We start from the raw sequence: 115343 nt of genomic DNA on the forward strand, positions 1-115343 counted from the left end.
CCGGCCTCGGCGGACCTGGTGAGCGCGTGCAGCGCCCGCTGGCAGGCGTCCTCGTCCCGTTCCGCACGGAGTCGCCGGAGCTTGTCCAGCTGCTGAGCCCGCACGGCCGAGTTGTCGACCTTGAGCACCTCGATCTGCTCCTCGCCGGCGGCCCGGTACTTGTTGACCCCGATCACCGGCTGCCGGCCGGAGTCGATACGGGCCTGGGTCCGCGCGGCCGCCTCCTCCACCCGGAGTTTGGGGATCCCCGCGTCGATGGCCCGGGCCATGCCGCCGGCCGCCTCGACCTCCTCGATGTGCTGCCAGGCGCGTGCGGCGAGGTCGTGGGTGAGCCGTTCGACGTAAGCGCTGCCGCCCCAGGGGTCGATCACCCGGGTGGTGCCGGACTCCTGCTGGAGCAGCAGCTGGGTGTTGCGGGCGATCCGCGCGGAGAAGTCGGTGGGCAGGGCCAGCGCCTCGTCCAGGGCGTTGGTGTGCAGCGACTGTGTGTGCCCCTGGGTGGCGGCCATGGCCTCCACACAGGTCCGGGCGACATTGTTGTAGACGTCCTGGGCGGTCAGCGACCAGCCGGAGGTCTGGCAGTGGGTGCGCAGCGACAGCGACTTGGGGTTGCTCGGCTCGAAGCGGCCGACGAGCTTCGCCCAGAGCAGCCGGGCCGCGCGCAGCTTGGCGATCTCCATGAAGAAGTTCATGCCGATGGCCCAGAAGAAGGAGAGCCGGGGGGCGAAGGCGTCGACCTCGAGGCCGGCCTCCTGCCCGGCCCGCAGGTACTCCACGCCGTCGGCGAGGGTGTAGGCCAGTTCGAGGTCGGCCGTCGCCCCCGCCTCCTGGATGTGGTACCCGGAGATGGAGATGGAGTTGTAGCGCGGCATCCGCTGCGAGGTGTAGGCGAAGATGTCGGAGATGATCCGCATCGACGGCTGCGGCGGGTAGATGTAGGTGTTGCGGACCATGAACTCCTTGAGGATGTCGTTCTGGATGGTCCCGGCCAGCTTCTCGGGCGGTACGCCCTGCTCCTCCGCGGCGACGATGTACAGCGCGAGTACCGGCAGCACCGCGCCGTTCATGGTCATGGACACGCTCATCCGGTCCAGTGGGATGCCGTCGAAGAGCTGGCGCATGTCGTAGATCGAGTCGATCGCCACCCCCGCCATGCCGACGTCCCCGGTGACCCGGGGGTGGTCGCTGTCGTACCCCCGGTGGGTGGGGAGGTCGAAGGCGACCGAGAGCCCCTTCTGCCCCGCGGCGAGGTTCCGCCGGTAGAAGGCGTTGGACTCCTCCGCGGTGGAGAAGCCGGCGTACTGCCGGATGGTCCAGGGCTGGTTGACGTACATCGTCGGGTAAGGCCCGCGTAGGTAGGGCGCGATGCCCGGGTAGGTCGACAGGAAGTCGAGCCCGCGCAGGTCCTCGTCGGTGTAGAGGGGGCGCACCCCGATGCCCTCCGGGGTCTGCCAGACCAGGTCCTCGGCGCTCTTGCCGGTGCTCTGCTCCAGCGCCGCCCGCCACTGCCCGGCGGTCACCGGCTCACCGCCGGCATCGTCGAGGGCGATGTTCGAGAAGTCCGGGATGGGCCCCGGCCGACCGGCTCCGTCACGCATCAGGCCACCCCCATGTCGTCAAGGGCCGAGGAGAGGATCGCGACCGCGTCGCAGCCGGCGAAGAGGAAGGTGTCGACCCCGGCCCCGCGGTAGGTCTCCTCCCGTTCTCCCGGTCGGCCGGCCAGGAAGAGCCGGCGGACGCCGGCGGCCTTGAGCGAGACCGCCACGGCCTCCGCCTGTTCGGCGTAGAGCTGGTCGCTGGAGCAGAGGCAGGCCATGGCCGCACCGCTGCCGTGGAGGGCTTCGGCCGCGGCGGCGGGGTCGGTCACCGGGGCGTGCACCGGCTCGATCCCGCCCGCCTGGAAGAGGTTGGCCGCGAAGGTCGCCCGGGCGGTGTGGGCCGCAGCCGGCCCGAGGGCCGCCAGCAGCACCCGGGGCCGACTGCCGTTGGCTGCCAGATACGCGTCGGAGCGGGCGCGCAGGGCTTCGAACGCCTCGTCCCGGCTGACCCTCGGCAGTCCTCCGCCGGGGGCCGCGGGCCGCTCCGGCCTGCTGACCGCCTCCTCGGCGAGGTGCGGGAACTCGCTCACCCCGGTGATCGGTTCCCGACGGTGCGCGATGTCCGCGGCGCGCCGCTCCCAGCCCGCCGCTAGCCGGTCGGCCACCAGCCCGGTCTCCAACGCGGAACGCTGGCCGCCGGCCCGTTCGATCTCCTGGAACCACGACCAGGCCGCCCGGGAGAGCTGGTCGGTGAGTTGTTCGACGTACCAGGAACCGCCGGCCGGGTCGATGACCCGGGCCAGGTGGGACTCCTCGATCAGCACCGACTGGGTGTTCCGGGCCACCCGCCGGGCGAAGTCGTCGGGCATGCCGAGGGCGTTGTCGAAGGGCAGCACGGTCACCGAGTCGGCCCCGCCGAGCCCGGCGGCCAGCGTCGCCACGGTGGTCCGGAGCATGTTCACCCAGGGGTCGCGGCGGGTCATCATCACCGGCGAGGTCACGGCGTGCTGGAGCTGCGCCCGGGCGGCCGGGGCGGCCCCGCAGGCCTGGGTCACCCTGGACCACAGCCGGCGGGCGGCGCGCAGTGTGGCGATGGTCAGGAACTGGTCGGCGGTCGCGGCGTAGCGGAACTCCAGCTGGCCGCAGGCCGCGTCGAGGGGCATCCCGGCCGCCGTGAGCACCCGGAGGTAGGCGACTCCGGTGGCCAGCGAACACCCCAGCTCCTGGGCCGGGGAGGCGCCGGCACCGTGGTACGGCAGGGCGTCCACGGTGATCGCGCGGAGCCCAGGGTGGTCGCGGTGGCACCGGGCGGCGAGTTCGGCGGCGGTGGCCAACTGCCCGGTCAGGGCGTCCGGTCGACCGGTTCGCGCGGCCAGCCCCAGCGGGTCGGCGCCGAGGTTGCCCAACGCCGAGGAGGGCGGCATTCCGCGGTCCTCGTACAGGCCGAGCAGCGCGTCCGCCGCTTCGGCGAACTCGGCTCCGGCGTCCAGGACCACCGGTGCCAGGTCCAGGTACACCTCGCGCAGCACCTCGGGGAGCGCCTCCACGGGCAACCCGGCACCGCCGAGCGGGAGCCAGAGCGAGGTCACCCCGTTCTCCAGGTCCGTGAGGACGGCCTCGGCGGCCTGCCGGGCGCCGGTGTGCTCGTGGAACTGCCGGACGTCCCAGCCCGACACGGCCGCCCCCTCGGGCCGCCCGCCGCGGACGAACGGCGGGAAGCCGGGGTACCCGGCATCGGGCGCCGGGTCGTCGGCGGTGTAGAGCGGGCGGGTGCGCACCCCGTCCTGGAGTTCGGTGGCGAGTTCCTCCTCCGCGGAGGTCCCCGGGGCGGGTGTGACCCCCGTCTTGCGCAGCACACCTTCTACGAGGTGCTGCCACTGCTCACGGGATGCCTCCGGGAACTCGGCGGCCAGGGAGAGACCCTCGGGCTGGACCGTCATGAAGGAGAGGTTAAGGGAGGCGTCCTCCGGCGAGCGGTCCGCGCGGCTGTGACCTTGACCTCGTTTGGCGGCAACGAGGCTCCCGCCCAACCGGCTTGACAGTGAACATATCGAATATCGATACTATCGATATTCGATACGGGAAGGGGGCGTCATGCGCCTGAACACGCCATGGAGCCGACTGGACGAGCACCTGCTCGAGTTCACCCTGGGGCTGGCGCTCCTACTGGTCGGGCTCTTCGGAGTGCTCTTCCCCGTTCTGGGGGTGACGGGACCGTTCGCCCCGCTGGACAGCCGGCCGGTCGAGATATCAGGGGTGACCAGGGTGCCGGAGGCGGTCTCCGCCGGCGGTGCGGTACTCGGCGGCACCGACCAGGCCCGGCTCACCTTCGCCGATCCCGACTTCCAGCAGCGCCTCCTCCTGGCGCTCCCCGGGATCGTCGGCGGTCTGCTGCTCGTCCTCGTCCTGGAACAGCTGATGCGGATGGCGCGCTCGCTGCGGAACGGCGACGTCTTCGCCCGCCGCAACGTGACCCGGCTGCACGTCATCGCGGTGGGGGTGCTCCTGATCGGCCTGCTCGAGCCGTTGGCGGAGGCGATCAGCACCGAACTGCTGGTCCACGGCACCCCACTGGAGGACGAGGTCGCGTTCTCGTTCTCCTTCTCCGGCGGATACCTCCTGCTGGCCCTCCTCGTCGCGGCGCTGGGTGAGGCGTTCCGCCGGGGGGCGAAACTCCGGGACGACACCGAAGGGCTCGTCTGAGATGCCCCCGGAGGAGGAGCAGCGGATCGAGGTCCACCTGGACCGGCTGCTGGCCGAGCGCGGACTGACCCTCTCCGAGCTGGCGGCGCGGGTCGACATCACGGTCGCCAACCTCTCCGTCCTCAAGAACGGCCGCGCCAAGGCGATCAGGTTCAGCACCCTCAGCGCCATCTGCCGCGAGCTCGACTGCCAGCCCGGCGACCTGCTGACCCATCGCGGGCCCTGAACCGGGGCCGGGGGCGCGGGAGCCGCGCCGCGCTCAGTCGAGCGGATCCTCGGTGGTGGCGACCCGGTGCACCCCCTCCAGCTCGGAAAGGGCCGCGGCGAGTGGGGCGACCGGCTGCCGACCACGGACGGCCAGGCTCACGCTCACCACCGCCCCGCGGTCCGCGCTGCCCCGGTCCTCGCCGTACTGGTCGGTCGACAGCTCCAGGATGGCGAACCCCATGCCGGTGCAGGTGGCAAGCACCGTCCCCAGCACCCCGCGGCCGCTCAGGTAGTCGACCCGCAGCCGAGCCGGTGCCCGAGTGGAACCCGGGATGCGGTTGGCCAACGGCACGAAGCCCAGGACCACCAGGAAGTGAGCGGCCGTCACCACGACGGCCAGCACCGGCAGCCCCGCGCCCGCGGCCATGCCCACGGCCGCCGTCACCCACACCACGGCGGCGGTCGTCAGACCGCGCACGGCGTCCCGCCGTACGAAGATCAGACCGCCGCCGATGAAGCCGATCCCGGAGACGATCTGGGCTGCCACCCGGGAGGGGTCCAGGGTCACGTGGGGGCCGAGCACGTCGCCGAAGCCGTACTTGGACACCAGCATGATCAACGCCGAACCGACCCCGACCAGGGTGTGGGTACGGAGCCCCGCGCTCTTCTGCCGGACCTCGCGCTCCAGGCCGATGGCGGCCGACAGCAGCAGCGCCACGCCCAGCTCACCGATCTGCGTCCAGCCCTGTCCCGCAGTCTCGCCCCATGCCCATTCCATCCAGGCGAGGCTACCCAAACAGTGCGAATTCCCCGCGGCGTCCACACCGGTCGCCGCCCGGGCCGTCCCGGACCGCCCCGCCAGCTCCGGTTCCCGTACCCGCTGACCGCCGGCTCGTACTGTGGCCGACGTGATCGCGCGCAATGGTGACGGACGGCACCTCGGATACCTGGCGGCATCCGCCGTCTTCGCGGTGGGCATGACCGGTACGACCCTGCCCACTCCGCTGTACGGGCTCTACCGGGAGCAACTCGGTTTCTCCGAGTTCATGGTGACGGTGATCTTCGCCGTGTACGCCGTCGGGGTGATCGCGGTGCTGCTCCTGGCCGGGAACGTCTCGGACGAGACCGGCCGCCGCCCGGTGCTGCTCGTCGGCATCGGGCTGTCGGTGGCGAGCGCCGTCTGCTTCCTGGCCGAGGGCGGACTGCCGCTGCTCTTCGCGGGCCGACTGCTGTCCGGCTTCGCGGCGGGGCTGTTCAGCGGCACCGCCACGGCCACCGTGATGGAGCTGGCCCGGCCGGGGCACGCCGCCCGGGCCGGTTTCGCCGCCACCGCGGCCAACATGGGCGGGCTGGGTTGCGGTCCGCTGATGGCCGGGCTGCTCGCCGAGTACACCGCCTGGCCGCTGCGCCTGCCCTTCCTGGTCAACCTGGCCCTGCTGGCCCTGGCCGCGCTGCTGACCTGGTTCCTTCCGGAGACGGTCGAACGCAGGCGGCCCCGGGCGGCGTCGGCGGTGCGGGGGACGCGCGTCCCAGCAGAGGTGAGAGGCGTCTTCACGCCCGCGGCGCTCGCCGGGTTCGCCGGGTTCGCGCTCCTGGGGTCGTTCACCGCGGTGGCCCCGAGTTTCGTGGCCCAGACGCTTCGCGTGCAGAACCTGGCCGTGTCCGGCGCGATCGTCTTCTCGGTGTTCCTCGCCTCCACGCTGGGGCAGTCGCTGACCGAGCGGCTGGGCAGCAACCGCGCCCTCCCCGGCGGCTGCCTGGTGCTGGTGGCGGGTCTGCTGCTGGTGGCCCTCTCCCTGACGCTCGAGTCACTCCCCCTGCTGGTGCTTGGCGCCGTCTGCGGCGGGCTCGGCCAGGGGCTGTCCTTCCGGGCCGCGGTCACGGCGGTCGGGCGTGCGGCCCCTCCCGAGCACCGCGGCGGTACGATCTCCGCCTTCTTCGTCGTCGCCTACGTCGGCATCTGCCTGCCGGTCGTGGGCATCGGTGCCCTCACCGAGTGGCTGGGGCTGCGGCAGGCGGGCATCGTCTTCGCGGTCTGTGTGATTCTGCTCGCCGCCGGCGTCGGGCTGTACGTGCTGCGCCATCCACCGGTGGAGAGCGAACGGCGCGGCTCAGCCCGGTGAGTGCGGCGGACGCCGGCCCGGACAGCGCCCCGCCCCGGACAGCGCGACCCACTCGGGAGGCGGCTCGGTCGGCTCCCGGACGGGGCCGGCCATCCGGAATCCCCGCCGATCGGTCAGGGCCGTCCGCGGCCCGGATCCCCCGGGCCGCCGGGGCGACCGGGCGGCGGCCCGGGGGATCCGGGCATCCGCCCGGCGGGGTTCGCCCGCGGCGTGCCGCGCAGCAGCGGCTCTCCGCGCCGCACGGAGCCGGGCGCCCGGCCCACCGGCCGACGCCGTCTGCCGACCGAGGAACTGAGCTGCCAGGGCACGGTGATCACCATGACGCCCGGGGTGAGGAGCAGCCTGCTCTTCAGCCACAGCTCGGACTGGTTGTGCAGCAGGTTCTCCCAACTCCGGCCCACCACGTACTCGGAGACGAAGACACTGACGAGGTCCTGGGGCCGGGTCCGGTTGAGCGAGCGCACGTAGTGCACGAACGGACGGGTGACCTCCCGGTACGGCGACTCCAGGGTCTTCAGCGGAACCTGTAGGTCCAGCGCGGACCACTGGTCCCGCAGCGCTTTGGCCTCGTCCTGGTCGACTGCCACGTTGACCGCCTCCAGGCTGTCCGGGCGGCAGGCGCGGGCGTAGGCCAGCGCCCGCATCACCGGCTTGTTGATCTCCGGGACCAGCACGACGGCGTGGTGGCGGGGCGGCACCGCGGTGTCGGAGGCCGGGTCGGTCACCGCGAGTTCCGCGCCGGTGCGGTCGTAGTGCCGGCGGATGGCCCGCATCATCACCCACAGCAGCAGGCCCGCCAGCACCGCCAGGTACGCGCCCTGGAGGAACTTGGTCATCAGCACGATGACCAGGACGACGCCGGTCACCAGCACGCCCAGCCCGTTGATGGTTCGGGCGGAGCGGTGGCGACGGCGCGCCACCGGATCGCTCTCGGTGCGCAGGGTGCGGTTCCAGTGCCTGACCATTCCGGCCTGACAGAGCGTGAAGGAGGTGAAGACGCCGAGGATGTAGAGGTGGATGAGGTTGGTGACCGAGGCGTGGAAGACCCACAGCAGCAGCCCGGCGACCACCGCGAGCGACAGGATGCCGTTGGAGAAGGCGAGCCGGTCGCCGCGGGTGTGGAGTTGGTGCGGCAGGTAGCGGCGCTGGGCCAGGATGGAAGCGAGCAGGGGGAAGCCGTTGAACGCGGTGTTCGCGGCGAGCACCAGCACGAGCGCCGTGGCCGCCTGGATGTAGTAGAAGCCGAGGTTGTGGTGTCCGCCGAAGACCGCCGCGGCCACCTGGGCGATCACGGTGCGTTGCGCGGTGGTGGTGCAGTCGCCGGAGAAACCGGTCAGCCGGCAGGCGTCGTCGGTGATGTGCACCTTCGAGATCAGGGCGAGTGCGGTGATGCCGGAGAACATCAGCACCGCGATGGTGCCCATCGCGGTCATGGTGATGGCCGCGTTCCGCGGCTTGGGCCTGCGGAACGCGGGGACACCGTTGGAGATCGCCTCGACACCGGTCAGCGCGGTGCAGCCGCTGGAGAACGCGCGCAACGCCAGCAGGAGCAGCGCCAGTCCCGTCAGGCTGCCCTGCCCCGCCTCGGGCCGGATCCCGTAGTGGGCGGACTCCGCCACCGGGGCGGTCCCGAGGAGCCACCGGAGCAGTCCGGTGACGCACATGATGCCGACTCCGGCGGTGAACAGGTAGGTGGGTGCGGCGAAGACACGTCCGGACTCGCGGGTGCCTCGGATGTTCACCCCGGCCAGCAGGGCGACGAACAGGACGGCCATCAGCGTCCGGTACTCGTTGAGCGCCGGGATGGCGGAGATGATGTTGTCGACGCCGGAGGCGACCGAGACCGCCACCGTCATCACGTAGTCGACCATCAGGGACGCCGCCACCACCAGTCCGGCGGACGGGCCGAGGTTGGTGGAGACGACCGCGTACGAGCCGCCGCCGGACGGGTAGGTCTGCACGACCTGCCGGTAGGAGAGGACGACCACCGCCATCAGCCCGACGACCGCCAGCGCGATCCATGGCGTCAGGTAGAGGAAGGCGAGTCCGCCGACGGTGAGTACGAGGAGGATCTCCTGGGTCGCGTAGGCGACCGAGGACAGCGGGTCCGAAGCGAAGATCGGCAGCGCCAGCCGCTTGGGCAGCAAGGTCTCGTGGAGCCCCTCGCTACGCAGTGCCCGGCCGACGAGCACGCGTTTGACAACGTCCATGATTCTCGCCACGCAGGTGAGCGTAGAGGCGGGGGCAGGGGCAGTCGCGATGGCGCGACCGAGCGGGCCGTCCGGACTCCGGTCGGCTCCCCCGCCCCCGACCGGTCTGTCGTACGCGGGGCCGGTCGGCGCCGGGCCGCCGGGGGCCCGCTCCGTCATCCAGGTGGGAGCAGCCCTCAGACGAGTCCGTCGCGCACCGCGTGGGCGACAGCGTGGGCGCGGTTGCGCAGTCGGAACCGCTGGGTGGTGTGGTGGACCCGGTCGTCACGGTGCGCCGCGAGTAGGAGAGGCAGCGGGCCATCTCACTCCTCTCGTGGCCCTCGGCCACCATCCGGAGCACGGAGCGCTCCCGGTCCGACAGTCCCCCGCGGCCCGTTTCGCTGGCCACCAGGACCACGGCAGGCCGGCCGGGGGGTCGCGGGCGGCCCGCAGCGTGTCGAGTTCGGCGTGGGTGAACCGGTCGACGATCAGCACCACGCCCCGCGGTTCCTCCCCGGTGCCGCCTCCGAGACGTCCGGGCAGACGGACAGGGCGCTCCGGGTGCCGGCCTCCAGCACCGGATCGAGGGCGACGACGCTGACGGGTGCGGGGGCTCTCACCGTTTCCTCCGAAGGTCAGCCGCCGTCCGAAAACGGGACAGCGGGCACGAGCACTGACACACAGGTTTCGTCCTGGCCCCGGTCGCCGCATCGGCAGGCGTTCCCCACCTTTCGCCCGCCGTGCCGGAGCGGACCGCACGGGGACGGCTCCCGAGCGGGCTGCCGGGGGCGCCGCCCTCGGCACCCGCCGGGTGGCAGCGGGCCAGCGGGGTGCCGTCGGGACCGGTGTGCACAGGTGGCGGCAGGGTACGGCGGGGGCGGACCCGCACCGGTGCGCGGAGCCTCCGGCGGGTCGTGTTCCGGGCGGAGCCGCCCACCCCGCCGGTCGACCGGTGGGGACTATGGGTACCGGCGGCGGGAATATGGGGGCTCCGCCCCCAAGTGGGGCCCCGGGGGTTCTGGGACCTTGGGTCCTGTGACTGTTGCCGCCGCTCACCCAGATTCCCGGACCTCGACCCTGCCGCACTGGTGGTGGGCGTGGGGGCTGACCCTGCGCGAGCGACTCGCGGCGCCGGGTCTGACGACGACGGCCGAGCCGACGGACGGCGATCGCCCGCGGCCGTGGTCCGTCGGGGACCCCGCCGGGTTCGCCGCCCGCCTCGCGGGGCTCGGGCTGGACGACGCGCTCACCACCGCGCTGGGCAACGAGCTCCCCGAGCGGTTGGGGGCGCGTGCGGAGAAGCCGGACTGGGCCGAGTACGTCGAGAGAGCGGTGGCGGCGGCCCCGAGGCATCCGGTGCGCTCCGCCGGTGGCGGCGAGGGCGCGGCGGCCTTCCTGCCGGTACTGCGGCCGCTGCTGGCCTTCGCCTGGTCGGAGGTGGCGGACGGGCTCACCCTGCCCGTGACCGAACAGGCGGTGGTCCGGGCGGCGTTCGAGGATCGGCTCGGGGAGCGGCTCACCCGCCAGGCCGGCCGGACGCTGGTGCGCGAGCTGGGGCGGGCACGCACGGCGGGACGGCTGGCCGGGGCGACTCCGCGGGACCGGTTCGCCGCTTTCGCCGCGGAGTTGGGCACCGCGCCGGGTCTGGCCCGGCTGTTCGCCGAATACCCGGTGCTGGCCAGGATGCTCGGCCGGAGCTGTGCCGACGCCGCCGCGGCCATGGGTGAGCTGCTGCGGAGGATGGAGGCCGACCGCGCGGTCTTGGTCGAGCAACTGCTGCGGGGGGACGACCCGGGCCCCCTGGTCCGGGTGGAGCTCGGCCGCGGTGACGCGCACCAGGGGAACCGCTCGGTGGCTCTGCTGCACTTCGCCTCCGGCGCCGCCGTGGTCTACAAGCCCCGGCCGCTCGACCAGCACGCGCTGCTGGACGAGGTGGTCGGCTGGCTCAACACCAAGGTGCCGGGACTCGGCCTGCGCACTCCCCGGTCGGTGCGCGGCGAGGGGTACGGCTGGTTGGAGTTCGTCGAGCACCGGTGGTGCGCCTCGGTCACCGAGGCCGACCGGTTCTACCGGCGGCAGGGGGCGCTGCTGGCCCTGCTGTACGCCGTGGACGGCGCCGACATGCACTACGAGAACGTGATCGCCAGCGGCGACCAGCCGGTGCTGGTGGACGCCGAGACCCTGCTCCACTCCGGGCTGCCGGCGGCGAGGACGGCGGGGCCCGATCCGGCCGCCGACGCGCTGGAGTCCTCGGTGCACCGCACCTGCCTGTTGCCGCACCTGCTGATCGGGGAGCACGGGGCACTGGACATCTCCGCACTCGGCCGGGCCGAGGGCGGTGCGTACCCGAGCGAGGGAATCCGCTGGGAGGGTGCCGGGACGGACGAGATGCGGGTGGTACGCGGCCCGGTCGCCAGCCAGGCCGGCCAGAACCAGCCGCTGCCACTCGGCCGGGCCGCCGGCCGCGCCGACCACCGGCCGGCGCTGCTGGAGGGTTTCCGGGCCGGGTACGACGCGATCGCCCAGCACGGCGCGGAACTCGTGGGGGAGGCGGGCCTCCTGACCCGCTGGGCGCGGAGCCCGGCCCGGCTGATCGTACGGTCGACGCGGCTGTACACGGCCCTGCTCGACGAGTCCACCCACCCCGATCTGCTGCACGACGCGCTCGCCCGCGACTCGGTCTTCGCCCTCCTGTGGACCGAGTCGGCCTGCGATCCGGCCCGGCAGCGGTTGATCGAGCATGAGATCGACGATCTGTGGCGCGGTGACGTGCCGTTGTTCTTCCACCGCCCGGCCCGGACCGAGGTCTGGACCTCGAGCGGCACCCGCCTGGAGCGGATGCTGCCGGCCCCGGCGCTGAACACGGTGCGGGGGAAGATCACGGGTATGAGCGAGGTGGACCGCCACGACCAGGAGTGGGTCATCTCCGCGGCGCTCGCCGTCAGCGGTTCCGACTCCCCGGTGCGGAGGCCGTGTTCGCGGCCCGCACCGCGCCCGGCGCCGGCCGTGGTGCCGGAGCCCTCCCGGTTGCTGACCGCGGCGTGCGGGATCGCCGACGAGATAGCGGCCCGGGCGGTGCGCGGTGACGGGCGGGTGAACTGGCTGGGGTTGGAGCGGGTGGCCGGAGCCCACTGGGCCGTACTGCCGATGGGGGGCGGACTCGCCCAGGGCTACTGCGGGGTGGCGCTCTTCCTGGCCCAGATCGGGGAGCTCGCCGGGGCCGAGCGGTACACGGCACTGGCCCGCGAGACCCTGCGTCCGCTGCCCGCGCTGCTGTCGGGACTGGCCGCCGACCCCGAGCTGAGCGCCGCCGTCGGGCCGGGCGCCCTGAACGGTCTGGGCGGTATCGCCTACACCCTGGCCCGGCTGTCGCCGCTGCTCGACGCCGGTACGCGCAGCCTGCCGGGCGCGCTGGCCGCCCTGGGGCAGGCCGTGGAGTCGTGGCCCGAAGGCGCCAGTCACACAGGGCTCGCCGACGGGATCGCCGGAGCACTGCGCGCCGCGGTCTCGGCGCACCAGGCCACCGGGGCGCCCGAGGCCGCGCGTTTGGCCGGGCAGTTGGCCGACCGGCTGCTTCCCCTGGCGGGCCGGGACCGGCGCCCCGCCCTCGTCGGGGTCGCCCAGGGCGACGCCGGCGTCGGCTGGGCACTGCTGCGGTACGCCGCCACCCTTCCGGGAAGCGGTGAGGCACCGTCCGCTCTGCCGTACCGAGAGGCCGGGACGGCGCTGCTGGGCTCGGCGCTCGGCACCGCGGTGCGCCGGTCCGAGGACCTCTCCTGGTATTCGGGCCTCTCCGGTGTGGCGCTGGCGGCCGCGGACGTGCTGCCGCCTTCCGAGCGGTGCGCGGCCGGCGGGTCAGACCTCGGTGACGCGTTCGACCGCTGCACCCGACTGCTGTCCGCCCCGCTCCGAACCGACGACCTGAGCCTGCGCGACGGCGCCCTCGGCGCCCTGGAGGCGCTGTTGACGCTCGCGGAACGCGGCCACGCCGGCGCCCGGGCCGCGCTGACCCGGCGTACCGGGGAGGTGCTGGGCCTCGTCCAACAGCAGGGCCACCGCTGTGGAACCCCCGACCAGGTGCCCTCGCCCGGACTGCTCACCGGCCTGTCCGGTATCGGGTACAGCCTGCTCAGGCTGGGTTTTCCGGAACGGGTGCCGTCCGTCCTGCTGTTCGACCACACCTCGCGGGCCGGGAGGCGCCGCCGGCCAGCACCCTGACCGCCCTCCCCCCTCGAACCGCGCTCCGTACCGACTGAGAAGCCACCAGGAGAGGAAGTCACCACCATGAACAAGCACACCGACATCCAGCCCGCGCTCACCGACGACGACGTCCGCACCGCCGTGCGCGAGGAGGAGCAGGACCCGGCCGGAGATATCGCCCTGTCGGGCCGGAACAGAGCCTGCGCCCGTGCGCGGGCTCTCGCCGGCATGGTGCTGACCAGCGGCATCGTCGTCACGCTCAGCGGGATCGACACCTCCGTCTCGGCGCCGCACTGACGCGTCGGTGCTCGGGCTCGCGGTGCCGGGGTGCGGGTCCGCAGGCGGTCCGCACCCTGCGTCCCAGGCCGCTCTCCGTGGCTGAGCCGGTGGTCGCCGTCCTTGAGGGAAGGATCAGGACCCTCACTCTGTAGGAACATATGAACTACGATCTGCCCTCATGCGTTCCCATGCGCCCCACCTCATCGGACGTGACCCCCAACTGGATGCTCTCCAGCGGGCGTTGGCCGATGCCCGGGGTCAGCGCGGTGGGGTCGTCTTCCTGGTCGGTGAGGCGGGCATCGGCAAGTCCCGTCTCGCGGCGGAGACCGCGGGCACGGCCTTCGAGTCGGGGATGCGCGTGCTGCGGGGACGGAGCAGCACCACCGGGCCGACGGTTCCGTTCCGGCCGCTGACCGAGGCGCTGATGTCCCTCTTCCGCGGCGGCGACCCGGTGGACGACGCGGGGCTCGGCCCCTACCGGCCGGTGCTCGGGCGGCTCGTCCCGGACTGGGACACCGGCGAGCAGGACGGCAGTTCCATGGTCATCCTCGGTGAGGCGGTCCTGCGGCTGCTCATCGCCGCGGGGAGGGACCGCGGCCTGCTCCTGCTCCTGGAGGACCTGCACGACGCCGACCCCGAGACGCTGGCGGTGGTCGAATACCTGGTGGACAACCTGGAGTACACCCCGGTGATGCTCCTGGCCACGATTCGCAGCGAGTTCTGCGAAGCCCTCGATCTGGCCTCCTCGGCGCGTCGACGCGGTGTCGGCACCGTGCTCGAACTGCCGCCGCTCACCCGGCAGCAGGTGCGCGGGATGATCGCCGCCCACCTGGGCACCGACCCAGGACTGGTGCCGCCCGAGGCACACGAAAGACTGTGGGACGACAGCGCCGGGAGCCCGTTCCTCGTCGAGGAGTTGCTGCAGTCCATGATCAGCGGTGGTGCGCTGGTCCGCTCGGACGACGGCTGGCTGGTCGTCGGGGATCTGCGCAGCGACGTGTCGACCTCCCTGGCCAGAGGCATCCTGCGGCGCATCGACCGGCTGGGCCCCCAGGGGCTCACCCTGCTGTCGGCCGCCGCCGTGCTCGGCCGGTGCTTCCCGTTGACCGTGCTCCAGCGGATGACCGGCGTCGACGACCGCGGGCTCCTCAGCCATCTGCACGCCGGGGTCGCCGCCCAGCTCGTCGTGCCGGACGAGCCCGCCCCGGACTGGTACGCCTTCCGCCATCCGCTCACCGTGGCGGCGCTGTTCACCCAACTCACTCCGGGGAGGCGTGCGGAGTTGGCCCAGCGGGCCGCGGACGCCGTCCAGGAGCTCCACCCCGAACTGCCCGACGAGTGGTGCCCGCTCGCCGCGGAGCTGCGCCACCAGGCGGGGGACGCCGCCGAGGCCGGACGCCTGTTCGCGGAGGCCGGACGGCGGGCGCTCGCGGGCGGCGCGATCGGCTCCGCCGTCTCCCTGCTCGACCGGGCCGAGCGCCTGCTCTCCGACAGCCCCGACACCCTGCGCCGGGCCGAGGTCCTGGAATCGCTGTTGCCCGCTCTGGCCGAGGCCGGCGACTTCGGCCGCGCCTTCGACCTCACCGAGCAGTTGCACGCCCTCGGCGGGGCCGGCCTGAACGCGCCCCGGCTCGCCGCGCTGCACACCCGGCTGGCCAAGGTGGCGCACACCGCGGGCCGGTGGATGGACGGCAACCGGCAGATCGAACGGGCCAGAGACGTGCTGGGCGCGGTTCCCGACGACGCGGCCGTCGCGCCCGTCGACGTGGCGGCGGCCTATCTGGCCCTGGACAGCCCGGGGACGGACCGCACCCAGCAGGCCGAGAAGCTGGCGCGTTCCGCCGTGGAGGCGGCGCAGCGGTACGACCTGCCCACGGTCGCCTGCCAGGCCTGGGAACTGCTGGCCACCGTGGTGCGCGAGCGGGACCCGGCCGAGGCCCGCACCCTGTTGGAGTCCGCGCTGGCCACGGCCGAGCGGCACGGGCTTCCACTCCAACGAATGTACGCGCTGACCCGGATCGGCGGCAACGCCTGGCTCGCCGAGGGGGACACCGCCGGCCTGCTGGCGGCTCGGGGTGAGGCGCTGCGGCTGGGTTCCGCCACCATCCTCCACACCATCGACGGGATCCTCATCCTGGACTCCGTGCTGCGCGGGGAGTTCACCGCCGCGCGGTCCGCCGCCGCGGAGTGCCTCGCCGTCATCCGGCGTCTGCGGCTCGCCCCGGCCGTCCGCTACGTGCTGATGGCGCAGGCCGCCCTCGCCGGGCACCGGGGCGATCGGGCGGCGATGGACGAGGCGCTCTCCGCGTTCGCCGAGTGGGACGGCGCCGGCTCGCAGGAGGAGTCGCTCACCGTCGGCCTGGCCCGGTCCTTCTGCGCTCTCATGGAGGAGGACCGGGAGTTGGCGGTGCGCGAACTGCGCCTCGTCGCGGAGCTGGAGCGCAGCAACCCCAGTACGTACTACCTCAGCGGGTGCGACGGGATCGGGTTGCTGCTCGACGTACTGGCCGGCGGGGTGGGCCGCGTCGGCCAGGAGGAGGCCGCCGGCACAGCCCCCGGGCGGATGAGGTGGAACCGGCAGTTCGTCCTCTGGGCCGACGCGGTGCTGCTGGGCCGGGAGGGCCGGCCGGCCGAGGCGTCCGCGGTGGCCGCCGAGGCGCTGCACACCGCCGAGCCCTATCCGACCGCCCTCCACATCGGGCTGCGGCTCGTCGCCGAGACCGCCCACGCCGACGGGTGGGGCGAGCCGGTGGCCTGGCTGCGCCGGGTCGAGCACCACTTCCACCAGCACGGCGTGCCCGCGGTCACCAACGCCTCCCGTGCCGCCCTCCGGCGGCTGGGCGCCCCGGTGCGGCAGCACCGCACCGGGAGCAGCCGCATCCCCGAGGAGTTGCGGGTCCAGGGTGTGACCGTCCGCGAGTACGAGGTGTTCGAGCTGCTGGCGGAGCGACTGGGCAACAAGGACATCGCCGACCGCCTCTACATCTCGCCGCGTACCGTGGAGAAGCACATCGCCAGCCTCATCGCCAAGACCGGCCAGCCCAACCGGGCGGCGCTGTGCGCCCACTCCGCCGCGCTCTGAGGTCCGCGCCCGCCCCCCACCGGTCAACGCATGGCGCGTACCGCGCGGGGGCTGAGCACGCCCCTCCCGGGGGCGGCCGGCGACCGTCACCGCTCTTGCGTGCGGCGCACGAGGTGGCGGCCGTAGGCGTCCGTGGTGAAGAAGGCCGGCAGTTCCTTGCCGAGCGCGGTCCGTTCGAACAGCGCGCGGGCCTCGTCGGCCGCGGCCAGCGGGGACCGCGTGGCCAGTGCGGCGGTCTCCTCTCGGAGCAGTTCCAGGACGACGCCGCGGTCGATGACGCGGTGGCGTAGCCACTGCCAGATCTGCGCACGGGCGATCTCGGCCGTCGCCGCGTCTTCCATCAGACCGTCCAGGGCGACGGCTCCCTGCCCGCGCAGCCAGGTGTCGAAGTAGCGCAGCGCGACCGCGATGTTGGTGCGGACCCCGTCCGGTGTCGGTGGGGCGCTGATGCGGCGGACGGAGAGCAGGTCCGCTGCGGTCACCTCGACGTCGCTCCGTGCACGTTCCATCTGGTGCGGGCGGTCCCCCAGCACCCCGTCGAAGACTTCCTGGCAGCCGGGGACCAGGCCGGGGTGGGCCACCCAGGAGCCATCGAAGCCGTCCTCGGCCTCCCGCTCCTTGTCGAGCCGCACCCGGGCCAGGGCGGCTGCGTTGGCGGCCGGGTCCCGGCTGGGCACCTGGGCGGCCATGCCGCCGATGGCGTGGGCTCCGCGCTTGTGGCACGTACGCACCAGCAGTTCGGTGTAGGCACGCATGAAGGGCGCGGTCATGGTGACCTTCGCCCGGTCCGGCAGCAGGAAGTCGGGGCGGTGCCCGAAGGTCTTGATGAGGCTGAAGAGGTAGTCCCAGCGGCCCGCGTTGAGCCCGGCGCTGTGTTCCCGCAGCTCGTAGAGGATCTCCTCCATCTCCACGGCGGCGGTGACGGTCTCGATGAGGACGGTGGCGCGGATGGTGCCGCGCGGGATGCCCAGGAGTTCCTGCGCGAGCAGGAAGACGTCGTTCCACAGACGGGCCTCGTAACGGTTCTCGACTTTGGGGAGGTAGAAGTACGGTCCGTACCCCGCGTCGATCTGCCGCCGGCCGCAGTGGAAGAGGTACAGCCCGAAGTCGACGAGCGAGGCGGGCAGCGGGCGGCCGTCGATCTCCAGGTGGTCCTCGGTCAGGTGCCAGCCGCGCGGGCGGACGACGATGGTGGCGAGGCGGTCACCGAGCCGGTACTCCCTGCCCTCGGGGGTGGCGAAGTCGATCCGGCGTTCGACGGCGTCCAGCAGGGTGAGTTGCCCGCCCACGATGTTGTTCCAGGTGGGGGCGGTGGCGTCCTCGAAGTCGGCCATCCAGACCCTGGCCCCCGAATTGAGGGCGTTGACCGCCATCCTCGGCTCCGGCGGCCCGGTGATCTCCACCCGGCGGTCGACCAGGCCGGGAGCCGGGGGCGCGACCCGCCAGGAGTCGTCCGCGCGGACGCCCGCGGTGGCGATGGGGAAGTCGAGTGGTGAGCCGGCGGCCAGCCGGTCCGCCAGGCGCCTGCGCTCCTTGAGCAGTCGCAGGCGCTGCTCGCCGAAGGCGTCGACGAGGCGGCCGAGGAAGTCGAGGGCCTCGGCGGTCAGGATCTCTCCGTGGCGGTCCCCCGAGGCGGCGAGGACCTGGACGCGGCCGGTCAGAACGGTGGAGGACATACAGGTCTCCTCAGGGGAGCGGTCAGGAGCCGGACGGAAGCGGCTGTCCGGCTCCTGACACCCGGGCAGCGGGTTGCTGGTGGTGACGGGTGGGGCGGTTGTCGCGCCAGGCCTGTTCAGCGGCCTACTGGAACTGCTCCTCCTCGGTGGAACCGGTCAGCGCGGTGGTCGAGGAGGCCGGGTTGATGGCCGTCGAGACCAGGTCGAAGTAGCCGGTACCGACCTCGCGCTGGTGCCTCACCGCGGTGAATCCCTGCTTCTGGGCGGCGAACTCGCGTTCCTGGAGACTGACGTAGGCGGTCATGCCGGACTCGGCGTAGCCGCTGGCCAGGTCGAACATCGCATGGTTGAGCGAGTGGAATCCGGCCAGGGTGATGAACTGGAAGCGGTAGCCTATGGCGGCGAGTTCGCGCTGGAATCCGGCGATCTGCACGTCGTCCAGCGCGGCCCGCCAGTTGAAGGACGGCGAGCAGTTGTAGGCCAGCATCTTGTCCGGGTACCGGGCGTGGATCGCCTCGGCGAACTCCCGGGCCTGCGCCAGGTCCGGGGTGCCGGTCTCGACCCAGATGAGGTCCGCGTAGGGGGCGTAGGCCAGGCCGCGGGCGATGACCGGCGCCATGCCGTTCTGCACCCGGTAGAACCCCTCGGCGGTGCGCTCTCCCGTGGTGAACCGGGCGTCCCGCTCGTCGACGTCGCTGGTCAGCAGGTTGGCGGCGAGCGCGTCGGTCCGCGCCACGATCACCGTCGGGACGTCCGCGATGTCGGCGGCGAGCCGGGCGGCGTTGAGGGTGCGGATGTGCTGGGCGGTGGGCACGAGCACCTTGCCGCCGAGGTGTCCGCACTTCTTCTCGGAGGCGAGCTGGTCCTCGTAGTGGACGCCGGCGGCACCGGCGTCGATCATCGCCTTGGTCAGCTCGAAGGCGTTGAGCGGGCCGCCGAACCCGGCTTCGGCGTCGGCGACGATGGGGACCAGCCAGTCGGTGGTGTCGGTGCCGCCCTCGGCGACGGCGATCTGGTCGGCGCGCAGGAGGGCGTTGTTGATCCGACGCACGACCTGGGGCACCGAGTTCACCGGGTAGAGGCTCTGGTCGGGATAGGTGTGGCCGGCCTGGTTGGCGTCCGCGGCGACCTGCCAGCCCGAGAGGTAGACGGCCTGCAGCCCGGCTTTGACCTGCTGCACGGCCTGGCCGCCGGTCATCGCGCCGAGGGCGTGGATGTAGTCCTCTTCGTGCAGTTGCCGCCAGAGGCGCTCCGCGCCGCGCCGGGCGAGGGTGTGCTCCTCGCGGACGCTGCCGGAGAGCCTGACCACGTCCTCGGCGGTGTGGGTGCGCTCGACTCCCTTCCAGCGCGGGTCGGTCGCCCACCGCTGTGCGAGCTCTTCAGCCGTTGTCATACCTGTGTGCGCCATCGCCGTCTCCCGAGGGGTTCACGTGAGGTGTCTGGGCTTCCTGTGAAGGGTGGGCTAGATTGTCACTGAGTGACAGACCACTGTCGCGGCCCGCCGGCCCGGACACGTGGACCGGTGAGCGAGCCACCTTGGCGCCGAGGTCGAGAACTCCGAGAACCACGACGTCAGGGGCTGTGGAACGCGCCCGAAGGTCGAATCGACCGTCAGGGCCGGCGAACCGCACTGCAACTATGACTGGTGGCACTGAGTGCCATCAAGTATGTCGATTTGCCAACTTCTGTAAATCTTCCGCGCACTCGTCCGCCAACTCTGCGAAAGATCCCGCCCAGCCGTGCTTTCGTGCCCACTGCCGCATCAGGCAAGGTTCGTCCCGTCGCGGTCCGGCATCGGGATCGGCGACGGGTCCGAGTGCCGCCCTGGGACGGGAGTCATCGGTGAGCAAGACCTACGCGGGAGCCCGACTGCGACGGTTGCGCGAGGAGCGGCGCATGAGCCAGGCCGAGTTGGCCCGGGCTCTCGCCATCTCGCCGAGCTACCTCAACCAGATGGAGCACGACTCCCGCCCACTGACCGTGCCCGTGCTGCTCCGGCTGACCGAGGCCTTCGGCGTCGACCCCGGCTTCTTCTCCGAACGCGGCACCGACAGGCTGGTGGCCGATCTGCGCGACGCCCTTTCGAACGAGGTCGCCGCGGGCCGGGTCTCCGCCTCCGACCTCGCCGAACTCGCCTCCCGTGTGCCCAACGCGGCGCAACTGCTCGTGGAGCTCGGTCAGCGGAATCAGCAGCTCGCCGAAGAGCTCCTCGAAATCGCCGATCGACGGGGTCAGGAAGTGTCGGCGCTGCCCCGCTCCCCGCACGAGGAGATCCGCGAGTTCTTCTACCGGCGCCAGAACTACCTGCACGACACCGACCTCGCCGCCGAGCAGCTCGCCGCGGAGGTCGGCATCCGGCCCGGCGAGGTCGTGCGCTCCCTCTCCGCACGGTTGGCCGATCGTCACGGGGTGCGCCTGGTCAAGGGCTCCGACCGGTTGCACCACTACGATCCGGTGACCCGGGAGCTGCGCCTCTCCGGACGGCTCCGCCCCGGTCAGCAGGCCTTCCGGATGGCCACCCAGCTGGCGTTGCTCGAGTACGCCGCCGAGTTGTCCGCGCTCGCCTCGGAGGACTTCGCCCCGGACAGCGACGCCTGGTCGCTGGCCCGGATCGGCATCGCGAACTACTTCGCCGCCGCGCTCGTCCTGCCCTACCGCCCCTTCCACGCCGCCGCTGAGGAGTTCCGCTACGACATCGAGCGGCTGACCGACCACTTCGGCCTGGGGTACGAGACGATCTGCCACCGGCTGAGCACGCTGCAACGGCCCCGCCTGCGCGGGGTCCCGTTCTCGTTCGTCCGCGTCGACCGGGCCGGGAACATGTCCAAACGCCAGTCGGCGACGACGTTCCACTTCTCCCGTGCCGGCGGTACCTGCCCACTGTGGAACGTCTACGAGGCCTTCGCCTCCCCCGGCCGCATCCACGTCCAGATGGCCGCCATGCCGGACGGACGGCGCTACTTGTGGACCGCCCGGGCGATAACCCGCCACCGCGGCAGCTGGGGCGAGCCCGGCAAGACCTTCGCCATCGGTCTCGGCTGCGAGATCCGTCACGCGTCGCGGCTCGTCTACTCCGACGGCCTCGATCTCGACAACGCCGCGGCGGCCGTCCCCATCGGGATGGGCTGCCGCCTCTGCGAGCGCACCGACTGCCCGCAACGTGCCGTGCCGCCCCTCGACCGCCGGCTGGTGATCGACGAGAACAGCAGCACCTTCACCCCCTACCCGGTGGCCGAGGAGGGTCCCGGCACCGGGGGCTGACCGGCCACCGCCGACCTCCGCAACGGCCTTCTTCGGACAGACGGAGCCTCTGGCGGTCCGGGGCGGCGCTCTCGTGGACGGGCCAGGAGTGCGTCGTGGCGCCGGCCCCTCCGGGACCGGCTGTCAGGGGCGGCTGGTGAGGTAGCCGCCCATCGAGGTGAAGTAGTCGGCCGCGGACCTCTCCTCGCCGTCCGCGGTGCGCACCCGCCTGACGGCCAGTCCGTGGTTGCGGCCGGTGCGGGCGTCGGCCCCGGCGACGATCACCACTCCCTCACCCTCGCGGTAGAAGATGCGGCCCGGCGTCCCTCCGTAGCGGGCCTCGGACACCACCGCCGCCACGATCTCGAGGCGCTCTCCCTTGTGGTAGGTGTAGGCGCTCGGGTAGGGGGCGGACTGGGCGCGCACCAGACGTTCGAGATCCTCTGCGGGCCAGTTCCAGTCGATGCGGATGTCCTCGTCGGAGCGCTTGTGGAAGAAGGTCGCCTGTGACCGGTCCTGCTTGGTGAACTCCGTCTCGCCCGCCGCGATACGGTCCAGCGCTCCCACCGTGACCGGGGCGATGAGGTCGACCGTCTTGTGGAAGAGGTCCGTGGCGGTGTCCGTCGGCTCGACCGTCACCGCGCGCTGGAGCACGATGTCGCCGGCGTCGAGCCGCTCGTCCATCATGTGCGCGGTGACGCCGACTTCGCTCTCACCGTTGATCAGAGCCCAGATCACCGGCGAGAAGCCCGCGTACTTGGGCAGCAGCGAATCGTGCACGTTGAGCGTGCCGTGGCGCGGCAGCTCGAAGACGCGCGGGGGGATCCACGTCCGCCAGTTGTTGGCGACGATGATGTCCGGGTCCGCCTCCTTGAGGGCGGTGAACAGCTCCTCGTCGTCGGGGCGGTTCCGGATCAGTACGGGGACCCCGTGGTCCTCCGCCAGTCGGGCGACGGAGTCACTCCAGATCTTCTCGTAGGCGTGCTCGCTCTTGGGGTGCGTGACCACCATGACCACGTCGTGCTCGGAGTCCAGGAGGGCTTGCAGGGTGCGGTGCCCCCAGGTCTGGTAACCGAACATGACGACCCGCATGGGGGTTCCTCCTCAGGGCAGCGCTGGACCGGCGCACAAGTAAAGCAAGCCTTACCTAATGCTCGCAACTACCCAATTTCCAGGGCCGGTTCACTCTGGGCGACTTCAGCCGATATCCGCTTTGTCTCGTCGACAGGCCCGTCAGATGAGGTTAGCTTTACCTAAATTCTGCTGGCCGGCGCCTGTCGGCGGCCGGCTCCTCGTCCCCGACGCCTGACAAGCGGCTCCCGCCCCACGATGGGAATGACATGTCACAGGCTCCACCCGCCGACGCACCACCGATCCACGACCTCATAGGCATCGGCTTCGGCCCGTCCAACGTGGCCATGGCGATAGCGCTCAGCGAGCACAACGCGCGTGTCGGCGGGCGAGAGACGGTCACGGCGCACTTCTTCGAGCGGCAGCCGCGCTTCGGCTGGCACCGCGGCATGCTCATCGACGACGCCACCATGCAGGTGTCCTTCCTCAAGGACCTGGTGACGATGCGGAACCCGGCGAGCGACTACAGCTTCCTGTGCTACCTGCAGAGCCAGGGACGGCTGGTCGACTTCGTCAACGGCAAGAGCCTCTTCCCACTGCGGGTGGAGTTCCACGACTACTTCGAGTGGGCCGCAGCCCGGGTCGACGACCTGGTCTCCTACGGCCACGAGGTCGTCGCCGTACGGCCGGTCGTACACGACGGCGTCGTCGAGTACGTGGATGTCACCGCCCGTTCGGGCTCGGAGACGGTGGTCCACCGGGCCCGCAACCTCGTCATCGGCACCGGCCTGCGGCCCCGGATGCCGGAGGGCGTGCAGCAGACGGACCGGATCTGGCACAACTCCGACCTGCTGACGAGGGTGGACGCCCTCGGCGACGCCCAGCCCTCCCGCTTCGTGGTGGTCGGGGCCGGGCAGAGCGCCGCCGAGAACGTGTCCTACCTCCACCGGCGCTTTCCGGAGGCCGAGGTCTGCGCCGTCTTCTCCCGCTACGGCTACAGCCCCGCCGACGACAGCAGCTTCGCCAACCGGATCTTCGACCCGGACGCGGTGGGCGACTACTTCACGGCGCCCGAGGAGACCAAGCGCAAGTTGCTGGACTACCACGGGAACACCAACTACTCGGTGGTGGACATCGACCTGATCGACGACCTGTACCGCCAGTCGTACCGCGAGCAGGTCCTGGGCACCCGGCGGCTGCGCTTCCTCAACGTGTCCCGGCTGGCCGAGGTCGTCGAGACCCCGGACAAGGTCCGCACCACCGTCGAGTCACTGGTCACCGGCGAGAAGACGGCACTGGACGCCGATGTGCTCGTGTACGCCACCGGCTACCGGACCGCCGACACCCTGGGGCTGCTCGGCGAGGTCGAGAAGCACTGCCGGCGGGACGACGCGGGACGGGTCCGCGTCGAGCGCGACTACCGCGTCACCACCGATCCGGAACTGAGGTGCGGCATCTACCTCCAGGGCGGCACCGAGCACACGCACGGCATCACGTCCTCCCTGCTGTCGAACACCGCCGTCAGAGTCGGTGAGATCCTCACCTCGATCCTGGACCACCGCCGGGAGCCCGACAGCGACCGGCGGCGGAACACCTCCGACGAGTTCAGCACGCCCCTCTGAGGCACGTCGGTCGGCACCCGGGCGAGGAGCACCGCTCCGAGGCCGAGGAATCCGCACGACACCCCTGCTGCAGCCCTCCCCCTGTCGCTCCCGCCCGGTCGCGGTCTCCCGGCCGGCGGGCGGCCCGCACAGTGAAGCCCGGCGAAAGGAAAGCCGTTGTCCACCAGAACACGCCCCGGACTGGCCCGGATGGCCAGACACCTCCCCCGGGTGGCCGTCGCCGCAGTCGCCGCGCTGCTGCTCGCCGCCTGTGGCGGGGAGGGCGACAAGGCCGGGTCCGATGCGCCCGGGAAGGGAGGCGCCGCCTCCACCGCCTTCCCGGTGACGGTCGAGCACAAGTACGGCTCCACGACGATCGAGGCGGAGCCGAATCGGGTCGTCACCCTCGGTCTGTCCGACCAGGACGCGGCGCTCGCGCTCGGTGTCAAGCCGATCGGCGCCGTCGACTGGTTCAAGGAGGAGCCGTACGGCAAATGGCCGTGGACCAAGGAGCTGTGGGGTTCCGCGAAGCCGCAGATCGTCGGTGAGCGCGACGAGTACAACGTGGAGAAGATCGCGGCCCTGGAACCAGACCTGATCATCGCTCAGTACTCGGGCATGAAGAAGGAGCAGTACGAGACGCTCTCCAAGATCGCGAAGGTCGTCGCCCAGCCCAAGGGCCACCCGGACTACGGGGCCCCGTGGCAGGTCATGACGGAGCAGATCGGCAAGGCTCTCGGCAAGGAGGGTGCGGCCAAGAAGAAGATCGCCGACATCGACGAGCGCTTCAAGGCCGTCCGCGGGAAGCACCCGGAGTTCGCCGACCTCACCCTGGTGGTGGCCGACAGCTTCGAGGCCGGCAAGTACTCGGCGTTCACCAGGAGCGACCCGAAGTCGATCTTCTTCGAAGAACTCGGTTTCCAGCTGAAACCCGAGATCGACAAGCTGGCCCAGCCGGGCTGGAACGTCGCCGAGCTGAGCGCCGAGAAGCTGGACGTCCTCGACGTCGACCGGCTCGTCTGGGTCACCTCCAGCAGCGAGTCCGACGAGCGGATCAAGGCGGAGCCCTTCTACAAGAAGCTGAAGGTCTCCCAGGACAAGCGCGACCTCTTCGTGCCCTACCAGGACCCGGACGTCGGCGCGGCCTTCTCCTTCAACACGGTCCTGTCGATCCCCTACGCGCTCGACGAGATCGAGCCACTCCTGACGGCCATCAAGTAACCGCTGCGCCGCCGACCCCGCGGCGCGTGACCAGGAAAGGCGATCCGACCATGTTCGATGCCGAGTCCGACCGGACACCCGCGAACGGAATGCCCGTGACCGGTGCTCAAACCGGCATCTGGCTGGCCCAGCAGATCGAGCCCGACAGCTCGGCCTACAACATCGCGTTCTTCCTGGAACTGCGGGGCGACACCGACCTCGACCGCCTCGCCGCCGCGGTGCGGCAGGCGGTCGAGGAGGCCGAGTGCCTGCATGTGCGCGTCGCCCCCGAGGGCGGAGGAGCGCGCCAGACGCCCGCCCCGTCGTCCGTCGAGGTCCCGGTGGTCGATCTGCGCCAGGCCCCGGATCCGGACGCGGCGGCCGCGGAGTGGATGGAGGCCGACCGCGGCCGGAGCGTTGAGCTGGCCGGCGGCCCGCTGTTCGCCCAGGCCCTGCTCCGCCTCGGTGACCGGCGGGTTCTGTGGTACCAGCGTTACCACCACATCGTTCTGGACGCCATGGGCGTCGTACTCCTCTCCCGCCGGGCCGGCCACCTCTACACGGCCGGCGAAACGGCCGGCGAAACCCCGCAGGCACCCGACTGGGCGCTGCGCCGCCTGGTCGACGCCGACCTCGCCTACCGCGCGTCCGAGAACTTCCGGAGCGACCGCGAATTCTGGCTGGACAGGCTTTCCGACCGCCCGGAACCGGTCCGCCTGGTGGAGCGCTCCCCGGCGCCCATGACCCGGCGGGTGCGGCGAACGGCGGAACTGTCGCCGGAGCGGACCGGCCGACTCCGCGAGGCGGCGCGCGGCGCCGGCGTCCGACTCTCCCGGCTGATGGTCGCGGCCGTCGCCGGCTATCTCCACCGGGTCACCGGTGAGCAGGACCTCGTGCTCGGCCTGCCGGTCACCGGGCGCTCCGACGCCGCGTCGAAGGAGGTTCCCGGCATGGCCTCCAACGTGCTTCCGCTGCGCGTCAGCGTCCGGGGGGACATGACGCCGGCCGATCTCGTAGAGGCGGTGCACCGGGAGATCGAGCGGGTCGTCGCCCATGGGCGCTACCGCGCCGAGGATTTGGCCCGGGACCTGGGCCTGGTCGAGGGGGTGCGGGAGCTGGTGGGCCCCACGGTCAACATCCTGCCCCGGGACCCGGGCCTGCGTTTCGGCGACGAGGAAGCCGCGATCCACCCGGTGTGGCTCGGGCCGGTCAGCGATCTGGCCGTCGGCCTCAGCGAGTCCGCCACCGGCGACCGCCTCCGGATCGACTTCGCCGCGGACGCCGAGGTCTGCGATCCGCGGGCCCTGGCCGACCACGAGCACCGTCTCCTCCTGCTCCTGGACGCGATGGCGGCGGACATGGACCGCCCCCTCGCCCACCTGGGGTTGGTGACCGGTGCGGAGCGTGCCCGGCTGCTGGAGGAGTTCGGCTCCTCGCCCCGGGAAGCGCCCGAACTCTCCTGGCCCGCCGCGTTCGAGCGGCAGGTGCGCCGCTCGCCGGACGCCGTGGCGCTCGTCTGCGAGGACCGGGAGCTGTCGTACGCGGAGTTGAACGCCGCCGCCAACCGGCTGGCGAACCTCCTGATCGCCCGGGGCGTGCGCCCGGAGGACGTGGTCGCCGTCGCCGTGCCGCGCTCGGTCGAGCTGGTGTTGTCGCTGCTCGCGGTGGTGAAGGCCGGGGCGGCCTATCTGCCACTGGACGCGGACCACCCGGGCGAACGCATCGCCTACATGCTCTCCGACGCCGGGGCGCGGACCGTCGTCACGACGCGCGAACTCGCCGGCGAGCTACCGCCAGCGGAGGCGGTCACGCGACTCCTGCTCGACGAGGCGTCGACGATCGCCGAACTCGAAGCGGCCGAGGCCTCGGACCCGGGAACCCCCGTCGTCCTGGACCAGGCTGCCTACGTCATCTACACCTCCGGTTCCACGGGCCGGCCCAAGGGCGTGGTCGTCACCCACGACGGCGTGGGCAGTCTGATCGCCACGGCCACCGACCGGATCGGCATCGACGCCGACAGCCGGGTCGTGCAGTTCGCCTCGGTCGGCTTCGACGTGGCGGTCTGGGATCTTGTCATGTCGCTCTGCGTCGGCGGCCGGGTCATCGTGGTCCCCGCCGAGCGCCGGGTGGCCGGACCCGCGTTGACGGAGTACATCGGGAAGCACCTGGCCACCCATATGATCCTTCCGCCCTCCCTGGTGGCGGCGCTGCCGCAGGAGTGCGAGCTGCCCGACGGCGCGGTGCTGGTGGTGGGCACCGAGGCCGTGCCGAACGAACTGATCGCCCGTTGGGCCGGGCGGCTGCGGGTCGTGGTCGCCTACGGTCTGACCGAGGCGACGGTCAACTCGACGCTGTGGCCCGCGGACGCGGCCTGGCGGGGGCCGGTGCCCATCGGCCGTCCCGACCCCAACACCCGCTGCTACGTGCTCGACGCGGCGCTGAGTCCGGTGGGCGTCGGCGTCGAGGGCGAACTGTACGTCGCCGGGCGCGGCCTGGCCCGCGGCTACCTCGGCCGGCCGGGGCTGACGGCGGAGCGGTTCGTGGCCGACCCGTTCGACGCGCCGGGCTCACGGATGTACCGCACCGGGGACCGGGTCCGCTGGCGCGCCGACGGCAACCTGGAGTTCCTCGGTCGCGCGGACGGGCAGCTCAAGATCCGCGGCCACCGGATCGAACCGGGTGAGGTCGAGAGCGCGTTCATGGCCTGCCCGGGCGTCGCCCAAGCCGCCGTACTGGTGCGGGAGGACCACCGCGGAGTCAGGCGTCTCGTCGCCTACCTGGTCAGCGACGACGTCACCGACCCCGACGTCGCCGTGGCGGCGGCCCGCGCCCGGGTGGCCGGGGCGTTGCCCGACTACATGGCGCCCTCGGCCGTCGTCCTCCTGGACGGCCCCCTTCCGCTGACGCCGAACGGCAAACTCGACGCACGGGCGCTGCCGGAGCCCGAGTGGACGGCGACGGCCGCTGACGCCCCACCCTCGACCCCGGAGGAGTCCGCCCTCGCCGAGCTGTTCGGCGAGGTCCTCGGCCTGCCGGCGGTGGGCGTCCACGACAGCTTCTTCGAACTCGGCGGCGACAGCATCGTCGCCATCCAGTTGGTGAACCGGGCCCGCGCGGTCGGCCTCGCGCTCACCCCCCGCGATGTCTTCCGGCACCGCACGGTCGCCGCGCTCGCCGCGGCGGCGGGCGCGGTGACCACCGGAGGGAGCCCGGCGGCCCCGGGCGGGACGCCTTCCCACCTTGGAGCCTTGGACACCAGCGCTCCAGACCCCGGCGCTTTCGGCCCCGGCGACTTGGACGGCAGCGCGCTACCGGTGTCGCCGCTGCAGGAGGGCTTCTTCTTCCACGCGCAGTTCGACGGGCGGACCGCCGACCTCTACGTGGTCCAGGAGGTCCTCGAACTCGCCGGTCCGGTCGACGCCGACCGGCTGCGGGGAGCCCTCCAGACGCTCCTCGACCGGCATCCGCTGCTGCGCGCGTCGTTCCGCCAGCTCCCCGGTGGAGAGGTCGTCCAGCGGTTGCACGATGACCTCGCGCTGCCGTGGCGGGAGGCCGACGTCTCCGGGACCGGACTGGCCGAGCTGCTCCGGGCCGACCGGGCCGAGCCCTTCGACCTCGCACGGCCACCGCTGATCCGGGCCACCCTGATCCGGGACGGGGAGCGCCGCCGCCTGCTGCTGACGCTGCACCACATCATCGCCGACGGCTGGTCCGTGGCGGTCCTGCTACGCGAACTGCGGAGCGCCTACCGAGGCGCGGAGCTGCCGCCCGCGGCAGATCCCCGCGGATACCTCGCCTGGCTGGCCGCCCGCGACCGCGCGGCGGCACGCGAGGCATGGCGCACGGCGCTGTCCGGCCTCACCGGACCCACCCGGCTGCTGGCACCGGACACCGCGGGCGAGGGCACGTCACCGGCCCGCCCGGAGGACCACGACCTCCGCCTCCCCCAGGGGCTCACCGCGGACCTGGCGGCCTACGCCCGTAGCCGGGGCCTCACCCTCAGCACCGTCCTGCACGGCCTCTGGGGTCTGCTGCTGGGCGGGCTGACGGACAGCCCGGACGCGGTGTTCGGCACCACGGTGTCCGGACGCACCACCGAGGTCGACGGCCTGGACTCGGCGGTGGGCCTGTTCATCAACACCGTTCCCGCTCGGGTGTCCCCGCGGCCTGACGACTCGCTCACCGAGCTGCTGCTCCGGGTGCAGGACGAGCACGCCGCTCTCCTCGGGCACCAGCACCTCGGGCTCGCCGAGATCCAGCGCGTCGCGGGCGGCGGGGATCTCTTCGACACCCTGCTGGTGTTCGAGAACTACCCGGCGGGCGGCGGATCGGCCACCGAGCCGGAGCCGGACGCCCCGCGGATCACCGGCGTCGAGGTCTTCGACGCCGTGCACTATCCACTGGCTCTGATCGTCCGTCCGGGCGAGCGGCTCGCGCTGCGGTTCAAGCACGACGCCGCCCGGCTCGACCGGCCGACGGTGAAGGCACTCGCCAGCCGGTTCGAGTCCCTGCTGCGGAAGCTGGTGGCCAACCCCGACCGTCCCGTCGCCCGGGTCGACCTGCTGACCGCGCCGGAACACGAGCGGCTGGGCGAGTACAACGCGACCGCCCGCGCCGTACCGGAGACCACCCTGGTCTCCCTCTTCGCCGAGCAGGTGGCTCGGACGCCGCGGGCCACCGCGGTGGTTTTCGAGGACGGCACGCTCTCCTACGCGGAGCTCGACCGGCGCGCCGAACTCCTCGCCCGACGGCTGCGGGCCCGCGGCGCGGGCCCGGAGCGGTTCGTCGCGGTCGCCGTGCCGCGCTCGGCCGAGCTGGTGGTCGCACTGCTGGCCGTCCTCAAGTCGGGCGCCGCCTACCTCCCCGTCGATCCGGACTACCCGGCCGACCGGACGGCGTTCATGCTCGCCGACTCCGGAGCGCGCACCGTCATCACCACCGCGGCGGTCGCCGGACGGCTGCCCGAGGTCGGCGGGCTGGAGCGGCTCCTCGTCGGATCCGAGGGCGTCGGCGAAGGCGTGGCGGAGGCGGACGTGGCGGACGTCCCGGCCACCCCGGACCATCCCGCGTACCTGATCTACACCTCCGGTTCCACCGGCCGCCCCAAGGGGGTCGCGGTCACACACCGGGCGATCGTCAACCGGCTCGCCTGGATGCAGGGCGAGTACGGCCTGGAAGCCGACGACCGGGTGCTGCAGAAGACCCCGTCGAGCTTCGACGTCTCGGTGTGGGAGTTCTTCTGGCCGCTCGTCGAGGGCGCCACGGTCGTCCTCGCCCGACCGGACGGCCACCGGGACCCCGCCTATCTGGCCGAACTGATCCGGTCCGCTGGCGTCACGACGCTGCACTTCGTGCCGTCGATGCTGAACGCGTTCGTCCAGGCCATGGCGGCGGGCGGGGAGCTGGAGTGGGCGGCGGGCCTGCGGCGGGTCTTCGCCAGTGGGGAGGCTCTGAGCGGCGATACCGCGCGGCGCTGGTGGGAGCTGACGTCCCGCTCCGAGCGCGGCCCCGTGCCGCTGCACAACCTCTACGGTCCCACCGAGGCGGCGGTGGATGTGACCTGCTTCCCCTACGAGGGCGGCGCCGAACTCTCGGTGCCGATCGGTCGACCGGTGTGGAACACCCGGCTCCATGTGCTGGACGCCTTCCTGCGCCCGGTCCCCGACGGAGTCCCCGGGGAGCTGTACCTCGCCGGTGTCCAACTGGCCCGGGGCTACCACGACCGGCCCGCCCTGAGCGCCGAACGGTTCGTGGCAGATCCGTACGGAGCGCCGGGCGAGCGGATGTACCGCACCGGGGACCTGGTGCGGCGCCGCGCGGACGGCGCACTGGAGTACCTCGGGCGCACCGACCGCCAGGTCAAGCTGCGGGGCAACCGCGTCGAACTCGGTGAGATCGAAGCCGTGTTGTCGGCCCAGCCGGGCGTCGGGGGCGCGGCCGTGATCGTCCGTGACGACGTCCTCGCCGGCTACGTCGTGCCCGCACCGGGTGGCTCCGCCCCCGGTGCGGCGGCCCTGGACGCCGACGCCCTGCGCTCGGCCCTCGCCGAGGCGCTTCCCGCGACGATGGTGCCCGGCGTCCTCCTGGTCCTCGACGAGCTGCCGCTGACTCCCAACGGCAAGCTCGACCAGGCCGCGCTGCCCGCGCCGGTCGCCGCCGGCCCGGCCGGCGGACGCGAGCCGCGCGATGAGCGGGAGCGCGCCTTCTGCGAGATCTTCGCCGCCGTCCTCGGGGTGTCCGGGGTCGGTGCGGACGACGACTTCTTCGTACTGGGCGGTGACAGCCTCACCTCCATCACCGTCGCCACCCGGGCCCGGGAGAGAGGACTGACGATCAGCACCCGCGAGGTCTTCGAAGGCCGCACCCCGGCTGCTCTCGCCGCCGCAGCCGGGAGCGCCCCGCCCCCCGTGCCCGCCTCCGAGGCGGAGAGCGGCCCAGAGGCACCCGCCGACCGACCTGTGGTCACGGTGGCCGCCGCGGAGGCCGGTCAGGCCGCCGCCGCGCTCCAGGCGATGCTGGCCCGGCAGTCGGACGTTCCGGTCGACCCCGCGCTGCGGACGCTGCTCGACCGGTTGGCCGCCGCCTCCGGCGCGCCCGAGGATCCGCCCGAACCGGAACCCGAACCGCTGGGCGGGCTGGTGCTCTCGCCCGAGGAGACCGCCCGCGTCGGGGCCGTGGCCGGACTGCCGGTCGCCGACATCTGGCCGCTCTCCCCGCTGCAGGAGGGCATGTACTTCCACGCCAGCTACGACGTGGGGGCGCTGGACGTCTACCTCTCCCAGGAGACCCTGGACTTCGACCACCGCGTCGACGCCGGCCGTCTGCGGGCGGCCGCCCGCACCCTGCTGGACCGGAACACGGGTCTGCGGGCCGGGTTCACCAGCGACGCACTGCCGGGCCCGGTGCAGTTCATCGTGGAGGGCGCCGAGATCCCGCTCGTGGAGGTCGATCTCTCCACGGTGCCCGCCGAGGACCGGCAGGTCCGGGTCGACGAGCTGCTGGCGGCCGACCGCCGGCAGCGCTTCGATCTCTCCGCGCCGCCGCTCTGCCGGCTGCTGCTCATCCGGCTCCCGGGCGGCAGGGACCGGCTCGTCGTCACCCACCACCTCATCCTGTGGGACGGCTGGTCCGCCTGGCTCTTCCTGGAGGAGCTGTTCACGCTCTACGAGCAGGCCGGTGACGACACCGGGCTCCCGCCCGCCGGCTCCTACCGCGACTACCTGGTCTGGCTGGACGAGCAGGACACAGGAGCGGCGCTCAGCGCCTGGGGCACGGCGCTCTCCGGCTTCGACGAACCGACCCTGGTCGCACCCGCCGGCCGGGACGGCGACCCGGTGGTGCCGGTGGACTTCCGGGCGGTGCTGTCGCAGGAGGCCAGCGACCGGTTGCGCACGCTCACCCGCCGCCACGGGCTCACCCTCAACACCGTGCTCAACGCCGCCTGGGGCATGGTGCTCTCAGCGATGGTGGGCCGCGGCGACGTCGCCTTCGGCGCGGCGGTGGCCGGACGGCCCTCGGAGATCCCGGGCGTCGCCGGAATCATCGGCATGTTCCTCAACACCGTGCCCGTCCGGATCGCCTTCGAGCCGGGCGAGTCCCTGCTCGACCTGCTGCGCCGGATGCAGTCCGAGCGCGCGGCCGTCCTTCCGTACGAACACGTGGGCCTGGGGGCGCTGCACCAGGAGACCGGCCACCGCAGGCTGTTCGACACCCTGTTCGTCCTCCGCTCGGCCGACGGCGAGGACCGGGCAGCCGCGCTCCGACGGCGGCACGGCATCGTCGAGGTGTCGAACGTGGACGGCACCCACTTCCCCCTCACCCTGATCGTCACCCCCGAGACACGGCTGCGGGTGACTCTGGCGGCCCGCCCCGACCTGTTCGACGCCGAGGACGCGACCACGATCCTCACCCGCTTCACGACCGTGCTCGCACGGCTCGCGGACGCGCTCTCCGTCCCGGTGGAGAGCGCCTGCGGGGCCGAGACCGCCGCCCCGACCGGCGGTGTCGACCTGCTGCTGCCCGCGGAACGTGCCGCGCTGACCGCCGAGTGGGCTGACACCCGCCGCCCGGAGGGCGAGGAGACCGTCGCCGACCTGCTGGCCCGGCAGACGGCCCGTACCCCGGACGCGGCCGCGCTGGTCTTCGGGGAACGCACCCTGACCTACGCGCAGCTGGACTCGGAGATCAACCGGCTGGCCCGGCTGCTGCTGGCACGCGGTGCGGGGCCGGAGAAGGTCGTGGCCCTGGCGCTGCCGCGGTCGATCGAGACGGTCGTGGCGCTCTTCGCGGTGCTGCGCACCGGCGCCGCCTATCTGCCGCTGGACCTCGACCACCCGGCCGACCGGCTGCGTCTGATGATCGAGGACACCGGGCCACTGTGCCTGCTGTCGACGGCGGCCGTCGCCCCGACGCTGCACGGCGGGGCCGGCGCCCCGGCGCCCGAGGTACTGCTGGACGATCCGGCCGTCGCCGCCGAACTCGCCGGTCTCCCCGCGGGGGAGGTCACCGACGCCGAGCGCCCCGCCTTCGCGCACGGTTCGGCGAACCGGCTGGAGCACCCGGCCTACGTCATCTACACCTCCGGCTCCACCGGCAGGCCGAAGGGCGTCGTCACCCCGTACCGCGGGCTGACGAACATGCAGCTCAACCACCAGAGGGAGATCTTCGACCCGGCGATCGCGTCAGCCGGTGGCCGCAGGCTCCGCATCGCGCACACCGTCTCCTTCGCTTTCGACATGTCCTGGGAGGAGTTGCTCTGGCTCGTCGAGGGGCACGAGGTCCACGTCTGCGACGAGGAGCTGCGCCGTGACGCCGGGGCCCTGGTGGCCTACTGCGACCGGCATCGCGTCGACGTGGTCAACGTGACGCCGACGTACGCCCAGTTGCTGATCGAGGAGGGCCTGCTCGACCAGGGCGGGGCAGCGGACGGGCACCGACCCGCCCTCGTCCTGCTCGGCGGGGAGGCCGTGTCCGACGCGGTGTGGTCGCGGCTGCGGCACACCGAGGGCACCTACGGCTACAACCTGTACGGACCGACCGAGTACACGATCAACACGCTCGGCGGGTCCACCGCGGACAGCCCGACCCCCACGGTCGGCCTGCCGATCCGCAACACCCGGGCGTACGTCCTGGACGCGATGCTGCGCTCGGTCCCCCCGGGCTGCCCGGGTGAGCTGTACATCGCCGGGACCGGGCTGGCCCGCGGCTACCACGAGCGGCCCGGTCTGACGGCGGAGCGGTTCGTCGCCGACCCGTTCGCCGCTCCCGGCGAGCGGATGTACCGCACCGGCGACCTCGTCCGCCGGCGCCCGGACGGCCTGATCGACTTCCTCGGCCGTACCGACGACCAGGTCAAGATCCGCGGGTACCGCGTCGAACTGGGCGAGATATCCACGGCGCTGGCCGCCCACCCAGAGGTCGCGCACGCCGCGGTCGTCGTCGTTGAGGGCCCGGAGACGAAGCGCCTGGTCGGCTATGTCGTACCGGACGAGGGGGCGGAGCCCGGCGAGGCACTGCTCCAGCGGCTGCGCACGCACCTGAAGGCGGACCTGCCCGACTACATGGTGCCGGCCGCCCTGGTGCCGGTGGAGACGCTGCCGCTGACGGTCAACGGCAAACTGGACGTCAAGGCCCTCCCGGCCCCGCACTTCACGGGGACCGGCAGCCTCCGCGCGCCCCGGACACCGCAGGAGGAAGCCCTCCGCGGCCTCTTCGCCGAGGTGCTGGGCCTGGCCGAGGGCGAGATCGGTGTCGACAGCGACTTCTTCGACCTCGGAGGGCACTCGCTGCTGGCCACCCGGCTGGTCAGCCGGGCACGCACCGCGCTCCAGGCGGAGCTGGCGATCCGCGACCTGTTCGAAGCGCCGACCGTCGCGGAACTGCTGGACCGCGCGGCCCGGTCCGGCGGCGCCGCCCGCCCCGCGCTGACGGCCGCCGAGCGCCCCGCCGAGCTGCCGCTGTCCCACGCCCAGCAGCGGCTGTGGGTCATCCAGCAGATGGAACGCACTTCCGCCGCGTACAACTTCCCGCTGGTGATGCGGGTGCACGGAGCGTTCGACGGGGAGGCGTGGCGTGCCGCGCTCACCGATGTGACAGCGCGCCACGAGGCGCTGCGCACCGTCTTCCCCGAGCGGGACGGCCGGGTCGTCCAGCGGGTCCTCCCTGCCGAGCTGGCCCGCCCGGTGGTCGAGTTCCTCCGGGCCGACGAGGGCGCGGTGGCCGGCATCATCGATTCGGCCGTCAACCGGACGTTCGACCTCGCCACCGAGTTGCCGCTCCGCGCGACCGTCGTCGAACTCACCCCGGACGAACACCTCGTGGTGATCCTGTTGCACCACATCACCACCGACGAGTGGTCGGACCGGCCGTTCCTGCGCGACCTGGCCTCCGCCTACACCGCCCGCCGTTCCGGTGGGGCACCGGAGTGGGCACCGCTGCCGGTCCAGTACGCCGACTACGCGCTGTGGCAGCAGCGGCTCCTCGGTGACCCGGCCGACCCGCGGAGTCTCGCCGCCCGCCAACTGGACTTCTGGCAGCGGACGCTGAGCGGCGCGCCGGAGGAGCTGGACCTGCCGACCGACCGGCCCCGCCCGGCCCGGCCGGCCTTCACCGGCGCGGAACTCGACATCGACTTCGACCCGGTGGCCTATCGGGGACTGAAGCGGCTGGCCAAGGAGAGCGGCGCCAGCATGTTCATGGTGGTGCACGCCGCCGTGGCCGCTCTGCTCCACCGCATGGGTGCCGGTACGGACATTCCGCTCGGCTCGCCCATCGCCGGTCGTGGCGACGAAGCCCTCGACGACCTGGTCGGGTTCTTCGTCAACACGCTCGTGCTGCGGACCGACGTCAGCGGTGATCCGACCTTCAGGGAACTGCTGGCCCGCGTCCGCGACACCGACCTGGCCGCGTTCTCGCACGCCGACGTGCCGTTCGAGTCGGTCGTGGAGCGGCTGAACCCGGCCCGCTCGCTCGCCCGCAACCCGCTGTTCCAGGTGATGGTCGGCTACCACCACCGGACGGAGAGCGGACCGGACCTGGCCGGCCTGGGGCTGGAGTGGGTGCCGTCCCCGATCAGCTCGGCCAAGTTCGACCTCGTCTTCAGCTTCACCGAGCGGACGTCGGCCGACAGCGAGGCCGGCTCCCTGGGATGCCGTCTGGAGTTCGCCACCGAGCTGTTCGACCAGCAGACCGCCGCGCGGCTCGGCGAGCGGCTGGCGGCCCTCGTCCGGAGCGTCGCCACCACACCCGAGCAGCCGGTCTCCGCCGTGGAGCTGCTCGCCCCCGACGAGCGGCGCCTGGTACTGGAGACGTTCAACGCCACCGCCCGCGAGGTCGAGGAAGGCACGCTGCCCGAGCTGTTCGGCCGCCTCGTAGCCGCCCAGCCCGACGCGGTCGCCATCGTGGCGGGGGAACTCTCGGTCACCTACGGACAGTTGGACACCCGGTCCAACCGGATCGCCAGGCTGCTGGCCGCGCGGGGGGTCGGTACCGAGAGCGTGGTCGGGGTGGCCGTGCCCCGCTCCATCGACATGGTCGCCACGGTGCTGGCCGCGCTGAAGCTAGGGGCCGCCTTCCTCCCGCTCGACCTGGTCCACCCCGCCGACCGGCTCAGCTACATGATCGAGGACTCCCGGGCGGTGGTGGTGGTCGGAACCGAGCCGGTGGCCGGGAAGATCCCCGACGCGGCCGGTGTGCCGGTGGTCCTCCTCGACGCCCCGGAGACCGTCTCCGAACTGGCCGCGCTGCCCGACTCGGCGCCCTGCGACCCACCGGCCGCCCTGGACCAGGCCGCCTACGTCATCTACACCTCGGGCTCCACCGGCCGGCCGAAGGGCGTCGTCGTCCCGCACGAGGGCATCTCCAGCCTGGTCGCCACGGCGGTCGACCGGATGGGACTGCGGAGCGACAGCCGGGTGCTGCAGTTCGCTTCGATCGGCTTCGACGTCTTCACCTTCGAACTCTCCATGGCGCTGTGCCACGGCGGTCGGCTCGTCCTCGTCTCCGACGAGGCGCGTGTCGCCGGACCGGCGCTCACCGACTTCCTGGCCCACCACGGGATCAGCCATATGGTCCTGCCCCCGTCGCTGGTCTCGGCCCTGCCCCCGGGGTGCGAACTGCCCGACCGGTCGACCGTCCTGGTCGGTACCGAGACCGTGCCTCCGGACCTCTTCGAGCGGTTCGGCGCGACCGCCCACCTGATCTGCGCCTACGGACTGACCGAGGCCACCGTCAACTCCACGCTGTGGTCGTCCCGGGGGACGGCCGGCCGACCGGTCGGCCCGGTGCCGATCGGCGTCCCGGACCCGAACACGGTCTGCTACGTGCTGGACGACCGCCTCGCCCCGGTCCCGCCGGGTGTGGTCGGCGAACTGTACGTCTCCGGCCGGGGACTGGCCCGCGGCTACCTCGGCCGGTCCGGCCTCACCTCCGAACGGTTCGTCGCCGACCCGTACGGCCCGCCCGGCAGCCGGATGTACCGCACCGGAGACCGCGCCCGCTGGCGCCGGGACGGCAACCTGGACTTCCTCGGCCGGGTCGACAACCAGGTCAAGGTCCGGGGTTTCCGCATCGAACTCGGGGAGATCGAGGCCGCGCTCACCGCCCATCCCGCCGTCGGCCAGGCCACCGTCGTGCCCGACCGCGACGGCGACATCGTCCGACTGGTCGGCTACGTCGTCCCCGCGCGCGGTGAGGCCGACCCCCGGGAGATCCGGTCGCACCTGTCCGAGCTGCTGCCCGAGTACATGGTGCCCGCCCTGGTGGTGCCGCTCGACGGGCGGCTGCCACTGACCCCCAACGGCAAGTTGGACCTGAAGGCGCTGCCCGCGCCCGACTGGTCCGCGATGGCCGGTGACGCCCATCCGGCCACCGAGACGCAGGCCCGTCTGGCCGGGTTGTTCGGGGAGGTCCTCAAGCTGGACAAGGTCGGTGTGCACGACAGCTTCTTCGCACTCGGCGGCCACTCCATGGCTTCGATGCGACTGCTCGGCCGGATCCGCTCCGAGTTCGGCGTCGAGCTGCGCATCCGCGACGTCTTCGACGCGCTGACCGTCGCCGGCCTCGCCGCCAAGCTCGACGGCGCGTCCGCCGCCAGGCCGCCGCTGCGGCCGGCCGGGCGCACGGAGGACGCTCCGCTGCCCCTCGCCCCCGTGCAGCGGTGGCAGTGGTCGGCCTACCGACGGCACGCCGCCTTCGACCACGCGCTCGCGCTGCGCGCGCCCGGCGGTCTGGACCCCGACGCGCTCGCTGCCGCCCTCGGTGACGTGGTGGTACGGCACGAGCCGCTGCGGACCGCCTTCACCGAGCAGAACGGAGCCGTGTACCAGCGGGCCGCGGAGCCTGTGGTCCTGGAGCGGGAGGAGTGCCCCGACCTGGACGTCCGGCTCACCGAACTCGCCGCCGAGGCCCCCGACCCGGCCGTGGAGGCGCCGCTGCGAGCACGGCTGCTCACCAGCCCGGGCGGCACCCAGGCGGCGCTGCTCACCATGCACTACCTGGCCGTCGACGAATGGTCGGTGGTGCCCCTCTTCCGCGACCTCACCAGGGCCTACGAGGAGCGCAGGCACGGCCGCGCGCCGGTCTGGGAGCCCCTGCCGGTGACGTACCCGGACTACACCCGGTGGGCGCTCGAGGCGCTCGGCGACCTCTCGGACGCCGAAACCCCCGGCGGGCGGCAGCTCGCATACTGGCGACGCACCCTCAAGGACCTGCCGGGCGCACTGGCGCTACCGGCGGACCGCTCGCGGACCGCCGCCCCCGGTCGGACCGGATACGGCGGCGACCAGGTCGGGTTCGTCCTCGACGAGCAGCTCCACGCCGAGGTGGACCGGCTCGCGAGGGCGACCGGCACGAGCATGTTCATGGTGCTGCACTCGGCGCTGTCGGCCCTGCTCACCGGGTACGGCGCGGGCACCGACCTGCCGATCGGCACCATCGTCGCCGGCCGTACGGACGACCAGCTGGCCGATCTGGTCGGCTGCTTCTTCAACACCCTCGTGCTGCGCACCGACACCGCGGGCGACCCGACCTTCGCGGAGCTGCTGACCCGGGTGCGGGAGACGACCCTCAGCGCCCTCGACCGACAGGACGTGCCGTTCGACGAGGTGGTCCGGGCGGCCGGCCTGTCGCCCGCGGGACCGCAGGTCATGGTGGTCCACCATGAGCAGGCGGAACTCGCGGAACTCGAAGGCGGAGCGGGCTCGCTGGAGGCGGTACCGACCGGCTCGACCAGGGCGGAGCTGACGCTCAGCTTCCATGAGCCACGCGGCGACGGGCCGGTGCACTGCGCGTTGGTCTACGCCACCGAGTTGTTCGGGCGAGCGCGGGCGGAGCGACTCGCCGACGACCTCCGGACGCTGCTGCGGCGCGCGGCGGCCGACTCGGACCGGCCGCTCTCGGAACTGTTCACCGCACCGTCCGCAGGGGCTGGGGAGGCATAAGGAGCGACTCGTTCAAGGGTTCTCGGGGTCACTGCCGCACGCTGGTCGGCGAGGAGACGAGCAGTCCGTGTCCGAGCCGACCGGACGGGCCCTGGGAGCGGCCGCGGGCGCGCATGACCGGGCACGGACACTCCCCGCGGAAGGGCCCGGCCGCCCGGCGCGGCCCGACGTCCCGCAGGGTTCCCCGCGCACCCGCGGCTCGGGCGTCGCGCCGGCTCTCGGGAAGGAGCGCCCGGGAGCAAGCCACGGCGCCTGGGTCCCCGTCAGCCGGTGGCGACCTTCTGCGGCGCCCCATGCGGCTCGGCCCGTCCCGTCTCGGATCCCCCAGGCTGGCGGCGGCTGTCCGACCACGCGGCCCACAGGGCCGCATAGCGTCCGCCCGCGGCCACCAGATCGGTGTGGGTTCCCGTCTCGACGATCCGGCCCTCGTCGAGGACGACGATCCGGTCGGCGGTCGCGGCCTGCGGCAGCCGGTGCGCCACCATCAGGCCGGTGCGCCCTTCGAGTGCCCGGAGGGCGGCCGTCTCCAGGACCCGGGCGCCCGCACTGCCGGCGTCCGCGGTGGCTTCGTCCAGGATCGCGATCGGCGCGTCGGCGAGCACGAGTCGGGCCAGAGCCAGGTGCTGGGCCTGCGTCACCGTGAGCCGGTGGCCGCCCTCGCCGACCACCGTGTCGATGCCCTGGGGCAGCGCCTCGACCCAGCTGAGGGCGTCCACCCGGTCGAGTGCGACGCGCAGTTCCTCGTCGCTGGCCTCCGGCCGGGCCAGGCGCAGGTCGTCGGCGAGCGGCCCGGCGAACACGTGGACCTCCTGGCTGATCAGTGTCACCGTCCGCCGGACGCCGGCGGGGCCCAGTTCCCCGGTGTCGACGCCACCGAGGGCGATCGAGCCGTCGGACGGGCGGTGGATGCCGGCGATCAGCTTCGCCAGAGTGGTCTTCCCGGCTCCGCTCGCACCCACCAGTGCGACGCGTTCACCGCTCCGCACCGTCAGGTCGACCTTGCGCAGTACCGGATGCCCGGTGACGTACTCGTGGCTGAGCCCGGTCACCTCGACGGAACCGTCCACCGGCGCGGCCGACCGCTCGCCTTCCCGCTCGGGCGGCAGGTTCGACACCCCGACGAGACGGGCCAGGCTAGCGCCGGCGGACTGCGCGTCGTCGATGAGGAACAGCGCGGCGTTGATGGGGTTGAAGAGGCTGTGGAAGTAGAGCGCGGCCGCGGTCGCCGTGCCGATGGTCACGGAGCCGTTGTCGACCAGCAGGAACCCGGTGGCCAGGACGGAGGCCAGCCCGACGAACTCGGCGAGGTTGAGCCGGGAGAAGAAGCCCGTCACCAGGTGGATGGCGCGCAGCGCGATGTCCACGGACTGCTGGGAGCGGTTTTCCAGCAGTTCGGCGTGGCGGCCGTTCAGCCGGAAGGCGCGTACGGTGCGGACCCCGCCGATGCTGTCGAGGAGTTGGTGCTGCAGCGAGCCGGTCGCCACCCGGTGCTCCGCGTAGACGGGGGTGGCGCGGGGGATGAACCACCGCACGGTGAAGACGTGGATCGGCACGGCGAGCAGGACGGCGAGGAGGAAGCGCCAGTCCAGCACGGCGAGCCCGACCAGCGTCAGCACGATGGTGAGCAGGGCGCGGCTGAACTCCGGCAGCGCCTCACGGACCCCCTTGGTGATCACGGTCACATCGCCGGTGACCCGGGAGGTCAGATCGCCGGAGCCGGCCTCCTCCACACGTTCCAGCGGCAGCCGCAGGGCGCGCTCGATGAACCGCTCGCGGACGCTCGCCAGGATGCCCTCACCGAGCCGAGCGACGAGCGAGGTCCCGACCGCGATGGCGATACCGCGTGCCACGGCCACCGCGAGCAGGAGGACGATCGGCAGCGTCAGCGCCGCGGGGCCGCGCTGTTGGACGACCAGGTCGACGATGTGGCCGAGCAGCGGGGCGGTCAGCAGGCCGATGCCCGTTCCGACGACGAGTACGGTCACCGCGGACACCGTCAGCATCCGGTGGCGGCGGAGGAGGGTGCGCAGGACGGCGAGCGACTGGGCAGCGGTGGCGATCGGCAGGAGGGCGCGCTCCGGGGGGCGGGTTCCGCTCATCGTCCGTTCTCCGTCGTCGGCGTCGGCTGGGTCCGTAGCGGTCATGTCAGCACCACCGAGCGGTAGGCCTCGTCGCTGGCGACGAGGTCGGGATGGCTGCCTTCGGCGGTCACCGCGCCCCCGTCCAGCACCACGACCCGGTCCGTCACGGCGAGCAGCGCGGGGCTGGTGGTCACCACGATCGTGGTGCGGCCGCGGCGGAGGTCCCTGAGGCGGCCGGCGATACGGGACTCGGTGACCGTGTCGACGGCCGTGGTCGGGTCGTGGACGACCAGCACCGGCCGGTCGGCGGCGAGCGCCCGGGCGAGCGCGACCCGCTGACGCTGCCCGCCGGAGAGCGACCGGCCGCGCTCGGTGAGCATGGTGTCCACTCCCTCGGGGAGGTTGCGGGCGACCTCGTCGGCCGCGGAGGCCGCCAGGGCCGGTTCGACGTCCGCCGCCGCGCCGTCCGTTCCGGCCGGCACCCGGGCCCGTACGTTGGTCAGCAGGCTGTCCTCGAACAGGTCCGCGTCGTGGTGCGCGACGAGGATCGCGCGGCGGACCTCGCTGGGATCGAGACGGGCCAGCGGTACGCCGTCGAGTTCGATCACCCCCTCGGTGGGGTCGACCTCCCGTCCCAGGCAGCGCAGCAGGTCAGTGGCGGCGGACGGATCCCTGGTCACGATGCCGACCACGCTGCCGGGTTCGATGTCGAGGTCCGCGCCGCGCAACGCGCCGTGGGTGACCCCCCGGAACCGGAGACCGCCGGCGACCGGTTCGGCCAGTGCCGCCGCTCCGGCCGACACGGCGGGGGGTGAGGCGAGCACCTCGGCGATCCGCGCGGCCGAGGCGCGGCCCTGGGCGAACTCGCCGCTGAAGAAGGTGAGGAGTTGGAAAGGTCCGAGCAGGAACTGCGCGATTCCGACGGCCGCCACGAGTTCACCGACGCTGATCGTGCCGCGCATCGCCAGGTGGGCGCCGACCAAGCCGATGAGGACGATGAAGATACCGGTCAGCGCCTGGATCGCGCCGTCGTGCCAGGCCCGGCTCCGGGCGGCCCGCAGTGCGGCGGCCAGCGAGTCCTGGCTGGTCTGCCGGTACCGGGACACGGCGGCCGGTTCGGCTCCGATGCCCTTCAGCACGCGGAGCCCGGCGACCAGGTCGGCGGCGACCCCGGAGGCGTGTGCGGCGCGCTCCTGTTCGACCTCGCTCCGCCGTTCCAGCGGGCGGCTGATCCGGTGGCCCAGCCAGAGCAGGGGCGGGATGCCGAGGAGGACGAGGAGGCCCAGCGGTACCGAGATCCGCAGGAGAACCACGGCGCTGACGACCAGTCCGGCCACCGCTGCCATGCCGAAGGGCAGCACGGCCGGTACCTGTCCCACCCGTTTGGCGTCCCCGGTGGCGATGGTGGTGAGCACCCCGGGGAGGCGGCCCGCGTCGGCTCCACCGCGCGGGTCGAGCACCCTGGAGCCGAGGTCCAGCCGGATCCGGTGCGCGGCCTGCTCGCCGGCCCGCTCACTGATCCTGGCCGCGGTGCGGTAGCAGGTGGACAGGACAAAGAAGAGAGCGGCGAGTACCAGGGTCCAGCGCAGCAGCGCGCTGGAGGAACCGGTCGCCACGGCTTCGTCGATGACCACGCCGATGACGACGGGAACCATCGCCTCGCACCCCTGGTGGGCCATCCCGAGGAGCGCCGCTCCCCCGACCCGGCGACGCTGACCGCTGATCGCCCCCCGCAGGACGTCGCCCCCCGTCGGCCCTCCATCGAGCATTCGGCACCCCCACGGAGACCATCAATCAGTCAGGTTAGGCTACTCTAAGTTTCATCCCGGACCATGGCCCTCGCCGGGCCGCCGACAACCCTAGTGCCACGGCCAGCGGGGTTCGCTCATCGAGGCGCCGCGCCAGGCGTGGTCGGGCGCGAGCAGCCGGAAGCCCCCTGCACCGGCTCCTCCGGGCCCTGCAGCAGACACCTCGTGCGTCCCGGAGCGGTGCCGTGGCGGGCCGAACCCGGCCGACGGCGCACCGTCTGGAGGTCGCACCCCATTCCGCCATGTTGACTCTCCGTAATCATTCGGTTAGCCTCACCTAAGTACATGCTCGCCGCGATACCGCGCTGTGTCATCGGATGGGGGACCGGTTGTCGGTCGACGCGAAGACCGCACCCGAGAGCGAGACGTGCGAGGCGCGGCCGCCATCGCACCGGGTCGCGGCGGCCTCGCTCCGCGGCCTTGGGCTGCTCGTCGCTTTCGCCCTGCTGGTCGCCGTCTGCATGCTCAGCGTGTGGGTGGGGACGCGAGGGATTCCGTTCACCTCGACATGGGGTGTTCTGTGGCACGACGACGGCTCGAAGGCCGCCGTCATCATCCACGACTACCGGATCCCCCGGACCGTATTGGGCCTCCTGGTCGGTGTGGCGCTGGGGCTCTCAGGCGCGCTGATGCAGGCCCTGACACGCAATCCCCTCGCGGACCCCGGTCTGCTCGGCGTGAGCCTGGGGGCTTCGTCGGGTGTGGTCGTCGCCATCGCGTTCCTCGGAGTCGGTTCGGCCCTCGGTTACGTGTGGTTCGCCTTCCTCGGGGCGGCACTGGCGTCCGCGGCCGTCTACCTGCTCGGCTCAGCCGGGCGGAAACCGGCGACACCGGACCGGATGGTCGTCGCGGGGGCCGCGATCACCGCCGTGCTCTACGCCTTGAACTCCGCGGTGCTCCTACTCGATCCCGAGGCGTTCGACTCCTTCCGGTTCTGGACGGTGGGGACGCTCGCCGGTCGGAACATCGAGGTGGTGTACGTGATCCTGCCCTTCGTCGCCGTGGGCCTGCTGATCACCCTCTCCCTGGCCCGACCGCTGAACGCACTGGCCCTGGGTGACCAGGTGGGCAAGGCCCTCGGTGTGCGCGTCGGCCGGACCAAGGCGCTTGCTGCGGTCGCCGTGATGCTGCTCTGCGGCGCGGCCACCGCGGCCGCGGGACCCATCGGATTCGTCGGCCTCGCGGTGCCCCACGTGGCCCGCTTCGTCGTCGGCCCGGACCAGCGCTGGGTACTGGCCTACTCCACTCTCCTCGCCCCCATCCTGCTGCTGGGCGCCGATGTCCTGGGCCGCGTCATCGGCGCCCCCGGCGAGGTCCAGGTCGGTATCGTCACCGCCTTCCTGGGCGCCCCGCTGTTCATCGCGCTCTGCCGTCGCCGAAAGCTGGTCATGCTGTGAGTTCCGCGGAGGAGACCCTCGGCTCCCCCGGCGACCCGGCCGACGCGGAGCAAAGCCTCCGGCCGGTCCGCGGCCTCGTCCTGCGGACCCCGGGTGGCGGACTCTCCGTACGGGTCCAGCTCCGCGCGGTCGCCGTGTCGGCCGCGCTCCTGTGCCTGCTCGTGCTGGTCATGGCCGTCACTCTGACCACCGGGGACTTCGAACTGACCGTCCCGGAGACCCTTCGCGCCCTGGCCGGCCACGGCACGGGCGGCGCCGACTTCATCATCAACACCGTCCGTCTGCCGCGGCTGTTGACCGCCCTCTTCGTCGGAGCGGCGCTGGCCGTCAGCGGGGCCATCCTGCAGAGCCTCTCAGGCAACCCGCTCGGCAGCCCGGACATCATCGGGTTCACCAACGGCGCTGCGACCGGCGCACTGCTCACCATCATCGTGCTGCACGGGAGCATGACCCAGATCGCGCTGGGGGCGCTGGTCGGCGGGCTGGCGACGGCCGCCGCGGTCTACCTGCTGGTGTTCTCCAGGGGGCTGCTGGGATTCCGGCTCGTGGTCGTCGGGATCGGCGTGAGCGCCCTGCTGCTGGCCGTCAACCAGTACCTGATCACTCGGGCCAGCCTCCAGGAGGCCCTGGAGGCCCAGGCATGGCTCATCGGCAGCCTCAACGGCCGCGGTTGGGACCAGGCGAACGGGACGGGGATCGCCATCGCGATCCTGTTCCCCATCGCCTTCCGGTACGCCCGCAGGATGTCGCTGCTGGAGATGGGGAACGACACCGCTAGGGCGCTGGGGGTGAACGCGGGACGCAGCCGGCTGGTGCTGCTCGTCGTCAGCGTGGCGCTGGCCGCGTTCGCCACCGCGGCGACCGGTCCGATCTGGTTCGTCGCGCTGGCAGCCCCCCAACTCGCCCGCGGACTGGTCCGCTCCTCCAGCCCCGGACTCGTCCCGGCGGCCTTGATGGGCGCGCTGCTGCTGGCCGCCAGCGACCTCGCGGTACAGCGGATCTTCTCCCCCGCCATCCTCCCCGTGGGTACGGCGACGGGCACCATCGGCGGCCTCTACCTCGTCTGGCTACTGGTCACCGAATCCCGGAAGAGCCGGGCCTGACGGACACGGGCGTCCCACGGGCGCGGCCTGGACTACCTCACCCCGGGCGACAAACAGAAGACTGGACGTCCGTCTAGTGGGCCGAGCCCCTCGAAGAGGCCCTGTTGGAGCACCGGTCAGCCGCCAGCCCCGACGACGACCGGCGGGCGATCCTCCACCTCGACGTCAACCCGGAGCGCCTGGCCACCGCAGGTTCACTCGGCTGCTCGGCCACCGCCGCCCGTGCCGATGAGCTGGACCGGCCCGGCGGCTGGGACGTCGTCGACGCTCCCCGTAGTGCCCAGGCCATCCTGGACGGCCTGGGACGCGTGGGGGCGGAGACGCACCGTCCCGCCCGTAGTGAGGAGGGCGACGGCCGCCGTCCGTAGCCCCGCGGCACCGGCCGAACCTGGCCCTGGAGCAGTGATCAGGCCGCCTCCCCCGTCCCTCACGCGGGTTCGCGCAGGAGTTGTTCCAGGCTGCCGAGTAGGCGCAGGGCGTCGGCTCGGCGGGAGGGAGTGAGGGGGGACGGGGGCTGGGGGGCGAGGACGTGGAGGGCTGTTGCCGCCTGGCGGGCGAATAGGGCGAGCAGGTCGAGTTCCGGCAGGCCGGAGCGGGCCTGCGGGGATGGGTCCAGGACCTCCAGGACGCCGAGTACCCGGGCGTCGCTGACCAGGGGTGCGGCCATCAGGGCGTCGGGGACGTAATCGGTCGACTCGGCCACCGAGCGGTCGAAGGAGCGGTTGGCGGTGAGGTCGTCGACGACGACCGGTTCCCCGGAGGTGGCGACCCAGCCGGCGATACCGCTGCCCGCCGAGAACCTGCGGCCGACCAGGAACTCCTCGCCCTCGCCGGAGACGGCGGCGAAGACGAGTTCGTCGTGCTCCTCGTCGAGGAGGAGGACGGAGCTCGCCGCGGCACCGAAGATGGCGCGGGCCACCTCGACGACGGACTGGAGGAGTTCGCCGCGGCGGGCGTCACCGGCTCCGCCGGGGAGCGGCGCCGGGGCCGCGACGGGGTCAGTTCTCAGAGTCATCGGAAGCCTCTCCTGCCGGAAGGTGATGCCGCGGCGCCACGCGTACGTTGGCCGCGGACAGATAGAGGGCACTCTTGAGCTGGAAGGGCGTCATCCTCGGACGGGCGGAGAGGAGACGCGCGCTGAGGCCGGTGATGTAAGGGGTGGCGAAACTGTTGCCGGTGGTGCGGATGGTGGCGCCGCCCAGCCACGGCACCGTCACGTTCTGGCCGGGTGCAAAGAACTCGACGGGCGGGGACGGGTTGTAGAGGTGGAGGGCGGGGTCGTCCTCCTGGTGGCTGCCGACGGAGATCACCGAGGCGAACCGCCAGGGGAAGCTCTCCACGGGTGTGTTGTGGGCCGAGGCGACGAGGACCGACCGCGCGAAGTAGGCGCGGTCCGCCAGGTCGTGCAAGTCCTGGGCGAAATGGGTGCGGGTGGTGGAGAGGCTGAGGTTGATCAGGTCGAACCCCTGGTCGACGGCCCACCGCAGCCCGGCCAGGAGCACGTCGCCGGTGCCGGAGAACCGTTCGCCGAGCACCCGGACGCTGGAGATCTCGCACTCCGGTGCGGTGCGGCGGATGATGCCCGCGCAGGCGGTGCCGTGGCCGCAGGTGTCCCCGGTGTCGGTCTCGCGGACCTCTGTCCCCCCGGACTCCGCGTCCTTGACGACCACCCAGGAACCGGCGAGCGGGCCGACGAGCGGGTGGTCGCGCTCCACGCCGGAGTCGACGACGCAGACCCGCACCCCGCGCCCGGTCCCCGCACCGGGGTCGTCCGCGAGGGCGGGATCGGCGACGACGGGCAGGTCGTCGGGGCCCCGGCCGCGCAGACTCCAGGTCAGCGCGGTCCCGGGCGATGCCCCCGTGGTGGTGGTCGCCATCGTCAGCTCGCCCTCTCGGTCGTGGTCTTACCGGCCGGTACGCAGACGGGGCCGCCGAGCGGCGCGCGGGCGGCGCGTATCCCGGGCCAGTGGCCCTTGTCGGTGAAGTGCCCCTCCGCCCGGCGGGCCGCCGCCGCGGCGGCGGCGCCGCGGCCGAGCGAGGCGAGGACTCGCGCCCGGTCGAGGGCGGCCGTCGCCCGGAGCAGGGGCGAGTCGGTCAGTGCGGCGGTGGCCACGGCCTCGTCGGCGGCGGCCAGCGCGGCGTCGCCCCGCCCCTCGGCGGCGGCCAGCCGGGCCCGCAGCCCGGTGAGGTCGACGGAGTCGGCACGGGAGAGCCCCTCGGCCCACTCGGCCGGGGCGAGGCGGGCCGCCGCCTCGGACACGCGCCGCTCGTCCAGCAGCAGCCGCCCGGTCTCCAGCGCGATGGCGACCCGCATCCCGCCCGCGCCCAGGCGCTCCGCCTCGGCGTCGGCCCCGGCGAGCAGGCGTAGCGCCTCGGTACGCCGCCCGGCGAGTGCCATGACGGCGGCGCGGAAGACCGGGAGGAAGACGCCGGCCTCGGCGTAGGCGAGTTCGGCGGCGAACCGGGCCGCCTCGTCCAGGGCGGCCCGTGCGTCGTCCGGCCGGTCGTGCAGGGCGAGGAGGACGGCGAGCGGGCAGTTGAGGGTGACACCGACCGTGGGACGGCCGCCGCCGTGGGCGGCCAGCAGGGCTCGGCAGCGGTGGACGGCCGAGGCGACGGGTTCGGGGCCGCGCCACAGCGAGACTCCGACGGCGCCCAGTGCTGCGGCCCGCTCGGGTTCCGCGCCGGCGGCGACCGCGTGGTCCAGCGCCTGGACCAGTTCCCGGTCGGCCTCCTCGTGGCGGCCGGCCGACTGGCACTGCTGGCCGAGCCGCAGCCGAGCCCTGGCCTGGCCGATCCGGTCGCCCGCCGCCTCGAAGACGGGCAGCACGGCGCGGGCGACCGGGGCGAGGGCACCGCCGGGGTCCTGGACGGCGAGCGCGAGCCGGGCGTGGGCGGCCTCGACCGGGACTGTGCCGTCCACCGGTACGCGACGCAGCAGGGCGGCACCATCCTCGGTCCGACCGAGGGCGATACGTACCTCGCCGAGCCGGCGCAGGGCGGCGACGGCGCCGGGGGTGCCGGGTTCCGCCAGTTCGACGGAGCGGCCCAGCAGGCTGTCGGCCCAGGTGAGGTCGGAGCGGGCCAGGGCTTGGGCGCCGGCCCGGCCGAGCGCGGTGACGGCCCGGCCGCGCAGCAGGGCGGTGCGAGCGTCGACGAGGCCGAGTTCGGTCCGCAGGCGGCAGGCGCGCTCCAGGTGTCCGCCGACCGCTGCGTCCCCGGCGGCGGTGACACTCGGTAGCTGGGCGGCCTCCTCGTGGCGTTCGGCCTTGGCCCGCTTGGAGAGGGAGGCGTACGCCACCTCCTGGACCAGGCCGCTGGCGAAGCGGTAGGGGCTCAGCGGGCCGGTGCCGACCGGTTCGACCAGGCGGCGCCGGTGCAGCCGCCGGAGCACCGGGAGGACGGTGGCGGGGTCGGCGCCGCCCGGCGGGGGCGCGGCGCCCTGGGCGGTGGCGGCGAGATGGGCCAGTTCGGCTGGGTCGAACTCGCGGCCGACGACGCAGGCGACGTCGAGGAGGAAGCGTTCGGCCGGGTTCAGTGCTCCGATCCGGGCGCCGAGGAGGGCCTGGAGGGTCGGGGGCAGGTCGTCGCCGGGCAGTGCCGCGGCGGCGTCGTCGGCGGGTAGGAGCAACTGCTCCAGGTAGAGCGGGTTGCCCTCGGCACGTTCCAGCAGGTGGGCTGGGGTGGGGGCGCCCGGGGTCAGTTCGGCGGCGAGCCGGGCCGCCTCCTCGGGGGCCAGCCCGTCCAGGCGCAGCGGGGCCGCCGCCGCGGGCGGAGCGGCGCCGCCGGGGCGGCCGACGCAGACGGTGAGGACGGGCGCCTCCCCGAGCCGGGCGTGCAGGCGTTCGACGGCGTTGACCAGGGACGGCGGGGCCCAGTGCCAGTCGTCGAGCAGGAGGACGGGGCGGCACGTGCGGGCGGTGCGGGTGAGGACCGTGGCGAGGGCCGCGCACATCTCCTCCAGGGGCACGTTGGGCGTGCCGTCGTGAAGCAGGCCCCGGGCGAGGACGCCGAGGGCGCCGGCGTCCCGGCGGTCGTCCGCCGGAGGCGGCGCCTCGGCCAGCACCGTGCGCACCGCGTCCGCGAGCGGCGACAGGGAGCCGTGGTCGCCGTAGCTCCGGCAGCGCCCGGCGCCGTACACGAGCTGGCCGGGTGCGGCCGTGCGGGTGCGCCACTCCCGTACCAGCCGGGTCTTGCCGGTGCCCGCCTCGCCCACGAGGTGCAGCAGCCGGGCGCCGCGGCGGGCGGCCCGCGACTCCTCGCTCAGGAGAGCCAGCTCGGTGCGGCGGCCGACGAAGGCGACGTCGAAGCGGCGCAGTAGTTCCGGGTCGTCGGCACCGAGGGCGAGCAGCCGGTAGGCCCGGACCCGCTCGGCCTTCCCCTTGAGGGCCAGCGGACCGACCTCCTCGACGGCGACGGTGGGGCCGGCGGCGCTCAGCGTCTGGGGGCCGATCAGGATCTCCCCCGGGCCCGCGTTCTGCTCCAGCCGGGCGGCCACGTTCACCGTCTCGCCGGAGATCAATGCCTGCCGGGCGGTGGTGTCCGAACCGGCCACCACCTGGCCGGTGTTGATCCCGATCCGAATGCTGATGCGCAGGCCGAGGGTCTGCTCCAGCTCGGTGTTGAACCGGCTAAGCGCCTCCCGGATGCCGAGGGCCGCCGCCAGGGCCCGGCGGGCGTCGTCCTCGTGGACGCGGGGCACGCCGAAGACCGCCATGACCGCGTCGCCGATGAACTTCTCCGGTGTGCCGCCGCGCGCCTCGATCTCCGCGCTCATCAGCCCGAACCAGCGCAGGGTGACGGTCCGCAGCGTCTCCGGGTCAAGGGCGCCGGAGAGGGCGGTGGAGCCGACCATGTCGCAGAAGAGCACGGTCACCGGCTTGCGCTTGTCCTCGGGCAGCGGGATGCCGGGGCCGGGCACGGCGGCCGGTACGGGCCGTTCGACGTCCGGGGCCGCGAGCGCGCCGCAGGCGCGGCAGAAGCGGGCGCCCGCGGGGAGCCCCTGGTGGCACGAGGAGCAGGTCATCTCTCAGGGTCCTTCCTGGCGGACGGGTCGGGGGCTCCGCTGGGCCGGTCCCGGTCCCGGCCCCGGGGAGCGGGCCGGGACCGGCGGTGCGTCCGGCGGGGCGTCAGAAGAGGGCGCCGCCGGCGATCTCGCCGTGTGCCTCCACCTCCGGGCCCACGGCGTCGAGCCGGCCCTTGATGTCGAGCAGGACGGCCAGTTCCTCCGGCGCCAGGCCGGTCAGGACCTCGCGCTGCTCCTCGGTGAGCAGGTCGACCGCAAATCCGGCCTCGTGCAGCCGGGTCAGCAGATCGGGTCGCTGGGGTGGTGTCATCCGGGACCTCCCGTCGAAGTGGGCCGTCCGGTCTCCCGCAGCGGCACGGCGGCCGGTGCGCGGCGCCCGAGCCGGACGAAGATACTGGTGAGCGCGTCCACGGTGTGCAGGGCGCTGACCGCGAGGAGCGCCTCGTCCCGCCCGGTCAGCGGCAGGGTGTCCAGCAGGGCGTACACGTCGTCGACATGGCCCGCGTCGAGTCGCGCGTGGGCCTCGACGGTGCGGAACGCCGCCTCGGGCAGGCCGGTCCGCCGGGCCAGCACAGCGCCGAGGAGCGCGGCCGGGGCGTGGCCCTCCAGGACGGCGATGTAGCCGACGAGCGCCAGCGGATGGTGGTGCTCGATCCAGTAGTGCTGCGCGCCGGTGAGCGCGGCGACGTCGGGCGGCGGGATGGCCCCGAGCACGGCCCCGGTGTCCGCGCCGGCGGCGGCCAGGTCTTCCAGCAGCCAGAGGTCGTGGTCGGCCTCCTCCAGGGCGTGGGCACGCAGGTACCGGGCGAGGGGCGCGCCGAGCGGGTCGGCGTCGCGGGCGGCGGCCCGGTCGGCCAGTTCGGCGGCACGTTCCATCAGCGGCACCGACCCCCTGATCACCTGGTGCATCGTCACGAGGTACGCGAGGTAACGCTCGCGGGGGCGGTCGGCCCGCCACAAGGCGGCGGTGGCGCCGTGCGGCCCCGCCTCAACCAGGGAGAGCTTGGCGCGGAGCCGGGCGGAAGCGGTGAGCGGGCTCACCGTACGGCCTCCGGTCCGCCCGGTGCGGGCCGCTCCACCCAGGCGGCGTACGGGGCGCAGCCGTGGGCACGGACCAGCGCGGTGGCGCCGTGGGCGGAGCGGCCCCGACTGACCGTGAGGTCCAGCAGGGCGCCCGCCGCCCCGGAGGCCGTCCGTTCGGCGGCCGCGACGGCACCGGGGAGCGCGGAGAGCTGGTGGCAGGCGTCGCAGTAGGAGGCGGCAGGGGGTTCGTTGGGGGCGTGGCGTGCTCTGAGGTGGAGGGGGCCGACGGTGCGGACCATCCGCAGCAGGGGCGAGTCGAGGGCGCGGGCGCGGACGGTGCCCCAGGTGTCCTCGGCGACGTGGCCGAGCCGCAGGTGCGGCGGTACGGGGCGCCGGTCCACCGCGTGCTGGTTGCAGCAGGCGATCACGGTGCCGTCGAAGGCGACGACCGGCCAGGCGGCCATCGCACAGGGTGCCGGGGCGGCCCCGTCGTCCGTGCGTACGGCCCGTGCGGGGCGCGCCCAGGCGGCGGCCCGGCCGAACGCCCTGATCTCGTTGACGAGAACGGGCAGGGTGCCGCCGAACTCGCGGTCGACGGCGGCGGTGGCCTCGGCCAGGTAGGGGTCGTCGGGCCCTGTCCCGGTGAGGTGCAGGCTGACCCGCGTACCGGTGGCGCTCAGCTCGCGCAGGGCGGCGAAGACCTTCTCGCGGGGCACTTCGCGCTCGTGGTGCAGGTCGAGGCTGGCGGAGAAGTGGTCGACACTGGCGGCGGCGCGCAACACGGCCTTCGGCACGGTCCTGGCGCGGGCGAAGAACATGCCGCTGAGGACGGCGGTACGTGTCCCCTTCTCCCGTGCGCTGAGAGCGAGATCGCGCACCAGGCCGGGCATGAGCAGGGGTTCGCCGCCGGTCAGCATCATGACCTCCGGGCGGTCGCGGCCGGTGAACGAGGCGACGAAGCGCCGCAGATCGCCCGGGTCGGGCCGTTCGGCGCTCGCGGGGCCGGAGCCGGTGGAGCAGTGGGCGCAGCTCAGAGGGCAGCGGCGGGTGAGCGTGACGAGCAGGCCGGCCGCCGGCTGGGGCCGCAGGCCGATGATCTCCGCGAGTCGCATCCGTCGCCTCCTCAGTCCGCCCGCGCGGCGGGTGCCGGGGCGGGCCGGGTCCGCCGTGTTGACGTACCCGTACCGCAGGAGGCTCGCGCACCGGGTTTGGCGAACGGTTCGGCGGCGGTTGGCGAACGGTATGGGCCGAGGCCGGCGGCCCGGCGAGGCCCGTTCCGGGGCCCGCCGGAGCCCCGGCGGGCGGGCGGCGGGCACCGCGGGCTGCGGGTTAACCGTCCCCATACCGACACCGGGGCGTTCGTGGGGACGGGCTTCCTAACGTTCTGCTCATCGGCAGGCCGACGGCAGGCCGAAGCCGGTCCGGCGGGTCGCCGCCCTCCGGCGCAGTCCGATACGACACCTACGAGTGGACGGAGACCGTCATGTCCGAGAACACCCAGCCGAAGACCCCCGAGACCGCCGAGACCCCCGAGGTCGAGGCGCACGGCGCGTCGGTCCTGGACCTGCAGGGCACCACCGCGGTGGACAGCGAGCACACCGTCCCCGGCAACTGCATCAGCGTCCTCAGCGTGGTCGAGAACGTGCAGTGAGCTCCACGCCGGGCGCCGCACGCGGCGCCTGGCCGACCGGAGGGGGCGGACCCGTACGGAGAGACGGGTTCCGCCCCACCGGGCGTTGCGGTCCGGCCGGTGCCGCCGCGTGCCGCCGCCCGCCCCGGAGCGCCGCTCAAGCGAGCCCCCGTCCCGTCACGTTCCGACCCGCCCCAGGGGAGCCGACCATGGCCGTGCCCGAGCGCGCAGTCCCGCTGCGCGCCAACCGAGACTTCCGGCTGCTCTGGCTGAGCGGCCTCTTCGCCGTGATCGGCACCCAGATGACGGCGCTCGCCCTGCCCCTGCTCGTGCTGCGTGAGACCGGTTCGGCCGTGCAGGCCGGGGCGATCGGCACCGTCTCCGTCGCCTCGCTGCTGGTGACGATGCTGCCCGGCGGCGTGGTCGCGGACCGGGTGGAGCGGCGCCGGCTGATGCGGCTCTGCGACCTCGGGAGCCTCACCGTGGTGACCGCGCTGGCCGTCGCGGTGTGGAACGGGCATACACCGCTCGTGCTCGTCCTGCTGGTCGCCGCGGCCGCCGCGGTGATCACCAGCCTCTACGGCCCGGCCGCGTTCGGGCTGATGCGGGCGGTGGTGCCGCGGGACCAGATGGGCACGGCCACGGCCCGGCTCCAGGCCCGCACCGCCACCGCCCGGCTGGTGGGTCCGCTGATCGGCGGGGCGTTGTTCGGCCTCCACCCGGTGCTGCCGTTCCTCGCGGAGGCGGTCGGCCTGGCCCTGTCCACGCTGTGCGTCGCCCTGGTCCGCACCCGCTCGCGTCCGGCGTCCCGCGCCGGACGCCCCTTCAGCCGCCGTGAGCTGACGGCCGGTCTGTCCTTCCTCTGGGAACTTCCGTACCTGCGGACAGTGCTGCTGGTCTTCGGCCTGGGCATGAACTTCGCGTTCGGGGCGATGACCTTCACCGCCCTGTCGGTCTTCTCCGACAGCGGCCGGTCCGGGGTGGGCGGCGGCCTGATCGTGACGTGTACCTCGGCCGGGGCGCTGGCCGGGGCCCTGCTGGCCCCACGGCTGCGGCCGGAGCGGCGTGCCGGGCTGCTGATCCCGGCCACCTGCTGGATCTGCGTGGCGACAGCCGGGGCGCTGGCGGTAGTGCGGGAACCGCTGGTGGCCGGGGTGCTGGTGATGGCCTGCATGTTCCTCTCCACGGTCGCCAGCATCGGCTTCCTGTCCACGCTGCTGGTGGTGACCCCCGACGACCGGGTGGGCCGGGTGCAGAGCTCCGCCGGCTTCCTCTCCTCGCTGGTGCAGCCGCTCGGCCCGCTGACGGGCGGCGCGCTGCTCACGGCGTTCGGCCCGGTGGCGGCCTTCCTCTCGATCGGCACGGTACTGGCGGTGTCGGCGGCGGTGGTGACCTTCGCACCTTCGGCCCGCGCGGTGCCCTCCTACGAGGAGGCCGAGGCCACCGGGGCACCCGGCGATGCGGCCGCATCCCGTCCGCCCGGGGAGGACGGCCCCGGCCGGACGACCCCGGCCGCCGCGCCCCCGGCCCCGCACTGACCCGCTCCCCCACTCACCCCTGGCAGAAAGGCGGCGGACCGTGCCCGGCCTCCACCAGAACCAGCTTTACTCGCTCGCCGACCCGACGTTCTACGAGACCCCCGCCCGGCTCCCCGACGAGGGGAGCAGGTTCGCCCTGGACCAAGAACCGGCGCCCGCCGGGTGGAGCAAGGGGCGCTCCGGGCTGTGGACCTCCCTGCGGCCGGACGGCGTGACCGTCACCGAGCAGGGCTGGAAGATCCACGTGTCGGCGGTCCCCGAGGACGCGGCGTCGACGTTGCGGGAGACCGTGCGGATCTGCGTGCGCCACCGGGTACCGGTCAAGTTCCTGCGCAGCCACCGGGCGCTCGCCCTGATGTCGGACAAGTACATGGCGCGCGGCAGCAGCGGCAAATTCGTCACGGCCTATCCGCCGGACGAGCCCGCCTTCCTGCGGCTGATGACCGAGTTGTCCGACGCGCTGGAGGGCCGTCGCGGCCCGTACGTCCTCAGCGATCTGCGGATCGGCGCCGGACCGGTCCACGTCCGGTACGGCTCCTTCACCGAGCGCTGGTGCCGGGCGACGGACGGCACCACGGTCCCGGCACTGAGCACTCCGGACGGTCGGCTGGTCCCCGACGAGCGCGACGTGGTCTTCCGGGTGCCGCCGTGGGTCACGGTGCCCCCGGAGCTGGGCCCGCACCTCGCGGCCCGCGCCGCGGCCCGGGACGACGGCTTCCCCTACGTGGTCGACCGGGCGCTCCAGTTCTCCGACGCGGGCGGCATCTACCTCGCCCGGCACCGCGGCACCGGCGAACGGGTCGTACTGCGTGAGGCGCGCCCGCACTCCGGCCTGGACGCGGCGGGCGACGACGCGGTTACCCGCCTGCACCGCGAACACCGGGCGCTGCAGCGGCTGGCGGGCCTGGAGTGCGTACCGCGGGTGCACGGCGTGCGCACGGTCTGGGAGCACCACTTCCTCGTCGAGGAGTACGTCGAGGGGCGCACCCTCCTCCAGGAGATCGTCGCCCGGTACGCGCTGGTGCGCGGCGAGCGCACCGACGCCCAACTCGACGCCTACCGGGCGTGGGCCGACGAGGTGACGGGACGGCTGGCGGAGGCACTCGCCTCCGTGCACGCCCGGGGCCTGCGCTTCGGCGACCTCCACCCTGCCAACGTCGTCGTGCGCCCCGACGGCTCCCTGGTCCTCATCGACTTCGAGTACGCCACCGGGCTGGACGATCCGAGCCCGTTCGCCGGTGCCTTCGGCATGCAGGCCCCGGCGGGCACACCGGGCGCGGAGGCCGACGCGTACGCGCTGTGGTCGACGTGGCTGCACATGCTGATGCCGCTCACCGAGATGGCCGGGCACGACCGGCGCAAGGCCCTCGTCCTGGAGCGCTGGGCCCGGGACCGCTACCGGCTCGCCCCCGACGCGGGCCCGCCGCGCCCGGCGCTGCTCGCCCCGGCCGCCGGTACGGCCGATCCGGTGGAGGAGTTGCTCGCGGGCCCGGTGCCGGACTGGGAACGCCTGCGTGCCCTGCTGCTGGCGGGGATAGGCGCCGCCGCCACCCCCGAACGCCTGGACCGGCTCTTCCCGGGCGGCCCCGACGGGTTCGCCACCGGCGGCGTGTGCGCGGCGCACGGCGCGGCCGGTGTGCTGCACGCGCTGCGCCGTACCGGCGCCGACGTGCCCGCGGAGTGGGTGCGGTGGCTCGCCGAGGCGTCCCTGCGCCGGCCCCCGGCCCGCGCGGGCGGGTTCCTCGACGGTCTGCCCGGGGCCGCGGCGGTCCTCGCGGCGCTCGGCGAGGGGGAGGTGGCGGCGGAGTTGCTGGAGCGGAGCGCGGCCGCGCCCGCTCCGGTGGGCGCGGACCTCGCGACGGGCCGCGCGGGAACGGCGCTGGCCGCGCTGCGGGTCGCGCGGGCCGCCGGCGGCCCCGAAGCGGCCCCGCCGCCCGCGGTCCTGCGTACCGCCCGCGACCTCGCCCGGCTGGCCCGCGGCGAGACCGTACCGGGGCTGGCGGCGCCGGACTCCGCGGGTCTGCTGCGCGGGCTCTCCGGAGCGGCCCTGCTCCACCTGGAGCTGTACGAACTGACCGGCGAGTCCTGGCTGCTGGCCGCCGCGCGGGACGTGCTGCACCGGGAGGCCGCACACTGCGTGCGGCTGCCGGGCGGCTCCGTCCAGGTCAAGGACGGCCGCCGCCACCTGCTCTACCTCGACCAGGGCAGCGGCGGCTTCGCCCTCGTCGCCCGTGCCTACCTGGAACACCGCGAGGACCCCCTGCTGGCCGAACTGCTGCCCGGCGTACGCCGGGGGTGCGTCCTGGAATTCGTCCGTGAGCCCGGCCTCTTCACCGGCCGCGCGGGCCTGACGGCGACGGCCCACGCCCTCGACACGTCCTCCGCACCCGGCGAGACGCGCCCTCCGGCACCCGACGTCCTGGCCTCGGTACGCAATCTGGCCTGGCACCTGGTCCAGGACGACGCACGTCTCCTCGTCCCCGGCGCAGGCCTGCGCCGCTTCTCCACCGACCTCGCCACCGGCTCGGCCGGACTGCTGCTGGCCCTGCACACGCTGGCGGGCGGGGACGGCGGGGCGGCCTCGGAGTCCGGACCGAGGAGGCTCCTCTCCCTGCTCACCCTGGGGTGACGGCAGCCGCCGCCCGGACGGTGCCCGGCCCCCATCCTGAGACATCGCCCCTCCGGGCGGGACCGCGCTGGGAAGCGGTCCTGACGAGGCTCGGCGGACGGAGCGGTACCGGACGAACCGAGGGCTGGCCGCGCGGCGGCCGGTGCCGACTGATGACCGCGGGACCCTGATGGCGGTTTCCCGTCGCGCCCCCGGATCGTCGGGGTGCGGCGGCCTCCGGACCCGGGGCACGAGTGGACCGGGCCGGTCGCGGTGCGCGACCGGGTCCTTCGGCGTACGGCCGGGTGGCGCATCCGGCCACCCGCGGCCGGGCCGATGCCGCGGGCCCCGGGTGGGCCATGTCCCGGCCGACGGCCTCGGGGGCTCCGCCGCCGCACTGGACGCGATGCCAGCCACCTCCGCCCCTCGCCGGGGCTACCGCCGGCCCGCACTACACTGCCTGCATGAGCGACGAAGCTGCCGTGTGGCGGCGGCTGGCCGCCCTCCTCCCGCCCAGCGAGGCCGGGGCCGTCAGGGACTCATGGGACACCGGCGAGCAGGAGAGCGGGCTCGAACTGCTGTGGTCTCCGCCCTGCTGCGCCATCAGATCCCCCTGGACGGGACCGTCCGGGCCGAGAACCCCGTGGTCTGCGAGACCTGCGGGATGTGGCCGCACCCGCTGGAGCCGCGCATCTCCCGGTGTCCCTCCGGCCCAACCGGCTCGGGGCTGCGGCTGATCGAGGACCCGACCGCCGCGCTCCTGCCCGCGACCGCGGCCGGCCCGGCGCCCCCACCCGTCCCCGTCCCCGCAGCCCGTGCCCGGGCGTCCTCGCGGGCGAACAGCCAGACGAGGCGGGGGATTTCGTACAGTGCGGCGTGGGCGGTGATCTCGCCGCCCGGGATGGTGACCGCACCGGCGCCGATCAGCGTCTCGACGATACGGACGGCTTCCCGTGCGGAGCTGCCCAGGGCCTCGGCCGCCTCGGTGAGGGTGAAGGGGCCGGGCGGACCGGCGGCCGCCAGCCGGGCCAGGGCGTCGGCCTGAGGCGGCGGCAGGTCACACCAGGCCACGGTCAGCCGGTCGCGCACCACGACGTCCCCGGCGGCGAGTTCGTCCAGGGCGCTGGCCGGGTCCGCCAGCCGGTCCGCGTACTCGGCGAGCGGCAGGTGACGCAGGACGGCCAGGCGCATCCCGGCGACCCGGACACCGAGCGGCAGCAGACCGCAACCGTGCACGACGCGCAGGGCGGCGGCGCGGTCGGCCGCGACGCGTGCCGTGCCGACGAACCGGGCCAGCAGGTCCAGGGCCTCGGCCGGGTCCATCGGCGGCACGTCCACCCGACCGACCGGTGCCAGCCCGCCGAGCAGGCCGCGCGCCGTGACCAGGACGTCGGAGCGGCCCTCGGGCGCCAGGAGTCCGCGTACCGCGTACTCGCCAGGGGCGTCGTCCAGCACCACCAGGGCGCGGTGCCGCACCAGCCAGCGGTGCCAGGCGTCCGGCGCGGCGGGGACGCCGGTGAGTCGGGCCAGCCGGTCGAGGACGGCGGTCGCGGGCAGCACCGCGCCGGTGCCGTCGCGGAGCCGGACGAGGAAGCAGCCGTCGGGGTACCGGTCGGCCAGGAGCCGGGCGGCCCGCACCGCGAGGGCCGTCTTCCCGCTGCCCGCCGGCCCGGTGAGCAGCACGGTCCCGCCCTGCCCGGCGGGGCGGTCCAGCGTGTCGAGGAGGTCGCGGAGCTGAGCGCCGCGACCGGTGAACCCGGGCGGGTCCGGCGGCAGCGGGGCAGGGGTGGCGGGGCGCACGGCGGCACGGGGCCGCTCGGCGCAGAGGACGGCCCGGTAGCGGTCGGCCATCGCGCCGCCCGGCTCCAGGCCGAGTTCCCGGGCGAGTTCCTGCCGGTACTCGTCGTAGACGGCCAGGGCCTCGGCTCGGCGGCCCGACTGGTGCAGAGCGGTCATCCAGGCGGTGTGCAGGCGTTCGCGGAGCGGGTGGCGCTCGGCCAGCTCACGCAGCTCCTCGGCGACGGCCGGGCCGCGGCCGAGGGCCAGTTCGCACTCGGCCCACTCCTCGTGGACGGAGAGGCAGCGCCGCTCCAAGCGGTCGCCCTCGGCCGCGAGGGCGGGGGAACGCCGCAGGTCGTGCAGGGGTGTGCCCTGCCACAGTCCCACCGCCTCGCGCAGCGGGGCGACGGCGGCCTGCGGTTCGAGGCCCTCGGCGGACCGGGCGAGCCGGCGCATCCGCAGGGCGTCCACCTCGTCGTCCTCGACGCGCAGCACGTACCCGCCGCAGTCGTGGACGAGGAGGCCCGGTGCGGCGGTGGCGCCGTCGCCGAGCAGGGTGCGCAGGCTGCTGATGTACACCTGGAGGTTCTTGCGGGCGGTACGCGGCGGGTCGTCGGGCCAGACCGCGTCGGTGAGCGCGTCGGTGCCGACGGGGGTGTTGGGCCGGCTGAGCAGCAGGCCCAGGACGAGCCGCTGCTTGAGCGGCCCGAGGGGCAGCCGCACGCCGTCGCGGTGGGCTGCGAGCGTCCCGAGGACGGTGAAGTACGGTCGGGACTGGCGCGCTCTGGTCTGGGGCGCACGGGTCACGGGCGGGCCTCCGGTGTCCGTTCGTCGGGCACGGTGGTCACGCGTACCCATGGCGATGCTCGCCGGCGGGCACGCGCACGGCATCGGGGCGGTCCCCCTATCTTTCCGCCGCGGACCCGCCCAAAAATCCCGCGCCGCCCCCAGAGACCCGCCTCAGCTCAGCGCCGGGTCCGAGGCGCACTCGGCGGCGATCTCACAGAGGGCTGAGCGGTCCGGCCGCGGTCTTGGCGAGCAGGCTCGCCATGTGCTTCTCGACGGTGCGCGGGGAGTTCGAGAGGCGCCGGACGATCTGCTGGTTGCCCGGGCGGTCCGGGCAGGAGGAGGAGCACCTCGTACTCGCGCGGGGTGACGCCGCTGGGGCGTAATCGCGCGGGGATCCGGTCACAGCCGCCGCGGTGCGTGCGGCGCTGGCCCGGTCCTCGTCGAGGAGGGCACCGACGACCAGGCACCGGCCGTGCTGGAGCGGGACGAGGAGCGAGTCCTCGCCTCCGGCGCCGCGGAACCGCGGCAGGGTGGGTCCCGCTCGCGGCGGCCGCAGTGGGCGGAGAGATTGCACCGAGGGCGCGACCCACGCGCGCTGGCCCTGCCGGACGGGGAGACCCTCGTCGCGCTGGCCGACGCGCTCGTGGCCGCCTCCCACGACGAGTACCGCGGCTGCGAAGACGTGGTCATCTTCGCCGCGTGCACCGCAGCACGTATCGGCGAGGTCTCAGGCTGCCGCGTCGGAGACATCGACACCACCCAGTGGATCAGGACCGTGTGGCGCCAGACCACACCCGCACCCGGCGGGCTCACCGACAAGAGCACCAAGGGCAAGCAGGTCCCCAAGAAATGCTCAAGGGCCGGTTTCGGATGCCTCCGAAACCGGCCCGCGATCTGCGACTTCGTAAAGTCGGGACGACAGGATTTGAACCTGCGACCCCTTGACCCCCAGTCAAGTGCGCTACCAAGCTGCGCCACGTCCCGATGCTCGTCGGCCCGGCCTTGCCGCTCCGATCTCGCACGAGAACAATACCGCATTTCAGCGGGTGCTCGCTCCCACCCTCCTCGCCGGAGACCGGACCCGCCGGAGGACGGATCCGCCGGCCGGGATCACCCGTCCGCCGAGGCCGGTTCCCCGTTCAGCGACCGCCCTCGGACCGCGGTTCGGGGTCATCGCCCAGCAGGTAGCGGGCGCCCGATCCGCTGTTCGAGGCGACGTCCCCCGGGTTGTACAGAGCGCACTTGCGCAGCGACAGACAACCACAGCCGATGCAGCCGGTCAGCCGTTCCCGGAGCCGCTCCAGCTCCTCGATCCGCTCGTCGATCCGGCGGGTCCAGGTACGGGCGACCGCGTTCCACTGGGTCGCGTTGGGCGCGCGGTCCTCCGGGAGGCGGGAGAGGGCCCGCCCGGTCTCCTCCAGGGTGAGGCCCACCTGCTGCGCCGCCCGGATGAAGGCGAGACGGCGCAGGGTGGAGCGGGCGTACTGGCGGTGGCCGCCGGAGGTGCGGTCGGCCCGGATCAGGCCGAGTTCCTCGTAGTAGCGGAGGGCTGAAGGGGCCAGTCCGCTGCGGTTCGCCAGTTCGCCGATGGCCAGGCGTTCCCGCCTCCCCGTCTGCCGGACCACTCGGGCCTTCGGTCCGGGCGGCCCGCCGGAGGCGCGGCCCACCGCTCGGGCCACGACCTCCGGCGGCTGTTCTTCCGCCGCTGTCGGTCGCCTGGTCGTGGAGTCTGCCGGGGGCTTCGTCATGGGGGGAACCCTAGCGCTTGACCTCAAGTGAACTTGACATTGCACGATCTCTGTCATGACTTCCACAGCGCCCCCTGGGGGCATGGGTTACAGCGGGCTCTCGGACCTGATGAGCCTGATGACCGGCGACGAGAAGCACGGACCGGCCGCGACCTCGACGCTCGACGCGCTCTGGGTCCTCTACGACCGGGTGCTCCGGGTCTCCCCCAGCACCGCGGACCACCCCGAGCGGGACCGGTTCCTGCTCTCCAAGGGGCACGGCCCGATGGCCTACTACGCCGTGCTCGCGGCGAAGGGCTTCCTCCCCGTTGAACTGCTGCCCGGCTTCGGAGCGTACGACTCGCCCCTCGGGCACCACCCCGACCGGGTACTCGTCCCCGGCGTGGAGATCGGCAGCGGATCGCTGGGGCACGGCCTGCCGCTGGCGGTGGGCACCGCCCTCGGCCTGCGGGCGCAGGGCCGTACCGACCCGCGGGTGTGGGTGCTGGTCGGCGACGCCGAACTGGACGAGGGAAGTAACAGCGAGGCCATCGCCTACGCCGGCGTTGTGGGACTGGAAGGGCTGCACACGCTCGTCGTCGACAACGCCTCCGCCTCCCACCGGTGGCCCGGCGGGATCGCCGCCCTCTTCGAAGCCGCGGGATGGTCCGCGAGGACGGTCGACGGCCGTGACCACGAGGCCCTGTACGCGGCGTACACGGCACCGCACCCCGGCCGGCCGCACGTGGTCGTCGCCCGGGTGGAGCCCAGGAACTGAATCGCACCGAACCGAAAGGCTTCTGCCATGGACACCATGCGCGAGCGCTTCGCCACCACCGTCTCCCGACTGCTCGACGAGGATCGACGGCTCGCCCTCCTGCTCGCCGAGATCGGCAGGGACGGCTTCCGGAAGGCCGAGCGGCGCCACCCCGACCGGGTGATCAACGTCGGCATCCGGGAGCAACTGCTGGTGGGCGCGGCCGGTGGGCTGGCGCTCACGGGTATGCGCCCGATCGTGCACACCTTCGCCAGTTTCCTGGTGGAGCGGCCGTTCGAACAGGTCAAACTGGACTTCGGCCACCAGGGGACGGGGGCCGTGTTGGTGAGCGCCGGAGCTTCCTACGACTGGCCGGCCGGCGGTCACACGCACATGGCGCCGGGAGACGTGGCCCTGCTGGACACCCTCGACGGCTGGACCGTCCACGTACCGGGCCATCCCGACGAGGCCGAGGCCCTGCTGCGACAGGCGGCCGCGGCCGGCGACGACCGGGTCTACGTCCGGCTCTCGCTCCAGAGCAATCGGCTGGCGCGCACCGCGGACGGGGAGGGGTTCCAGACCGTCCGGGAGGGCACCGGCGGGCTGGTCCTGGCTGTGGGGCCGATGCTGGACAACGTGCTGGAGGCGGTCGAGGGACTGGATGTGACCGTGCTCTACGCCGCGACGGTGCGGCCGTTCGACCAGCGTGCGCTGCGGGCGGCCGCCTCCTCCCCCGGGGTGGCCGATGTGGTGCTCGTCGAACCGTATCTGGCCGGCACTTCGGTCGCCGCCGTCAGCGAGACGCTCCTGGACCGGCCACACCGGGTGCTCGGCCTCGGCGTGGCCAAGCGTGAACTGCGCCGTTACGGGTCGATGGAGGAGCACCTCGCCGGGCAGGGGCTCGATCCGCGTTCGCTCCGTGAGCGGATCACGGGGTTCCTGCCGGCCCGGCCCTGAACACCCGCCCGGTCGGAGCCGGTGCCGCCCGGGCCGCACCGGGTGTCCTCAGCTGTGCTGTTCCAACCAGGCCAGCAGGTCCTGCTGGACCTCGTCCCGGTTGGTCTCGTTGAGGATCTCGTGGCGCGCGCCGGGATACCCCTTCCAGCTCAGCTCCCGCGTGCCGAGCCAGCGGAAGTCCTCCAGGAGTTCGTAGACCAGCGTCATGCGCTGGTTGCACGGGTCCTCGGTGCCGACGGCGATGTGTACCGGGAGTTCCGCCGGGATCCGGGTGAGGTTGCCTGGGTCGTTGATCTTGCGGACGGCCATCACCCAGTCGAGGGCCAGGCCGGCGCTGAACGGGAACCCGCAGCGGTCGTCCGCCACGTACCGGTCGACCTCCGCCTCGTCCCGGGAGAGCCATTCGAAGCCGGTGCGGTGTTCGTAGGGGTCGTTGAAGGAGGCGAAGAGGTCCGGGACGTAGGACGAGACGGCTCGGCGCCCGTTGTCGGCGATCTCCCGCTCCAGTTGCCTGATGGAGCCTTCGATCTCCGCGCCGGGCAGGGAACGGAACGTACCGGAGAGGATCAGCCCGCCGAGTTCGCGGCCGTACTCCTGCGCGCAGTCCCGGGCCAGCATCGAGCCCATGCTGTGGCCCAGCAGGATCAACGGCGCCTCGGGGTGTTCGCGGCGCGCCCGGTCTCCGACCGCCCGTAGATCCGCCACGATGCCCCGCCAGCTGTCCGGGCCGACGATTCCGTAGCCGCCCGTCGAGGCGGCCGTCCCACCGTGACCGCGGTGGTCGGACGCGACCACGCCGTATCCGTGGTCGACCAGGAACCGGGCGAACCGGTCATAGCGCAGTGCGTGTTCGGCCGCTCCGTGGGCGATCTGGAGCAGCGCCCTCGGTGGCCGGCCCGCCGGCAGCCAGGTGTGGACGGCCACCTGGGTGCCTCCGGTGGTCGGCAGATGGTCGGTCTGTGGCGTCACTGCGCTTCCTCCAGTCGGGTTCGGGGGCTCTCTCTTCCCTTTCCCGCCAGGCCGCCGTCCGCCTCACCCGGCAGCGATCTGGCCGAGCGGTTTCGGTCCGCGGTGTGCTCCTCGGGGGTCAGGGAGAGGACGAGGTGGTCCTGCACGGGTCGGTAGCCGAGCCGGTGGTACAGGGCGTTGCTCGTGGGGTTGGCGAGGTCGGTGAAGAGCAGCACTTCCCGGGCGCCGGAGTCGAGGGCCGCTCGGCTGACCGCGGCGGTCGCCATCGCGGCGTAGCCACGGCCGCGGTGCTCGGGCGGGGTGTAGACGGGGCCGACGCGCACCACTCCGTCGAGGGTACGGTGTTGCCCGCGAGGGATCGGGGTTGACCGTCGTCCTCCCAGAGGGTGAGGCCGCCGTGTGCCAGGCGTTCCTCGACGGCCTGGTGCTGACGGGAGCGGTCCGTCGAGCCGGAGGTCTCCCGTTCGAACGCGGCACACCACTCGACCAGCAGGGCCTGGTCCGACGGGCCGGCCACTCTGCTGCGCCCCGCTGCTCCGGTGCGGGGCGCGGTGAGGCGGGCCAGCCGGTGCAGCCTGTCGGACCGCGCGAGCCGTGGCTGTTCCCCGGTGGTACGCCGCCAGGCCGCGGCGAAGCTCTCGGCGACGCTCCGCTCGGCGTTCACTCCGGTGAGATGGGGGTCTCCGCCGGCTGCCGACGCAGCGAGCTGCTCCACCGCCGCCGCCGGCATCTCCGACAGCAGGGCTGGGAAGGGCGGGGTCCATATGAAGACGCCGTCCACGGTTCCGTGGTCATCGTGCCACCAGCCGAACCGGGGATGCCGGTCGCCGAACCTGCGGTCGCCGATCCTTCGCAGCGAGTGCGTCACCGACACCAGCAGGGTGTGGGCGACGGGCCGCTTCCTGAGGAGCCCGCCGGCGGCGGTCGCGAGTTGCGCCGGATCGGTGGTGTGTGTCCATCGCCAAACCATGGTCCAGCATGGCGGGCGGCAGGTCCGCGCCGCATCCGGATATCGGCCGGGGGACGGTTCCGGCCGGTGACCGCCGGGCAGCTCCGGAAGCAGGCCCGGCGGTCACCGGCCGGTTCGGTCAGACCTTCCGCCCGACCCCTCCGTAGAAACTGACCTTCCGGTGCTCCTCGGACTCCCGGACCGCGTCATCCGGCCGCCACCTGGAGGCCTGCACCAGGCCCGGCTCCAGGAGTTCGTACCCCTTGAAGAGCGGGCGGACCTCGTCGTAGGGCCGGACCGTCAGGTGCGCGGTGGCGTTCTTGTAGACCTCGCGGGCGTCCTCGTCCTCGCCGATCTCGCCGTGGAAGTCGGCGGTGCCATGGGTGAGCACGAGATAACTGCCCTTGGGCAGGGCCTCGCTGAGGGTGGCGACGATGCCGGCCGGGTCCTCCTCGTCGGTGATGAAGTGCATCACCGCGACCAGGAGCAGCGCCACCGGCTCCGTGAAGTCGATGAGCCCCTGTATCCGGGGGTGCCGGAGGATGGCCTCCGGCTCCCGGATGTCACCGAGGACGAAGCTCGCGCCTCCCTGGTTGATCAGCTTGGCGCCGGCGTGGGTGGCGACGATCGGATCGTTGTCCACGTAGGCGACCCGGACGTCCGCGGCGACCTCCCGGGCCACCTCGTGGGTGTTCGGCGAGGTGGGGATACCGGTGCCGATGTCGATGATCTGCCGGACCCCCTTCCCCACCACATGGCGCACCGCCCGGTGGAGGAAGGCCCGGTTGGCCTGGGCGCTCACCAGCGCCTCGGGGACCATCCTGATGACCTCCTCGGCGGCGCGGCGGTCGACCTCGTAGTTGTCCCGGCCCCCGAGGTAGTAGTCGTACATCCGCGCCGGATGCGGTCTGCTGGTGTCGATCTGTTCGACGGGAAAGCCCTGCTCCGTCATATCCCTCTCCCCTCCGCTGGTCTTCGCTGCTGGTTCCCGATCGCCCCGCGACCGGGTCAGGTGAGCAGGAAGTCAGCGTCGCCGTCCTTGGCGCCCCGGATGAAGCTGGCCATCTCGTGATGCGTGTAGATCAGTGCGGGGCCGTCGGGGTCGGTGGACTGGCGCAGCGCAACGCGTCCGTCGCCGAGCCGCATGGCTTCGACGCAGCTTCCCCCGTTGCCGCCGCTCCACGGCTTGTGCCAGCCCTCGCTGCCGAGCTCCCGGGCGGGCATGCCGTTGTATATGCGATCCATCGTTCAGATCTCCTTGCGAATGCCACCCAGCAGAGCCTGGGTGGTGTGTACCGGCGCGGCCTGCGCGCACATCCGGTCCAGAGCCTCGCGAAAGGCCGACACATCGTCTTGTCGATCGAAGTACTCGGCGCCGATGAGGCTCTCGCAGTAAGCGATGTCCGGTAGTTCTGGCACCGGGAACCGGAAGATGTGGAACGGCCCGTACATCGCCGGATGCGGTCCGGCGGCGAACGGGATGACCTGGAGCCTGACGTTCGGCATCGAGGTCGCCTCCAGCAGCCTGGTGATCTGGTCCCGCATGACGTCGGGGCCGCCGATGGGACGGCGGAGCACCGTCTCGTCCATCACCACCCAGAGCAGGGGGGCGTCCTCGCGCTCCAGGACCGACTGGCGTTCGCGCCGGAGGGCCACCCCCCGCTCGATCTCCTCCTCGGCGGCGTGCGGCATCCCCGCTCTGAGCGCCGCGTGCGCGTACTCCGCCGTCTGCAGCAGCCCGGGGACGTAGTGCGGTTCGTAGGCACGGATGAGGTTGGCCTCTTGCTCGAGGCTGACGAAGACGCTGAACCACTCGGGGAGCACGTCGCGGAACCGGTGCCACCAGCCGGGCTGGTTGGCCTCGCGGGCCAACGAGACGAACCCCTCGATCTCGCCCTCGTCGACGACCCCGTAGGTCTCCAGCAGCTTCTCGACGTACGGGATCTTGAGGCCCACCTCGGCCTTCTCCATCCGGCGGATGGTGGCGTGGGTGACGTCGAGAGCCTGACCCGCCTGTTCGTAGGAGAGCTCGGCGTTCTCCCGCAAGGCCTGCAGCCGCTTGCCCAGAACGACGCGTAGGACGGTCGGAGCTCCACCCGACCGCACTTCTCTCACTGCCCATCCCCTCCAAGCGACTTGGCTGGTGGCAGTGTGTCACGCCTTCAACTGGGCAAGCCAGACTGTGTTTTCGATTCTGTAATTTACAGATTGATCCTTGCCAGGCGTCGCCAACGGATTGCATAGTGGCGGTGTGGTCATCCCCTACGACGCTCTCCGATCGGGACGCTCCGGCGGCTCTGTCGCCCAGCGCCTTCAGGACACCTTCCACCTGCCCGCTCTGAACTCCTCGGTCTCCAAGGCGAGGCGGCGTGCGCTCACGGTGCTACGCGAATGGGGGATGGACGAGGAACTCGGCGCCGACGCCGAGCTCGTGGTCTCCGAACTGTTCACCAACGCCGTACGCCACACCGACAGCGTGAAGATCATCTGCTCCCTGCGCATCGTCGGCTCCCGACTCCGGGTGGAGGTCGTCGACCAGGGCTGCGCGGAGGTCGAACCCCGGGTCCGCGACTCCGAGGACGAGGGCGGGCGCGGCCTGCTGCTCGTCGGCGCGGTGGCGGACGACTGGGGCGTGCGCCCACACGAGAGCGGGCGCGGTCAGGTCGTGTGGGCCTATCTGTCGCACGGCAGACCGACCCGCTGAGGCCCGGCGCAGGTCGGCCCGGAGAGCGCCGTCCGGCGCTGCCGCGCAACGGAATCCGCCGGTCGCCCTTTTTGGACCGCGCCATGTCGTATCGTCGAGGCCGGCCCCTCCCACCGCGGCCACCGACGGTCGACAGCAAGGAGCACCGTGACGCAGACCCCGCAAGTTCCGTCGACAGAGCCCCAGCTGGCAGGGGTGCGCAACTTCCGCGATCTGGGCGGCGTCCCGACCTCGGACGGGCGGCGGGTCCGGGCGGGGCTGCTCTTCCGCAGCGGTCACCTCGCCGGCGCGACCCCGGAGGACGCGGCCTACCTCGACTCACTGGGCCTGCACACGGTCTTCGACTTCCGCAACGAAGCCGACATCGCGCTCGAAGGCCCCGACGTCTCCCTGCCGGGGGTGCGGAACGTGAACATCCCGCTCACCGACCCGTCGGACGGCGCGGAGTTCTGGCAGGTCGTCAGGGAGGGCGATCTGGAGCGGCTTCGAGCCGAGTTGGGCAACGGGCGGGCGGCGGCCCGGATGACCAGCACCTACCGGGTGATGATCAAAACCCGCACCGCGGAGCACAGCCGGGTGCTGCACGCCCTGGCCGAGGAGAGCGTCCCGGCGCTGATGCACTGCGCGGCGGGGAAGGACCGGGCGGGCGTCTGCGTCGCGGTCACGCTGCTCGCCCTCGGGGTGGGCCGCGAGGCGATCGAGGCCGACTACCTCGCCAGCAGCGCCCCGCACCGCCGTTACCGGGTGAGCCGCAGCGCGGACGCCGCCGACGGACTGTCCGGCGAAGTGGTGGAGTTGCTGGACCCGCTCTTCGACGCGCGCAGCGAGTACCTGGCGGCGGCCTTCGAGGCCATCGAGGAGCAGTGGGGCACGGTCGACGGGTACCTCACCGAAGGGTTGAGGTTCGGGCCGACTCAGCGGGAACGGCTCCGGCGGCGGATGCTCGAACCCTCCTGACCCTCGGCTCTCACTCGGCCCCGACCTGGAAGAGCAGGTAGAGGAACCCGGCGACGACATGGCCGGCTATGAGGTAGACGAAGAGCCGTACGACGAGACCGCGGGGGAACTTCCCCTCCTCCTTCATGGGGCCCTCCCCCCTCATCGGGCCGGTGGTGTTCTCGGTCATGGTGTCGCCTTCCTCGGTGCTGTGAAGCCGTGGTCGCGGCCGCGGAGCAGTCCGCCACCGAGGCAGAGTTCCGCCTCGGCGCTTCTGAGCAGGGTGTGCACGAAGAGCAGGTCCGCGCCGCCGGGGGCCGTCGCGGCCAGTCGGTGCGGGGTCATCGAGTCGTAGTGGGCCGAGTCGCCCGGCCGCAGCCGGTGTTCCCGCTCGCCCAGGGTGAGTCGCAGTTCACCGTCGAGCAGGTGGATCCACTCCTCGCCCGGGTGCACCCGGACCAGGTCGCGTTGCTGCCCCTGCGGCACCTGCACCCGCAGCGCCTGCATCGCCCCGGACGGGGCGCCCGCCCTCCGGTAGACCCAGCCGTCCGCCTCGGCGGCCTCCATCTGGTCGGCGCGGATGACCGGTTCCCGTTCGGGGGTGGTCTCACCGAGCAGGTCGGAGACGGTCGTGCCGTAGGTGCGTGCCAGCGCGAGCAGCATGGGGAGCGAGGGCTGCCGTCGCCCCGTCTCCAGCCGGGACAGATACGCCGGCGACAGGCCGACCCGGCGGGCCGCCGCCTCGAGAGTGAGGTCACTGGCGCGCCGCAGCCGGCGCAGCCGGGGCGCCACGCTCGGCTGCTCCTCCGGCGTACCCTCGGAGGGAGGCCGCGGTGCGGGAGCGGGCTCCCCTCCGGGGCCGGGTGCGGGATCGGAGTTCATGGGGAGATTGAGCCAGAACTTTTCCCGCCAGGCAAATTCATTGCCAGTCAGGCAAAAATCTCAGCGGTTGGAGAGCGCCTGCCGCACCAGGGTGCGGCCGAAGTCCCACATCAGCCCGCTTCCCCGGTGCGCCTCGTCCATCACCGCGGTGAAGGCCGCGACGAAGCGGTCCACCTCCGCCTCGCCGATGATCAGCGGCGGGATCAGCTTGATCACTTCCAGGTGGTCCCCGGACACCTGGGTGAGGATGCGGTGGCGCTGCAGCAGCGGAACCACCACCATCTGCGCGAACAATCCCTTGCGAGCAGCCTGCAGAACGGCCCATCGACCGCGCAGGCCGAGCGACGCGGGCCTGCCGAACTCGATTCCGATCATCAGTCCCCGACCGCGGACGTCGTGCAGCAACTCGTAGCGGTCGACGAGGGCGGCCAGCCGACCGCGCAGCAGTTCCCCGGTCCTCCTGGCGTTCGACACGAGTTCCTCGTTCTCTATGACCGCGAGCGTCGCCAGGCCGGCCGCCATGGCCTGGGCGTTGGCGCCGAAGCTGGCCGAGTGCACCAGGACCCGGTCCATCGAGGAGTAGACCTTCTTGAAGATCCACTCCTTGCCGAGGGTGGCACCGACCGGCACGTAGCCGCCGGAGAGGGCCTTGGCCACACACACCAGGTCCGGCTCGACGCCCCGATCACGCTGGTAGGCGAAGAAGTCCCCGGTGCGCCCCAACCCGGTCTGCACCTCGTCGGCGATCAGCAGCGCCCGGTGGTCGTGCAGCAGCCGCTGGGCGGCGGGCAGGAAGCCGGGCGGTGCGGCGTGCACCCCCTTCCCCTGGATCGGTTCCACGATCAGCGCGGCCACATCGCCCCGCCGCAGCTCCCGTTCCAGGGCCTCAAGATCGCCCAGGCCGATGGCGGTGTCCGGTAGCAGCGGGGCGAAACCGGCCCGGAAGTTCTCCTCCCCGTTGACCGAGAGGGAACCCGCCGTCAGCCCGTGGAAGCCGTGCACGCAGTAGAGGATCCTGGGCCTGCCGGTGGCGTGGCGGGCGAACTTCAGCGCGGTCTCCACCGCCTCGGTACCGCTGCTACTGAAGAAGACCCGCTCCAGGTGGGGGGTGTACGCCAGCAGCTTCTCGGCGAGCAGACCCGGCAGTGGCTGGCAGTCGAAGCGGGTGAGGTCCGCCAGTGAGGCGTCCAGCACGTCGTGCAGCGCCTTGCGGACCACCGGGTGGTGCCGGCCCAGGGCCATCACCCCGAAACCGGCGAGCATGTCGAGGTAGTCGCGGCCCTCCTCGTCCCAGAAGTACGCCCCGGCGGCCCGCTGGTAGACCTTGTCGAAGCCGAGCGTCCGCAGCATCCGGGGCAGTTGGTGGTTGAGGTGCCTGCTGTGCAGTTCGTACCGCTCGGCCCCACGTGTGGTGAGCAGCTTCGCGAGGTCGAACTCCTTGGAACCGGTGCTCGTCTCGGTGGTGGTCATGCCCTGGCCTCCTCACCGGCAGGTAAGCGTCTCGGTGGTTCTCCGGGCGCCGCGGCGGCGGGGCCCGGCCCCGGGGCCGGTCCGGGAGGTCTCCGCGGGTCCGCGGAGATCCGCCGGCCCGGCCCAAGCGCCGTGTCAGGCAAGGTCTGCCCGCTGCCGAGCGGCATCCGGTGCGCGTGGCGGCGAGGCGGCCGGAAGGCCCGGTACGGGATCCAACGGGGCCTTCGGCCGACTCGGCGAGCGCGCGGGTCCGCGACGGGCGAACGCCGCCTGACGCGGCACTAGGGCCGATCCCCGCTCACGGAGTCCCGCGCCGCGCGGAGCGACTCCTTGAGCGACCCCATGGTGGCGAGGACGGCGGTCGGTTCGTAGCCGCAGTGGGCCATGCAGTTGGCACACCTCGGGTCGCGGCCCCGGCCGTACGCTTCCCAGTCGGTCTCCTCGATGAGCTTCTGGTAGGTGGGCACGTACCCGTCGCTCATCAGGTAGCAGGGACGCTGCCAACCGAAGATCGAGTAGTTGGGGATGGCCCAGGCGGTGCACGGGAAGTCGACCTTGCCTTCGAGGAAGTCGAGGAAGAGCGGGCTGTGGTTCAGCCGCCACCTGCGCCGGTTGCCACCGGCGAAGGCCTTCTTGAACAGCTCGCGGGTCTGTTCGACCCCGAGGAAGTGCTCCTGGTCCGGAGCCTTCTCGTAGGCATAGGCCGGAGAGATCATCATCTCGTCGACCTGGAGATCGTCATTGAGGTAGTCGAGCACCTCGACGATGGTCTGCGGGGTGTCGGTGTTGAAGAAGGTGGAGTTGGTGGTGACCCGGAAGCCGCGTCGCTTGGCTTCCTTGATCGCCTCGACGGCCTCGTCGAAGACACCTTCCTTGGCGACGGACTGGTCGTGCCGCTCACGCAGCCCGTCGATGTGGATCGCGAAGGCGAAATAGGGCGAGGGGCTGAACTCCTCGATCTTCTTGCGGAGCAGCATGGCGTTGGTGCAGAGGAAGACGTACTTGCGGCGGGCCACGAGCTGTCGGGTGATCTCCCCGATCTGGGGGTGCATCAGCGGTTCGCCGCCGGCGATGGAGACCATCGGGGCACCGGACTCAAGGACGGCCCCCACCGCCTGGGCCACCGGCATGCGCTGTTTGAGCACCCCGGCCGGATGCTGGATCTTGCCGCAGCCCTCACACGCCAGGTTGCAGGCGTAGAGCGGTTCGAGCTCGACGATGAGCGGGAATTTCTCGCGCCGACGGAGCTTCTGCTGGAAGAGGTAGGTCCCGACCCGGACGGTCTGGCGGAGCGGCATGGCCATCTGGCTCACCTCCTGGGGAGCGATAGAGAACGGTGCCATTCGAAGAACGCGGGGAGAACGGCGCGCAACACACGGAAAGCCGATATTCCACCGTGCAGCGTGCCGATCCGGAGGAGCTCGTGCTCCGGGGCGTCCACGACCACTCGTACGGCCGCAACCGGGCGCGCCCCGGCCTGCACCGCGGTGCGCAGGGTGGCCGCCGACTCCATGTCCGCGGCGATGGCCCCGGTAGCGGCCAGTCCGGCGCGTTCCGGCCCTCGGACCACATGGTCCGATCCGGCCAGCGGGCCGGTGTGGACGATCCGCCCGACACCGGCCCCGGAGAGTCCGGCGAGCGCGGCGGCCAGCACCTCGGTGCCGTCGCACGGCGTCTTCCCCGCCGGATCCCGGGTCTCCGCGGCGACCACCAGATCGCCCGGCCGCATCCCGGAGACCAGCCCCGCACAGAACCCGGTGGCGACCACGGCGGCTCCGGACAGCCGCGATCCGCAGCCGAGGGCCTGCTGGGTGGCGCGCTCGGCGGCCCGCGGCCCCATGCCGGTCCGCAGGAGGGTCAGCTCTCCCGCGGCGGCACCGCTGTGGTCGCCGCCGCTCAGGGCGAGGCGCTCGATCCCGAGCGCGCAGGCGACCATCAGCGGAGACCGGTGGCCGTCGGCCGGGGACATCAGGAATCCCGCGGCGGGGCCTGTACTGCTGCGGGGGTGACGCTTTCGAGGCTCGGCTCGGCGGCCGCGGTCTCGGGGGTGTCCGGCACAGCGACCCCGCTCAGGTAGCGGCCCAGCGCGGTCAGGGGGAACACCATGCGGTAGAGGTGGTAGTTGATCGAGAAGTCCCAGGGGAAGCCGGTGCCGGTGTAGTACGGCTCGGCCCACGAGCCGTCCTCCCGCTGGGTCTCGACCAGCCAGGCCACGCCCCTGCGGACCGCCGCCCCGTCCCGCTGCCCGGCCGCCAGCAGGGCCAGCAGGGCCCAGCCGGTCTGCGAGGCGGTGGACACGCCACGCCCGATCCACTCCGGGTCGGGGTAGGAGCGCAGGTCCTCACCCCAGCCACCGTCGGTGTTCTGGGCCCGCTCCAGCCAGTCGACGGCCCGGCGGATCGACGGGTGGGAGGCGGAGACGCCGGCGGCGACCAGGGCCGGCACGACCGCCCCGGTGCCGTAGAGGTAGTTGACTCCCCAACGTCCAAACCAGGCGCCGTTGGGCTCCTGGTGCCTGAGGAGCCACCTGACGCCCCTTCGGGTGCGCGGGTCGAGGGTCCGGCCCTCCGCGGCCAGCATCTCCACCACGTGTCCGGTGACATCCGCGGAGGGCGGGTCGACGACCTCGCCGAAGTCGCAGAACGGCAGCCGGTTGGGGAAACGGCTGGTGTTGTCCACGTCGAACGCACCCCAGGCGCCGTCCCTGGACTGCATGCCGTACGTCCAGCGCACCGCTCTCCGGACCGCGGCGTCGACGCGCTCCCGGTCGGGGTGGCGCACCTTGCGCAGGGCGAGGACGACTTCGGCGGTGTCGTCGATGTCCGGGTAGTTGTCGTTGTGGAACTCGAACGACCAGCCGCCCGGGGTGAGTCCGGGCCGCCGCACCGACCAGTCACCGGGGCGGACCACCTGCTCGCCCAGCATCCAGTCGGCGGCCCTCACCAGCGCCGGGTGGTCGGCGGGCAGTCCGGCGTCGGCGAGCGCCACGGTGCTCAGGCAGGTGTCCCAGACCGGCGACTGGCAGGCCTCGATCATGCGGGAGCCGTCCTCCCGCCAGACCGCGAACTGGTCCAGGGACTTCAGCCCAGCGCTGAGCACCGGGTGCTCCAGGTCGTAGCCGAGGAGGTGCAGCGCGATCAGGGAGTAGACGGCGGGCGGTTGGATACCGCCCCAGCAGCCGTCGTTCTCCTGGCGTTCGACGATCCAGCGGGCACAGGTGTTCATCGCGGCCCGCCGCAGTGGCCGGACCGCGATCCGGCGGTAGGCGCGCAGCGCCTCGTCCAGCCGCCGGAAGACTGCGTCCCAGCCGGTGGCCGGCGGTTGGGCGAACGGGGGGCGGGGCAGATCGGGGTCGGTGTGCAGTTCGTCCAGGGCGAAGGGAGCGGGCCGCACCGGCCGCTTCGCCGAGACGATGGTCAGCGGCACGATCGTCTGCCGGGCCCAACTGCCGAAGGCGTAGATGTTGAGCGGGAACCACTTGGGCAGGTAGATCAGCTCCGGAGGCATCTCCGGGAGCTCGTCCCACTTCCACCAGCCGAACAGCGCCAGCCAGATCCGGGTGAAGACCCGGGCGGCGGCGATGCCGCCCTGTTCCCGCACCCAGGCGGACGCCGCGGCCATGTGCGGCGCGTCGGTGGCGTCACCCGCCATCCGCAGGGCGATGTAGGCCTCGATGGTGGTGGACAGGTCCCCCGGGCCGTCGTGGAAGGTGGCCCAGGTGCCGTCCGCCCGCTGCTCGGAACGGATGTACCGGGCCGCGGCGGCGGTCGTCTCTTCGTCCCGGATACCGAGGAACTGTCGGAGCATCAGGTCTTCGGCGTCCATGGTGACGTTGGTCTCGAGGTCGCCCTTCCACCAGCCTTCGGCGTCCTGCCGGCTCAGCAGGTGGTCGACCGCGCGGGCCGTCGCGCTCTTGGCCCGCTCCAGGGCGGGGGAGGTGTCCGGACCGGGGCCGAGAAGGTCCGAGGCTGAGGGTGCCGGAGGCGTCGCGGCTCCGGTGCTGCCATCGGTCGTCGCTGTCATGGCTTCCCCTTCGTGCAGTGATCGGTCTGCTGTGCTGGGGTCTCCGTCGGCCGACGCCGCTGCTCACCGGGACTGCGGTTCCGGGAGCAGAGGCGACGGCCGGCGACTGCGATTCATATGTGGCGGTGCGTGCGCGCTCCGGTGCTGACCTTGGCGGGGCCTGACGCGGAGCGTCCGGCGACGAGGTGGTTCGTCATTTCTCTCGTACGACCACGAAGTCCGCGAGGGCGACGAACTGCTCACGGACGTGCTCGGGCATGTCCACCCGGTCCAGGGTGGCGATAGCGGTGGCGTGTTGGCGGCGTGCCTCAGCGGATGTCCACGCCCGTCCGCCGGCCTCCTCGATGAGCGCCGCCCGGGTGGCGAACTCGGCCTCGTCGAAGGCGTGGAAGTCGCTGCTCTTGGCGTCCGCGGCCAGGATTTCGGCGAGCCGCCGCGCGGCGGGGCCTTCGGCGGCGAGCGCGGCCACCACCGGGAGTGACTTCTTCCGCTGCCGCAGGTCGCTCCAGGCCTGCTTACCGGTGGCCTCCGGGTCCCCCCAGATGCCCAGCAGGTCGTCGACTGCCTGGAAGGCGAGGCCGAGGTGGTGGCCGTACTCCTCCAGGACGTCCGCGGTCCGGTCGTCGGCCCCACCGAGGACGGCGCCGATGGAGAGCGCGCAGGCCAGCAGGGCACCGGTCTTGTTGCCCTCCATCTCCAGGCACTCCGCGACGGTGACCCGCTCCCGGTGCTCGTAGGAGATGTCCTGGGCCTGTCCGTCGATGAGCTTCCGGGTGGCGGCGGTCAGCCGGCGGGCGGCGCGCCCGGCCTCCACCGTGCCGAGTTCCAGGATGATCTCGTTGGCCAGGGCGAAGAGGGCGTCACCGACGAGGATGGCCTGGGCGGGGCCGTGGACCTTCCAGACGGTGTCGCGGTGCCGGCGTTGTTCGTCACCGTCCATCAGGTCGTCGTGGAGCAACGAGAAGTTGTGCACGAGTTCCACCGCGACGGCGCCCGGGATGCCCGTCTCGGGCGGGGCGCCGGCGGCCTCCGCGGAGAGCAGTGCCAGGGCCGGACGCACCGCCTTGCCCCCGTCGCCGCTGGAGGGCCTGCCGGTCGCGTCGATCCAGCCGAAGTGGTAGGCGGCGACCGTGTTCATGGGGGGTGCGAGCCGGTCGACGGCTGCTCGCAGCACCGGTGTGGCGAGCCGCCGCCCGTTCTCGAGCAGGGCGGCGACGTCGGCTGTGCCGGTGGCCGGGTTCGCCGTGTTCACTGGCTCTCCTCTGTGTGTGCTGCCGCGGGGACGGCGCTGCGCCCCCGCGCTCTGTTGCTGCCGGTAAGCAGCCTGACGGCTGCTGGAAGGGCTGCCAAGATAGGGAAATCAGTCATATGGCCGCCTCTTGTTGGGGATCCGCCGGACGCCGGACGGCCAGTGGCGGATGTGCCGGACGAGCGAGTCGGGCGACCGCCGCCCGGGCGGCGGCGGTACCGCTGCGCACCGCCCCTTCCATGGTGGCTGGCCAGCCGGTGTCGGTCCACGCCCCGGCCAGGTGGATGCCCGGCAGCCCGGTGGCGGTCGCCGGCCGCAACCCGTTGACACCGGGCACCGCCGCGAAGGTGGCGGTCCGCTCCCGGGTGACGAAGAAGTCCAGCACCTCGGCTTCCCGGGCGTCCGGCAGCAGCCGCTCCAGCTCCGGCAGGTAGTGCTTGCGCAGCGCCGCCACCGGTTGGTCGATCCCGTCCTGGGCAGCCGACTGGGAGAGCACCAGGTACTGCCCCTCCCCGGTCATTCCGGAGGCCTCGGTCCGGTCGAAGACCCACTGGACACTGCTGCCGAGGGCGGCGAGGAACGGCTGCCGGAGCACCGGGCGGTCGTAGACGACGTGGGCGTTGAGGATCGGGGCGGTGCCGATGCCGAGCAGCCGTTCCGGGTGCTCGACGGCGCCCTCGGGCAGCAGGCGGTGGGCCTCCTCCTGCGGCACCGCGAGCACCACGGTGTCGGCGCACAGCTCTTCGTCGCCGCCGCCGGCCGCCCGGCCGTGCTTGACGTCGAGCGGCACGCACCAGTCGTCCTCACCCGTCCGGCGGATCTCCACGGCCCGGGTCTGCAGCAGCACCCGCACCCCGGCCGCTTCGAGCGCCGCGCCGGCCCGGGTGTGGTGCACCTCGCCGAGCGGGGTGCGGGCCCAGCCGAGGTCCGCCGCCCCGGGGTCGGAGAGCAGGCCGGTCTGGAAGACCATGGCCGCCAGGGCGAGGGAGGCCTGGTGGGCCCGGGCGTTCAGGGTGGCGACCCCCACGAGGTCCCAGAGCGCCTCGACCGTGCGTTCTGACTGCCCCCTGGCCCGCAGCCAGCTGGCGAAGTCCACCCGGTCCAGCTCCGGATCGTCCAGGTCGAGCCGGCCGAGGGCGAGCGCAGCCCGGCCCACGCTCAGCCGTTCCCGGAGCGAGAGGTGCCGGTAGCGGGCGAGGGAGCCGGCCAGGTGCAGCGGTACCGGCAGCGCGGTGCGGCGGAGTCGGCTGACCCGTCGGTGCTCGGCGTCCACGACGGGGATGTCGAGCCGCTTCTGGAGCGGGGCTAGTTCGGCGGCGCCGATCCGGTCGAGAAGGCCGCGGTAGGCGGTGCAGCACCGCAGATAGACGTGGTGGCCGTTGTCGACCGTCAGTTCTCCCACCGGGGAGGGTCGCCGGAAGGAGAAGGCGAGTCCACCCAGCCGCGGCCGTCCCTCGACCAGGACCACCTGCACACCGGCGTCGGCGAGGGCGAGTGCGGCGGTGGTGCCGGCGATGCCGCCCCCGATGACCACGGCCCGCCGGGCGGCCCGGCGCCGTCCGGCGACCGGCCCCGCGCCCCCGCTCATCGGGGGTCTCCGGCCGTCGAGGCTCGGCTGAGCCGGCGTGAGACGTTGCGGGCGTCGAGACCGCAGAGTCCTCGTACGGCGACATACGCCTTCTCGTGCCCGGGGAGCGACACCCGACCGCGGAGAACGGCTCCCGGGTCGCGGGCGATGCGGTCCAGCAGTCTGCGGTAGATGCCCGCCATGGCGGCGACACAGGCTCCGCTGCGGCGGTCCAGCAGCGGGAGCAGCCGGAAGCCGTCCGCGAACAGCGCCCGGGCACGCTGGATCTCGAACCGCATCAGGCCGGTGAAGTCCGCCCCGGCCGGGGGCTCGGCCGTGTGGAACCCCGCCGAGCAGCCGAACTTGGCGAGGTCCTCGGCCGGGAGGTAGGTGCGCCCGTTGGCGGCGTCCTCCCTCAGGTCCCGGAGGATGTTGGTCAGTTGGAGGGCGAGGCCGAGGGTGTCGGCGTACTCCGCCGCGCGAGCCGCGTCCACCGGCGAGGAACCGGTGGCCGGCCGGGTGCCGAAGACTCCCAGGGAGAGCCGTCCGATGGCCCCGGCGACGCAGCGGCAGTAGCCCCGGAGCTGTTCCCAGCTCTCGTAGGTCGCCCCGCGGACGTCCATCACCACTCCGTCGATCAGCTCCTCCAGGCCCTTGAGCGGGATGGGGAAGCGGACCGCGGCGTGGGAGAGCGCCACGGCGACCGGGTCCGGGTCGTCCTCCTCCACCCGGCCGTCCTGGATCCTGGTCAGGAGCGCCCGGGTGTCCTCCAGTCGGGTGTGTTTCGCCGTCGACTCGAGTTCGCCGTCGCCGATGTCGTCCACCCGGCGGGAGAAGGCGTACAACGCCGACATGGCGTAGCGCTTCTCGGTCGGCAGCAGCTTGATGCCATAAGCGAAGTTACGGGCCTGCTGTCCGGTCACCGCCTCGCAGTAACGGTACGCAGCGAGCACCGGTCCGGACGCGGGTACGGGTCCGTTCACCATCCGGCTCACCCCTCTCTTCGCAGTGTCGCCCCCGCCTCGCGCAGGAGTCCGAGCCTGGCGGGTTTCGGCGGTCCCATCAGGACGTCGTGTTCTCGCGCCTCGATCGCGCCGAGCGCGGCCCGGCCTCCCGCCACGAAGCCGGCCAGCAGCAGTCTGAGCCGTCCCGACACGCTGCCCACCAGTGGAGCGCCCTCGTCCAGCAGCCTTCCCGCACGCACCGCCTGGAAGGCGATCAGCTCGCGGACCTGGGCGGAGGCCCTCGACTCGGCCAGGTCGCTCTCCTTCACGCCGAAGCGTTTCATGTCCTCGGCGGGCAGGTAGATGCGGTCCCGTCCGAAATCCTCGGCCACATCCTGGAGGTGTTCGACGATCTGGAGGGCGGTGCACACGGCATCGGAGCACCGTACCCGCTCGGGGCTGGTGGTGCCGGTGATGGCGAGGACGAGTCGCCCCACCGGGTTGGCGGACAGTTCGCAGTATCCGAGCAGGTCGTCGTAGGTCGGGTAGCGGCGGACCTGCTGGTCCTGGCGGTTGGCCGCGATGAGGTCCAGGAAGGGCCGGGGGGTCAGGCCGCGTCGCCGTACGGTCGGCGCCAGCGCCCGGAGCAGGGGGTGCCTGGGGGCGTCCGGGTCTCCGGCCGGCGCGGGGCCGGCGAAGACCCGGCGCAGATCGGCCTCGAGAGCGTCCAGCATCGTCAGCCGGTCGTCGGCGTGTTCCGGCTCGACGCCCAGGTACGCGGCGTCGGCCCCGCCGGGGGCGAGGTCGCCGTCGCCGATGTCGTCGACGAGTCGCGCGTAGCCGTAGACCGCCATCAGGTCGGCGCGCCAGGCGCGCGGCAGGAAGAAGGGCGCGACCGGGAAGTTCTCGTGCGCCGCCTTGTCCAGAACGGTCCGCGCGTGCCCGGGGGCGGTCACCGCGGCCTGCCCGCGGCCCGGCTTCCCGTGCCGTGGGCCAGGGGTCGGACGGCGGACGCGTCGTTGAGCCGGAGAGTTCCCATAGCCATAGCCGTCACATCTCCCGTTCTACACTGCCGACCCAGAACATCCCATTTCGGACACGCCGCTCTCTCGCTGCGGCGTTCTCCCACCGGGCTCCCGGAGCCCGGAACGTATCGCCCGACATGCCACGAATCAGCGCCGGTACAGCTTACGCCGTGTAGCGCGACAGAGCGTGTCGGGGTGTTTCGCGGCGCACGGCCCCCGAACCCGGCGGAGGGGTGGGACTCTCCCCCGGCGACCGGACCGGCAGCTCCCCGATCACCCCGGTCTCTTCCCGGCGGGGGCCGTGACCGCGACCGGCTACTTGCCGGTCTCCTTCTCGTACGCCTTGATCACTTCGTCGGTGGGCCCGTCCATGATGAGCTCACCCTTCTCCAGCCACAGCACCCGCTCGCAGGTGTCCCGGATGGACTTGTTGTTGTGGCTCACCAGGAAGACCGTGCCGGCCTCCTTGCGCAGCTCCCGGATGCGGGCCTCGGAGCGCTTCTGGAACTTCCGGTCGCCGGTGGCCAGCGCCTCGTCGATCATGAGTACGTCGTGGTCCTTGGCCGCCGCGATCGAGAACCGCAGTCGGGCCGCCATCCCGGAGGAGTAGGTCCGCATCGGCAGGGTGATGAAGTCGCCCTTCTCGTTGATCCCCGAGAAGTCCACGATGTCCTGGTAGCGCGCCCGCACCTGCTCCGGCGACATCCCCATCGCCAGGCCGCCGAGGTAGACGTTCCGCTCGCCGGTGAGGTCGTTCATCAGGGCGGCGTTCACCCCGAGGAGCGAGGGCTGTCCGTCGGTGTAGACCTTCCCGCGCTCGGCCGGCAGCAGCCCGGCGATGGCCTTCAGCAAGGTGGACTTGCCGGAGCCGTTGGAGCCGATCAGGCCGATCGCCTCGCCCCGGTAGGCGGTGAAGCTGACCCCGCGCACGGCGTGCACCTCGCGCATTCCGGGCGTGTGCTTCCGGCCGAGGATCCGGCTGATCGCCACGGTCGCCGCTCCCTTGCCGCGGGAGCCGCCGTTGACCCGGTAGACGATGTGCAGCCCGTCGGCGATGACGGTGGGGGTACGCGGCTGCGCGGCAGCCTTCGGGGAAACGCTCTGCTCAGCCACGGCCGTACCGCTCCTCCGCCTTCCAGAAGTACACGAAGCCGCCCGCCCCGGCCAGCAGCGCCCAGCCGAGCGCGATCAGCCAGACGTGCGGCGGCAGGTTCTCCGAGCCGAAGCCCTGCAGCAGCGAGTGGCGCATCAGGTTCATGAAGACCGTGGTCGGGTTGGTCAGCATCACCTCGACCAGCCAGGACGGCGCCTTCGCCCGCTCCACCAGCATGTACTGGAGGGGGAACATCACACCCGAGGCGTACATCCAGGTGCGCAGCACGAAGGGCATCAGCTGCGCGAGGTCGGGGGTCTTGGCCCCCAGCCGGGCCATGATCAGCGCCAGCCCGGTGTTGAACACGAACTGCAGCACCAGGGTCGGCACGATCAGGAACCACGACCACTTGGGGAAGTGGCCGAAGCCGACCAGGATCACCGCGAGGACGATCATGGAGAACAGCAGCTGCTGGAGTTGCTGGAGCGAGAAGGAGACGGGCAGCGAGGCGCGGGGGAAGTGCAGCGCCCGGACCAGTCCGAGGTTCCCGGAGATCGCCCGCACCCCGGCCAGCACCGAACTCTGGGTGAAGGTGAAGACGAAGACCCCGGTCACCAGGAAGGGCACGTAGGTGGAGTGGTCCATCCCGCCCCGGCTGCCCAGCAGCAGGCCGAAGATCAGGAAGTAGACGCCCGCGTTGAGCAGCGGGGTGGCGACCTGCCACAGCTGGCCGAGTTTGGCCTGGCTGTACTGGGCCGTGAGTTTGGCCTGGGAGAAGGCGAGGATGAAGTGCCGCCTGCTCCACAACTGTCCGACGTACTCGCCCAGGCCGGGCCGTGCCCCGCTCACCGACAGCCCGTATCTGGCCGCGAGCTCGGCCGGGGCCAGTCCCTCGTCAGGTGACGGGAGGTCGCTCACGGCGACCAGACCGTCGTGCGTTGTCTCACTCACAAGTGGAAACTTTCGTCTTCAGATGCGCAGCCAGGGCGGGCGCGGGGCGGATGCCGGTTCCCGGGCGGGTGGCCCGGGACGCGCCCGTTGCTCTCCGTACGAGCTTGTCAGATGACCGGCGGCCGACCCAGTCGGGTCAGACGCCAAACGGTAGTCCACTTCATGGGGCGGCGGGGTCCGCACCGGCTCCGCCAGCCCTCCCGGAAGCCGCCGAACCATGCCTTCAGCGCCGCCCCGGAGGGCCGCCGGGCGAGGGTGAGCAGCAACCACACCCCGAGGTAGGCGGGGACCAGGGGCGCCGGAAGGTTGCGGCGGGCCAGCCAGACCCGGTTTCGGGCGACCATGCGGTGGTAGACCGCGTGCCTGCTGGGAGCGGTCGTCGGGTGGTGCAGCACCAGGTCCGACCGGTAGTCGATCAGCCACCCGGCGTCCAGCGCCCGCCAGGCGAGGTCGGTCTCCTCATGGGCGTAGAAGAACTCACCGGGCAACCCTCCGACCTGCTGGAAGACCGCCGTGCGGACCGCGTTGGCGCCACCGAGGAAGGTGGTGACGCGGGAACTCCGCAGCGGGTCGGAGGCGCGCAGTCGGGGGACGTGGCGACGCTGGGTGATCCCGGTCTCCGGGTCCGCGATCCGGAAGCTGATGATGCCCAGCCGCGGGTCGGCCGCGAAGGCCTCCCGGCACAGCTCCGCCGTGTCGTCGTTGGGCAGCAGTCCGTCGTCGTCGAGGAAGAGCAGGATGTCCACCTCGCTCCCGCCGGGCCCGAATGCCTCGATGCCGACGTTCCGGCCGGCCGGGATCCCCACGTTCTCCGGAAGCTCGATGCTCCGCACGCCGTCCGGCAGCTCGGGCAGCGGGGCGCCGTTGCCCACCACCACCACCTCGATCGGCTCACCCTGCTGCTTGGCGACCGAGTCGAGCAGGAGGCGCAGCTCCTCCGGGCGGTTGCCCATGGTGAGGACGACCGCTCCGACCCGCTGGGCCGTGCCCCCGGCCGTCATTTCAGCCTGCTCGAGGCCAGGATGCTGACCAGGTGCAGCACCGTCTGGAGTACGGCCACCGCGGCGAGGAGCACCACCGCGGCCCGGGTGGCGAGCAGTCCGCCGTTGAGGAAGTCGGCGATCCCGGCGGCCAGCATCACCAGCGAGGCCTCGACGCCACCCACCAGCCGGTGGAACTTCAGCGCCGCGGCGGCCCGGCGGGCGGCGGCCAAGCCGGAGGAGCGGGGCACGGCGGCCTCGTCCTTCACGGCGGGGAGGCCGCTGCGCGAGCGGGCGACGTCGACCAGGTCCGTCTCCGCCTTGATCAGGATGGCGCCGAGCGCGGCGACCGTCCCGAGGAAGGCCCAGAACCACTGGATGGTGGGGCCGCTGTGGTGGAAGACGTCCGCCGCCCGGATGCCGAAGCCCACCAGCAGCGCGGCTTCGGCGAGGTAGTGGCCCACCCGGTCCAGGTAGACGCCGGTGATGGAGGTCTGGCCGCGCCAGCGCGCGAGTTCTCCGTCCACGCAGTCCAGGAGCAGGTAGACCTGGATCAGCAGGGCGCCGAGTACGGCCCCGGTCAGCCCGGGCACCAGCAGTCCGGCACCGGCCGCGACGCCCGCGACGATCATCAGACCGGTGTACTGGTTCGGGGTGAGCCTGGTGTTCACCAGGTGCCGGGTGCATCGCAGCGAGATCTCCCGCATGTAGATGCGCCCGGCCCAGTGTTCACCGCTGCGCCGGTCCTTCAGTCCACCGGGGTGGACGACCGGTCGGAGTTCAGCTAGTGACGGTTTTGGCATAGTCGGCGTATGCGTCCCTGATCTGGTCGGCGGAGAGGTCCAGGTGCTCCAGGATCGTGTAGCGCCCGGGGCGGGTCTGCGGCGCGTACTCGACCGCCTTGACGAATTCGTCCTCGTTGAAGCCCATCTCCCGGGGCAGCACCGGCAGGCTGTGCCGGCGCAGGACCTCCACCATCAGCGCGGAGGCCTCCTGCGCTCCCCGCAGGTGCATCGCGAAGGCCGCGCCCAGGCCGCACTGCTCGCCGTGCGAGGCCGCCCGCTGGGGGTAGAGCAGGTCGAAGGCGTGGTTGATCTCGTGGCAGGCGCCCGAGGCCGGCCGGCTGTCACCGGCCACCGACATGGAGATGCCGGTCAGTACCAGCCCCTCCGCGAGTACGGTCAGGAAGTCGTCGTCCTGGCAGTTCCCCGGGTGGCGGAGGACCGCCTCGCCGGCCTGCCGCGCCATGGCGGCGGCCAGCCCGTCGATCTGCTCACCGGTCTCCCGGTGGGAGAGTTCCCAGTCGGCGACGGCGGAGATGTTGGAGATGACGTCCCCGACGCCGGAGCGGACGAAGCGGATGGGCGCTTCCCGGATGACGTCCAGGTCGATGACGATCGCGATCGGGTTGGGCACCCCGTAGGAGCCGCGCCCCGCGTCGTTGTCGAGCGTCGCCACCGGAGAGCAGAGGCCGTCGTGCGACAGGTTGGTCGCCACCGCGACCAGCGGCAGGCCGATCCGGGCGGCGGCGAACTTCGCACAGTCGATGATCTTCCCGCCGCCCATGCCCACGACCGCGTCGTAGCGCCCGGACTTCATGGCGTCGGCCAGTTTGATGGCGTCGTCGAGCCGACCGCCGCCGACCTCGTACCAGGAGGCGCCGGGGAGCGCCGGAGCGAAGCGCCGACGCAGTTCCGCGCCGGAGCCTCCGCTGATGGCGATGGCGAGCTTGCCCGAAGCCGAGATCCGCTGGTCGACCAGGAGACCGGCCAGGTCGTCCAGTGCGCCGGCACTGATGTCGACGACGACTGGCGACGGAATGAGCCGGGTCAGTACAGGCACGCGATCTCCCTGCCCTTGGCCAGGTCGTCGTGGTTGTCGATCTCGACCCACTTGACGTCGCCGATCGGGGCCACGTCGATCTGCACGCCCCGGTTGACGAGCTCCTGGTAGCCGTCCTCGTAGTAGAGGTCCGGGTCCTTCTCGAAAGTGGCCTGCAGGGCGTCGGCCAGCTCCTCGGCGGCCTCCGGCTCGATGAGGGTGACGCCGATGTACTCACCGGTGGCCTCGGCCGGGTCCATCAGCTTGGTGATCCGCTGGACGCCCTTCTCGGGGTCCGCGACGACCTTCATCTCCTCGTCGGCGAGCTGCTTGACGGTGTCCAGGGCAAGGATGATCTTCTGCCCCCGGCCACGCGCCTCCAGCAGGGTCTTCTCCACCGACACCGGGTGCACGGTGTCACCGTTGGCGAGGATCACGCCCTGCTTGAGGACGTCGCGGGCGCACCACAGGGAGTAGGCGTTGTTCCACTCCTCGGCCTTGTCGTTGTCGATGAGCGTGAGAGTGAGGCCGTACTTCTTCTCCAGCGCCTCCTTGCGCTCGTAGACGGCCTCCTTGCGGTAACCGACCACGATCGCGACCTCGGTCAGGCCGACCTCGGCGAAGTTGCCCAGCGCGATGTCGAGCACGGTGAGGGGCTCGACGTCCGCCACGGAGTCTGCGGGCTGCTCCGGCCCCACCGGCACCAGGGCCTTGGGGAGGGTGTCGGTGTAGGGACGCAGACGGCGTCCGGCGCCGGCTGCCAGCACGAGGCCGATCATGCGGGTTCTCCTGTTTCGTCGTGTACGGCGGGTGCTCCGGAGGAGACCCAGAAGCGGACGCTCTCGATGAGCACCGCCAGCGCCAGAACCGACGCGAGGCCGGTCAGCGCGAGGGGGAAAGCTGTGTCGGGCAGGGTGAACGCGGCCAGGATGACCAGGAGGACGCGTCCCTCGTGCCCGCCGAGCGCCAGCACCAGCCGGTGCGGGGGCGCTCCACTGCCACCGCGGATGCGGTACACCGTGTCGTAGTGATGGTAGGCGACCGCGGACACCAGTCCGAATGCCGCGGGCAGCGCGCCCGCCGTCTCGGAGCGGGCCGCCAGTACCAGGATGGTGCCGTATTCGGCGGCGCGGAAGAGCGGGGGCACCAGCCAGTCCAGCGCTCCGCGCAGCCCCGTGGCGACGGCGAGTCCGGCTGCCAGCGCGGCGACCAGCGCCGCGGCGACGGGCCAGACCCCCGCGAAGTCGCTGAACGCCGCGGTCCCGACGACCGCTGCCGCTCCGGCGAGGGCGACCGTGGGAGCCGTGTATGCGGGCGCCCGCCGGGCCGGGCCGTGCAGGGCCGCGGCGAACCCCTCGGCGAGGGGACCGTTGTCGGCCAGGGCGTCCAGGGCCAGTGCGGCCCGGTCGCTCCGGGCGCCCCGTCGGCGGAGGGAGCGCAGTACCCGGCCGGCGGTGGTGTAGCAGGCGGCGAAGCCGCAGCCGATCAGCAAGGCGGTGAAGACCGTGCGCGGCGTGGTGAGGGCGGTGAGCACCGCGATGAGCGCCCAGCGCTCGCCGATGGGAAGGATGATCATCCGCCGGACCCAGACGGTCCAGCCGACGCTGTCCAGCCGGTTCGAGAGGCCCGTGGGACCGCTGCCGGCGGCGTCCTGTTCGGCCTCGTTGAAGGAGAAGTCGACCACGTGACGGCAGGTCTGCAGGACCATCGCGCCGAGCGCCAGGGCCCAGACGTCGTCACCCCCGGCCCGGGCGGCGCCGATGGCGAGGCCCGCGTAGTAGGCGTACTCCTTGGCGCGGTCGAAGGTCGCGTCCAGCCAGGCGCCCAGGGTGGAGTACTGGAGCGAGTAGCGGGCGAGCTGGCCGTCGGTGCAGTCGAGCACGAACGACGCGAGCAGCAGCAGGCCGGCGGCGACGAACCCGCTCCGGCTGCCGGTGGCGGCGCAGCCGGCCGCGATCAGCGCGGTGAGCAGCGAGGCGGTCGTGACCTGGTTGGGGGTGAGGCCGCGGTGGGCGCACCAGCGCGCGATGTAGCGGGAGTAGGTGCTGACGCAGAAGGTGGTGAAGAAGCCGTCACGGGACTTGACCGCGCTGCGCAGGCGGATCGCCTCGTCGTCGACGGCCTCGACGGCCTCCCGCGCCCGGCTGCGGGCCGCCTCGTCGCCCGGGACGGTGGCGACCAGCGCCCCCAGCTCGGGGCGGTGCACCGGCTCGTCGATCCTGAGCAGCTCCTCGGCGACCGCGTCGGGCAGCGGGGCGGCGCTGACGGTCGATGTCCCGCCTGCCGACCCGACCAGCGCCTCGGCGCGCTCCTGACTGGTTCCGGCGACCGCCTCCAGCGCGCGCCGGAGGGCGCTGCGGGCCGCCGGCTGCGCGGTCAGCGCGCCGGGGACGGCGGAGATCGGGAAGCGCGGGTCGGTCAGTCCCAGCCGCAGCGCGTGGCGGTGTGCGACCAGCCGGGGGTCGACGAGGGCCACGCGTTCGGCCGCGGGCAGCCGTCCGAGTTCGGTGTCGAGGCCGGCGCCGTCCGCCGCGGTGACCACGGTGAAACCGAGCGACCGCAGGTCGCCTTCGAGCTGCGACCCGGCGACCGGCGGACCGGTGAGGATTGCGGTCGGCAGACGACTCACTCCTTGGAAGCTGACCTCGCCGCGCTGGAACGCGGGGTGTACTGGCAGCGGGCGTGGCATGCCCCGGTCGTTGTCCAGGCGGGGCGGCACGTCGGGAGAGGCTATCGGATCCCCGGATGTGACCGTTCATCGACTGTTTACGGCCGTCTGAGGTCGGGAAAAGGCGGCAGACGCTCCTTGGATGACCCTTGACGATCATCATGGTGGATCCGGGGCCCTGGTACCAAACCGCGGTGCGGCAGAGCCGCGGCGATAGGCTGCCGCCCATGACGTGGCTGATCACAGGCGGGGCGGGGTACATCGGGGCCCATGTGGCGCGGAGCATGGCGGAGGCCGGCGAGGGCGTGGTGGTGCTCGACGACCTCTCCACCGGGATCCCCGAGCGCCTTCCCCCCTCCCTCCCGCTGGTCAGCGGTTCCACACTCGACCGTCCGCTGCTGGACCGGGTCCTCAGCGAGCACTCGGTCACGGGGGTGGTGCACCTGGCGGCCAAGAAGCAGGTCGGCGAGTCCGTCGAACAGCCCCTGCGCTACTACCGGGAGAACCTGTACGGGCTCACCGTGCTGCTCGACGCGGTGGTCGCCGCCGGGGTGCGCCGGTTCGTCTTCTCCTCCTCGGCCGCCGTCTACGGCATGCCCGACGTGGACCTGGTCTCCGAGGACACCCCCTGCGTGCCGATGAGCCCCTACGGGGAGACCAAGCTCGCCGGCGAGTGGCTGGTGCGGGCCGCGGGCCGCGCGCACGGCCTGGCCACGGTCTGCCTGCGCTACTTCAACGTGGCGGGCGCGGCCCGGCCGGAACTCTTCGACACCGGCGTTTCCAACATCATCCCGATGTTCTTCGACCGGATCACCCGGGGCGTGGCGCCGCAGATCTTCGGTGACGACTACCCGACCCCGGACGGCACCTGCATCCGCGACTACATCCACGTCGCCGATCTGGCGACGGCCCATCTGGCGGCCGCCCGCCACCTGGCCGCCCCCGGGCGGGGGCCCGGCGACCTGACCGTGAACGCCGGCACCGGGCGGGGCGTGTCGGTCCGCGAGGTGGCCGACCTGGTGGCCGAGGCCACCGGCCGGACGGGCCCGCCCCCCGAGGTCGTGGGGCGGCGGGCCGGCGACCCGGCCCGGGTGGTCGCCTCCGCGCGGTTGATCGGTGAGGAGTTGGGCTGGACGGCCCGGAAGGACGTCCGGGCGATGGTGGAGTCGGCCTGGGAGGGCTGGCGCACACACCACCCCGAGGCGACCTCCACCCCTCCCCCCGCACTCTGAGAAATCGGAAAAGCCGCAGGTCAGACAGTGATAACGGTGTTCAGTCCCGGCTTGCCGGGCACCCGGAAGCCATAGTTCACTGTGACCGCGGCCGGGGTTCTGCTCGGCTGCGGTCACAGCGATTCTGGAGGCGGCTTCCATGGGGACAGGGCACAGCCACGGCCACGCGCACGGCCTGCCGCCCGGCGCCACGGGTACCGCCGCGGCGGCACACCGCGGCCGGCTCCGTATCGCCCTCACCCTGACGCTCACCGTGCTGTTCGCGGAGCTCGTCGGCGGACTGCTCACCGGCTCGCTGGCACTGCTCGCCGACGCCGGCCACATGGCGACCGACAGCATCGGGATCACCATGGCGCTGCTCGCCATCCACTTCGCCAACCGGCCACCGAGTGAGCGGCGGACCTTCGGGCTGGCCCGGGCCGAGATCCTCGCCGCACTCGCCAACTGCCTGCTGCTGCTCGGGGTGGGCGGCTTCATCCTCTACGAGGCGGTGGGACGGCTGATCTCGCCGCCGCAGGTGGAGGGCGGGCTCACCATCGTCTTCGGTGCGGTGGGCCTCCTCGCCAACACCATCTCCCTGTCGCTGCTGATGCGCGGCCAGCGGGAGAGCCTCAACGTACGAGGAGCCTTCCTCGAGGTGCTCTCGGACGCGCTCGGCTCGGGCGCCGTCATCGTCTCCGCCGCCGTCATCATGGCGACCGGCTGGCAGCGGGCCGACCCGGCGGCCTCGCTGCTCATCGGCCTGATGATCGTGCCGCGGGCCTGGAAGCTGCTGCGCGAGGCGCTGGACGTACTCCTGGAGGCCGCGCCACGCGATGTGGACCTCGCCGAGGTGCGGGCCCACATCCTCGACCTGCCCGGTGTCGAAGGACTGCACGACCTGCACGTCTGGACCATCACCTCGGGACTGCCGGTGCTCTCCGTCCACGTGGTGGTGACTCCCGAGACCCTGGACCGGGTCGGCTACGAGCGGCTGCTCCACGATCTCCAGGGCTGCCTGGGGGAGCACTTCGACGTGGAGCACTGCACCTTCCAGCTCGAGCCGAGCGGCCACGCGGAACACGAGCTGGTCTGCCACTGAGAGCGCCGGTGAGCGCGTCGACCCGCGGATTCCGGGGCCGGTCCGGCCGCTCCGTTCGGCCGATGGCCCCAGCCGAGGAGCCCTTCCGGGGGCATGCGGACGCCGCCGAGGAGATCCGGGGCGTCGGGTGCGGCAGACTGTCCGGCATAGTCCAACCAAAGGATGGCCATGCCGACCACACCAGCCACGACGGCCGACACCTCCTCCTCGTACCGTCCTGAGGAGGGCGCCCCTCCGTCGAACGGCTCCGCAGCCCCGATCATGCTCGAACTGGTCGACGAGAGCGGGACGACGATCGGCACCGCTGAGAAGCTCTCGGTGCACGTCCCGCCTGGCCGGCTGCACCGGGCCTTCTCCGTCTTCCTCTTCGACACCTCCGGACGGCTGCTCCTCCAGCAGCGGGCAGCGGGGAAGTACCACTCCCCTGGTGTCTGGTCGAACACCTGCTGCGGGCACCCGTACCCCGGGGAGGCGCCGTTCACCGCGGCCGCCCGGCGCACGGCCGAGGAACTCGGTGTCTCCCCGCAGCTGCTCCAGGCGGCCGGCACCGTCCGCTACAACCATCCCGATCCTGCCTCGGGGCTGGTCGAGCAGGAGTACAACCACCTCTTCGTGGGGCTGGTCACCGCCGAGCCGAAGCCGGATCCGGGGGAGATCGGGGAGGTCGCCTACGTGACGCCCCGGGAGCTGGAAGCGCTGCACCGGCGGCAGCCGCTCTCGGCGTGGTTCACCACCGTGCTGGACGCCGCGCGCCCCACCATCCGGGAGCTGACCGGCCCGTCGGCCGGTTGGTGACCCGCCGCCGGCAGTCGGCCTGGGGCCGGCCTCCGCGGCCGGCCCGGGGGCCCCTCGCCAGCGGATCGGCCCGGCCGACGGGCGCGACACCGGGGCCCGAACCGACCCGGGCAGCACATCGATAGCATCTCCCCATGGTGTTCGCTGATCCCATCGAGCCGAACGGTTCCACCCCTTCCCTCCACCTCGGCCTCCGCGCGGGCGTCGCGACCATCACCATCCACCACCCCGCCAAGCGCAACGCCATGACCAGCCGGATGTGGCGGGAGCTCCCTCGGCTACTGGAGCGGCTGGCCGCCGACCGAGCCGTCCGGATGCTGCTGTTGACCGGTGCGGACGGCACCTTCTGCGCCGGCGCCGACATCAGCGAACTCGGCAGCTCCGACCCGGCGACCGGGGAACAGCAGCCGCCGACCGAGCCGGCCGAAGGGCCCCAGGGGCTGGCGGCGGCGGCCGAGGCCGCGCTCGCCGCCTTCCCCAAGCCGACGCTCGCGGTCGTCCGCGGTCACTGTGTGGGAGGGGGCTGCCAACTCGCCGTCGCCTGCGATCTGCGGTTCGCCGCGGAGGACGCCCTCTTCGGCATCACCCCGGCCAGGCTCGGCGTCGTCTACCCGGCCGGCGCGACCCGTCGGCTCGCCACCCTGGTCGGCCCGGCGGCCGCCAAGTACCTGCTGTTCTCGGCCGAACTGGTCGACGCGGAACGCGCCCTGCGCACCGGTCTGGTGGACGAGGTACTGCCCGGCTCCCGACTCGACGACCGGGTGGCCCGGTTCACCGAGCTCCTGACCTCCCGCTCGCTGCTCAGCCAGTCCGCCGCCAAGGAGTTCGTCGGTGGGCCGGCCACACCGGAGCGGATCGCGTACTGGTCCGCCCAGGAGCACGCCAGCGGGGATACCGCGGAAGGGGTGGCGGCGTTCCTCGAACGGCGTGCACCGCGATTCGACTGGCCCGCGGAGCCCGGTTCCCCACGATGAACCGGTTCGCCGTGCCGTGGATCCCGCTGCACGGGCGCTCGACGACGTGTGTCCCCACCTTTCCGGCCACTGCCGGATTCCTTCGCCGCAGCCCCTACTTATCGGTAACGTGCCGGCCATGAGCATACTTCTCCCCGCAGGCGCCGGTCGGCGGTGTCACAACGCCCTCAACCCCCTGCACTCGGTGGTCTACTTCTCGCCCGAGTTCACCCAGGAGCTCGCCAAGGTGGGGCTCGACGACTGGAGCGCCGCCTACTTCGCCGGCCGCGCCGCCGCCCTGGGCCCGGTGGGCGCCGGGACGGTGGCGGCCACCTTCTACAACTTCAACCCCGCGCAGATCCGCCGGTTCGTCCCGAGTCTGTGGCGGACCGCCTCCCCGGAGACCGTGCTCGAGGCGCGGCTGCGCTCGATAGACGCCGCGCTCCGTCGGCTGCTGGGTGAGGAGACCACGACTTCCCGGGAGATGGCCGAAGCCGCCGAGCTGGCGCTCCGTGCCACCGAGGCATGCCTGCCGCACGCCCGCCCCCTGTACGCCGCCCACGCGGACCTGCCGGTTCCCGAGCAGCCGCATCTGGCCTTCTGGCACGCCGCGACACTGCTGCGGGAGTACCGCGGCGACGGCCACCTGGCGCTGCTGCTCGCGGCGGGGCTCGACCCGGTGGAGGCGCTGGTCAGCCACACCGCCAGCGGCCGGGGGATGCGGCCCGCCTGGGTGCTGCGCACCCGCGGCTGGACGGAGCAGGACTGGACAGCCGCGCAGCAGCGGCTGCGGGAGCGCGGGCTGCTGGCGGACGACGGCGAGCTGACCGAGGCGGGCGAGGCGCTCCGCAAGGAGTTGGAGTCGGAGACGGACCGGGTGGACCGCGCCCCCTACGAGCACCTGGGCGCGGCCGGCGTCGAACGCCTCACCGAACTGGCCGGCGGCTGGACGATGACGGCAGTGGGCGCCGGGGCCTTCCCCAGCGATCTGTTCGGCAAGAACTGACCGCGCCGCCCGCTCCGCCTGTCGGTGTCTCCTGCGAGAATGCACCGCAGGAGACACCCGACGGGCCAGGACAGGGCGGAAACGAAGAATCGTGACGACGTCGATCGAGAGCAGGATCGCCGAGGAGCTCGGCGTACGGGAACGGCAGGTGAAGGCGGCCGTCGAGCTGCTCGACGGGGGGTCGACCGTGCCCTTCATCGCGCGCTACCGCAAGGAAGCGACCGAGATGCTGGACGACGCCCAGCTGCGCTCGTTGGAGGAGCGGCTGCGCTACCTCCGGGAGTTGGAGGAGCGGCGCACGGCCATCCTGGAGTCGGTGCGGAGCCAGGGCAAGCTCGACGCCGAGTTGGAGGCCCGGATCCTGAGCGCCGAGTCGAAGGCCCGGCTGGAGGACATCTACCTCCCCTACAAGCCGAAGCGCCGTACCAAGGCGCAGATCGCCCGGGAAGCGGGGTTGGAGCCGCTCGCCGACGGCCTGCTCGCCGACCCCTCGGTCGAACCACGCGCCGCCGCGGCGGCGTTCGTGAATTCCGAGAAGGGTGTGGCGGACGCGGCGGGGGCCCTGGAGGGCGCCCGGGCGATCCTCACCGAGCGGTTCGGTGAGGACGCCGACCTGATCGGCGAGCTCCGGGAGCGGATGTGGTCCCGGGGCCGGCTGGCCGCCCGGGTGCGGGAGGGCCAGGAGGAGGCGGGCGCCAAGTTCGCCGACTACTTCGACTTCGCCGAAGGGTTCACCGAGCTTCCCTCGCACCGGGTGCTGGCTATGTTCCGGGGCGAGAAGGAGGAGGTTCTCGACCTCTCCCTGGAACCGGAGGAGTCCGAGGGGACCAGCGCCTACGAGCAGTCGATCGCCCGCCGCTTCGGCATCGCCGACCGGGGCAGGCCGGCGGACGGCTGGCTGCTGGAGACCGTCCGCTGGGCCTGGCGCACCCGCGTCCTGGTCCACCTCGGCATCGATCTGCGGCTACGGCTGCGGCAGGCGGCCGAGGACGAGGCGGTGCGGGTCTTCGCGGCGAACCTGCGCGATCTGCTGCTCGCGGCCCCGGCGGGCAGCCGGGCCACGATGGGTCTCGACCCCGGGTTCCGGACGGGTGTGAAGGTCGCGGTCGTCGACGCCACCGGCAAGGTCGCCGCGACCGAGACGATCTACCCGCACGTGCCCCGTCAGCAATGGGACGCCTCCCTGGCGGTGCTCGGCCGGCTGGCCGAGCAACACGGCGTGGAGCTCATCGCCATCGGCAACGGCACCGCCTCCCGGGAGACGGACAGGCTGGCTGCCGACCTCGTCAAGGCGCGGCCCGAACTGAAGCTGACCAAGGTGATGGTCTCGGAGGCCGGCGCCTCGGTGTACTCCGCCTCGCCCTACGCCTCGCAGGAACTGCCGGAACTGGACGTCTCGCTGCGCGGTGCGGTGTCGATCGCCCGACGGTTGCAGGACCCGCTGGCCGAGCTGGTGAAGATCGACCCGAAGTCGATCGGCGTCGGCCAGTACCAGCACGACCTCTCCGAGGTGAAGCTGTCCCGCTCCCTGGACGCGGTGGTGGAGGACTGCGTCAACGGCGTCGGCGTGGATCTGAACACCGCCTCGGCACCGCTGCTCAGCCGGGTCTCCGGCATCAGCGCGGGACTCGCTGAGAAGATCGTGTCGCACCGTGATGAGAACGGGCCGTTCCGCAGCCGGAAGAGGCTCCGGGACGTGCCGCGGCTGGGGCCCAAGGCCTACGAGCAGTGCGCCGGCTTCCTCCGGATCACCGGTGGTGACGACCCGTTGGACGCCTCGAGCGTGCATCCGGAGGCCTATCCGGTGGTCCGGCGGATGGTGGCCTCGGTCGGTACCGGGGTCAAGGAGCTGATGGGCGACGGCGCGCTGCTGCGCCGGCTGCGCCCTGAGGAGTTCGTGGACGACACCTTCGGTCTCCCGACCGTCACGGACATCCTCAAGGAGCTTGAGAAGCCGGGCCGCGACCCGCGGCCGGCCTTCCGGACCGCTTCCTTCAAGGAAGGCGTGGAGAAGCTCGCGGACCTGCAGCCCGGCATGCTGCTGGAGGGGGTCGTCACCAACGTGGCGGCCTTCGGCGCCTTCGTCGACGTCGGCGTCCACCAGGACGGTCTGGTCCACGTCTCCGCGATGTCCCGCTCCTTCGTCAAGGATCCGCGGGAGGTGGTGAAACCCGGTGACATCGTGCGGGTGAAGGTGCTCGGCGTCGACATCCCGCGGAAGCGGATCTCGCTGACTCTCCGGCTGGACGAGGAACCCACCGCCACCGGCGGTGACGAGAACGCCGGTCGCCCGCCTCAGCAGCGCGGCGGACGGCGCCAGGCCCGAGGAGGGCAGCAGGCCCGAGGTGGCCAGCAGGGCGGGAAGCCCCGGGGGCCGGCGCCGGCGAACGACGCGATGGCCGAGGCCCTGCGCCGCGCCGGGCTCGCCTGACCGGACGCCCGGCACCGCCCTTCCGCGGCCGGCCCCGTTGACCCGATCACCACCCGGACCGTCAGCCCCCGCCAGCGGTAGCGTGCTGCGGTATGGACAGTGATGCGATCGTCATCGGGGCCGGGGTGATCGGGCTGACCACGGCCGTCGTCCTGGCCGAGAGCGGCAGCCGGGTGCGGGTCCGCACCGCCGAGGAGCCGCGGCAGACCACCTCGGCGGTGGCCGGCGCCCTGTGGTGGCCGTACCGCATCGAGCCCGAGGACCGGACGGCGGGCTGGTCGCTGCGGACCCTGGAGGTGTTGACCGGGCTCGCGGACCATCCCGAGGAGACCGGGGTGCGGATGGTCACGGGGACGATGGCCGGGAGCGAGACGGCCGGTCTGGGTGAGTGGGCCGCCGCCGTGCCCGGGCTGCGCTCCGCCGTCCCCGAGGAGTTGCCGGCCGGCCAGGACCAGGGGCTTCGGGCCACGCTTCCACTCGTCGACATGCCGACGCATCTGGACTACCTCCGCCGACGGCTGACGGCGGCGGGGGGTGTGGTGGAGGAGCGGGGCCCGCTCCGTCCGGGATCCTGGCAGGACCTCGCGGAGTCCTCCGGGGCGGTGCTGAACTGTTCGGGGCTCGGCAGCCGGCAGTTGGTGCCGGATCCCGCGGTGCGTCCGGTCCGGGGGCAGCTCGTGGTGGTGGAGAACCCGGGTGTCCGCGAGTGGTTGGTGGCGGCCGACCCGCGCTCCTCGGAGACGCTCTACCTCTTCCCGCAGCCCTACGGTCTGGTGCTCGGCGGGACTGCGGGCGAGGACGACTGGGAGTTGGCCCCGGATCCCGCGACGGCGGAGGCGATCCTGGACCGGTGCGCCCGGGTCCGCCCCGACCTGCGGGGAGCCAAGGTGCTCGCACACCGGGTGGGGCTGCGGCCGTCGCGGGTCGGCGGCGTGCGGCTGGAGCAGGAGCGGCTGCCCGGCGGCGGCCTCGGCGTCCACAACTACGGCCACGGTGGCGCCGGCGTGACGGTGGCCTGGGGGTGTGCCGAGGAGGCTGCCGGGCTGGCTGCCGCCGGCTGAAGACCCGCCGAACCGAGCCTCCGGGGAAGGGGGAAGTCGACACTCCTTCCGGGGCTCGGTTCGGTCCATCCGCCGTCCGCCGGTAGGTGGAGCAGGACCGCCGGGCGGAGGGGGCCTTCACGGCACCGGTGGGGCGGCGTACACACCGGGGAGACCGCGGAGCGCGGCGGTCTCCGCCCCGCCCGGCCGCAGTAGGCTGCCTCCGGTGGCCCGGGCGAAGGCGTCGGCGCCCCCGACGAGGGGAAGTCGGGCCGAGGTCCGCGCCAGATCGACACTGAGCCGCGGAGTGGAAGCCGGCGGGTCGATGAATCCCCCGTCGGTGCCCGCGACGACCAGAGCCAGCCGGTGCCCGGCGGGCACCACGTGGTCGCTGGGGTGCAGGGCGATGGTGATCGAGTAGCTCTCACCGGGCGTCAGCGGACGCCCGGTGCCGTCCCCCGCATGGTTGCCGAGATCCGCCCAACCTCGGCTGAAGACGGTGTAGTCGACTTCGGCGGTGCTGGCGCGGGTCTTCTTGTAGCAGGCACTGTCGGCTCCGGAGCTCTCTCCCCAGCAGTCGGTCTCCGGGAGCGTGCTGATGCCCTCGCCGGAGTCCGCGTAGTCCCGGATGGTGTCCGGACCGAGGTCGACGAGGACCGCCGAGAGGTGGGCGCTGTCGGTGGAGGCCCTCGCGGTGACGGTCACCTCTCCGGCGCCCGAGAGCCGCAGGTCCCGGCTGAGCGGCGCGGTGCGGAAGCCCACCTTCTCCGGTGTCGACATATCGATGTTCGCGGCCCATTCGGTCTCGCTCGACGTCGGGTCGTCGGTGAACGACTCCTCAAGGCCGTCGCGGGCCGGCTCCAGACTCAGGGTGCCCACCCCGGCGTCCTCGCCGATGTCGGGCAGCAGGGTGGTGGTCCGGGCGTCCGCGGACGGCCACGACCGGTGGGTCGTCCATCGGTCCGGCGCTGTTTCGACGTCCGCCATCGGTTCCCGGTCGATGCCGTTGTCGTAGCCCATCAGCTCGTGGTCGAACCAGCGGTGCAGGGTGCTGACCCATTCGGCGCGGCGGAAGTCGAAGGGGTCGACGTGGCCGGTCTGGCTGAGCCAGATCTTCCGCCTGACGCCCTGTTCGGCGAGGGCATCCCACCACTGGCCGAAGTGCTTGGCGCGGACGTTGAGGTCCTGTAGGCCATGGACCACGAAGACGCTGGCGTGCACCCGGTCCGCGTTCGGCGGGTAGTCGCGTTGCCGCCAGAGCGGGGTCAGGTCGCCGCTGCGGGGTGCCCCCTCGACCAACCGCTGCTGCACCGCCTGGCAGCGCCCTCGGGCCGCGGGGCTCTCGACGTAGTCGGAGAGCCAGTCGGGGCCGCTGTCGTAGAGCGGCGCGCCCTCGGCGAAGTAGTAGTCGTACCAGGAGCTGATGGCGCCGATCGGGACGATGGTCTTGAGCCCGGCCACCCCGGTGGCGGCCACCGCGTTGGCGATGGTGCCGTCATAGCTCTTACCGATCATTCCGGTCGATCCGTCGGACCAGTCGGCTCGGACCGTTTCACCGCCGGCGGGCCGGCTGTAGCCGCGGGCGCGGCCGCCGAGCCAGTCCACGACCGCCTTGGCCGACCGGACGTCCGACGGCCCGCCCACGTCGACGCACCCGTCGGAGCGGTTGGTGCCGGCGAGGTCCACCAGGACCACGGCGTAGCCGCGCGGCACGAAGTAGTTGTCGTAGTAGAGCGGGAACTGAAGGGGGGCGCCGTCGGCGTCGTAGGTCTTCCGCTGGCTCTCGTTGCCGCGCCCGCAGCAGGAGTAGTAGGGACTTGCGTCCATGATGGCGGGGACACGCCGCCCCTGTCGCGCGGGCTCGAGGGGTCTGATCACGTCGACGGCGACCCGGTCGGGCCGTCCGTCCGAGTCGCCGTCCAAGCCGGTGTCCACCCACACCGACTCGCGTATCGCGTCTTCGTAGGAGTAGACGGGTCTGCTCTCCTGCGGTGCGGCGGCCTGGGCCGTGCCGGTGGGAGGGACGAGTAAGGCCGTCAGCGCACCGACGGCCGTCAAGACGATTCTCCGTTGGATGCGGGTGCTCCGCGCACGTATCAGCACGGGCGGGACGCTACCGGCCGCTCACCGAGGGCAAAAGGACGGAAAAGCGGCTTCCGACGGCCCGTTTCAGCCATCCGGCTCGGGCTCGGCTCCCGTCCCGAAGAGGCCGTCGCCCGGGGAGGGCGGCCGTCCGGTCACCCGGAGCGCCGGCCACTTCCTGCGCCCGGCCGCCCGCGCCGGCCCCAGGCCCGTCCGGCGGGCTTCCCGGCGGGCCTCCCGGGCGATCGGAAGATAGCGCAGCCGCTCCGGCAACACGGGTACCACGGCCCGCACCGCCTTGCCGAGGCGGCGCAGGGCCCGCTCCTGCCGCTCGGTCCACTCCAGGCCGATCGCCTCCCGGGCTTCCGGGGGCATCAGTCCGACGGTCAGGAAGCGGCGCGCCCGCGTCAGCGGGGGCAGCAGCACGGGCCAGGCCGCCCGGGCCAACTTGCGCAGCACCGCCGGACCGCGGTCCGGCGGTGGGACGGAGAGGTCGAGGGAGGTGAGCTCCTGGCTGATCCGGGTCGGTTCGATCACGTCGCGCAGCATGGCGCGGTAGTACGGCCAGAACTCCTCCGGCGACCGCGGCATGTCCTGGTCCCGGAGGCCGAGGATCCGGCCGACCCGCAGCCACTCCGCGTAGAGCTGGCGCTCCTGGGCGGGGCTGAAGGGGCGGCCCAGGTAGCGCTGGGCGTGCTGGTAGACCGGGAAGCCGGTGGCGTGCACCCAGGCGTAGACGTCCGGAGTCAGGGCCCGGTAGGGACGGCCATGGGCATCGGTGCCCTGGATGGAGGCGTGGAGGCGACGGAGCCGGCGTCCCTCCTCTGCCGCCCGCTCTCCGCCGTAGACCCACAGCTGGAGGGAGCGGAGCGAGCGCTCGGCTCGCCCCCAGGGGTCGGTGCGGAAGACCGAGTAGTCGTCCACCCCGGCGCTGACCGCCGGGTGCGCCACCTGCATCACCAGCGCGGCGGGCAGCGACATCACGGCCCGGAGGTCGCCCGCGATGCTCCACAGCACGCCTCCGACCGGCGGCGGGGCCGGCGTGGACCGCTCCGCCTCGCCCGTCCCGCCGCTGGTCCCGATATCGTTCTCCCTGGTCACACCGCCCCCAGCGAACTTGTGGCCGGCTTCCTGGGTACCCCCCGTCGGGCGTCCCACTCCAGCCCCCGGTACATCGACCGTAGTCTTGGCTCACCCGGGATCTTTCCGCCAACCAGAGAGCGAGGCCAGCCCATGCCCCAGCCGCTCGCAGCCGACGGGCTGACGGTAGACGAGCTGGCCGCCCGGGCAGGCGTGACGGTCCGCACGGTCCGCTTCTACGGCACCCGGGGGCTCCTGCCGCCCCCGGAGATAGGCCCGCGGCGGGTGGGCCGTTACGGTTCCCGGCATCTGGCGCGGCTGGCCCTGATCGAGGAGCTCCGGAACCAGGGGATGACGCTCGCCGGCGTCGAGCGCTACCTGCGGCGGTTGCCCCCCGATCTGCACGCCCAGGATCTGGCGATCCACCGGGCGCTGGTGGCCTCCTGGGCCCCGGAGTCGGCGGAGGAGACGACCCGGGAGCAACTGGAGCGGCGGGCCGGGCGCCCGTTGGAGGAGGACGACGTCGAGCGGCTGGCCGCGATGGGCGTCCTGTCCCGGACCGCTGAGCCCACCGTCTTCGAGGTGGACGCCGGCATCCTCCATCTGGGGTTGCGGCTGCTGGACCTGCCGGTCGGCCTGGAGACGATACGGGCGGCCCGGCAGGTGGTCCTCGGGCACACCAGGGAGGCCGCCCGTGAGTTGAGCCGCCTCTTCCACGCGGAGGTGTGGGAGCCCTACCGGCTGCGCGGCAGCGAACCGGACGACGACGATGAGGCGATGCGCACGCTGTCGGCCCAGATGCAGCCGATGGTGGTACAGGCGCTGGTGACGGCCTTTCAGCGCTCGATGCGGGAGGAGCTGCGGGCCTCACCCCGGGAGGAGTGAGCCCCGCAGCAGACGGGCACCGCGCGCCTCGGCGCGGCGCCGCTCATCGCTCGTCGGTGAAGCTCTCTCCCCGCTCGGCCTTCTCCACCAGCAGTCGGGGCGGGGCGAACCGGTCGCCGTAGGCCTCCTGGAGTTCGCGGGCACGGGCCACGAAACCGGGCAGGCCACCCTCGTAGCCGTTGATGTACTGGAGGACCCCGCCGGTCCAGCCCGGGAAGCCGATGCCGAGGATCGAGCCGATGTTGGCGTCGGCCACCGAGGTGAGGACGTTCTCCTCCAGGCAGCGGACGCTGTCGATGGCCTCGACGAACAGCATCCGCTCCTTCAGGTCGGCGAACGTGACCTCCTCCGGCGTCCGCCGACCCGACAGGAAGTGCTCACGCAGACCCGGCCAGAGGCCGGCCCGCTCACCGTCCGCGTAGTCGTAGAAGCCGGCGCCCCCGGCCCGGCCGGTCCGTCCGAACTCGTCGATCATCCGGTCGATCACGGCTTCGGCCGGGTGCGGCTGCCAGGTGCCGCCCGCCTCCTCGACGGCGCGTCGGGACTCCTCGCGGATCCTCCGCGGCAGGGTGAGCGTCAGCTCGTCCACCAGCGACAGCACCTTGGCCGGGTACCCGGCCTGGGCGGCGGCCTGCTCGACGGTGGCGGGGTCGATGCCCTCCCCGACCATCGCCACACCTTCGTTGATGAAGTGTCCGATCACCCTGGAGGTGAAGAACCCGCGCGAGTCGTTGACGACGATCGGCGTCTTGCGGATCTGCCGCACCAGGTCGAAGGCGCGGGCCAGCGCCTCCTCACTGGTCCGCTCGCCCTTGACGATCTCCACCAGCGGCATCTTGTCGACCGGGGAGAAGAAGTGCAGGCCGATGAAGTCCGCGGGGCGCTGGACGCCTTCGGCGAGCATGCCGATCGGCAGCGTCGAGGTGTTGGAGCACAGCAGCGCGTCCGGCTCGACCACCCCCTCGATCTCCTTGAAGACCTCGTGCTTGACGGAGGGGTCCTCGAAGACCGCCTCGATCACCGCTTCGCAGCCGGCCAGTTCTGCGGGGTCGGTGACCGGGGTGATCCGCGCCAGCAGGGCGTCCCGCTCCTCCTCGGTGGTGCGTCCCTTGGCCACCGCCTTCGCCAGCAGCCCGGCGGAGTAGGCCTTGCCCCGCTCGGCGGCTTCCCGGGAGACGTCCTTGAGAAGGACCTCCATCCCGGCCCGCGCGCAGGAGTAGGCGATTCCGGCGCCCATCATCCCGGCGCCGAGCACGGCCACCTTGCGGACGGTGCGCGACGCCACCCCGCTCGGCCGGCCGGCCCCGGAGTTCACGGCCTGGAGGTCGAAGAAGAAGGCCTGGATCATGTTCTTGGCGGTCTGGCCGATGACCAGCTCGGTGAAGTAACGCGCCTCGATGACCTGGGCCGTCTCGAAGTCGACCTGTGCTCCCTCGACGGCGGCGGCGAGGATGTTGCGCGGCGCCGGGTACGGTGCGCCCGCGGTCTGCTTCTTCAGGTTCGCGGGGAAGGCCGGCAGGTTCGCCGCGAACTTCGGGTGGGACGGGTCGCCGCCCGGGATCCGGTAGCCCTCGGTGTCCCAGGGTTGCCGGGACTCCGGGTTGGCGTCGATGAACTCGCGGGCCAGGGTCAGCATCTCCTCCCGGCTGCTCGCGACCTGGTGGACGAGACCGGCCTCCCGCGCGCGTACCGGGCTGTACCGGGTGCCCTGCAGAAGGACCTTCAGCAGCGCGTCGGCGATGCCGAGCAGCCGTACGGTGCGGACGACTCCGCCGCCGCCCGGCAGGAGCCCGAGGCTCACCTCGGGGCATCCGATCTTGGAGCCCGGTGCGTCCAGGGCGATCCGGTGGTGGCAGGCGAGCGCGAGCTCGAAACCGCCACCGAGGGCCGCGCCGTTGATCGCGGCGACCACCGGCTTGCCGAGCGTCTCCAGACGTCGCAGGGCGCGTTTGACCGCCATCCCGGAGTCGAACGCCTGCTGCGCCTGCTCCGGCCCGAGGCTGCGGAGGTCCCGCAGGTCGCCGCCGGCGAAGAAGGTCTTCTTCGCCGAGGTGACGATGACGCCCCGCACCGTGTCCGACTCGGCCACCAGGCGGTCGACGACGGCCGACAGCGAGGAGCGGAAGGCTGCGTTCATGGTGTTCGCGGACTGTTCCGGATCGTCCAGGACGAGGGTCACGACCCCGGTGTCGTCCTGTTCCCAGCCGATGGTGTTGATCTCGCTCATAGGGGGTTCTCCGTAGCTCAAGGGGTACCGGGGGCGCGTCAGAGTCGCTCGACGACGGTGGCGATGCCCATACCGCCGCCGACGCACAGGGTGGCCAGGCCGTAGCGCTGGTCGCGCCGCTCCAGTTCGTCGATGAGCGTGCCGAGGATCATCGCCCCGGTCGCGCCGAGCGGGTGTCCCATGGCGATGGCGCCGCCGTTGACGTTGACCTGCTCCAGGTCGAGTCCCATCTCCCGGACGTAGCGCAGGACCACGGCCGCGAACGCCTCGTTGATCTCGACCAGGTCGATGTCCTCGATGGTCAGCCCGGCTTTGCGGAGCGCCTTGTGGGAGGCGGGTGCGGGACCGGTCAGCATGATCGTCGGATCGGCCCCCGACACGGCGGCCGAGAGGACGCGGGCGCGGGGGGCGAGTCCGTACCGCTCCCCCACCTCGCGGTTGCCGATGGCCACCAGCGCCGAACCGTCCACGATGCCCGAGGAGTTGCCGGCGTGGTGGACGTGGTCGATGGACTCGAGCCAGTGGTACTTCTGCAGTGCCACCGCGTCGAAGCCGCCGGCCTCGCCGATCTTCGCGAAGGAGGGCTTGAGGCCGCCGAGGCTCTCGGGCGTGGTCCCCGGCCGCATGTGCTCGTCCTGGTCGAGGACGACGAGACCGCTGCGGTCGCGGACCGGCACCACCGAACGGTCGAAACGGCCCTCCTTCCAGGCGGTCGCCGCCCGTTCCTGGGAGAGCGCGGCGAAGGTGTCGACGTCCTTTCGGGAGAGCCCCTCCAGGGTGGCGATCAGGTCGGCTCCCACCCCCTGCGGAACGAAGGACGTCTCGTGGTTGGTCATGGGGTCCATGGCCCAGGCGCCGCCGTCGGAGCCGATCCGGACCCGGGACATCGACTCGACCCCACCGGCGAGCACGAGGTCCTCCCAGCCTGAGCGCACCTTGGCCGCGGCGAGGTTGACGGCTTCCAGGCCCGAGGCGCAGAAGCGGTTCTCCTGCACCCCGGCGACGGTGTCCGGTAGGCCGGCGGCGATGGCCGCGGTCTTGGCGATGTCGGAGCCCTGGTCGCCGATCGGGCTGACGACTCCGAGCACGACATCGTCGACGGCGGCCGGGTCGAGGTCCGGGAAGCGGCGCAGGATCTCGTGGATGAGGCCGACCACGAGGTCGATCGGCTTGGTTCCGTGCAGGGCGCCGTTCGGCTTCCCTCGCCCGCGCGGGGTGCGGATGGCGTCGTAGACGTACGCGTCGGTGGTCATTTCTCCAGCAGCCTTTCGGAGCTCACGGTCGGGGGAAGCGGTCGGGCGGGGGCAGTGGGGCTGCTCAGCCGAGGGTAGGGGGCCGCCAGCGGGTCATCAGCCGGATTCATCCGCCGGTGGCGGGTGCCGCTCCCGCAGCGCGGGCACATCCCAGTCTCGGGCCACCTCGGCGGAGTCCGCACCCGGCCTCGCCGGCGGTCTGCGCAGCGCCGTGGGGGTCGCCGAGAAGCGAGGGGCCGGTGCGGGCTGGACGATCCCGTCCTCTTCGGTGAAGGTGGCGCGGGCCGAGAGATGCGGGTGGTCAGGCGCCTCCCGGAGTGAGAGCACGGGCGCCACGCAGGCGTCCGAACCTTCGAAGACGGCTGTCCACTCCTCGCGGGTGCGGGTCCGGAAGCGGGCGGCGAGGGCCGCGCGGAGCTCCTCCCAACGGGCCGGGTCGCTGCGGTCCGGCAGTTCCTCGGCTCCGCCGAGGAGTCGGGTGAACTCGGCGTAGAACCGATCCTCCAGGGGGCCGACCGCCATGTGACCACCGTCGGCGGTCTCGAAGGTTCCGTAGAAGGGTGCGCCGCCGTCGAGGAGGTTGACTCCCCGGCGATCCTGCCACCTGCCGGCGGCGAGCATGGCGTGGATCATGGCTCCGAGGTGCGCGGTGCCGTCGACGATCGCCGCGTCGACGGTCTGCCCCGTCCCGGAGGTGCGGGCGTGCTGCAGCGCGGCGAGCACGCCGACGACGAGGTACAGGGACCCGCCCGCGTAGTCGCCGAGGAGGTTGGCGGGGACGGTCGGCGGGCCGTCGGCCGGACCGATCATGCCCAGCGCCCCGGTGACGGCGATGTAGCCGATGTCGTGTCCGGCCCGCCGGGCCAGTGGCCCCTCCTGCCCCCAACCCGTCATCCGCCCGTACACCAGACGCGGGTTGCGGGCCAGACACTCCTCCGGGCCGATCCCCAACCGCTCGGCGACCCCCGGCCGGTACCCCTCCAGCAGGATGTCGGCACGGGCCGCGAGGTCGAGGGCGGTGGCCACCCCCTCGGAGGTCTTGAGATCGAGCAGCACCGAGCGCTTGTTCCGGTTGGTGAGGTCTACCGCCGGATCGACCCCCAGGCCGGAACCGCCCGGACGGTCGACGCGCACCACGTCGGCGCCGAGGTCGGCGAGGAGCATCGCGGCGAACGGCGCCGGTCCGATGCCGGCCAACTCCACGACGCGTACTCCGGCCAACGGGCCCGGCCCGGCTGCTGCGGCTGCCATCAAGGCTCCAGCTCTGTGACAGTGTTGATGTAACATCAGTGATGTTAAGAACGTGTTCCACTTCGCACAAGCCTCATCCTCCCTCACTCCCCCGGCGGCGCCCCGCTCCGGCCCCGCCACCGGCCCCCGTGACGGATCTCACCTCCGCGGAACGAACACCGGAAGGCCGCCCGACCGTCAGAGAGGTGAGGGCGTCGGCCGAAGACGGCGGAGGACGAAGGACCACCGCCGACCTCGGGCGCCCGCTGGGAGAACCTGAGCGATCGAGGAGGCAGGCGTTGTCCCAACTCATCGAGCGAACGGTCGGAGCCGGACTCATCGGGACCGGATCAGAGGTCACCGATGTCTCCGCGTTGCTCCGCTATGCCTGCCGCGATCCCCTGGCGGTCACCATCAGCTTCCCTCCGCAGGCCTCGCTCGCCGGCTCCGACGTCTCCTGGGTCTTCGCCCGGGACCTGCTCGCCGCCGGCCTGCGGAAGCCCTCCGGGGAAGGGGACATCCGGGTGCAGCCGGTCAGCAGCGCGGTCACCGTGCTGGAGTTCCACGCACCCGAGGGGATGGCCCTGGTCCAGCTCAGCACCGCGGAGCTGCGGCGCTTCCTCGACCACTGCTACGCCATGGTCCCGTGGGGCCGGGAAGAGCCGTGCCGGAACCTGGACCGGGAACTGGCGGCGCTGCTCCGTCGTCCCTGACCTTCTGACCGCTCGGACCGCAGCCGCCGGTGCCGGGGAGGGCACGCCGGCCACCGGCGGCCCACGGTTCCGGGAACGGGCGGACACGGCTGCGGCGTCGGGGATCGTCGACAGCCGACGATCCCGATTTGGCGATGCGGCGGCCGCCCCGTAGAGTCAAGGTCAACGACGCGGGGTGGAGCAGCTCGGTAGCTCGCTGGGCTCATAACCCAGAGGTCGCAGGTTCAAATCCTGTCCCCGCTACTGGAAAGGGAAGGACCGGTGCCCAGGCACCGGTCCTTCCCTCTTTTTCACCGTCGCCCCACCCCGTGATCCGCCCCGGGCGCCCCGGCGGCCAGTCGTGGTTCCGACCGCCCCCGGCGCCCCGCCCGTCGAACGGCGGCGCCGGGGTCGGTCAGGGTTTTCAGCCGGCGGCTTCCCGACGGGCCGCTCGGCGTGCGAGGAGCGCCTCACGGCGCTCGTCGAACTTGGTGGCCTGTCCGTCCAGGCCCTCCATGAACAGGCCCAGTTCCTCCTGGGCGGCGAGCCCCTCCGGCCCGAGTCCGGAGATGTCCAGCGCCTTCAGGAAGCGCAACACCGGCTGGAGCACGTCGTCGTGGTGGATCCGCAGGTTGTATATCCCGCCGATGGCCATCTGGGCGGCGGCCCGTTCGAAGCCGGGCATGCCGTGCCCCGGCATCCGGAAGTTGACGACGACGTCACGCACCGCGGCCATGGTCTGGTCGGGGGCGAGCTCGAAGGCCTTCCGGAGCAGGTTCCGGTAGAAGACCATGTGGAGGTTCTCGTCGGTTGCTATCCGGGCCAGCATCCGGTCGCACACCGGGTCGCCGGAGTGGTGGCCGGTGTTTCGGTGCGATATGCGGGTGGCGAGTTCCTGGAAGGCCACGTACGCCACCGAGTGCAGCATGCTGTGGCGGTTGTCCGACTCGAACCCCTCCGACATGTGCGCCATCCGGAAGCGTTCCAGCTCGACCGGGTCGACGGCTCGGGTGGTCAGCAGGTAGTCCCGCATGACGATGCCGTGCCGGCCCTCCTCCGCCGTCCAGCGGTGCACCCAGTTGCCCCAGGCGCCGTCGCGGCCGAAGAGGGTGGCGATCTCATGGTGGTAGCTGGGCAGGTTGTCCTCCGTCAGCAGGTTCACCACGAGGGCGGTTCGCCCGATCGCGCTGACCTTCGACTGCTCCGGGGCCCACGGTTCGCCGCCCATGACACCGTCGAAGTCCCGCCCCTCACTCCAGGGAACGTACTCGTGCGGCATCCAGTCCTTGGCGACGGTGAGGTGACGGTTGAGTTCGGTCTCGACCACCTCTTCGAGGGCGTAGAGGAGTCGGGCGTCGGTCCATGTCTCCGAGGTCGCGAGAGGGCTGGGGCTGATCGTCACAGAGGCTCCTGGGGAGGCGAGGGTGCACCTACGGCTCCGTAGGTTACGTAGCCGTAGGTTAAGCCCAGGCCAAGGCAGTGGCCAAAGTGAGGGAACTTTGTCCGCATGACGGGCGGATCGCTCGGTCCGGGTCGCCCGGGGCGACCGGAACGAACCGCCACCGCCTGCCGGGCCGCCAGGGCTGACAAAGACGTCAGCTGTCGGCCCGTCCCACCAGATCGGCGGGGTCGGTGTTCGCTCCGCAGAGCACCACGCACACCTTCTCACCTGCGGCGGGCCGGTAGCCCCGGATTGGCGCCCCCGCCGTCCGCTCCTGGCCCGGCGGCCGGGACCATCCGGCCGTGAGGGCGGCGAACGCGGCCGCGGTGCCGTGCTCGACGGCGATCCGGCAGTGGTCCCACAGCTGTTGCCGGGCCCGCAGGATCCCGGTGTCCGGGACGGTCAGGGAATCCGCCCCCACCTGCCGGGCCGCGTGCAGGGCCAGGGCGGAGACACGGCGGGCGCCGAGGGAGTCCGCCGCCACCGAGTCGACCGGGACGTCCACCGGTGAGCCTGCCTCCAGCGCGGCGTTCAACGCCCGGCAGTTCTCCGGCTCCACCGCCACGGTCCGCACCCCGTGCTCGCGGGCCGCGGTGGCGACCCCGGCGAAGAGTCCACCGCCACCGACGGCGACCAGCACCGTGTCGAGGCCGGGGAGCTGGGAGCACACCTCCTCCAGCAGGGTGCCGGCGCCGGCCGCGATCAGCGGATGGTCGTACGCCTGCGAGGTGAGCGCCCCGGTCTCGGCGGCGAATCGCTCGCAGGCGGCCCGGGACTCGGCGTACTCGGTGCCCACCTGCCGGACCTCGGCGCCGTAGGCGCGCAGTCCGGCGACCTTCACCGCGGGGGCGGTGGCCGGGACGAAGACGGTGGCGGTGACCCCCTGCTGCCGGGCGGCCCAGGCACAGGCGAGTCCGGCGTTGCCCCCGGAGGCGATAGTCACCCCCGCCTCCGGCAGGGTCCCCGCCTCTCGGTGCGCCAGTAGGAAGTTCTGCGCCCCACGGGCCTTGAACGACCCGGTGTGCTGCATGAACTCGAGCGCCAGCCAGACCTCACCGGGCCCCTGTGGGACGTCGGGTCCCAGGCCGTCCCGGCTGCCTTGGGACGCGTCCGGGTCCAGCCGGGCCAGGGTCACCTGCCGGACCCTGCCCGCGATCCGGCCGGCCGCGGACCTGACATCGCCGTACGTGAGCTGCTGCACGGTTCGCTCCTGGGCGAGGGGTTCCCGCCGGACGTCGGAGCCGGCCGGTGCCGATGCGTCGATGCGTCGATGCGTCGGGCCAGCACACTCTACGACCGCACCCGGCGGGGCCGAGGTCCGCCCCGGTGGCTCCGGACCAGGCGAGGCGGAAGCTCAGGCGGCGGTCTGTCCGCCGGACCGGCGCAGGTCCCGCCGTTCCTGCTCCGACAGCCCGCCCCACACTCCGAAGCGCTCGTCGTTCTCCAGCGCGTACTGCAGACACAACGCGCGCTCGGAACACTCCTGGCACACGCGTTTGGCCTCCCGAGTGGAGCCGCCGGCCTCCGGGAAGAAGAACTCCGGCCCGATCTGCGCGCAGAGCGCGCGTTCCTGCCAGTCCGGAACGTCCTGCGCCGGACTGATGAAGTCGATCAGCATGCAGCCACCCTGGTGGTGGCGGATCAACATCTCATCAACGTTCGATGAACGCCACCGGGCCGCGCCGGCGGAGGGGCCCGGCCCCGGCGGGCCTCAGGGCTCCATACCACTGGCCCTGGCGATGGACTCGACCTCGCGCCGGTCCCGCTCGCGTTGGTCCACGGCCCGCTCAGCGGCCGTGCCCGGCCGAAGGCGCTCGGCATCCGGCCCCTGGTCGGCCGCATCCTCCGCGATGTCGATGACCACCTGTTCCTCGGTGAAGTCCAGCATGCCCATCACCGTGCGCAGCTCCCGCTGGAACTCCTCGGTGAACAGCGCCTTGTCCTCCGCGGTCATCTCGATCTGGGTGTCCCCGCCGCCCTGGGAGAGGGCGGTGTTCAACGCCTGGAGGATCTTCATCAGCAACTGGTGCGACTCGGGGGCCATGCGCTCCGCCAGTCCGTCCAGGTATCGCTGGAGTTCGTTGGCCCGTTTCCGCCTCTCCGCCTCATCCATAGTCGACATCATTGCGAATTTCCGCTTTTTCCGGTGGATTTCCGATCCCCTCCCACGCATGTCCCGTTCCGGTCGCCGGCCCGCCCGCCGTCCGCCCGATCGTCCGTTCAGAAGCGGACCTGCACCAGGGCGTAGGAGCCGCTGGTGCGCCAGTCCTCACCGGTGGCCTCCAACTCCTCGAGCAGCGTGCCGCCGAGGCCGGTCACGACTTCGGACTTCAGGGTGCGGAGCGCAGCCACCGGGCCGGGGAAGTAGGCCGTGGCACGGCTGAACGGGGTCGTGGCAGGCCAGAGCCGGTCACCGACCAGCCGCCGGTAGTTCAGATCGCCCTTCATGAGGGTCAGGGAGGCGGAACCGAAGTCGGCCCGCAGATCATCGGGCATCTCCGAGTAGGGCAGTGGAGCGCAGGAGAACGGGTGGGCGCGCGGCACGAGCCGGCCCTCGGCCAGCGCCCGCCAGAGCCGCCCGCCGGCCTCCCCCGCGGCGCCGGACTCCCCGCGGAGCCGCCGCAGGCAGTCGAGGAGGTCCTCGGGCGTGGCGTCGGACACGTAGTAGGGGTGCGGTTTGAGGTGCAGCAGGACGTCGGCTGCCTGCCCGGAGGTCAGCAACTGGTCGATCAGCACGAGATCCCAGAGGAGTTCCCGACCGGCGTTGTCGGCGACGAAGACGAGCCTCCCCCGCTGCTGACCGGTCTCCGTCAGCAGAGCTCGCAGTTCGGTCCGGTCGTCGGCGATCAGATTCTGCTCGGTCTGCCGCTGCGACGGCCCGTCGCCGTCTCCCGCCGTGATCTGGAAACCGAGGTCCGCCCGATTGCCCCAGACCGAGCCGCTCAGCAGGGCGTCGGTCCGGGCGTCCGCCGGACGGGCGCACAGCGAGTCCAGCACCGCGAGCTCCCCGCCGACCGCGTCCCCGCTCAACTCGGCCCGCTTGGCCGGGGCGAAGAAGTCGATTCCCCGCCACGGGCCGTCGGCGGCGAAGTATCCGGTGGCCTCCTGGAGTCGGCGGTAGAAGTAGCTCTCGGCCCAGAGGAACGGCGCGTCGGCCCATCGTTCGCCGTAGTGGCCCCGGTCCCAGCGGCCGTTCCAGAGTCCCGCGCCCCGGGCACTCGACGGCAGCGGCTCGATCCTGCCGTTCAGAGTCTCGTCGAGCAGTTGTTCCAGCGCCGCTCGGTGCTCGGGGCCGTAGGGGAAGCGTTCCTCGATCCGCCGGACCAGGGGCGGATGCCGGTGGTGCCAGACGCTCCAGGGGAAGGCCGAGGGATCGTTGCTCACGATCACCGGGGCGCCGCCGCCGTTGCGGATGCCCTCGCCGCCGTCCATTCCCGCTCCCCTCCTCCGCCGCTGCCCGCCGGCCCTTCCCTCCGCGTCGAAGTCGGTGCCGAGGCGGAGGCCGGAGGCCGGTACCCAACGGACAGGACCGTATCCGGGAGCGGGGCCGGTGGACGACGGGTTGATCGGCGTGTCAGTGCCGCTCATCGACCGGTGGGGCCGTTGCACCCAGGCGGAGGAGTTCGGCGGGCAGGAGGACGGACGGTTGCTCCACGTCTCCGCCGATGCCGCCGGATCCCGGACCCCGGCGGCATTCGGCGGGCACGGCTACCGGACGAGCGCCTCGCAGCGGAGCCGCCGGCGGTGGTCCACCGTCCGCTCCTCACCGGTCAGCCGCAACCGGACGGTGTGCCGGTGCAGTTCGCTCGACGCCGACAGCCGCAGTTCCAGATCGCCGGGCTCGACCACCCGGCTTCCGGTGCGGCCGGTGAACGACGTCAGGTCGGTGTGCACCTTGAAGGCGACCTCCGCCCGCTCCCCCGGTTCCAGCGGCACCCGGGCGTAGCCGAGCAGCCGCACCACGGGCCGGGTCACCTGGGCGGCCGGATCGTGCAGGTAGAGCTGGACCACCTCGGTGCCGGCCCGGTCGCCGGAGTTCCGGACGCTGAGCGCCACCGTGACCTCGCCGTCGGTGGGCAGCTCGATGGCCGACTCGCCGCCCTCCGGTACCGGTGCGCCGTCGACCCGCACCCGGGTCCAGTCGAACGAGGTGTAGGACAGGCCGTGACCGAAGGGGAAGAGCGCCGTCGGGTCGACGGAGCTCCCCTCGTGGCGCCGGCCGAGCCGCGGCGCCAGGTAGCCGGTGGACAGCCCGCCCGGTTCCCGGGGCACGCTGACCGGCAGCCGTCCGGAGGGACACACCCGCCCCGAGAGCACTCCGGCCACCGCGGGCCCGCCTTCCTCTCCCGGGAAGAAGGACTGGACGGCGGCGGCCAGCCGCCCCGTGTAGCGGCCGAGGGCGTAGGGCCGTCCGGTGAACAGCACCAGCACGACCGGTGTCCCGGTGGCCAGCAGTTCGTCCAGCAGCCGTCCCTGGACACCGGGCAGGGCGAGGTCCTCGGCGTCGCATCCCTCACCCGAGGTGCCGCGTCCGAAGAGCCCGGCGCGGTCGCCGAGGACCGCGACGCACACATCTGCCTCGCTCGCGAGCCGCACCGCGGTCGCCAACCGCCCGTCCTCCTCGTCGCTGACCCCGCAACCGACCGCGTGGTCGACCGTCGCCGCGGGGAGTTCGGCCCGCAGCGACTCCAAGAGGGTGGGCACCTCCAGCCCGAGCGGGACGTCCGGGTGCTGACCGCCCACGTGGCTCGGGAAGGAGTAGCAGCCGAACATCGCGGCCGGGTCGTCGGCCAGTGGTCCGACGAGGGCGATCCGGGCTTCGGAGGGCAGCGGCAGCGCCCCCGTGTTGGCCAGCAGTACCACCGACTGCTCGGCCACCTGGCGGGCGAGTGCCCGGGCCTCCGGCCGGTCGAGGTCGACGGTGCCACCGGCGGGCGGCGTGGCGGGGGCCGGAGCGTCCAGCCGGTCGCCGTCGGTCGGGTCCGCCGGCCCGGGGCCGGCCGGGCGCAGGGCGTCGGGGACCGGGTCCCAGTCGGGGTCGAGGAGTCCGAGTTCGCACTTGTGCCGCAGGACCCGCAGGACCGAGCGGTCCACCAGTTCCTCCGGGAGCCCCCCTTCCCGGACCGCCTGGTGCAGCGGTGCGCCGTAACAGCTGGTGTCCGGGAGTTCCACGTCCACCCCGGCGCGCAGGGCCAGTTCGGCGGCGGCCGCGGCGGAGTCCGCGACCCGGTGCAGGGACTCCAGGAAGGACACCCCGAAGTAGTCGGCCACCACGGTGCCGGTGAACCCCCAGACGTCCCTGAGCAGGCCGGTGAGGAGTGCCCGGTCGGCGGCGGCCGGTACGCCGTCCACCTCGGAGTAGGAGTGCATGACCGAGCGGGCGCCGCCCTCGCGCAGGGCCATCTCGAAGGGCGGCAGCAGGACGTCCGCCATCTCGCGCGGTCCCATGGAGACCGGTGCCTGGTTCCGGGCGGCGCGGGAGGCCGAGTAGCCGACGAAGTGCTTGAGGGTGGCGATGACGCCGGCGGACTGGAGGCCGCTGACGTAGGCAGAGCCGAGGGTGGCGACCAGGTAGGGGTCCTCCCCGATGGTCTCCTCGGTGCGGCCCCATCTGGGGTCCCGGGTGACGTCCAGCACCGGCGCCAGTCCCTGGTGGATGCCGACCGAGCGCATGTCGGCACCGATCCGCTCGGCCATCCGCCGCACCAGTACTGGGTTGAACGTCGCGCCCCAGGCCAGCGGGGTGGGGTAGACGGTGGCCTGCCAGGCGGTGAAGCCGGCCAGGCACTCCTCATGGGCGATGGCCGGGATGCCGAACCGGTTGGCGGCCGCGATCCGGGCCTGGGTCCTGGCCAGCACCCCCGCGCCCTCGGTGGGGTCGACGGGCGCGGTGCCGAACGGGCGGGTCAGCTGTCCGAGGCCGGGTGCGGCGATCTTCTCCCAGTCGATGCGCTCGGCGCCCTTGCCGGCCATCAGTTCGTGCTGGTGTGGTGCGACATCGGCGCCGGAACCGGCGCCTCCGGGCCAGATCGAACCGAGCTGGGCCAGCTTCTCCTCCAGCGTCATCCGCCGCAGGAGGTCCGCCACTCGCTCGTCCACCGGGAGTGTGACGTCCTGCCAGCGGGCGAGGTCCTCGTGGTCGTTGGGCATGCCCGTCCTTTCCGTTCCGTGCGGGATCATTTGCCGCCGACCCCCATGAGGCCGTTGATCAGTTGGCGGCGGGCGAAGAGGTACACGACGAAGATCGGCAGCATGGACAGCACGACGGCGGTCAGCAGCGCCGGGGTGTCCACCCGGAACTCGGCGACGTAGTCGTACAGGCCCAGGGTCAGCACCCGCTGGGAGGCGCTCTGGGTGAGGATCAGCGGGAAGAGGAAGCCGTTCCACGCCTGGAGGGCCGCGTACACCCCGACGGTGGAGATCCCGGCCCGTGACATGGGGATGACCAGTCGGAGGAGTGTCCGGGTCTGCCCGGCGCCGTCGACGGCCATCGCCTCGTACATCTCCTCGTCGATGTCCCGCATCGAACCGGCCAGGATCAGCACGCAGACGGGCAGCGAGAACGCCGCGGTCGGCAGGATGACGGCGAGCAGGGTGTCGTAGAGCCGCAGCTGGGTGATGACCAGGTAGACCGGGATGATCACGGCCTGGGAGGGGATGGCCAGCCCCAGCAGGAAGGCTCGGAAGGCCGCCCGGGAGAGGAGGCTGCGGGAGCGCACCACCGCGTAGCCGACCGGTACGGCCAGGGCGATGACGATGGCCACCACCGCGACCGTGACGAGTGCGGTGTTGAGGAGGTACGTCGGGAACCCGCTGTGCCAGACCTTCGCGTAGTTGCCCAGCGTCGGGTCGGAGGGCAGGGCGAGCGGCCCGTTGTCGAGGTAGTCGCTCTTCTCCTTGAACGTCGCGGCCAGCAGGGCGTACAGCGGTACGCCGACCACCGCCAGCCAGACCAGCGCGCCCAGTCCGCCGGGCAGGTTCGCCCTCGGCCGGTTCGGGCGGCGGAGGGCGGTGGGGGCCGGCGGGGCGCTCGGCCGTCCGGGGGCGCCCCTGAGGTCCGTGGTCACATCCCCTCCCGGGTGCTGCGCATCTCACCGAAGCCGGTGAGCTTCACCAGCAGCAGCGAGACGGCGGTGGCGACGACGACCAGGGCGACGGCGATGGAGCTCGCGTAGCCCATCTCGAAGGCCACGAAGCCCTTCTGGTACATGAGGAACGGCAGAATGGACGTGTCCTTGCCGGGCCCGCCGCCGGTGAGGATGAGCACCGTGTCGAAGAAGGTGAGCGACCCCACGACCATCAGCACCGACGAGGTGATCGCGGTGTTGCGCAGTTGCGGCAGTGTGATCGTCCAGAAGCGCCGGTACCGGCCGGCTCCGTCGATCGAGGCGGCATCGTAGAGCGACTTGGGCACCTGGCGCGCTCCCGCCTGGTAGAGCAGGGTGTGGAAGGGGATGAACTGCCAGGAGATGACGAAGGCGACGCAGGCGAAGGCGCCGCGGGAGGTGCCGATGAGGTTGCCGTCCTCCAGTCCCAGCCAGGGCCCGAGGTCTGCGATGACGCCGAAGTTCGGGTCGAGCAGGGCTTTCCAGAGCAGCGCGATGGCCACTGAGGAGAGCAGCAGCGGTAGGAAGAAGACCGCCGAGAGCAGCGCCCGGTTGCGCTGCCGGCCGGCCGCCCAGACTCCGATGAGCATGCAGATGGGTGTCTGGAACAGCCAGGTCACCGCGGTCAGCAGCACGCTGAGCAGGATCGCCTGACGGATGTCGGGATCGCTCAGCAGCCGGCTCCAGTTGTCGGCCCCGACCCAGCTCGGGTTGCCCAGGCCGTTCCAGGTGGTGAACGACAGATAGACCACCAGCGCCATGGGCAGCACCGCGAAGAAGCAGAAGAACAGGATGCCGGGGGCCGCCC

The 115343-nt window shown here is 72.6% G+C and carries 82 protein-coding genes, 2 tRNA genes and 2 pseudogenes (2 of these 86 cut by a window edge); 30 read left to right on the top strand and 56 right to left on the bottom strand.

Features of this window, described 5'->3' with window-relative positions; all coding sequences use genetic code 11:
- Both scpA and BGP73_RS05170 read right to left on the bottom strand, forming a co-directional pair.
- Window positions 1-1598, bottom strand: the 5' portion of a protein-coding gene (gene scpA, locus BGP73_RS05165) for a methylmalonyl-CoA mutase (protein WP_069812277.1). The gene continues 634 nt to the left of window position 1, outside the view; only the first 1598 of its 2232 coding nucleotides appear in the window; the start codon lies at window positions 1596-1598; its stop codon lies beyond the left edge, outside the window.
- Window positions 1598-3478, bottom strand: a complete 1881-nt coding sequence (locus tag BGP73_RS05170) for a methylmalonyl-CoA mutase subunit beta (protein ID WP_069812278.1) — start codon at window positions 3476-3478, stop codon at window positions 1598-1600. Before BGP73_RS05170 ends, scpA begins: the two co-directional genes overlap by 1 nt.
- A 154-nt stretch (window positions 3479-3632) precedes the next feature.
- Between BGP73_RS05170 and BGP73_RS05175 the strand changes: the two genes are divergently transcribed.
- The gene (locus BGP73_RS05175; protein ID WP_069812279.1) at window positions 3633-4241 is read left to right on the top strand and encodes a DUF2975 domain-containing protein; all 609 of its coding nucleotides are present in this window, start codon (window positions 3633-3635) and stop codon (window positions 4239-4241) included.
- A 1-nt stretch (window position 4242) separates the two neighbouring features.
- Entirely contained in the window at window positions 4243-4467 is a 225-nt protein-coding gene (locus tag BGP73_RS05180; protein WP_069812280.1) for a helix-turn-helix domain-containing protein, read from the top strand.
- Window positions 4468-4500: 33 nt separating this feature from the next.
- Here the strand turns inward: BGP73_RS05180 and BGP73_RS05185 are convergent, their stop codons facing one another.
- A complete protein-coding gene (locus BGP73_RS05185) occupies window positions 4501-5226 on the bottom strand; it encodes an MgtC/SapB family protein (RefSeq protein WP_069812281.1) in 726 nt (241 codons plus the stop codon).
- Window positions 5227-5356: 130 nt separating this feature from the next.
- Between BGP73_RS05185 and BGP73_RS05190 the strand changes: the two genes are divergently transcribed.
- On the top strand, window positions 5357-6571 hold the full coding sequence (locus tag BGP73_RS05190) for an MFS transporter (RefSeq protein ID WP_441350749.1): 1215 nt from the start codon (window positions 5357-5359) through the stop codon (window positions 6569-6571).
- Between the two features lie 113 nt (window positions 6572-6684).
- Here the strand turns inward: BGP73_RS05190 and BGP73_RS05195 are convergent, their stop codons facing one another.
- The 3 genes from BGP73_RS05195 to BGP73_RS23745 all read right to left on the bottom strand — a co-directional run bounded on the left by BGP73_RS05195 (window position 6685) and on the right by BGP73_RS23745 (window position 9380).
- Window positions 6685-8781: an APC family permease gene (locus tag BGP73_RS05195; protein WP_107473956.1), complete on the bottom strand. Its 2097-nt coding sequence runs from the start codon at window positions 8779-8781 to the stop codon at window positions 6685-6687.
- A complete protein-coding gene (locus tag BGP73_RS23440; protein ID WP_244501118.1) occupies window positions 8738-9112 on the bottom strand; it encodes a hypothetical protein in 375 nt (124 codons plus the stop codon). The genes BGP73_RS05195 and BGP73_RS23440 overlap by 44 nt, the downstream gene beginning before the upstream one ends.
- A 136-nt stretch (window positions 9113-9248) precedes the next feature.
- Window positions 9249-9380 carry a hypothetical protein gene (locus tag BGP73_RS23745; RefSeq protein ID WP_280138130.1) on the bottom strand — a complete coding sequence of 44 codons (132 nt, stop codon included), beginning with the start codon at window positions 9378-9380 and terminating at the stop codon, window positions 9249-9251.
- A gap of 415 nt (window positions 9381-9795) precedes the next feature.
- Between BGP73_RS23745 and BGP73_RS05200 the strand changes: the two genes are divergently transcribed.
- The 3 genes from BGP73_RS05200 (at window position 9796) to BGP73_RS05210 (ending at window position 16321) form a co-directional block, all read left to right on the top strand.
- A complete protein-coding gene (locus BGP73_RS05200) occupies window positions 9796-12978 on the top strand; it encodes a type 2 lanthipeptide synthetase LanM family protein (protein ID WP_069812283.1) in 3183 nt (1060 codons plus the stop codon).
- A 66-nt stretch (window positions 12979-13044) separates the two neighbouring features.
- On the top strand, window positions 13045-13257 hold the full coding sequence (locus BGP73_RS05205) for a hypothetical protein (protein ID WP_244501094.1): 213 nt from the start codon (window positions 13045-13047) through the stop codon (window positions 13255-13257).
- Between the two features lie 160 nt (window positions 13258-13417).
- On the top strand, window positions 13418-16321 hold the full coding sequence (locus BGP73_RS05210; protein WP_069812284.1) for a helix-turn-helix transcriptional regulator: 2904 nt from the start codon (window positions 13418-13420) through the stop codon (window positions 16319-16321).
- Window positions 16322-16407: 86 nt separating this feature from the next.
- On the opposite strand, the gene aceB is transcribed toward BGP73_RS05210, so the two are convergent.
- Both aceB and aceA read right to left on the bottom strand, forming a co-directional pair.
- Window positions 16408-17997 (bottom strand): malate synthase A, encoded by a 1590-nt coding sequence (gene aceB / locus BGP73_RS05215; RefSeq protein ID WP_069812285.1) that lies wholly within the window; start codon window positions 17995-17997, stop codon window positions 16408-16410.
- A 124-nt stretch (window positions 17998-18121) separates the two neighbouring features.
- Window positions 18122-19390, bottom strand: a complete 1269-nt coding sequence (gene aceA / locus BGP73_RS05220; RefSeq protein ID WP_244501095.1) for an isocitrate lyase — start codon at window positions 19388-19390, stop codon at window positions 18122-18124.
- A gap of 449 nt (window positions 19391-19839) precedes the next feature.
- Between aceA and BGP73_RS05225 the strand changes: the two genes are divergently transcribed.
- Complete coding sequence (locus tag BGP73_RS05225; protein WP_069812287.1) at window positions 19840-21258, top strand: short-chain fatty acyl-CoA regulator family protein; 1419 nt, start codon at window positions 19840-19842, stop codon at window positions 21256-21258.
- 123 nt (window positions 21259-21381) lie between these two features.
- On the opposite strand, the gene BGP73_RS05230 is transcribed toward BGP73_RS05225, so the two are convergent.
- A complete protein-coding gene (locus BGP73_RS05230; RefSeq protein ID WP_069812288.1) occupies window positions 21382-22329 on the bottom strand; it encodes a methionyl-tRNA formyltransferase in 948 nt (315 codons plus the stop codon).
- 248 nt (window positions 22330-22577) lie between these two features.
- Between BGP73_RS05230 and BGP73_RS05235 the strand changes: the two genes are divergently transcribed.
- The 3 genes from BGP73_RS05235 to BGP73_RS05245 all read left to right on the top strand — a co-directional run bounded on the left by BGP73_RS05235 (window position 22578) and on the right by BGP73_RS05245 (window position 39547).
- Entirely contained in the window at window positions 22578-23930 is a 1353-nt protein-coding gene (locus BGP73_RS05235) for a lysine N(6)-hydroxylase/L-ornithine N(5)-oxygenase family protein (RefSeq protein WP_069812289.1), read from the top strand.
- 156 nt (window positions 23931-24086) lie between these two features.
- Window positions 24087-25130 carry an iron-siderophore ABC transporter substrate-binding protein gene (locus BGP73_RS05240; protein WP_212732781.1) on the top strand — a complete coding sequence of 348 codons (1044 nt, stop codon included), beginning with the start codon at window positions 24087-24089 and terminating at the stop codon, window positions 25128-25130.
- A 50-nt stretch (window positions 25131-25180) separates the two neighbouring features.
- Complete coding sequence (locus BGP73_RS05245) at window positions 25181-39547, top strand: non-ribosomal peptide synthetase (RefSeq protein ID WP_069812290.1); 14367 nt, start codon at window positions 25181-25183, stop codon at window positions 39545-39547.
- 263 nt (window positions 39548-39810) lie between these two features.
- On the opposite strand, the gene BGP73_RS05250 is transcribed toward BGP73_RS05245, so the two are convergent.
- Together BGP73_RS05250 and BGP73_RS05255 are read right to left on the bottom strand one after the other, a co-directional pair.
- Window positions 39811-41646: an ABC transporter ATP-binding protein gene (locus BGP73_RS05250; protein ID WP_069812291.1), complete on the bottom strand. Its 1836-nt coding sequence runs from the start codon at window positions 41644-41646 to the stop codon at window positions 39811-39813.
- Between the two features lie 41 nt (window positions 41647-41687).
- Window positions 41688-43397, bottom strand: coding sequence for an ABC transporter ATP-binding protein (locus BGP73_RS05255; protein WP_212732782.1), 1710 nt, complete (start codon window positions 43395-43397; stop codon window positions 41688-41690).
- Window positions 43398-43753: 356 nt separating this feature from the next.
- Here BGP73_RS05255 and BGP73_RS05260 point away from each other — a divergent pair, with 356 nt between their 5' ends.
- From BGP73_RS05260 to BGP73_RS22500, 3 genes and pseudogenes are all read left to right on the top strand, one after another.
- Window positions 43754-44833: a FecCD family ABC transporter permease gene (locus BGP73_RS05260; protein WP_069812293.1), complete on the top strand. Its 1080-nt coding sequence runs from the start codon at window positions 43754-43756 to the stop codon at window positions 44831-44833.
- Window positions 44830-45936 (top strand): FecCD family ABC transporter permease, encoded by a 1107-nt coding sequence (locus BGP73_RS05265; protein ID WP_069812294.1) that lies wholly within the window; start codon window positions 44830-44832, stop codon window positions 45934-45936. The genes BGP73_RS05260 and BGP73_RS05265 overlap by 4 nt, the downstream gene beginning before the upstream one ends.
- A 158-nt stretch (window positions 45937-46094) precedes the next feature.
- Window positions 46095-46247 (top strand): annotated as a pseudogene (locus tag BGP73_RS22500) (alcohol dehydrogenase); the annotation flags it as partial.
- Window positions 46248-46363: 116 nt separating this feature from the next.
- On the opposite strand, the gene BGP73_RS05275 reads toward BGP73_RS22500, so the two are convergent.
- The 6 genes from BGP73_RS05275 to BGP73_RS05300 all read right to left on the bottom strand — a co-directional run bounded on the left by BGP73_RS05275 (window position 46364) and on the right by BGP73_RS05300 (window position 53097).
- Window positions 46364-46951 carry a GAF domain-containing protein gene (locus BGP73_RS05275; protein WP_069812296.1) on the bottom strand — a complete coding sequence of 196 codons (588 nt, stop codon included), beginning with the start codon at window positions 46949-46951 and terminating at the stop codon, window positions 46364-46366.
- A complete protein-coding gene (locus tag BGP73_RS05280; protein WP_069812297.1) occupies window positions 46935-47813 on the bottom strand; it encodes a S8 family peptidase in 879 nt (292 codons plus the stop codon). The genes BGP73_RS05275 and BGP73_RS05280 overlap by 17 nt, the downstream gene beginning before the upstream one ends.
- 2 nt (window positions 47814-47815) lie before the next feature.
- Window positions 47816-50962: an adenylate/guanylate cyclase domain-containing protein gene (locus BGP73_RS05285; protein WP_069812298.1), complete on the bottom strand. Its 3147-nt coding sequence runs from the start codon at window positions 50960-50962 to the stop codon at window positions 47816-47818.
- Between the two features lie 103 nt (window positions 50963-51065).
- Window positions 51066-51272, bottom strand: coding sequence for an aroma-sacti cluster domain-containing protein (locus tag BGP73_RS05290; RefSeq protein WP_069812299.1), 207 nt, complete (start codon window positions 51270-51272; stop codon window positions 51066-51068).
- Window positions 51269-52003 carry an iron-containing redox enzyme family protein gene (locus BGP73_RS05295; protein WP_069812300.1) on the bottom strand — a complete coding sequence of 245 codons (735 nt, stop codon included), beginning with the start codon at window positions 52001-52003 and terminating at the stop codon, window positions 51269-51271. Before BGP73_RS05295 ends, BGP73_RS05290 begins: the two co-directional genes overlap by 4 nt.
- A complete protein-coding gene (locus tag BGP73_RS05300) occupies window positions 52000-53097 on the bottom strand; it encodes a radical SAM protein (protein WP_069812301.1) in 1098 nt (365 codons plus the stop codon). The genes BGP73_RS05295 and BGP73_RS05300 overlap by 4 nt, the downstream gene beginning before the upstream one ends.
- 371 nt (window positions 53098-53468) lie before the next feature.
- Here BGP73_RS05300 and BGP73_RS22980 point away from each other — a divergent pair, with 371 nt between their 5' ends.
- The 3 genes from BGP73_RS22980 (at window position 53469) to lanKC (ending at window position 57782) form a co-directional block, all read left to right on the top strand.
- Window positions 53469-53636: a hypothetical protein gene (locus tag BGP73_RS22980; protein ID WP_170837753.1), complete on the top strand. Its 168-nt coding sequence runs from the start codon at window positions 53469-53471 to the stop codon at window positions 53634-53636.
- 188 nt (window positions 53637-53824) lie between these two features.
- Window positions 53825-55153, top strand: coding sequence for an MFS transporter (locus BGP73_RS05305; protein WP_069812302.1), 1329 nt, complete (start codon window positions 53825-53827; stop codon window positions 55151-55153).
- Between the two features lie 40 nt (window positions 55154-55193).
- Window positions 55194-57782 (top strand): class III lanthionine synthetase LanKC, encoded by a 2589-nt coding sequence (gene lanKC / locus BGP73_RS05310; RefSeq protein WP_069812901.1) that lies wholly within the window; start codon window positions 55194-55196, stop codon window positions 57780-57782.
- 582 nt (window positions 57783-58364) lie between these two features.
- On the opposite strand, the gene BGP73_RS05315 is transcribed toward lanKC, so the two are convergent.
- The 4 genes and pseudogenes from BGP73_RS05315 to soxR form a co-directional block, all read right to left on the bottom strand.
- The gene (locus BGP73_RS05315) at window positions 58365-60347 is read right to left on the bottom strand and encodes an AfsR/SARP family transcriptional regulator (RefSeq protein WP_244501096.1); all 1983 of its coding nucleotides are present in this window, start codon (window positions 60345-60347) and stop codon (window positions 58365-58367) included.
- A 153-nt stretch (window positions 60348-60500) separates the two neighbouring features.
- Window positions 60501-60745: pseudogene (locus BGP73_RS21805) on the bottom strand (LuxR C-terminal-related transcriptional regulator); the annotation flags it as partial.
- Between the two features lie 494 nt (window positions 60746-61239).
- Window positions 61240-61313, bottom strand: a tRNA-Pro gene (locus BGP73_RS05325).
- Window positions 61314-61468: 155 nt separating this feature from the next.
- Window positions 61469-62077, bottom strand: coding sequence for a redox-sensitive transcriptional activator SoxR (soxR, locus tag BGP73_RS05330; protein ID WP_079127215.1), 609 nt, complete (start codon window positions 62075-62077; stop codon window positions 61469-61471).
- A 55-nt stretch (window positions 62078-62132) separates the two neighbouring features.
- On the opposite strand from soxR, the gene BGP73_RS05335 reads away from it, so the two are divergent.
- Together BGP73_RS05335 and BGP73_RS05340 are read left to right on the top strand one after the other, a co-directional pair.
- Complete coding sequence (locus BGP73_RS05335) at window positions 62133-62834, top strand: transketolase (protein ID WP_069812304.1); 702 nt, start codon at window positions 62133-62135, stop codon at window positions 62832-62834.
- A gap of 27 nt (window positions 62835-62861) precedes the next feature.
- Window positions 62862-63770, top strand: a complete 909-nt coding sequence (locus tag BGP73_RS05340; RefSeq protein ID WP_069812305.1) for a transketolase family protein — start codon at window positions 62862-62864, stop codon at window positions 63768-63770.
- Between the two features lie 48 nt (window positions 63771-63818).
- On the opposite strand, the gene BGP73_RS05345 is transcribed toward BGP73_RS05340, so the two are convergent.
- From BGP73_RS05345 to BGP73_RS05365, 5 genes are all read right to left on the bottom strand, one after another.
- On the bottom strand, window positions 63819-64739 hold the full coding sequence (locus BGP73_RS05345; RefSeq protein WP_069812306.1) for an alpha/beta fold hydrolase: 921 nt from the start codon (window positions 64737-64739) through the stop codon (window positions 63819-63821).
- Window positions 64736-65065 carry a GNAT family N-acetyltransferase gene (locus BGP73_RS23445; protein ID WP_244501097.1) on the bottom strand — a complete coding sequence of 110 codons (330 nt, stop codon included), beginning with the start codon at window positions 65063-65065 and terminating at the stop codon, window positions 64736-64738. Before BGP73_RS23445 ends, BGP73_RS05345 begins: the two co-directional genes overlap by 4 nt.
- A 762-nt stretch (window positions 65066-65827) precedes the next feature.
- A complete protein-coding gene (locus tag BGP73_RS05355) occupies window positions 65828-66640 on the bottom strand; it encodes an SAM-dependent methyltransferase (RefSeq protein WP_069812308.1) in 813 nt (270 codons plus the stop codon).
- A 56-nt stretch (window positions 66641-66696) separates the two neighbouring features.
- Entirely contained in the window at window positions 66697-66933 is a 237-nt protein-coding gene (locus BGP73_RS05360) for a DUF397 domain-containing protein (RefSeq protein WP_069812309.1), read from the bottom strand.
- Between the two features lie 3 nt (window positions 66934-66936).
- Window positions 66937-67803, bottom strand: a complete 867-nt coding sequence (locus BGP73_RS05365) for a helix-turn-helix domain-containing protein (protein WP_069812310.1) — start codon at window positions 67801-67803, stop codon at window positions 66937-66939.
- Window positions 67804-67939: 136 nt separating this feature from the next.
- On the opposite strand from BGP73_RS05365, the gene BGP73_RS05370 reads away from it, so the two are divergent.
- Entirely contained in the window at window positions 67940-68392 is a 453-nt protein-coding gene (locus BGP73_RS05370; protein ID WP_244501098.1) for an ATP-binding protein, read from the top strand.
- A 147-nt stretch (window positions 68393-68539) separates the two neighbouring features.
- On the top strand, window positions 68540-69349 hold the full coding sequence (locus tag BGP73_RS05375) for a tyrosine-protein phosphatase (protein ID WP_069812311.1): 810 nt from the start codon (window positions 68540-68542) through the stop codon (window positions 69347-69349).
- Window positions 69350-69359: 10 nt separating this feature from the next.
- Here the strand turns inward: BGP73_RS05375 and BGP73_RS22985 are convergent, their stop codons facing one another.
- The 17 genes from BGP73_RS22985 to BGP73_RS05455 form a co-directional block, all read right to left on the bottom strand.
- Window positions 69360-69494 carry a DUF6126 family protein gene (locus tag BGP73_RS22985; RefSeq protein ID WP_244501119.1) on the bottom strand — a complete coding sequence of 45 codons (135 nt, stop codon included), beginning with the start codon at window positions 69492-69494 and terminating at the stop codon, window positions 69360-69362.
- Between the two features lie 20 nt (window positions 69495-69514).
- A complete protein-coding gene (locus BGP73_RS05380; protein ID WP_069812312.1) occupies window positions 69515-70210 on the bottom strand; it encodes a helix-turn-helix domain-containing protein in 696 nt (231 codons plus the stop codon).
- Between the two features lie 60 nt (window positions 70211-70270).
- Window positions 70271-71680: an aspartate aminotransferase family protein gene (locus tag BGP73_RS05385; protein WP_069812313.1), complete on the bottom strand. Its 1410-nt coding sequence runs from the start codon at window positions 71678-71680 to the stop codon at window positions 70271-70273.
- A 281-nt stretch (window positions 71681-71961) separates the two neighbouring features.
- Window positions 71962-72984 (bottom strand): adenosyl-hopene transferase HpnH, encoded by a 1023-nt coding sequence (gene hpnH, locus BGP73_RS05390; RefSeq protein ID WP_069812314.1) that lies wholly within the window; start codon window positions 72982-72984, stop codon window positions 71962-71964.
- Between the two features lie 5 nt (window positions 72985-72989).
- The gene (locus tag BGP73_RS05395) at window positions 72990-73649 is read right to left on the bottom strand and encodes a phosphorylase family protein (protein ID WP_069812315.1); all 660 of its coding nucleotides are present in this window, start codon (window positions 73647-73649) and stop codon (window positions 72990-72992) included.
- Window positions 73649-75703 carry a squalene--hopene cyclase gene (shc, locus tag BGP73_RS05400; RefSeq protein WP_069812316.1) on the bottom strand — a complete coding sequence of 685 codons (2055 nt, stop codon included), beginning with the start codon at window positions 75701-75703 and terminating at the stop codon, window positions 73649-73651. The genes BGP73_RS05395 and shc overlap by 1 nt, the downstream gene beginning before the upstream one ends.
- 193 nt (window positions 75704-75896) lie before the next feature.
- Window positions 75897-76955, bottom strand: coding sequence for a polyprenyl synthetase family protein (locus BGP73_RS05405; RefSeq protein ID WP_069812317.1), 1059 nt, complete (start codon window positions 76953-76955; stop codon window positions 75897-75899).
- Window positions 76956-77067: 112 nt separating this feature from the next.
- Complete coding sequence (gene hpnE, locus BGP73_RS05410) at window positions 77068-78540, bottom strand: hydroxysqualene dehydroxylase HpnE (protein ID WP_069812318.1); 1473 nt, start codon at window positions 78538-78540, stop codon at window positions 77068-77070.
- Window positions 78537-79505: a presqualene diphosphate synthase HpnD gene (gene hpnD, locus BGP73_RS05415; RefSeq protein ID WP_069812907.1), complete on the bottom strand. Its 969-nt coding sequence runs from the start codon at window positions 79503-79505 to the stop codon at window positions 78537-78539. The genes hpnE and hpnD overlap by 4 nt, the downstream gene beginning before the upstream one ends.
- Window positions 79506-79510: 5 nt before the next feature.
- Complete coding sequence (hpnC, locus tag BGP73_RS05420; RefSeq protein WP_069812319.1) at window positions 79511-80419, bottom strand: squalene synthase HpnC; 909 nt, start codon at window positions 80417-80419, stop codon at window positions 79511-79513.
- Between the two features lie 384 nt (window positions 80420-80803).
- A complete protein-coding gene (locus tag BGP73_RS05425; protein WP_069812320.1) occupies window positions 80804-81601 on the bottom strand; it encodes an ABC transporter ATP-binding protein in 798 nt (265 codons plus the stop codon).
- Window positions 81594-82532, bottom strand: coding sequence for an ABC transporter permease (locus tag BGP73_RS05430; protein WP_069812321.1), 939 nt, complete (start codon window positions 82530-82532; stop codon window positions 81594-81596). Before BGP73_RS05430 ends, BGP73_RS05425 begins: the two co-directional genes overlap by 8 nt.
- A 107-nt stretch (window positions 82533-82639) precedes the next feature.
- Window positions 82640-83533: a glycosyltransferase family 2 protein gene (locus BGP73_RS05435; RefSeq protein ID WP_069812322.1), complete on the bottom strand. Its 894-nt coding sequence runs from the start codon at window positions 83531-83533 to the stop codon at window positions 82640-82642.
- The gene (locus BGP73_RS05440) at window positions 83530-84315 is read right to left on the bottom strand and encodes a CDP-alcohol phosphatidyltransferase family protein (RefSeq protein WP_079127218.1); all 786 of its coding nucleotides are present in this window, start codon (window positions 84313-84315) and stop codon (window positions 83530-83532) included. Before BGP73_RS05440 ends, BGP73_RS05435 begins: the two co-directional genes overlap by 4 nt.
- Complete coding sequence (locus tag BGP73_RS05445) at window positions 84293-85354, bottom strand: iron-containing alcohol dehydrogenase family protein (RefSeq protein WP_069812324.1); 1062 nt, start codon at window positions 85352-85354, stop codon at window positions 84293-84295. The genes BGP73_RS05440 and BGP73_RS05445 overlap by 23 nt, the downstream gene beginning before the upstream one ends.
- Window positions 85342-86112, bottom strand: a complete 771-nt coding sequence (locus BGP73_RS05450) for a phosphocholine cytidylyltransferase family protein (protein WP_069812325.1) — start codon at window positions 86110-86112, stop codon at window positions 85342-85344. Before BGP73_RS05450 ends, BGP73_RS05445 begins: the two co-directional genes overlap by 13 nt.
- Entirely contained in the window at window positions 86109-87953 is a 1845-nt protein-coding gene (locus BGP73_RS05455; RefSeq protein WP_069812909.1) for a DUF5941 domain-containing protein, read from the bottom strand. The genes BGP73_RS05450 and BGP73_RS05455 overlap by 4 nt, the downstream gene beginning before the upstream one ends.
- A gap of 275 nt (window positions 87954-88228) precedes the next feature.
- Here BGP73_RS05455 and galE point away from each other — a divergent pair, with 275 nt between their 5' ends.
- The 7 genes from galE to BGP73_RS05490 all read left to right on the top strand — a co-directional run bounded on the left by galE (window position 88229) and on the right by BGP73_RS05490 (window position 96560).
- Complete coding sequence (gene galE, locus BGP73_RS05460) at window positions 88229-89233, top strand: UDP-glucose 4-epimerase GalE (protein WP_069812326.1); 1005 nt, start codon at window positions 88229-88231, stop codon at window positions 89231-89233.
- A gap of 139 nt (window positions 89234-89372) precedes the next feature.
- Complete coding sequence (locus BGP73_RS05465) at window positions 89373-90314, top strand: cation diffusion facilitator family transporter (protein WP_069812327.1); 942 nt, start codon at window positions 89373-89375, stop codon at window positions 90312-90314.
- A 168-nt stretch (window positions 90315-90482) separates the two neighbouring features.
- Window positions 90483-91109: an isopentenyl-diphosphate Delta-isomerase gene (gene idi / locus BGP73_RS05470; protein ID WP_069812328.1), complete on the top strand. Its 627-nt coding sequence runs from the start codon at window positions 90483-90485 to the stop codon at window positions 91107-91109.
- Between the two features lie 134 nt (window positions 91110-91243).
- The gene (locus BGP73_RS05475) at window positions 91244-92083 is read left to right on the top strand and encodes an enoyl-CoA hydratase/isomerase family protein (protein WP_069812329.1); all 840 of its coding nucleotides are present in this window, start codon (window positions 91244-91246) and stop codon (window positions 92081-92083) included.
- Window positions 92084-92201: 118 nt separating this feature from the next.
- Window positions 92202-93068: an SCO6745 family protein gene (locus tag BGP73_RS05480; protein WP_069812330.1), complete on the top strand. Its 867-nt coding sequence runs from the start codon at window positions 92202-92204 to the stop codon at window positions 93066-93068.
- A 91-nt stretch (window positions 93069-93159) separates the two neighbouring features.
- A complete protein-coding gene (locus tag BGP73_RS05485) occupies window positions 93160-95499 on the top strand; it encodes a Tex family protein (RefSeq protein WP_069812331.1) in 2340 nt (779 codons plus the stop codon).
- A gap of 92 nt (window positions 95500-95591) precedes the next feature.
- Complete coding sequence (locus BGP73_RS05490; RefSeq protein ID WP_069812332.1) at window positions 95592-96560, top strand: FAD-dependent oxidoreductase; 969 nt, start codon at window positions 95592-95594, stop codon at window positions 96558-96560.
- Between the two features lie 117 nt (window positions 96561-96677).
- Here the strand turns inward: BGP73_RS05490 and BGP73_RS05495 are convergent, their stop codons facing one another.
- Together BGP73_RS05495 and BGP73_RS05500 are read right to left on the bottom strand one after the other, a co-directional pair.
- Window positions 96678-98597, bottom strand: coding sequence for a Xaa-Pro dipeptidyl-peptidase (locus BGP73_RS05495; protein WP_374701121.1), 1920 nt, complete (start codon window positions 98595-98597; stop codon window positions 96678-96680).
- 111 nt (window positions 98598-98708) lie between these two features.
- Window positions 98709-99722, bottom strand: a complete 1014-nt coding sequence (locus tag BGP73_RS05500; protein ID WP_079127219.1) for an oxygenase MpaB family protein — start codon at window positions 99720-99722, stop codon at window positions 98709-98711.
- Window positions 99723-99854: 132 nt separating this feature from the next.
- Here BGP73_RS05500 and BGP73_RS05505 point away from each other — a divergent pair, with 132 nt between their 5' ends.
- Complete coding sequence (locus BGP73_RS05505) at window positions 99855-100586, top strand: MerR family transcriptional regulator (RefSeq protein WP_069812334.1); 732 nt, start codon at window positions 99855-99857, stop codon at window positions 100584-100586.
- A gap of 43 nt (window positions 100587-100629) precedes the next feature.
- Here the strand turns inward: BGP73_RS05505 and BGP73_RS05510 are convergent, their stop codons facing one another.
- The 3 genes from BGP73_RS05510 to BGP73_RS05520 form a co-directional block, all read right to left on the bottom strand.
- The gene (locus BGP73_RS05510; protein WP_069812335.1) at window positions 100630-102813 is read right to left on the bottom strand and encodes a 3-hydroxyacyl-CoA dehydrogenase NAD-binding domain-containing protein; all 2184 of its coding nucleotides are present in this window, start codon (window positions 102811-102813) and stop codon (window positions 100630-100632) included.
- Between the two features lie 38 nt (window positions 102814-102851).
- Window positions 102852-104066, bottom strand: a complete 1215-nt coding sequence (locus BGP73_RS05515) for an acetyl-CoA C-acetyltransferase (RefSeq protein ID WP_069812336.1) — start codon at window positions 104064-104066, stop codon at window positions 102852-102854.
- A gap of 96 nt (window positions 104067-104162) precedes the next feature.
- Window positions 104163-105317 (bottom strand): CaiB/BaiF CoA transferase family protein, encoded by a 1155-nt coding sequence (locus BGP73_RS05520; RefSeq protein WP_069812337.1) that lies wholly within the window; start codon window positions 105315-105317, stop codon window positions 104163-104165.
- A gap of 278 nt (window positions 105318-105595) precedes the next feature.
- Between BGP73_RS05520 and BGP73_RS05525 the strand changes: the two genes are divergently transcribed.
- Window positions 105596-106009 carry an SsgA family sporulation/cell division regulator gene (locus BGP73_RS05525; RefSeq protein WP_069812338.1) on the top strand — a complete coding sequence of 138 codons (414 nt, stop codon included), beginning with the start codon at window positions 105596-105598 and terminating at the stop codon, window positions 106007-106009.
- 169 nt (window positions 106010-106178) lie between these two features.
- A tRNA-Met gene (locus BGP73_RS05530) sits at window positions 106179-106252 on the top strand.
- Between the two features lie 160 nt (window positions 106253-106412).
- On the opposite strand, the gene BGP73_RS05535 is transcribed toward BGP73_RS05530, so the two are convergent.
- The 8 genes from BGP73_RS05535 to BGP73_RS05570 form a co-directional block, all read right to left on the bottom strand.
- Window positions 106413-107390 carry an acyl-ACP desaturase gene (locus tag BGP73_RS05535; protein WP_069812339.1) on the bottom strand — a complete coding sequence of 326 codons (978 nt, stop codon included), beginning with the start codon at window positions 107388-107390 and terminating at the stop codon, window positions 106413-106415.
- Window positions 107391-107583: 193 nt separating this feature from the next.
- The gene (locus BGP73_RS05540) at window positions 107584-108630 is read right to left on the bottom strand and encodes a threonine/serine dehydratase (protein WP_069812340.1); all 1047 of its coding nucleotides are present in this window, start codon (window positions 108628-108630) and stop codon (window positions 107584-107586) included.
- 153 nt (window positions 108631-108783) lie between these two features.
- Complete coding sequence (locus tag BGP73_RS05545; protein ID WP_069812911.1) at window positions 108784-109047, bottom strand: WhiB family transcriptional regulator; 264 nt, start codon at window positions 109045-109047, stop codon at window positions 108784-108786.
- A 93-nt stretch (window positions 109048-109140) separates the two neighbouring features.
- The gene (locus BGP73_RS05550; RefSeq protein WP_069812912.1) at window positions 109141-109551 is read right to left on the bottom strand and encodes a hypothetical protein; all 411 of its coding nucleotides are present in this window, start codon (window positions 109549-109551) and stop codon (window positions 109141-109143) included.
- 98 nt (window positions 109552-109649) lie between these two features.
- Window positions 109650-110861 carry a damage-control phosphatase ARMT1 family protein gene (locus BGP73_RS05555; RefSeq protein ID WP_069812341.1) on the bottom strand — a complete coding sequence of 404 codons (1212 nt, stop codon included), beginning with the start codon at window positions 110859-110861 and terminating at the stop codon, window positions 109650-109652.
- 276 nt (window positions 110862-111137) lie between these two features.
- On the bottom strand, window positions 111138-113579 hold the full coding sequence (locus BGP73_RS05560; RefSeq protein WP_069812342.1) for a glycoside hydrolase family 3 N-terminal domain-containing protein: 2442 nt from the start codon (window positions 113577-113579) through the stop codon (window positions 111138-111140).
- Window positions 113580-113605: 26 nt separating this feature from the next.
- The gene (locus BGP73_RS05565) at window positions 113606-114496 is read right to left on the bottom strand and encodes a carbohydrate ABC transporter permease (RefSeq protein WP_069812343.1); all 891 of its coding nucleotides are present in this window, start codon (window positions 114494-114496) and stop codon (window positions 113606-113608) included.
- Window positions 114493-115343, bottom strand: partial view of a carbohydrate ABC transporter permease gene (locus BGP73_RS05570; protein WP_069812344.1) — the 3' portion only. 40 nt of this gene lie beyond the right edge of the window; only the last 851 of its 891 coding nucleotides appear in the window; its start codon lies off the right edge, out of view; it ends in the stop codon at window positions 114493-114495. The genes BGP73_RS05565 and BGP73_RS05570 overlap by 4 nt, the downstream gene beginning before the upstream one ends.

Origin of the sequence: Streptomyces sp. TP-A0874, assembly GCF_001748085.1 — a bacterium.
Taxonomy (GTDB): Bacteria; Actinomycetota; Actinomycetes; order Streptomycetales; family Streptomycetaceae; genus Streptomyces.

Bases quoted from the DNA above. Each gene is read 5' to 3' on its own strand.
- BGP73_RS05440 (WP_079127218.1), bottom strand. From the start codon at position 84,315: ATGCCAAAACCGTCACTAGCTGAACTCCGACCGGTCGTCCACCCCGGT.
- aceB (WP_069812285.1), bottom strand. From the start codon at position 17,997: ATGTCCTCCACCGTTCTGACCGGCCGCGTCCAGGTCCTCGCCGCCTCG.
- BGP73_RS05465 (WP_069812327.1), top strand. From the start codon at position 89,373: ATGGGGACAGGGCACAGCCACGGCCACGCGCACGGCCTGCCGCCCGGC.
- BGP73_RS05305 (WP_069812302.1), top strand. From the start codon at position 53,825: ATGGCCGTGCCCGAGCGCGCAGTCCCGCTGCGCGCCAACCGAGACTTC.
- BGP73_RS05555 (WP_069812341.1), bottom strand. From the start codon at position 110,861: ATGGACGGCGGCGAGGGCATCCGCAACGGCGGCGGCGCCCCGGTGATC.
- idi (WP_069812328.1), top strand. From the start codon at position 90,483: ATGCCGACCACACCAGCCACGACGGCCGACACCTCCTCCTCGTACCGT.
- BGP73_RS05550 (WP_069812912.1), bottom strand. From the start codon at position 109,551: ATGTCGACTATGGATGAGGCGGAGAGGCGGAAACGGGCCAACGAACTC.
- BGP73_RS05395 (WP_069812315.1), bottom strand. From the start codon at position 73,649: ATGTCCCCGGCCGACGGCCACCGGTCTCCGCTGATGGTCGCCTGCGCG.
- BGP73_RS05180 (WP_069812280.1), top strand. From the start codon at position 4,243: ATGCCCCCGGAGGAGGAGCAGCGGATCGAGGTCCACCTGGACCGGCTG.
- soxR (WP_079127215.1), bottom strand. From the start codon at position 62,077: ATGACGAAGCCCCCGGCAGACTCCACGACCAGGCGACCGACAGCGGCG.
- BGP73_RS23440 (WP_244501118.1), bottom strand. From the start codon at position 9,112: ATGGTGGCCGAGGGCCACGAGAGGAGTGAGATGGCCCGCTGCCTCTCC.
- BGP73_RS05235 (WP_069812289.1), top strand. From the start codon at position 22,578: ATGTCACAGGCTCCACCCGCCGACGCACCACCGATCCACGACCTCATA.
- hpnD (WP_069812907.1), bottom strand. From the start codon at position 79,505: ATGGTGAACGGACCCGTACCCGCGTCCGGACCGGTGCTCGCTGCGTAC.
- BGP73_RS05245 (WP_069812290.1), top strand. From the start codon at position 25,181: ATGTTCGATGCCGAGTCCGACCGGACACCCGCGAACGGAATGCCCGTG.
- BGP73_RS05260 (WP_069812293.1), top strand. From the start codon at position 43,754: ATGGGGGACCGGTTGTCGGTCGACGCGAAGACCGCACCCGAGAGCGAG.
- shc (WP_069812316.1), bottom strand. From the start codon at position 75,703: ATGACAGCGACGACCGATGGCAGCACCGGAGCCGCGACGCCTCCGGCA.
- BGP73_RS05255 (WP_212732782.1), bottom strand. From the start codon at position 43,397: ATGCTCGATGGAGGGCCGACGGGGGGCGACGTCCTGCGGGGGGCGATC.
- BGP73_RS05280 (WP_069812297.1), bottom strand. From the start codon at position 47,813: ATGGCGACCACCACCACGGGGGCATCGCCCGGGACCGCGCTGACCTGG.
- BGP73_RS05175 (WP_069812279.1), top strand. From the start codon at position 3,633: ATGCGCCTGAACACGCCATGGAGCCGACTGGACGAGCACCTGCTCGAG.
- BGP73_RS05210 (WP_069812284.1), top strand. From the start codon at position 13,418: ATGCGTTCCCATGCGCCCCACCTCATCGGACGTGACCCCCAACTGGAT.
- BGP73_RS05360 (WP_069812309.1), bottom strand. From the start codon at position 66,933: ATGGATCGCATATACAACGGCATGCCCGCCCGGGAGCTCGGCAGCGAG.
- BGP73_RS05380 (WP_069812312.1), bottom strand. From the start codon at position 70,210: ATGAACTCCGATCCCGCACCCGGCCCCGGAGGGGAGCCCGCTCCCGCA.
- hpnE (WP_069812318.1), bottom strand. From the start codon at position 78,540: ATGAGCGGGGGCGCGGGGCCGGTCGCCGGACGGCGCCGGGCCGCCCGG.
- BGP73_RS05385 (WP_069812313.1), bottom strand. From the start codon at position 71,680: ATGACCACCACCGAGACGAGCACCGGTTCCAAGGAGTTCGACCTCGCG.
- BGP73_RS22985 (WP_244501119.1), bottom strand. From the start codon at position 69,494: ATGAGGGGGGAGGGCCCCATGAAGGAGGAGGGGAAGTTCCCCCGCGGT.
- BGP73_RS05275 (WP_069812296.1), bottom strand. From the start codon at position 46,951: ATGACTCTGAGAACTGACCCCGTCGCGGCCCCGGCGCCGCTCCCCGGC.
- BGP73_RS22980 (WP_170837753.1), top strand. From the start codon at position 53,469: ATGTCCGAGAACACCCAGCCGAAGACCCCCGAGACCGCCGAGACCCCC.
- BGP73_RS05185 (WP_069812281.1), bottom strand. From the start codon at position 5,226: ATGGAATGGGCATGGGGCGAGACTGCGGGACAGGGCTGGACGCAGATC.
- BGP73_RS05250 (WP_069812291.1), bottom strand. From the start codon at position 41,646: ATGAGCGGAACCCGCCCCCCGGAGCGCGCCCTCCTGCCGATCGCCACC.
- BGP73_RS05515 (WP_069812336.1), bottom strand. From the start codon at position 104,066: ATGACCACCGACGCGTACGTCTACGACGCCATCCGCACCCCGCGCGGG.
- BGP73_RS05435 (WP_069812322.1), bottom strand. From the start codon at position 83,533: ATGACGGCCGGGGGCACGGCCCAGCGGGTCGGAGCGGTCGTCCTCACC.
- BGP73_RS05355 (WP_069812308.1), bottom strand. From the start codon at position 66,640: ATGACGGAGCAGGGCTTTCCCGTCGAACAGATCGACACCAGCAGACCG.
- BGP73_RS05300 (WP_069812301.1), bottom strand. From the start codon at position 53,097: ATGCGACTCGCGGAGATCATCGGCCTGCGGCCCCAGCCGGCGGCCGGC.
- BGP73_RS05490 (WP_069812332.1), top strand. From the start codon at position 95,592: ATGGACAGTGATGCGATCGTCATCGGGGCCGGGGTGATCGGGCTGACC.
- BGP73_RS05205 (WP_244501094.1), top strand. From the start codon at position 13,045: ATGAACAAGCACACCGACATCCAGCCCGCGCTCACCGACGACGACGTC.
- BGP73_RS05480 (WP_069812330.1), top strand. From the start codon at position 92,202: ATGAGCATACTTCTCCCCGCAGGCGCCGGTCGGCGGTGTCACAACGCC.
- hpnH (WP_069812314.1), bottom strand. From the start codon at position 72,984: ATGGCCATGCCGCTCCGCCAGACCGTCCGGGTCGGGACCTACCTCTTC.
- BGP73_RS05230 (WP_069812288.1), bottom strand. From the start codon at position 22,329: ATGCGGGTCGTCATGTTCGGTTACCAGACCTGGGGGCACCGCACCCTG.
- BGP73_RS05560 (WP_069812342.1), bottom strand. From the start codon at position 113,579: ATGCCCAACGACCACGAGGACCTCGCCCGCTGGCAGGACGTCACACTC.
- BGP73_RS05475 (WP_069812329.1), top strand. From the start codon at position 91,244: ATGGTGTTCGCTGATCCCATCGAGCCGAACGGTTCCACCCCTTCCCTC.
- BGP73_RS05195 (WP_107473956.1), bottom strand. From the start codon at position 8,781: ATGGACGTTGTCAAACGCGTGCTCGTCGGCCGGGCACTGCGTAGCGAG.
- galE (WP_069812326.1), top strand. From the start codon at position 88,229: ATGACGTGGCTGATCACAGGCGGGGCGGGGTACATCGGGGCCCATGTG.
- BGP73_RS05170 (WP_069812278.1), bottom strand. From the start codon at position 3,478: ATGACGGTCCAGCCCGAGGGTCTCTCCCTGGCCGCCGAGTTCCCGGAG.
- BGP73_RS05335 (WP_069812304.1), top strand. From the start codon at position 62,133: ATGACTTCCACAGCGCCCCCTGGGGGCATGGGTTACAGCGGGCTCTCG.
- BGP73_RS05450 (WP_069812325.1), bottom strand. From the start codon at position 86,112: ATGATCGGCCTCGTGCTGGCAGCCGGCGCCGGACGCCGTCTGCGTCCC.
- BGP73_RS05340 (WP_069812305.1), top strand. From the start codon at position 62,862: ATGGACACCATGCGCGAGCGCTTCGCCACCACCGTCTCCCGACTGCTC.
- BGP73_RS05510 (WP_069812335.1), bottom strand. From the start codon at position 102,813: ATGAGCGAGATCAACACCATCGGCTGGGAACAGGACGACACCGGGGTC.
- BGP73_RS05545 (WP_069812911.1), bottom strand. From the start codon at position 109,047: ATGCTGATCGACTTCATCAGTCCGGCGCAGGACGTTCCGGACTGGCAG.
- BGP73_RS05290 (WP_069812299.1), bottom strand. From the start codon at position 51,272: ATGACACCACCCCAGCGACCCGATCTGCTGACCCGGCTGCACGAGGCC.
- BGP73_RS05520 (WP_069812337.1), bottom strand. From the start codon at position 105,317: ATGGCAGCCGCAGCAGCCGGGCCGGGCCCGTTGGCCGGAGTACGCGTC.
- aceA (WP_244501095.1), bottom strand. From the start codon at position 19,390: ATGACAACGGCTGAAGAGCTCGCACAGCGGTGGGCGACCGACCCGCGC.
- BGP73_RS05505 (WP_069812334.1), top strand. From the start codon at position 99,855: ATGCCCCAGCCGCTCGCAGCCGACGGGCTGACGGTAGACGAGCTGGCC.
- BGP73_RS05285 (WP_069812298.1), bottom strand. From the start codon at position 50,962: ATGACCTGCTCCTCGTGCCACCAGGGGCTCCCCGCGGGCGCCCGCTTC.